Annotated in this window: 99 protein-coding genes and 8 tRNA genes (1 of these 107 running past the window's edge); 52 read left to right on the forward strand and 55 right to left on the reverse strand. The window is 62.1% G+C overall.

Features of this window, described 5'->3' with window-relative positions:
- Positions 1-611, reverse strand: the start of a protein-coding gene (gene dnaG / locus KUV41_RS03075; RefSeq protein WP_222484171.1) for a DNA primase. It extends 1207 nt beyond the left edge of the window; 611 of the gene's 1818 nt are visible here — the first part of the coding sequence; its start codon is at positions 609-611; its stop codon lies off the left edge, out of view.
- Between the two features lie 164 nt (positions 612-775).
- Positions 776-991 carry a 30S ribosomal protein S21 gene (rpsU, locus tag KUV41_RS03080; RefSeq protein ID WP_013333229.1) on the reverse strand — a complete coding sequence of 72 codons (216 nt, stop codon included), beginning with the start codon at positions 989-991 and terminating at the stop codon, positions 776-778.
- A gap of 459 nt (positions 992-1450) precedes the next feature.
- On the opposite strand from rpsU, the gene tsaD reads away from it, so the two are divergent.
- Positions 1451-2482 (forward strand): tRNA (adenosine(37)-N6)-threonylcarbamoyltransferase complex transferase subunit TsaD, encoded by a 1032-nt coding sequence (gene tsaD, locus KUV41_RS03085; protein WP_222484173.1) that lies wholly within the window; start codon positions 1451-1453, stop codon positions 2480-2482.
- A 48-nt stretch (positions 2483-2530) separates the two neighbouring features.
- Here tsaD and plsY read toward each other — a convergent pair whose 3' ends face one another.
- Positions 2531-3118, reverse strand: a complete 588-nt coding sequence (gene plsY, locus KUV41_RS03090) for a glycerol-3-phosphate 1-O-acyltransferase PlsY (RefSeq protein WP_224908452.1) — start codon at positions 3116-3118, stop codon at positions 2531-2533.
- 316 nt (positions 3119-3434) lie between these two features.
- Here plsY and folB point away from each other — a divergent pair, with 316 nt between their 5' ends.
- Both folB and folK read left to right on the forward strand, forming a co-directional pair.
- Positions 3435-3800 carry a dihydroneopterin aldolase gene (gene folB, locus KUV41_RS03095; protein WP_206941327.1) on the forward strand — a complete coding sequence of 122 codons (366 nt, stop codon included), beginning with the start codon at positions 3435-3437 and terminating at the stop codon, positions 3798-3800.
- The gene (gene folK / locus KUV41_RS03100; protein WP_222162727.1) at positions 3800-4321 is read left to right on the forward strand and encodes a 2-amino-4-hydroxy-6-hydroxymethyldihydropteridine diphosphokinase; all 522 of its coding nucleotides are present in this window, start codon (positions 3800-3802) and stop codon (positions 4319-4321) included. Before folB ends, folK begins: the two co-directional genes overlap by 1 nt.
- A gap of 4 nt (positions 4322-4325) precedes the next feature.
- On the opposite strand, the gene KUV41_RS03105 is transcribed toward folK, so the two are convergent.
- The 8 genes from KUV41_RS03105 to KUV41_RS03140 all read right to left on the reverse strand — a co-directional run bounded on the left by KUV41_RS03105 (position 4326) and on the right by KUV41_RS03140 (position 12425).
- Positions 4326-5495: a polynucleotide adenylyltransferase gene (locus KUV41_RS03105; protein WP_261317350.1), complete on the reverse strand. Its 1170-nt coding sequence runs from the start codon at positions 5493-5495 to the stop codon at positions 4326-4328.
- A gap of 2 nt (positions 5496-5497) precedes the next feature.
- Complete coding sequence (gene glpE, locus KUV41_RS03110) at positions 5498-5830, reverse strand: thiosulfate sulfurtransferase GlpE (RefSeq protein WP_222162726.1); 333 nt, start codon at positions 5828-5830, stop codon at positions 5498-5500.
- 87 nt (positions 5831-5917) lie between these two features.
- Positions 5918-6736: a symmetrical bis(5'-nucleosyl)-tetraphosphatase gene (locus KUV41_RS03115; RefSeq protein ID WP_222162725.1), complete on the reverse strand. Its 819-nt coding sequence runs from the start codon at positions 6734-6736 to the stop codon at positions 5918-5920.
- Positions 6737-6760: 24 nt separating this feature from the next.
- Positions 6761-7141: a Co2+/Mg2+ efflux protein ApaG gene (apaG, locus tag KUV41_RS03120; RefSeq protein ID WP_206941334.1), complete on the reverse strand. Its 381-nt coding sequence runs from the start codon at positions 7139-7141 to the stop codon at positions 6761-6763.
- Positions 7138-8004 (reverse strand): 16S rRNA (adenine(1518)-N(6)/adenine(1519)-N(6))-dimethyltransferase RsmA, encoded by an 867-nt coding sequence (gene rsmA, locus KUV41_RS03125; protein ID WP_222484176.1) that lies wholly within the window; start codon positions 8002-8004, stop codon positions 7138-7140. Before rsmA ends, apaG begins: the two co-directional genes overlap by 4 nt.
- 116 nt (positions 8005-8120) lie before the next feature.
- Positions 8121-9158, reverse strand: coding sequence for a 4-hydroxythreonine-4-phosphate dehydrogenase PdxA (gene pdxA / locus KUV41_RS03130; protein WP_222162724.1), 1038 nt, complete (start codon positions 9156-9158; stop codon positions 8121-8123).
- 78 nt (positions 9159-9236) lie between these two features.
- Positions 9237-9878 (reverse strand): SurA N-terminal domain-containing protein, encoded by a 642-nt coding sequence (locus KUV41_RS03135; protein ID WP_206941340.1) that lies wholly within the window; start codon positions 9876-9878, stop codon positions 9237-9239.
- 84 nt (positions 9879-9962) lie between these two features.
- The gene (locus KUV41_RS03140) at positions 9963-12425 is read right to left on the reverse strand and encodes an LPS-assembly protein LptD (protein WP_206941341.1); all 2463 of its coding nucleotides are present in this window, start codon (positions 12423-12425) and stop codon (positions 9963-9965) included.
- 188 nt (positions 12426-12613) lie between these two features.
- Between KUV41_RS03140 and KUV41_RS03145 the strand changes: the two genes are divergently transcribed.
- The 3 genes from KUV41_RS03145 to KUV41_RS03155 all read left to right on the forward strand — a co-directional run bounded on the left by KUV41_RS03145 (position 12614) and on the right by KUV41_RS03155 (position 14876).
- A complete protein-coding gene (locus KUV41_RS03145) occupies positions 12614-13651 on the forward strand; it encodes an aminoglycoside phosphotransferase family protein (protein ID WP_222484178.1) in 1038 nt (345 codons plus the stop codon).
- Positions 13648-14331 carry an N-acetylmuramate alpha-1-phosphate uridylyltransferase MurU gene (murU, locus tag KUV41_RS03150; RefSeq protein WP_222484185.1) on the forward strand — a complete coding sequence of 228 codons (684 nt, stop codon included), beginning with the start codon at positions 13648-13650 and terminating at the stop codon, positions 14329-14331. The genes KUV41_RS03145 and murU overlap by 4 nt, the downstream gene beginning before the upstream one ends.
- Positions 14332-14456: 125 nt before the next feature.
- A complete protein-coding gene (locus KUV41_RS03155; protein ID WP_206941347.1) occupies positions 14457-14876 on the forward strand; it encodes an OsmC family protein in 420 nt (139 codons plus the stop codon).
- 238 nt (positions 14877-15114) lie between these two features.
- Here KUV41_RS03155 and coq7 read toward each other — a convergent pair whose 3' ends face one another.
- Together coq7 and KUV41_RS03165 are read right to left on the reverse strand one after the other, a co-directional pair.
- Positions 15115-15759 (reverse strand): 2-polyprenyl-3-methyl-6-methoxy-1,4-benzoquinone monooxygenase, encoded by a 645-nt coding sequence (coq7, locus tag KUV41_RS03160; RefSeq protein ID WP_206941349.1) that lies wholly within the window; start codon positions 15757-15759, stop codon positions 15115-15117.
- A gap of 285 nt (positions 15760-16044) precedes the next feature.
- Positions 16045-16386, reverse strand: a complete 342-nt coding sequence (locus tag KUV41_RS03165; RefSeq protein WP_206941351.1) for a histidine triad nucleotide-binding protein — start codon at positions 16384-16386, stop codon at positions 16045-16047.
- Positions 16387-16623: 237 nt separating this feature from the next.
- Between KUV41_RS03165 and KUV41_RS03170 the strand changes: the two genes are divergently transcribed.
- On the forward strand, positions 16624-17859 hold the full coding sequence (locus tag KUV41_RS03170; protein ID WP_222484187.1) for a cation:proton antiporter: 1236 nt from the start codon (positions 16624-16626) through the stop codon (positions 17857-17859).
- A gap of 130 nt (positions 17860-17989) precedes the next feature.
- Here KUV41_RS03170 and KUV41_RS03175 read toward each other — a convergent pair whose 3' ends face one another.
- Positions 17990-19414: a PLP-dependent aminotransferase family protein gene (locus KUV41_RS03175; protein ID WP_206941355.1), complete on the reverse strand. Its 1425-nt coding sequence runs from the start codon at positions 19412-19414 to the stop codon at positions 17990-17992.
- A 204-nt stretch (positions 19415-19618) separates the two neighbouring features.
- Between KUV41_RS03175 and KUV41_RS03180 the strand changes: the two genes are divergently transcribed.
- Positions 19619-20497 (forward strand): DMT family transporter, encoded by an 879-nt coding sequence (locus tag KUV41_RS03180; RefSeq protein ID WP_222484189.1) that lies wholly within the window; start codon positions 19619-19621, stop codon positions 20495-20497.
- A gap of 18 nt (positions 20498-20515) precedes the next feature.
- Here the strand turns inward: KUV41_RS03180 and KUV41_RS03185 are convergent, their stop codons facing one another.
- The 4 genes from KUV41_RS03185 to phaR all read right to left on the reverse strand — a co-directional run bounded on the left by KUV41_RS03185 (position 20516) and on the right by phaR (position 23729).
- Entirely contained in the window at positions 20516-21388 is an 873-nt protein-coding gene (locus KUV41_RS03185; RefSeq protein ID WP_206941357.1) for a phosphoribulokinase, read from the reverse strand.
- Complete coding sequence (locus tag KUV41_RS03190) at positions 21388-21822, reverse strand: acyl-CoA thioesterase (protein ID WP_222484192.1); 435 nt, start codon at positions 21820-21822, stop codon at positions 21388-21390. The genes KUV41_RS03185 and KUV41_RS03190 overlap by 1 nt, the downstream gene beginning before the upstream one ends.
- Positions 21823-21882: 60 nt before the next feature.
- Entirely contained in the window at positions 21883-23166 is a 1284-nt protein-coding gene (purD, locus tag KUV41_RS03195; RefSeq protein ID WP_222484194.1) for a phosphoribosylamine--glycine ligase, read from the reverse strand.
- Positions 23167-23267: 101 nt separating this feature from the next.
- Positions 23268-23729 (reverse strand): polyhydroxyalkanoate synthesis repressor PhaR, encoded by a 462-nt coding sequence (gene phaR, locus KUV41_RS03200; RefSeq protein ID WP_206941360.1) that lies wholly within the window; start codon positions 23727-23729, stop codon positions 23268-23270.
- Positions 23730-23850: 121 nt separating this feature from the next.
- Here phaR and KUV41_RS03205 point away from each other — a divergent pair, with 121 nt between their 5' ends.
- Positions 23851-24564: a 16S rRNA (uracil(1498)-N(3))-methyltransferase gene (locus tag KUV41_RS03205; protein ID WP_222484195.1), complete on the forward strand. Its 714-nt coding sequence runs from the start codon at positions 23851-23853 to the stop codon at positions 24562-24564.
- A 128-nt stretch (positions 24565-24692) separates the two neighbouring features.
- Here the strand turns inward: KUV41_RS03205 and KUV41_RS03210 are convergent, their stop codons facing one another.
- The 3 genes from KUV41_RS03210 to KUV41_RS03220 form a co-directional block, all read right to left on the reverse strand.
- On the reverse strand, positions 24693-25262 hold the full coding sequence (locus tag KUV41_RS03210; protein WP_222237794.1) for an ATP-dependent zinc protease: 570 nt from the start codon (positions 25260-25262) through the stop codon (positions 24693-24695).
- A 162-nt stretch (positions 25263-25424) separates the two neighbouring features.
- Positions 25425-26720, reverse strand: coding sequence for a lytic murein transglycosylase (locus tag KUV41_RS03215; RefSeq protein ID WP_222484197.1), 1296 nt, complete (start codon positions 26718-26720; stop codon positions 25425-25427).
- Positions 26721-26935: 215 nt separating this feature from the next.
- Positions 26936-28237, reverse strand: coding sequence for a DASH family cryptochrome (locus KUV41_RS03220; protein WP_222484199.1), 1302 nt, complete (start codon positions 28235-28237; stop codon positions 26936-26938).
- 318 nt (positions 28238-28555) lie between these two features.
- Here KUV41_RS03220 and KUV41_RS03225 point away from each other — a divergent pair, with 318 nt between their 5' ends.
- From KUV41_RS03225 to KUV41_RS03250, 6 genes are read left to right on the forward strand one after another with little or no spacing between them, the layout of a single operon-like run.
- Positions 28556-31411 (forward strand): monovalent cation/H+ antiporter subunit A, encoded by a 2856-nt coding sequence (locus KUV41_RS03225; protein WP_222484201.1) that lies wholly within the window; start codon positions 28556-28558, stop codon positions 31409-31411.
- A gap of 1 nt (position 31412) precedes the next feature.
- Positions 31413-31757 carry a Na+/H+ antiporter subunit C gene (locus KUV41_RS03230; RefSeq protein ID WP_206941365.1) on the forward strand — a complete coding sequence of 115 codons (345 nt, stop codon included), beginning with the start codon at positions 31413-31415 and terminating at the stop codon, positions 31755-31757.
- Entirely contained in the window at positions 31754-33262 is a 1509-nt protein-coding gene (locus KUV41_RS03235) for a monovalent cation/H+ antiporter subunit D (RefSeq protein ID WP_222484203.1), read from the forward strand. Before KUV41_RS03230 ends, KUV41_RS03235 begins: the two co-directional genes overlap by 4 nt.
- Positions 33259-33756 carry a Na+/H+ antiporter subunit E gene (locus tag KUV41_RS03240; protein WP_206941367.1) on the forward strand — a complete coding sequence of 166 codons (498 nt, stop codon included), beginning with the start codon at positions 33259-33261 and terminating at the stop codon, positions 33754-33756. The genes KUV41_RS03235 and KUV41_RS03240 overlap by 4 nt, the downstream gene beginning before the upstream one ends.
- Complete coding sequence (locus KUV41_RS03245; RefSeq protein WP_206941368.1) at positions 33753-34022, forward strand: K+/H+ antiporter subunit F; 270 nt, start codon at positions 33753-33755, stop codon at positions 34020-34022. Before KUV41_RS03240 ends, KUV41_RS03245 begins: the two co-directional genes overlap by 4 nt.
- A gap of 15 nt (positions 34023-34037) precedes the next feature.
- Complete coding sequence (locus KUV41_RS03250; protein WP_206941369.1) at positions 34038-34421, forward strand: Na+/H+ antiporter subunit G; 384 nt, start codon at positions 34038-34040, stop codon at positions 34419-34421.
- A 69-nt stretch (positions 34422-34490) separates the two neighbouring features.
- Here the strand turns inward: KUV41_RS03250 and hemH are convergent, their stop codons facing one another.
- Positions 34491-35561, reverse strand: a complete 1071-nt coding sequence (gene hemH, locus KUV41_RS03255; protein ID WP_206941370.1) for a ferrochelatase — start codon at positions 35559-35561, stop codon at positions 34491-34493.
- 112 nt (positions 35562-35673) lie between these two features.
- Between hemH and KUV41_RS03260 the strand changes: the two genes are divergently transcribed.
- Entirely contained in the window at positions 35674-37254 is a 1581-nt protein-coding gene (locus KUV41_RS03260) for a cryptochrome/photolyase family protein (protein WP_222484205.1), read from the forward strand.
- Positions 37251-37628 carry a thiol-disulfide oxidoreductase DCC family protein gene (locus KUV41_RS03265; protein WP_222484207.1) on the forward strand — a complete coding sequence of 126 codons (378 nt, stop codon included), beginning with the start codon at positions 37251-37253 and terminating at the stop codon, positions 37626-37628. Before KUV41_RS03260 ends, KUV41_RS03265 begins: the two co-directional genes overlap by 4 nt.
- 268 nt (positions 37629-37896) lie before the next feature.
- On the opposite strand, the gene KUV41_RS03270 is transcribed toward KUV41_RS03265, so the two are convergent.
- The 9 genes from KUV41_RS03270 to rnr form a co-directional block, all read right to left on the reverse strand.
- Complete coding sequence (locus tag KUV41_RS03270) at positions 37897-38199, reverse strand: DUF6482 family protein (RefSeq protein WP_222484209.1); 303 nt, start codon at positions 38197-38199, stop codon at positions 37897-37899.
- A gap of 553 nt (positions 38200-38752) precedes the next feature.
- Complete coding sequence (locus KUV41_RS03275; protein ID WP_206941374.1) at positions 38753-39046, reverse strand: hypothetical protein; 294 nt, start codon at positions 39044-39046, stop codon at positions 38753-38755.
- A gap of 92 nt (positions 39047-39138) precedes the next feature.
- Positions 39139-40527, reverse strand: coding sequence for a replicative DNA helicase (dnaB, locus tag KUV41_RS03280; protein WP_206941375.1), 1389 nt, complete (start codon positions 40525-40527; stop codon positions 39139-39141).
- Positions 40528-40686: 159 nt separating this feature from the next.
- Positions 40687-41133 (reverse strand): 50S ribosomal protein L9, encoded by a 447-nt coding sequence (rplI, locus tag KUV41_RS03285; protein WP_206941376.1) that lies wholly within the window; start codon positions 41131-41133, stop codon positions 40687-40689.
- 16 nt (positions 41134-41149) lie between these two features.
- Complete coding sequence (locus tag KUV41_RS03290; RefSeq protein ID WP_222162707.1) at positions 41150-42001, reverse strand: hypothetical protein; 852 nt, start codon at positions 41999-42001, stop codon at positions 41150-41152.
- A gap of 11 nt (positions 42002-42012) precedes the next feature.
- Positions 42013-42240 carry a 30S ribosomal protein S18 gene (gene rpsR / locus KUV41_RS03295; RefSeq protein WP_016853668.1) on the reverse strand — a complete coding sequence of 76 codons (228 nt, stop codon included), beginning with the start codon at positions 42238-42240 and terminating at the stop codon, positions 42013-42015.
- A 45-nt stretch (positions 42241-42285) separates the two neighbouring features.
- Positions 42286-42657, reverse strand: coding sequence for a 30S ribosomal protein S6 (gene rpsF / locus KUV41_RS03300; protein ID WP_206941380.1), 372 nt, complete (start codon positions 42655-42657; stop codon positions 42286-42288).
- Positions 42658-42941: 284 nt separating this feature from the next.
- Positions 42942-43646 (reverse strand): 23S rRNA (guanosine(2251)-2'-O)-methyltransferase RlmB, encoded by a 705-nt coding sequence (gene rlmB, locus KUV41_RS03305; RefSeq protein ID WP_261395906.1) that lies wholly within the window; start codon positions 43644-43646, stop codon positions 42942-42944.
- Between the two features lie 143 nt (positions 43647-43789).
- Positions 43790-46222, reverse strand: coding sequence for a ribonuclease R (gene rnr / locus KUV41_RS03310; RefSeq protein WP_206941382.1), 2433 nt, complete (start codon positions 46220-46222; stop codon positions 43790-43792).
- A gap of 240 nt (positions 46223-46462) precedes the next feature.
- On the opposite strand from rnr, the gene KUV41_RS03315 reads away from it, so the two are divergent.
- The 3 genes from KUV41_RS03315 to KUV41_RS03325 all read left to right on the forward strand — a co-directional run bounded on the left by KUV41_RS03315 (position 46463) and on the right by KUV41_RS03325 (position 46873).
- Positions 46463-46549, forward strand: a tRNA-Leu gene (locus KUV41_RS03315).
- Between the two features lie 74 nt (positions 46550-46623).
- Positions 46624-46710: transfer RNA gene (locus tag KUV41_RS03320), tRNA-Leu, on the forward strand.
- Positions 46711-46786: 76 nt separating this feature from the next.
- Positions 46787-46873, forward strand: a tRNA-Leu gene (locus KUV41_RS03325).
- Positions 46874-46996: 123 nt separating this feature from the next.
- Here the strand turns inward: KUV41_RS03325 and KUV41_RS03330 are convergent.
- Together KUV41_RS03330 and KUV41_RS03335 are read right to left on the reverse strand one after the other, a co-directional pair.
- Complete coding sequence (locus KUV41_RS03330; protein ID WP_315899942.1) at positions 46997-47869, reverse strand: DNA/RNA non-specific endonuclease; 873 nt, start codon at positions 47867-47869, stop codon at positions 46997-46999.
- A 69-nt stretch (positions 47870-47938) separates the two neighbouring features.
- A complete protein-coding gene (locus KUV41_RS03335; protein ID WP_206941383.1) occupies positions 47939-48214 on the reverse strand; it encodes an Lrp/AsnC family transcriptional regulator in 276 nt (91 codons plus the stop codon).
- 315 nt (positions 48215-48529) lie between these two features.
- On the opposite strand from KUV41_RS03335, the gene KUV41_RS03340 reads away from it, so the two are divergent.
- Positions 48530-48844: a high-potential iron-sulfur protein gene (locus tag KUV41_RS03340; RefSeq protein WP_206941385.1), complete on the forward strand. Its 315-nt coding sequence runs from the start codon at positions 48530-48532 to the stop codon at positions 48842-48844.
- Between the two features lie 120 nt (positions 48845-48964).
- On the opposite strand, the gene KUV41_RS03345 is transcribed toward KUV41_RS03340, so the two are convergent.
- The 10 genes from KUV41_RS03345 to KUV41_RS03390 form a co-directional block, all read right to left on the reverse strand.
- Positions 48965-50530, reverse strand: coding sequence for a SpoVR family protein (locus KUV41_RS03345; protein ID WP_222484211.1), 1566 nt, complete (start codon positions 50528-50530; stop codon positions 48965-48967).
- Positions 50531-50711: 181 nt separating this feature from the next.
- Positions 50712-52010, reverse strand: a complete 1299-nt coding sequence (locus KUV41_RS03350) for a YeaH/YhbH family protein (protein WP_222484213.1) — start codon at positions 52008-52010, stop codon at positions 50712-50714.
- A 63-nt stretch (positions 52011-52073) separates the two neighbouring features.
- Positions 52074-53996 (reverse strand): PrkA family serine protein kinase, encoded by a 1923-nt coding sequence (locus tag KUV41_RS03355; RefSeq protein ID WP_206941388.1) that lies wholly within the window; start codon positions 53994-53996, stop codon positions 52074-52076.
- A 412-nt stretch (positions 53997-54408) separates the two neighbouring features.
- Complete coding sequence (locus KUV41_RS03360; protein ID WP_222484215.1) at positions 54409-56421, reverse strand: NADPH-dependent 2,4-dienoyl-CoA reductase; 2013 nt, start codon at positions 56419-56421, stop codon at positions 54409-54411.
- A gap of 322 nt (positions 56422-56743) precedes the next feature.
- Positions 56744-56820, reverse strand: a tRNA-Asp gene (locus tag KUV41_RS03365).
- Between the two features lie 3 nt (positions 56821-56823).
- A tRNA-Val gene (locus KUV41_RS03370) sits at positions 56824-56900 on the reverse strand.
- Between the two features lie 64 nt (positions 56901-56964).
- Positions 56965-57041 (reverse strand) — tRNA-Asp (locus tag KUV41_RS03375).
- A 28-nt stretch (positions 57042-57069) separates the two neighbouring features.
- Positions 57070-57146: transfer RNA gene (locus KUV41_RS03380), tRNA-Asp, on the reverse strand.
- Between the two features lie 40 nt (positions 57147-57186).
- Positions 57187-57262, reverse strand: a tRNA-Val gene (locus KUV41_RS03385).
- Between the two features lie 217 nt (positions 57263-57479).
- Positions 57480-58190, reverse strand: coding sequence for an alpha/beta family hydrolase (locus KUV41_RS03390; RefSeq protein ID WP_222484217.1), 711 nt, complete (start codon positions 58188-58190; stop codon positions 57480-57482).
- 165 nt (positions 58191-58355) lie between these two features.
- Between KUV41_RS03390 and ccoN the strand changes: the two genes are divergently transcribed.
- The 10 genes from ccoN (at position 58356) to fnr (ending at position 67928) form a co-directional block, all read left to right on the forward strand.
- Positions 58356-59780: a cytochrome-c oxidase, cbb3-type subunit I gene (gene ccoN, locus KUV41_RS03395; protein WP_206941391.1), complete on the forward strand. Its 1425-nt coding sequence runs from the start codon at positions 58356-58358 to the stop codon at positions 59778-59780.
- Positions 59781-59803: 23 nt separating this feature from the next.
- Complete coding sequence (gene ccoO / locus KUV41_RS03400; RefSeq protein ID WP_206941392.1) at positions 59804-60421, forward strand: cytochrome-c oxidase, cbb3-type subunit II; 618 nt, start codon at positions 59804-59806, stop codon at positions 60419-60421.
- Positions 60422-60423: 2 nt separating this feature from the next.
- Complete coding sequence (locus KUV41_RS03405; RefSeq protein WP_206941393.1) at positions 60424-60636, forward strand: cbb3-type cytochrome oxidase subunit 3; 213 nt, start codon at positions 60424-60426, stop codon at positions 60634-60636.
- Positions 60633-61565 carry a cytochrome-c oxidase, cbb3-type subunit III gene (gene ccoP / locus KUV41_RS03410; RefSeq protein ID WP_222162700.1) on the forward strand — a complete coding sequence of 311 codons (933 nt, stop codon included), beginning with the start codon at positions 60633-60635 and terminating at the stop codon, positions 61563-61565. The genes KUV41_RS03405 and ccoP overlap by 4 nt, the downstream gene beginning before the upstream one ends.
- Positions 61566-61692: 127 nt before the next feature.
- Positions 61693-63120 carry a cytochrome c oxidase accessory protein CcoG gene (gene ccoG / locus KUV41_RS03415; RefSeq protein WP_224908466.1) on the forward strand — a complete coding sequence of 476 codons (1428 nt, stop codon included), beginning with the start codon at positions 61693-61695 and terminating at the stop codon, positions 63118-63120.
- Entirely contained in the window at positions 63120-63644 is a 525-nt protein-coding gene (locus tag KUV41_RS03420; RefSeq protein ID WP_222484219.1) for a FixH family protein, read from the forward strand. Before ccoG ends, KUV41_RS03420 begins: the two co-directional genes overlap by 1 nt.
- On the forward strand, positions 63644-66097 hold the full coding sequence (locus tag KUV41_RS03425) for a heavy metal translocating P-type ATPase (protein WP_222484227.1): 2454 nt from the start codon (positions 63644-63646) through the stop codon (positions 66095-66097). The genes KUV41_RS03420 and KUV41_RS03425 overlap by 1 nt, the downstream gene beginning before the upstream one ends.
- Complete coding sequence (ccoS, locus tag KUV41_RS03430; protein WP_222484234.1) at positions 66094-66333, forward strand: cbb3-type cytochrome oxidase assembly protein CcoS; 240 nt, start codon at positions 66094-66096, stop codon at positions 66331-66333. Before KUV41_RS03425 ends, ccoS begins: the two co-directional genes overlap by 4 nt.
- Positions 66334-66342: 9 nt before the next feature.
- Positions 66343-67029 (forward strand): sulfite exporter TauE/SafE family protein, encoded by a 687-nt coding sequence (locus tag KUV41_RS03435; protein WP_222484236.1) that lies wholly within the window; start codon positions 66343-66345, stop codon positions 67027-67029.
- A 158-nt stretch (positions 67030-67187) separates the two neighbouring features.
- Entirely contained in the window at positions 67188-67928 is a 741-nt protein-coding gene (gene fnr / locus KUV41_RS03440) for a fumarate/nitrate reduction transcriptional regulator Fnr (RefSeq protein ID WP_206941404.1), read from the forward strand.
- A gap of 281 nt (positions 67929-68209) precedes the next feature.
- On the opposite strand, the gene ttcA is transcribed toward fnr, so the two are convergent.
- From ttcA to KUV41_RS03470, 6 genes are all read right to left on the reverse strand, one after another.
- A complete protein-coding gene (gene ttcA / locus KUV41_RS03445; RefSeq protein WP_224851979.1) occupies positions 68210-69133 on the reverse strand; it encodes a tRNA 2-thiocytidine(32) synthetase TtcA in 924 nt (307 codons plus the stop codon).
- A 214-nt stretch (positions 69134-69347) separates the two neighbouring features.
- Positions 69348-69587 (reverse strand): hypothetical protein, encoded by a 240-nt coding sequence (locus KUV41_RS03450; protein WP_224851978.1) that lies wholly within the window; start codon positions 69585-69587, stop codon positions 69348-69350.
- Between the two features lie 88 nt (positions 69588-69675).
- Positions 69676-70299 carry a 3'-5' exonuclease gene (locus tag KUV41_RS03455; RefSeq protein WP_222484238.1) on the reverse strand — a complete coding sequence of 208 codons (624 nt, stop codon included), beginning with the start codon at positions 70297-70299 and terminating at the stop codon, positions 69676-69678.
- Positions 70300-70364: 65 nt separating this feature from the next.
- Complete coding sequence (locus KUV41_RS03460; protein WP_222484240.1) at positions 70365-72179, reverse strand: DUF294 nucleotidyltransferase-like domain-containing protein; 1815 nt, start codon at positions 72177-72179, stop codon at positions 70365-70367.
- 86 nt (positions 72180-72265) lie between these two features.
- The gene (locus KUV41_RS03465; protein ID WP_206941409.1) at positions 72266-74059 is read right to left on the reverse strand and encodes a sodium:solute symporter family protein; all 1794 of its coding nucleotides are present in this window, start codon (positions 74057-74059) and stop codon (positions 72266-72268) included.
- 38 nt (positions 74060-74097) lie between these two features.
- The gene (locus KUV41_RS03470; RefSeq protein ID WP_206941410.1) at positions 74098-74355 is read right to left on the reverse strand and encodes a DUF4212 domain-containing protein; all 258 of its coding nucleotides are present in this window, start codon (positions 74353-74355) and stop codon (positions 74098-74100) included.
- Between the two features lie 382 nt (positions 74356-74737).
- Between KUV41_RS03470 and KUV41_RS03475 the strand changes: the two genes are divergently transcribed.
- The gene (locus KUV41_RS03475; RefSeq protein WP_222162694.1) at positions 74738-78682 is read left to right on the forward strand and encodes a NahK/ErcS family hybrid sensor histidine kinase/response regulator; all 3945 of its coding nucleotides are present in this window, start codon (positions 74738-74740) and stop codon (positions 78680-78682) included.
- 156 nt (positions 78683-78838) lie between these two features.
- Here the strand turns inward: KUV41_RS03475 and KUV41_RS03480 are convergent, their stop codons facing one another.
- On the reverse strand, positions 78839-80362 hold the full coding sequence (locus KUV41_RS03480) for a protein adenylyltransferase SelO (protein ID WP_222484242.1): 1524 nt from the start codon (positions 80360-80362) through the stop codon (positions 78839-78841).
- Positions 80363-80509: 147 nt separating this feature from the next.
- On the reverse strand, positions 80510-81184 hold the full coding sequence (locus KUV41_RS03485; protein ID WP_222484244.1) for a GntR family transcriptional regulator: 675 nt from the start codon (positions 81182-81184) through the stop codon (positions 80510-80512).
- 208 nt (positions 81185-81392) lie between these two features.
- Here KUV41_RS03485 and dctP point away from each other — a divergent pair, with 208 nt between their 5' ends.
- The 12 genes from dctP to KUV41_RS03545 all read left to right on the forward strand — a co-directional run bounded on the left by dctP (position 81393) and on the right by KUV41_RS03545 (position 98890).
- Positions 81393-82490, forward strand: a complete 1098-nt coding sequence (gene dctP / locus KUV41_RS03490; RefSeq protein WP_222484245.1) for a TRAP transporter substrate-binding protein DctP — start codon at positions 81393-81395, stop codon at positions 82488-82490.
- A 67-nt stretch (positions 82491-82557) separates the two neighbouring features.
- Positions 82558-83109 carry a TRAP transporter small permease gene (locus KUV41_RS03495; protein WP_206941415.1) on the forward strand — a complete coding sequence of 184 codons (552 nt, stop codon included), beginning with the start codon at positions 82558-82560 and terminating at the stop codon, positions 83107-83109.
- On the forward strand, positions 83109-84458 hold the full coding sequence (locus tag KUV41_RS03500) for a TRAP transporter large permease (protein ID WP_222484247.1): 1350 nt from the start codon (positions 83109-83111) through the stop codon (positions 84456-84458). The genes KUV41_RS03495 and KUV41_RS03500 overlap by 1 nt, the downstream gene beginning before the upstream one ends.
- A 28-nt stretch (positions 84459-84486) precedes the next feature.
- Positions 84487-85842: a malonyl-CoA decarboxylase gene (locus KUV41_RS03505; RefSeq protein ID WP_222484248.1), complete on the forward strand. Its 1356-nt coding sequence runs from the start codon at positions 84487-84489 to the stop codon at positions 85840-85842.
- Entirely contained in the window at positions 85839-87371 is a 1533-nt protein-coding gene (locus KUV41_RS03510) for a malonate--CoA ligase (RefSeq protein ID WP_222484250.1), read from the forward strand. The genes KUV41_RS03505 and KUV41_RS03510 overlap by 4 nt, the downstream gene beginning before the upstream one ends.
- 130 nt (positions 87372-87501) lie before the next feature.
- The gene (locus tag KUV41_RS03515; protein WP_206941420.1) at positions 87502-88527 is read left to right on the forward strand and encodes an AraC family transcriptional regulator; all 1026 of its coding nucleotides are present in this window, start codon (positions 87502-87504) and stop codon (positions 88525-88527) included.
- A gap of 83 nt (positions 88528-88610) precedes the next feature.
- Positions 88611-90434, forward strand: coding sequence for a GMC oxidoreductase (locus tag KUV41_RS03520; RefSeq protein ID WP_261395892.1), 1824 nt, complete (start codon positions 88611-88613; stop codon positions 90432-90434).
- A complete protein-coding gene (locus KUV41_RS03525) occupies positions 90431-91870 on the forward strand; it encodes a coniferyl aldehyde dehydrogenase (RefSeq protein ID WP_222484252.1) in 1440 nt (479 codons plus the stop codon). The genes KUV41_RS03520 and KUV41_RS03525 overlap by 4 nt, the downstream gene beginning before the upstream one ends.
- Positions 91871-91942: 72 nt before the next feature.
- On the forward strand, positions 91943-93898 hold the full coding sequence (locus KUV41_RS03530; RefSeq protein ID WP_222484254.1) for an acyl-CoA synthetase: 1956 nt from the start codon (positions 91943-91945) through the stop codon (positions 93896-93898).
- 59 nt (positions 93899-93957) lie between these two features.
- The gene (locus KUV41_RS03535) at positions 93958-95847 is read left to right on the forward strand and encodes a DUF1302 domain-containing protein (protein ID WP_222484256.1); all 1890 of its coding nucleotides are present in this window, start codon (positions 93958-93960) and stop codon (positions 95845-95847) included.
- Positions 95848-95914: 67 nt separating this feature from the next.
- On the forward strand, positions 95915-97939 hold the full coding sequence (locus tag KUV41_RS03540) for an alkyl/aryl-sulfatase (RefSeq protein WP_261395893.1): 2025 nt from the start codon (positions 95915-95917) through the stop codon (positions 97937-97939).
- An 87-nt stretch (positions 97940-98026) separates the two neighbouring features.
- Complete coding sequence (locus KUV41_RS03545; protein WP_222484269.1) at positions 98027-98890, forward strand: SDR family NAD(P)-dependent oxidoreductase; 864 nt, start codon at positions 98027-98029, stop codon at positions 98888-98890.
- A 26-nt stretch (positions 98891-98916) separates the two neighbouring features.
- On the opposite strand, the gene KUV41_RS03550 is transcribed toward KUV41_RS03545, so the two are convergent.
- Positions 98917-100224, reverse strand: coding sequence for a DUF2252 domain-containing protein (locus tag KUV41_RS03550; RefSeq protein WP_222484278.1), 1308 nt, complete (start codon positions 100222-100224; stop codon positions 98917-98919).
- Between the two features lie 448 nt (positions 100225-100672).
- On the opposite strand from KUV41_RS03550, the gene KUV41_RS03555 reads away from it, so the two are divergent.
- Positions 100673-101221 (forward strand): methylated-DNA--[protein]-cysteine S-methyltransferase, encoded by a 549-nt coding sequence (locus tag KUV41_RS03555; RefSeq protein WP_222484280.1) that lies wholly within the window; start codon positions 100673-100675, stop codon positions 101219-101221.
- A 72-nt stretch (positions 101222-101293) separates the two neighbouring features.
- On the opposite strand, the gene KUV41_RS03560 is transcribed toward KUV41_RS03555, so the two are convergent.
- Positions 101294-101647: a DUF427 domain-containing protein gene (locus KUV41_RS03560; RefSeq protein WP_206941431.1), complete on the reverse strand. Its 354-nt coding sequence runs from the start codon at positions 101645-101647 to the stop codon at positions 101294-101296.
- 764 nt (positions 101648-102411) lie between these two features.
- Between KUV41_RS03560 and KUV41_RS03565 the strand changes: the two genes are divergently transcribed.
- On the forward strand, positions 102412-103134 hold the full coding sequence (locus KUV41_RS03565; RefSeq protein ID WP_222484282.1) for a hypothetical protein: 723 nt from the start codon (positions 102412-102414) through the stop codon (positions 103132-103134).
- Between the two features lie 253 nt (positions 103135-103387).
- Positions 103388-104671, forward strand: coding sequence for a chromate efflux transporter (gene chrA / locus KUV41_RS03570; RefSeq protein ID WP_222484284.1), 1284 nt, complete (start codon positions 103388-103390; stop codon positions 104669-104671).
- Positions 104672-104785: 114 nt separating this feature from the next.
- Here chrA and KUV41_RS03575 read toward each other — a convergent pair whose 3' ends face one another.
- Positions 104786-105502 carry a DUF3581 family protein gene (locus KUV41_RS03575; protein WP_222484286.1) on the reverse strand — a complete coding sequence of 239 codons (717 nt, stop codon included), beginning with the start codon at positions 105500-105502 and terminating at the stop codon, positions 104786-104788.
- Positions 105503-105847: 345 nt separating this feature from the next.
- Between KUV41_RS03575 and nhaD the strand changes: the two genes are divergently transcribed.
- The 5 genes from nhaD (at position 105848) to KUV41_RS03600 (ending at position 113144) form a co-directional block, all read left to right on the forward strand.
- Positions 105848-107323: a sodium:proton antiporter NhaD gene (gene nhaD / locus KUV41_RS03580; protein WP_206941438.1), complete on the forward strand. Its 1476-nt coding sequence runs from the start codon at positions 105848-105850 to the stop codon at positions 107321-107323.
- A 309-nt stretch (positions 107324-107632) separates the two neighbouring features.
- Positions 107633-108085, forward strand: coding sequence for a hypothetical protein (locus tag KUV41_RS03585; protein ID WP_224851969.1), 453 nt, complete (start codon positions 107633-107635; stop codon positions 108083-108085).
- Positions 108054-109364 (forward strand): hypothetical protein, encoded by a 1311-nt coding sequence (locus KUV41_RS03590; RefSeq protein WP_261395894.1) that lies wholly within the window; start codon positions 108054-108056, stop codon positions 109362-109364. Before KUV41_RS03585 ends, KUV41_RS03590 begins: the two co-directional genes overlap by 32 nt.
- Entirely contained in the window at positions 109364-112231 is a 2868-nt protein-coding gene (locus tag KUV41_RS03595; protein WP_222484287.1) for an EAL domain-containing protein, read from the forward strand. Before KUV41_RS03590 ends, KUV41_RS03595 begins: the two co-directional genes overlap by 1 nt.
- Before the next feature lie 103 nt (positions 112232-112334).
- Positions 112335-113144: a PEP-CTERM/exosortase system-associated acyltransferase gene (locus KUV41_RS03600; protein ID WP_222484289.1), complete on the forward strand. Its 810-nt coding sequence runs from the start codon at positions 112335-112337 to the stop codon at positions 113142-113144.
- Here KUV41_RS03600 and KUV41_RS03605 read toward each other — a convergent pair.
- Positions 113112-114353: a DUF3541 domain-containing protein gene (locus KUV41_RS03605; RefSeq protein WP_222484291.1), complete on the reverse strand. Its 1242-nt coding sequence runs from the start codon at positions 114351-114353 to the stop codon at positions 113112-113114. The genes KUV41_RS03600 and KUV41_RS03605 overlap by 33 nt on opposite strands.
- Between the last annotated feature and the right edge of the window lie 257 nt (positions 114354-114610).

Here is a 114610-nt window from a genome sequence, read left to right on the forward strand (position 1 = left end):
TCGCGAAAACGGTCGTAGCTGCGACCACTGTCTTCATGGTGAACCAGCAGGCCATACTCGATCTGCACAGACTCATCGACGCCCTGCCCCCCGAGGTGCCGCTTCAGCGCCTCCCATTGGGCCGGCGCATAGCCAATGCCGAATAGCTCGCGGATCTCGTCTGACACCCCGCGCTGCTCCAGATACTCTCGGGCAACCTGGCCCTCCGGCATCTTGAGCCGCTCGCGAAAGTAGCTGGCAGACATTTCCAGCAGGTTGACGCCTTCCTTGCGCTTTTTTTCTCGCGCCTGGGCTCTGGGATCGTCGGCACCCTCTCTGGGCACCTCCATCCCCAACCTGGAAGCAAGCTGCTCGACCGCTTCCGGGAAGCGTAGCTTGTCGTACTCCATCAAGAAGCGCAGCGCGTTGCCGTGGGCACCACAGCCAAAGCAGTGATAGAACTGCTTGTCCGCGCTGACCGTGAACGATGGGCTCTTTTCCTGATGAAACGGACACAGACCAGAGTGGTTGCGCCCGGCCTTTTTCAGCTTGACGCGCTCACCCACCACCTCGACCACGTCCACGCGCGCGAGGAGGTCATCAATGAAGCGCTGGGGAATCTGGCCGGCCATAGTCTCCTCGACAGGAGCGGTATCCTGAGAAGAACAAGAATCGTCCAGAGGTCTGGACGGAACACCCTCATCGGATGTCAGAAAAACAAGCGGCCACCTCAATGGCGGCCGCTTGGCGTCCTCCTGAATCGAGAGCGGCGAACCACGCTCGACTCAAGTACGGATCAATAGAGCCGTTCGAAACGCTTGCGCTCACGCTGGAGCTTCTTGGCGTGACGCTTTACAGCGGCAGCGGCCTTGCGCTTGCGCTCGGCAGTCGGCTTCTCGTACTGCTCACGACGACGGACTTCAGACAGAACGCCGGCTTTTTCACAGGAACGCTTGAAGCGACGCAGAGCGACGTCAAACGGCTCGTTATCACGTACTTTGACAGAAGGCATTAAGCACTCACCTACCTTAGGTAACTTGAGTTCGGTTTGTACGCACACCTTCAAGGCCAATACCCCACGACACTTCGTTCGACTGCCTTAACTCATACAGGAAGGCAACGCTATCGCGAATGCCATAATCAGCAAGGAAACGAAACAGTGACGGGGGACAGCGAGCCCTGGATGCACGACCCAGTCTTGCAGCGGACAGTATTTTAGTGAGCGAAGCCGAGCCTTGCAAATTCTTTTTGGAAAGATAGCGCCTACCGGCCACCCAGCACGCACTACGATGCGGACGCCACTCTTTCCGTAGGATCAGGCGAAAACAGCGAGTTGCAGGACACAGGTGCGCCCGTGAGATGGCACCACGCTGGCCGCCGCCACACTTTCCCTCGCGCGCCCACTGTCGCAGCCACTCTCAAAACGGCGTAGAATCACGCCCCTTCCCGCTTTTGCTTCCCGAGTCGACCCATGCGAGTACTAGGCATCGAAACCTCCTGCGACGAGACCGGCATCGCGCTCTACGACACCGAGTGCGGTCTGGTGGCCGACGCCCTGCACAGCCAGGTAGCCATGCACGCCGACTATGGCGGCGTGGTGCCGGAGCTGGCTTCCCGCGACCATACTCGACGCCTGCTGCCATTGATCGACCAGGTTCTGGAGCAAGCCGCTATCGGGCGCGAACAGCTGGATGCTATCGCCTACACGGCAGGCCCGGGGCTGGTCGGCGCCCTGATGGTGGGTGCCAGCACCGCTCACGGCATGGCCCGAGCACTCGACATCCCGGTTCTTGGTGTCCATCACATGGAAGGCCACCTGCTGGCCCCCATGCTCGAGGATGAGCCTCCGGCCTTCCCCTTTGTGGCGCTGCTGGTCTCCGGGGGCCACACGCAGTTGGTGGAGGTCGCCGGTATCGGCCAGTACCGCTTGCTGGGCGAGTCCGTGGATGATGCAGCGGGTGAAGCCTTCGACAAGGCAGCCAAGATGCTCGACCTCGACTATCCGGGCGGCCCCCGGGTCGCCGCATTGGCGGAAACCGGTGATCCGGGGCGCTTCCAGTTCCCGCGTCCCATGACCGACAGGCCGGGACTCGACTTCAGCTTTTCGGGATTGAAGACCCACACCCTCACCACCATCCGCCAGCTGGAAAGCGCGGGACAGCTGGATGCACAGGCCCGTGCGGATGTGGCGCGTGCGTTCGAGGAAGCCGTGGCGGACACCCTGGCCATCAAATGTCGCCGTGCGCTCAAGCAGACTGGACTGAAGCGTCTGGTGGTCGCTGGAGGCGTCAGCGCCAATGTCCGCCTGCGCGCTCGGCTTGAAGACGCCACCGCCAAGCAGGGAGCCAAGGTGTACTACCCCCGCGGCCGTTTCTGTACCGATAACGGCGCCATGATCGCCTATGCCGGTGCGCAGCGCTTGCTGGCGGGCGAGCGGGACGTGGTAGGTCAGATGCAGGCCGTGCCGCGCTGGCCGATGGACCAGCTGAGCGCCCCGTGCTGAACGGATCAGCCCCACCAGAGCAGCGATCTACCGTGGCGTCTCGCCATGTCACAGCCGTGGCTCCTTGCCACGGCGCAGTCGATCTATATTGAGCGCATGCCGGGCCAGCACCAGCGCGGCAAACACCAGCACCACCCAGGCAAAGTCGGGGGACAGCCACAGGCTTAGCAACGGTGCCAGGGTGGCACTGGTCAGTGAGGCGACCGCCGCGGTATGCACCCGCCAGGCCAGCAGCCCCCAAATCACGGCACATGACAGCGCGACACCGGGGGTCAGCAGCAGCATCACGCCAAAGGCACTGGCAACAGCCTTGCCGCCGCGAAAGCGATACCAGGCGGGATAGCAGTGCCCCAGCAGCACCCCCAGGCCCACCAGTCCGAGCCCCCAAGGCGTCAGCCCCTGGTGCATGCCCAACAGCAGCACGGGCCAGCCCTTAAGCGCATCGATGGTCAGGGTGGCCAGCGCCAGCACGGGCCCATGCAGCCGCAGCACATTGGAAAACCCCGGATTACATGACCCGCTCAAGCGCGGGTCAGCAAGCCCCGCCACCCGGCATACGGTGATCGCCCCCAACCAGGTTCCACTGAGATAGCCCAGCGCCGTCAGCGGCAGTAATACTTCTATGGTCGGACCCACAACGACTCCTGCGCCATGAGGACGCCTCGGTGCGCACATGGTAGCCCCATGCGCGCGATCATGCTGGCAGCGCCGCTGCACCAGCTACGCCGGGAACCGCGACAGTCTTCTGGTGGTGCCAGACGATTGGCGTCCGGCCAAATCTCCAGGGAAGTACCACGCAGGCCGCCCCCTTTGAAGGACCAGTTTGCCAGCCCGGGCTCGCTGTCGCCATCTGCGGCCTGTTTCGCGACCGCCTGGTCAAGTACAATTGGCCGCCTTGTTCATTCTGCGTTCCCGGCCACGACCGGGACACCACGACCGGGAAACATCATCGATGGATCAGGTGCTGATCGAAGGCCTTGAGCTGGACACCGTCATTGGCGTCTACGACTGGGAGCGCTCTATTACCCAGCGTCTGATAGTGGATCTCACGCTGGCGACGGATATCCGGGCAGCGGCCGCGGATGACGACCTGAGCAAGACGCTCGACTACGACGCCATCAGTCGTCGCATTGGTGTCTTCGCCTCGGAGCATGACTTCCAGCTGGTAGAAACCTTTGCCGAGCGCCTGGCGTCGCTGCTGATGCAGGAATACGGGATCAGCTGGCTGAGAATGACCTTGCGCAAGCCCGGCGCTGTGGCCAATGCCGCCTCGGTAGGCGTGCGCATCGAGCGTGGTACACCAGCGGGAGGACATTGATGCGACTGGTCACCCTGAGCCTGGGCAGCAATATCGAACGGGAGCACCACATCACGGTGTGCCTGGATGCCTTGGCCGACACCTTTGGCCAGTTGGCCGTTTCCCGCGTATTCGAGAGCACACCGGTGGGCTTCGAGGACGGCCGCAATTTCTTCAACCTGGTGGTCGCCCTTCACTGCGACTGGAGCGTCGGCGAGCTGCAAGCCTGGTGCAAACGACTGGAGAGCGCCAACGGCCGCAGCAAGGACAGTCCAAAGTTCAGCCCCCGCACCCTTGATGTCGATATTCTTACCGTCGACTCGCTGACCGGGGAGGTCGACGGCGTGAGCCTGCCACGCGGCGAGATCCTGCACCACGCCTTCGTCCTGTGGCCGATGGCAGAGCTTCTTCCCGACCATCGCCATCCCGTCGTGGGGCGCCGGTATCAGGAGCTCTGGCAAGCGTTCGGCGACGGCAGCCAACAGCTGTGGCCCGTCGAGTTTCACTGGCGCGGAGAAGCGCTACCGCTGCCCTCCCGTTGAAGGGTCAGCGCCCGCCCTGGTGAAAGCACGCCAGGCGACGTCGCCTCAGCTCCTGCCCCAGTTCCGCCCCTTTGAAGCCCTGATCAAGCAGCTCTCGCGGGGCAAGCGAGCGCGCCTGATCGACCCCACGCGCCAACCAGGCCGCCTGCTCGGGCACCTCCATGGCCAGCAACGACAGCAGGGGCGCGACTCGCTCGCTGCGCCGCCAGGCATCGATGCCGTCACACCAGGTCATGGCTATCCTGCTGGCCTCTTCTGAGCCTGCACCGTCGGCCAGCTGCGCCTTGAGCTCACGGGTCAGCGCCAGCTGGTGTCCCAGATCACGATACGGGTTGGGCACCTTCAAGGCCTGTTCAAGCTGGCGACGCTGCTCGGCCGGCAGGGCCTCCACCAGGCGACCCCAGCGCCATACGGGCTGGCCCGCAAGAGCCGAGGGCAATGCGCTCATTCTCTCGCAGGCGCGCTTGAACTCGGCCGCTCCTGGCTGCACCAAGCCAGGCATCAGCCGTGACAGTGCACCGCATGAGTCCAGCGCTTCGAAGTAGCGCCGGGGCTCTGGCTCGCCCAGCGCCTTCTCGGTTTCCACCCAGACGCGCTCAGCCACCAGGTGATCCAGCTCGCCGCTGTCAGCCAGCTGTTTCATCAGCGCTTGCGTACTCTCGGCAATGGTAAACCCGAGGCCGGCGTAGCGAGCGAGAAAGCGCGCTGTGCGCAACACCCTCAGCGGATCTTCGACGAAGGCCTGACTGACATGACGCAAGCGCCGCTGCTGCAGGTCGCGACGCCCGTTGAAAGGGTCCACCAGGTGCCCATCGAGCGACTCGGCCATGGCATTGATCGTCAGGTCGCGCCGCCCAAGGTCCTCCTCCAGGGTGACATCAGGACTTGCATGCACCTCAAAGCCGGTATATCCGTGCCCGGACTTTCGCTCGGTACGGGCAAGGGCATACTCCTCATGGGTACGGGGATGCAGGAACACCGGAAAATCCCGGCCTACCGGCGTGAAACCACGCTCCCGCATCGACGCTGGGGTCTCGCCAACGACCACCCAGTCCGTGTCCTTGACTGGCCATCCCAGCAGCGCGTCACGCACCGCACCCCCCACCCGGTAACGTTCAAGACCGGCACAAGGGTCTGTGCTGCCGTGGTGCTTTCCCGGCATCTCAGGGGCCATGTTCAGCCCTTGCTGACGCGTTCAGGCAGAACGTGCTGCCACTGGGTGAAACCGCCGTCGAGGCTATAGACCTGGGTAAACCCCTGAGCGGCCAGCCAACTCGCCGCCTGCTGGCTGGAATGGCCGTGATAGCACACCACCACCAGCGGAGTATCCTTGGCGGTTTCCGCGACAAGCGGGCCCACGCTGTCATTGTCCAGGTGGCGGCTACCGGGGATATGCCCTTGGGCAAAGCTGCCCGGATCGCGAATATCGACAAGGCAAAGCTCACTGCCCTGATCCAGCCATTGTTGAAGGCGTTCGATGTCGAGGTGCTCGAAGGTCGCCGGTGTCATGCAAAACTCCAGAAGGCAAAAGCAAGAGGCCCATGGGCAACGCCGCACATGAGCGTGGCGGATGCCGCACAACGGGCTTGGTATCGGTTATCGCGTGATCTGCTGGCGGCTCGGAACGCTGATTCGCTCTCCGCTTGCCATATCCAGCGCGGTCAGGCTGCCGCCCCAGACGCAGCCGGTATCCAGGGCCTCTGCCCTCACCCTGCGATCTGGCGCAGTGCCATTGAGCGCCGCCCAATGGCCGAACAGCAGCCACGGATCGTCGTCACGGGGATACTGAAACCAGGGGGAAAATCCCTCAGGGGCACTATCCAGGCCTTCCTTGGCGTCAAAATCGAGACGCCCCTCGGCGTCGATGAAACGCATCCTGGTGAGGGTGTTCACGATGGCCCGGTAGCGATCTACGCCCTCCTGATGGGGCTTGAAGCGTCGCGGCCGGTTGCCATACATCCGCGACAGGAAGTCGCCGGACTGCTCTCCCGTCAGCACCCAGGACACCTCTCCGGCGAGCCCCTCGGCCTGCTCCACCGACCACTGGGGCGGTAGCCCGGCATGGGTCATCACGGCCTCTCCGTCACGCAGCAGCAGCGGCCTGGCCTGGAGCCAGTCGAGCAGCGTATCGCGATCGGGCACTGCCAGAATGTCGTCAAGGGTGTCCTTGCGCTTGAGCGAAGCCCCACCTCGTGCCACCGCCAGCAGATGCAGGTCATGGTTGCCCAGCACCACCTTGGCAGCAGAACCGAGGGCCATGACGTCCCGCAGGCAATCCAGGGATCCGGGCCCGCGATTGACCAGGTCCCCCGCAAGCCACAGCTCATCACGACGCGGATCGAAGCTGAGCGCCTCCAGCAGCTCGACGAACTCCTGATGGCAGCCCTGCAGGTCTCCAATGGCGTATCGGCTCATGCGTCTCCCGCTGTCGTCAGACATTCAATGAATCTGGTTGGGCGTGGCCAGGCGGAACACCGAGATCGGCACCTCGAACGGTCGCTGGCTGGCCGTATCGACGCAGGTGTAGGCGCCTTCCATAAAGCCTACCGGCCCATCGAGTATCGCCCTGCTGGTGTACTGAAATGTCTGGCCAGGACCAATCATCGGCTGCTTGCCGACCACGCCCTTGCCACGCACTTCTTGCACCTGCCCGCTGGTCTGGGTGATCTTCCAGAACCGGGCCATGAGCTGGATATTACCGCTTGAGTGATTGTGAACCGTGACCGTATAGCTGAACACAAAGCGATCTTCCAGCGGCGCAGACTCGTCCTCACGAAAGGCCGGTGTCACGTCAACGCGCACGTCGGGGTGCTCGTTCATGCGGGTGTCTCCTCCCCAGTGTCCTGATCCCCCTGTGTGTCATGATCCGCTGAAGCATTACCTTGCTGCTGGTACACCGCATTGGCGATCGCGACAAACTCTGCCACCTCCAGGGTCTGCGGACGGCGACCAGGATCAATCCCAAGTTCGGCCAGGGCATCGCCATCAATGCGCCCCTTGAGGTTGTTGCGCAGGGTCTTGCGGCGCTGGCCAAAGGCCTCTCGCACGATATCGAACAGCAGCGTCTCATCCTGGGCCGGCGTGACCTTCTGCTGACGCGGGGTCATGCGCACAATGGCAGAGTCTACCTTGGGCCGCGGAACAAACGCCTCAGGGGGAACCACAAACAGTGACTCGACCTCGCAGAAATACTGCGCCAGCACCGACAGTCGGCCACGATCTCCGCCACCAGCGGGAGCGGCCAGACGATCCACCACTTCCTTCTGCAGCATGAAGTGCATGTCCTGAACCGCAGAGCCAGCGCGCAGCAGGTGTGAAATCAGCGGAGTCGATATGTTGTAGGGCAGGTTACCGACAACACGCAGCGGCTGTCCGTCGCCACGCAGCGCCTGGAAATCCATCTTGAGGGCATCGCCCTCATGGATCACGAACGCCGGGTGATTGAAGAACTGCACACGCAGGCCCGGGATCAGGTCGCGGTCCAGCTCGATAACCTCCAGGTGCCCTTCGGTCGCCTCCAGCAATGGCTCGGTCAGCGCTCCCTGACCGGGGCCGATCTCGACCACGCGCTCACCAGGGCGCGCGCCGATGGAGCGAACGATGCGGGAAATGACGCCATGGTCACGCAAGAAGTTTTGACCGAAGCGCTTGCGAGCCCGGTGCGCCGTAGGGCGGGATGACATGCTTGAATCCTTTATGAAACCAAGGGGAGCGCCAAATCAATATAGCGAGCGATGATAGGGCGCTGATGGCCAGAGCGCAAAGGCTGGCCAAGGTCGGGCAGGGGAAAACGGCCAGTTCAGCCCGCCTGGGCCAGGGCCCCCATCTGCTCGGCCAGGCTAATCGCCACTGCCAGGCTCTGCGGGCTGGCCTGCCCGGTCCCTGCCAGGTCAAGAGCCGTGCCGTGATCGACCGAGGTGCGCGCCAGCGGCAACCCTAGCGTGATGTTGGCGGCCTGACCGAACCCTGAATACTTCAGGACAGGTAGACCCTGGTCGTGGTACATCGCGAGCACGGCGTCGACGCCGGCAAGGTGTCGAGGCGTAAACAGCGTATCCGCGGGCAGCGGACCATCGAGGCAGAACCCTTCGGCCCGCAGCCGCTCCAGCGTCGGGGTGATCACCTCTATTTCCTCACGCCCAAGGTGGCCACCCTCTCCCGCGTGGGGGTTCAAGCCACATACGGCGATGCGCGGAGCCTTCACCGCGAAGTAACGGGTCAAGTCCTGCGCCAGGATCCGCAAGACCCGCTCGAGGCTTGCCTGGGACAGGGCGTCGGCCACTTCTCGCAGCGGCAAGTGAGTCGTGGCCAAGGCTACCCTGAGGGGCGTCGGGAGCGTGTCACTGGCTGCCTCCACTCGTCCATGCAAGGCGTGGTCGGTCGCCAGCATCATGACCACCTCCTCTACCCCGCATGCATCGCGCAGGTATTCGGTGTGGCCGGTAAAACCGTCATGACCGCCGTCGCAGATCACGCCCTTGTGCAGGGGCGCGGTGACCATTGCGGCAGCGTTGCCCGCCAGACACTGCGTCACCGCAAGGTCCAGGGTCGCCAGCACATAGTCAGCGTTGGCGGGATCGAGCACCCCGGGAATGCAGCGGGCTTTCATGTCCACCGGCCACACCGCCAGGCGCCCGACCCTTGGGCCCGGATGCGGCTGACCCGGCGCCGTGACGGCCACCTCGATGTCCAGCGCCAGCGCCTCGGCCCGCTCCCTCAACAGCACTGGGTCGCCAATGGCGACCCAGTCAGTGGCATCTGCCGCCGCCAGCATCAACGCGAGCTCCGGGCCAATGCCCGCAGGCTCTCCGGTGGTGACTACGATAGGCGCTTTCACTTGCCGCTCACCTGTTGCGCTTTCACATCCACCTCATTGGCCTCTTCACGACAATGACACCCGCCTGCTGACGCGCCTTCACCCCTGGTTCAGGCGCTTCTCGACGAAGGCTTCGCCGCGAATTTCCTGCATCCACTTCTCCAGCTCATCACCCACCTTACGCTGGAAAATCGCCTGACGTGCCTGGTCGCGGGTAGCACCCACGCCTTCCTGCTGCAGGAAACGCTCGACTTCAGCCTCGGAAATATTGACGCGACTGGATACCTGAGCCTGCTGGACCTTCATGATCAGCATCTCGCGACGGATCTGATCACGCACCTGGGCAAGGCTGGTGCCCTGTGACTCGAGACGATCCGCAAACTGCTCCAGTGTGGCGCCATTCTGGTTGGCCACGGAGCGTACCTGGCGATTGAGCTCGGTCTCGTCGACACTCAGGTTCATGCGCTCGGCCAGCTGCACCTCGATTTCCTCGACAATCATGCGATCGAGAATCTGCTCACGCAGCGCTTGCTCCGGGGGCAGCGCCATGTCGCTGGTGCGCAGGCGTGCCATGGCCTGGTCGACACGTTCGTCCAGGTCCGATGCCATGATGGCGTCTTCATTGACCACAGCAACAATGCGATCCAGCGACTGACGGTAACCGTCCTGGGCATTGGCAGCCACGGTGGTCAGCGCCAGACAGGCGGCCAGCGCCACGGCGGCAAGGGGTCGGCTACGCATAATCTTGCTTCCTCGTTCACTCAGAAATTCGATGCGGCAGGCGTGTTAGAACCCGCCTGCCGCAGGATAGTTCGCAGGAGATACTCAGTTCAGGCCAGGACGATAGCCGGGCACCGCTGACTGGAAGTAGGTGTCGGCCTCGCCACCGAAGCCACCCAGGCCCTTGAGCACGAAGCGCAGGAACAGGCCGCGATCCGTGGTGTCATCCTCGATATTGTTGGCCGTGTCCTCGTCCTCGATCCACTCGCGCCAGACGACCTGCACACCATAGCAGCAGTCGTTCCACTGCACACCCGCCATCTGGTCGAGGGCGCGATCATTGGTGTTGTCGTAGAGGACTCGCCCAATGATGTCGAAACGATCCGTGGCCTTGTAGGCAAACGACAGGTCGTATTCTTCCCTGTTGTAGTTACGGATGTCGTCGGCATCGTCCGCGTTGTCGAAGCCTTCCAGCTGCCAGCGGTAGCCAAGGTTGAGCACGTGGCCTGCATCGGCGCGATAGTGCACCCCGAGACCGGTGCTCTCGGTACGGCTCTTTTCATCGTCGTACAGCCACTGCCAGCGGGTGCTCCAGTTGTCGTTGATCGACCAGTTGATCCGTGTCACCCAGGGGGAACGGTCCCGCGTGGCATCGTAATAGTCGAACGACTCTTCGTCTCTGGGCAAGGTATCCGGGTCGCCAGCCATATCGATGTTGCGGTCCTCGAAGTAGGCTGCCTGGCCCACACCGATGGAGAGGCGCTCACGGCCGCTCTGATCTTCCAGGAAGCGACTTTCCACGCCGTAGGACAGTCGGTTCAGGTCACCGAGCCGGTCACCCCCAGAGAAGCGGTAAGGCGACCACAGCTGCCCCCATGAAAACGACAGCTCTTCAGTGTCGAAGTCGGGGAAGTCGCTCTGGTCCCTTTCCGGCACGTAAGCGTAGTTCAGGCGTGGCTCCAGGGTCTGGCGCCAGTCATCACCACCGAAGGCGAAATCACGTTCGAAGATCAGGCCAGCGTCGATGGTGGTGACCGGCGCCGTCAGCGACGGACTCTCGGTGTTATCGGTGATGCGGTCATCGTAGTCGAGGTCATAGCTGGTGTGCTGCAAGGCCACGCGCGGCTCGAAGAAGCCCCAGCTCGGGTCAAAGCGATAGCCCACCGCAGGCGTCAGGTCGAGGCGTGCCCCCTTGACGTCCTCGCGCAGGGGAATGCGCCGAACCGTGTCCTCGTAGTCGTAGAAGCCGTTCTCATCGCCTTCGATATCACGCCAGAAGTAGGTCGCGTTGGAATTCCACTCCTGGTAGAAGCCAAGGTCCTGGGACCAGCGACCGTTGGCCGTGAGGCTAGGCAGACGGTAGAACGGCTTGTCACCTTCGTCGACCGGATCATCAAGCAACTGATAGCCCTGGGCCTTGGCCTGGAGCGACCAGGTGTCACCCAGATAGTCGATCTGGGCCAGGCGAGGCATGTTGCTGGTATCGGCTTCGCCGAAGGTGCGCCCAAAGTCATCGAAATAGCGGCCATCACTGGCGGCCCCATAGCGCAAGCGATACGGAATCCGCGAACTGAACCGACCGTAATGGCTGTAGTCGAAGTACCAGCGCTCGTCCCCGTTCTCGAGCTCGGTGGTCGAATCGTCATCCCCGGCGGACTTGTCGTCGCCGATGTAGGCGCCCTCGACGGTACCCTGGTCCGAGGGAAACAGGTAACGGAACTCACCGCCCAGCAGCAAGCCGCTGTCCTGAATCCAGCGAGGGGTGATGGTGGCGTCATAGTTGGGCGCCAAGTTCAGATAGTAGGGCTGGGCGTAGTCCACGCCGCCGTCGGACACCCCGATGGTGGGCCAGAGAAAACCGCTCTGTCGGCGTTCATCGATCGGGAAGCGTACCCATGGCCAGTAGAACACCGGCACATCGCCGACTTCCAGGCGGGCATGCTTGGCCGTACCAAAGCCCTGATTGCGGTCCAGCAGAATGTCGTTACCGACCAGCCGCCAGGTGCTGTCACCGGGTTCACAGGTGGTAAAGCTGGCTTCTCGCAAGCGGAACACGTTGTCGCTGACGCGCTCCAGCTGAATGGCATCGCCGCGCAGGCGCGCCTCGTGGGCCACGTAATGGGCTGAGTCGATGGTCGCCTGATCGCTGTCCAGCGACACCTGGGCGCTGTCTCCACGTACCAGCAGGCCCTTGTCACGCAGGGTCAGGGGACCACTGGCATTGGCCAGGTCGCGCTCCGGTGGCACCTGGACGCGGGTGGCCTCCAGCTGGGTGTCGCCCTTGCGCAGGATAACCTCGCCATCCAGCACGGTATCGCCATCCGTGCCGTAATTGGCGGTGTTGGATTCGCTGTTGACCTGACCATCAATGGCCGGCGCAGGCAGTCGGTAGTCTGGCTCGACATAGTAGCCTCGACACACGGTCCCCGCGGGACGATCATCGCCCCAGGGCTGCCAATCCAGTTGGCCTGCCGGCAGGGAATCAGGGGGAGCCGCCCACAGGGGCGACGACACCAGACTAGTGGTGGCGAGGCCCGCCAGGGCCGTCCATGCGTATCGCTTGGCCATGTTGCACGCTGTCCTCGACGGGGTGAATCGGTATTATACAGGCCGCGGCCGGCCTGTAACGCCGATCTGCTCCAGCAGGAGTTGCGCCACAGCCGCCCATGATCCATGCACAGCATGCGGTGAGGCCAACGGAGCGTCAACCGACTTTGCCAACCGTCGCCCTTCCGCTATCAGGAGTTCTCTCAGCAATGTCCCAGGCCGAATGCCCCAGCCGACTCGAGCAACTGCGCCATTGGGCACACTCCCAGCACCCGCACGACCCTGGCGCAGGCCAACTGGTCCTGGCAGCCGGTGACGCCAGCTTTCGCCGCTACTATCGTCTGACCTTGAACGATGGCCAGACGCGCATACTGATGGACGCGCCCCCGCCTCAGGAAGACGTCGCCCCCTTTGTCGATATCGCCCGTCGCTGGCGCTCCGCGGGACTGCCTGCCCCAGCCATCCATGCTGTCGACCCCCAGCAAGGATTCGTCGAGCTGGAAGATCTCGGCGACGAGCCGCTGCAGCTCGCTCTCGAACACGCCGATTCAGCCGCCACGCGCAGCCACTTCGACGCTGCCATCACCCTGCTCGAGCGACTGCAACAGCTGGCGCCTGACGGGCTACCGCCTTATGACGAGGCGACCCTGGCACGAGAACTGGACCTGTTTCCCGAATGGTGTACCGGTCGATGGCTTGAGCAGGACACCGACATCCCTGGCTGGCAGGCGCTGCGCCATGCCCTGATCCGCGAAGCGCTGGTGCAACCCGTGGTCACGGTGCACCGAGACTTCGATGCCATGAATCTGATGCGCCACGCGGATGCGCTGTGGCTGATCGACTTTCAGGATGCGCTCGCGGGCCCCATCACCTATGACCTGATCTCACTGCTGCATGGCCGCTATCGACGCTTCGATGCAGCACAACGCCGACAGTGGTGCGACGGCTTTTGCGACAGGGCCATCGCCGATGGCCGCCTCACTGACAAGGTCGACCACGACACCTTCTGGCGCTGGACCAATGCCATGGCCGCCCAACGCTCGCTCAAGGTGCTGGGCATTTTCTGTCGGCTTACCCTGAGGGACGGGCGTGACGGCTATCTACAGCGTCTGCCGCACTTCCTTGATCACCTTCAGGACAGCTTGGTGGAACTCGAAGGCCTGGAAGGCCAGGCCGACTTCCTGGCATGGACCCAGCAAAGGCTGCGCTCGCAGCTGTCAGACCGGCTGCAAGGAAGCGCATCATGAAAGCCATGATCCTGGCCGCGGGCTTGGGCAAGCGCATGCGTCCGCTGACCGACCACTGCCCCAAACCGCTGCTTCCCGTGGCGGGCGAACCATTGATCGGCCATCACCTCAAGCGGCTTGCCGCCGTGGGCATTCGCGATGTGGTGATCAATGTCAGCTACCGGGCTGACCAGATCGTGGAGGCGCTCGGCGATGGTACCGATTACGGCGTATCGATTGCCTTCAGCCATGAGTCACAGCCATTGGAAACCGCCGGAGGCATTGCCAAGGCGCGACCCCTGCTGGGTGAGGCGCCCTTTCTGCTGATCAGTGCGGATGCCTTCTGCGATATCGACCCCGCCACCCTGTCCTTGGCAGAGGGTGATCTCGCCCATCTGGTGATGGTCAATAATCCGCCGCATCACCCACAGGGGGATTTTCAGCTGACAGCCGCCGGCAGAGTGCAGGCAACGGGAGCGCCACGCCTGACCTATTCGGGCATCGCGCTCATCGATCCGCGACTGGTGAACGAGCTACCCGAGCCCTGTTATCCTGTGGCACCACTGCTTCGTCAGGCCATGGCAAGTGACCGGGTAGCCGGCACCCATCACCATGGCGAATGGGTCGATGTGGGCACACCGGAACGCCTCGAGGCGCTCAATCAGCGCTTGAGCTCCGGCCATCGCTCAAGCCGACCCTAGGGTTGTCAATCAGAGGGTTGTCACTCATAGGGTTGTCAACCACAGGGTCGGCCGCAACCGACGACACATGATGTTCCCTGCGCACCTTGGCGGTGCGCACCGACAGCAAAACAGAAGGAAGTCCCATGAAAGCCAGCGTCAAATGGACCAGCGGTCGCCAGTTCGTGGCCGAATCCGGTAGCGGCCACAGCGTGGTCATCGACGGACCGCCCGATCACGGTGGTCGCAACACCGGCCCGCGCCCGATGGAGATGCTGTTGATGGGCATGGGAGCCTGCACCTCATTCGACGTGCTGGAAATCCTCGAGAAATCTCGCGCACCGGTGGAAGACTGCGTGGCCGAGATCGACGCAGAACGTGCCGACAGCGTGCCCTCGGTGTTCACCAAGATTCACGTCCATTTCACCGTGACAGGCAAGGGACTGAAAGAAAAGCAGGTGCAGCGCGCCGTCGAACTGTCCGCCGACAAGTACTGCAGCGCCTCCATCATGCTGGCCAAGGGAGGCGTCGAAGTCACCCACTCGTACAGCATTGTGGAGTCGTGATCCGGCCTACTTTCTCTATCGCGAAAGCGCCCAACGGGCCTTGGTGAGAAGCGATAGAGAAGGGTGCTAGAGCACCAAAGCGCCAACGCATCAGAGCGCAGCAAGAAAACGGCCGCCGAACACGGCAATGCCCCGCCTCAAGCGGGGCATTCCGACCACGGCCATACAGCCTGATACAGCCTGACAGCGCCCCACGACACGCTGCGGACAACAACACCCCAGCGAGTGCTGGTGGGAGTTAGAAGCGATAGACACTCTTGGTCATGACCTTGGACATCAAGGTCATACCGGCTTTTACCGGCCCAGGAAAGCGCGCACCGCCTGCCTCAAGCGCCTGCTGGGCATGATGCGCTTCATCGATTGCCATCTGCCGCAGGACAGCGCGGGAGCGACGATCCCCCTCCGGCAACGTTTCCAGATGCTCGTCCAGATGCTTGCCCACCTGCTCCTCGGTCGCGGCCACGAAACCGAGACTGACACGATCACCAATGGCACCCGCCAATGCTCCCATGCCGAAAGATGCCGCGTAGAACAGCGGGTTGAGCCGACTGGTATCGGCATTCAGCTCGCGCAGGCGATCCTCGCACCAGGCAAGATGGTCGATTTCTTCCTGGGCCGCCTCTTCCATCTGGCCACGCACTTCCGGCAGCTTGGCCGTGAGACCCTGGCCCTGATAGAGAGCCTGAGCACACACTTCACCGGTGTGATTGATCCGCATCAGACCGGCCGCATGGTGGCGATCTTCGTGGCTCATCTCGCCGTCATCAACGCTGCTGTCTGCAGGCGTCGGACGTGAGGCTCGGGCCGCACCCGGCACCAGCGTGCGCAGCACATTATCGAACTGATGAATGGCGCGATCAGCGGGGGAAAGAGAGCGTGGCATACCTGCATCCTTGGGCGGCGGTAGGAAAGTCGAGTCGCTGAGGCACTATTCTACGCCAGCCCGAGCTCTACGCCAGCCCGAGCTCTACGCCAGCCTGAGCTCGAATTAAACCACTGCGCTATCCGCCCAGACATTGGCGGCGCCCCGCGCACGAAGGCGAGCGGCGCACGAAGGCGAGCGGCGCAACGAGCGGCGCCGTCCGGGTCATACCCACCGGACGGCGCCATGGAATGCACGGATGCGTCGATCGCTTGAGATGCCGGAAGAGTCTCCGTCAAGCGCCAGCTAGCCAGCCGGCCAAGTGAAGCGTCGACCGCCCATCACGTGCATATGAATATGATAGACCGTCTGTCCGCCGTCTTCATTGCAATTCATGACCACTCTGAAGCCGTCTTCGGCGAAGCCCTGCTCCTTGGCCAGGCGCGAGGCGATAAACGGCAATCTTCCCACTAGCGCAAGGTCATCCTCGCTGATGTCGTTCAAGGTGGCGATATGCTTTTTGGGAATGACCAGCATATGGGTCGGCGCCTTCGGATCGATATCGTTAAAGGCCAGAACCTGGTCATCCTCGTAGACGATATCAGCGGGAATCTCGCGATTGATGATCTTGCAGAACAGGCAATCCATGGCGGGCTCCGTGGGTGCTCATGACAACAGAGATAGAGTGCCGAGGTTACCGGGCATTATCCTCGCTGTCAGTCTTCCTGTGATCGACGGCTGACCCACGCCGTATGGGGATCGTTCCCAGCCCGCTTGCTGTGCAACGTTGAGCTTTGCGCCCAGGGCTCGCACGCGCCTCGCCCATCGTGGTTGCTGCTGTGATACAACCTACACATTCGATACTTCTTTGGAGTACCGCCGCACATGCATCATGCCGCCTTGCTGCTGATACTGCTGGTCCTCGTGACATTCGCGCTGCTGTCACGGCGCATTTCCGCGTCGCTGATCAGCCTGCCCATGGTGTTCATGACCACCGGCATGGTGCTCGGAATGATGACGCCCGACTTGGTCCCGGTGCACATCCAGCAGGAGCTGACCCAGGTGATCGCCGAGATCACGCTGATCATTGTGCTGTTTGCCGACGCATCGGTGGTCAAGCTGAAGTCGCTGCGCAAGGATCTGTCGATTCCCCTGCGCATGCTGTTGATCGGCATGCCTCTGACCGTGCTGCTGGGTACCCTGATGGCAAAGTGGGTATCCCCCGAGGCCGCCTGGGCCACCGCCATGCTGGTCGCTGCCATCCTTACTCCTACTGACGCCGCGCTGGGCCAGGCGGTCGTGTCGAGCCCCAGCGTGCCTGAGCGCATTCGGCAATCGATCAATGTCGAAAGCGGACTCAACGATGGCCTGGCGGTGCCGGTCATTCTGGCATCTGCCCTGATGGCAGCAGCGGCCACCGGGACAGACGTCGCCCATGCGCCAGACAACCTGCTGACCTTTGCCCTGCTGCAGCTGACGCTGGGCCCCCTGGTCGGCGTCCTCTTCGGCTGGGGGTTCGCGCGCATGCTCGACGCGGCCATTGATCGGGGAACCGTCACCGTGGTCTACCAGGGCATTCTGTTTCTGGCGGTGGCGTTCCTGACCTACCTGACCGCTGAGTCCGTGGGAGGCAACGGGTTTATCGCCGTGTTCCTGGGTGGACTGACCTTCGGCAACCTGCTGCGCCACGAGACCACCTTCATCGAAGAGTTCATGGAAAGTGAGGGGCAACTGCTGACCATCGCCACCTTCCTGATCTTTGGTGCGGTGATGGTACCGCTGGCGTTCTCTCACGCCTCGTGGAAGACCGTGACACTGGCCCTGATGTACCTGACGGTCATCCGCATGCTGCCCATCTGGGTGTCGTTGACGGGTCTGGGGCTGTCGACTTATGAAAAGACCTTCCTCGGCTGGTTCGGCCCCAGGGGACTCGCCAGCATTCTGTTCGCCTTGCACGTCTACACCGAGTACCCGATTCCCGGCAGCAACGAAATCCTGGCCTGCGTGGTGTTGACGGTGATGATCTCGGTGGTGCTGCATGGCGTCAGCGCACAACCCATGGCGAAACGCTTTGCCAGGGGACGTGCTGCGAGCTCTCCATCGTCGGAGAAACCACATTGAGAGTGGCGGTGAGAGCGGCGGTGAGAGTGGCGGTGAGAGCGGCGGCCATCAACGCATCCCCACTCCCCCCCAGAGGGTGCCCTGACACATCTCGCCTGCTGGCGACGGAGGTCATGACAGCCGGTCTGACTCACTGCTGTCCGGCGACGCGCTCAAGGGTGCTATCGAGCAGGTCGAACACCTCGGGGCTGGTACACTGGGCGACGTTGAAGCGAAGATAGCGACTGGCCTTGCCATCAGCACTGAAGACCTCTCCAGGCGCCAGCACCAGGCCCACGTTCAGGGCTTCCCGCGCGACCTCCTTGGCCAGCAGCCCGCTGGGCAGGCTCGCCCAGACAAACATCCCACCCGCTGGCTCGATCCACGGCTCAAGGCCTGACGACCTGAGCCGCAGGTTCACTCGCCCCATGGCGTCGCCCAGGCGCGCCCTGAGCAGGTTGAGGTGGCGTCGGTACGCCCCTTCTCTGACCAACTGCAGCACCAACTCCGCAGACAGAGCGCTGGCACCAAAGGAGGTGGCAAGCTTGAGGTCCACGAGTTCTTCGATCCACTCGCCGCGTGCCGCGATGTAACCGCAGCGCACCGAGGCCGACAGGGTCTTGGAAAAACTGCCCACCTGAAGCACCCGGTCCAGTCCATCCAGCGCCGCCAGCCGAGGCGCCTGCTGAATGTCGAAGTCGGCAAAGATATCGTCTTCGATGATCAACAGATCATGCTGTTCGGCCAGGCGCAGGACGCGATGGGCCACCGCCAGCGTAAGGCCGGCGCCGGTGGGGTTATGCAGCCCGGAGTTGGTGATATAAAGACGTGGTCGGTGCTGCTCGAGGGCGTGGCCAAGGTGGACCAGATCTGGCCCCGACGGGGTGAAGGGAACTCCGATCACGGTGACGCGATGGGCCCGCAGCATGGCATGAAAGTTGAAGTAGCAGGGATCATCCACCACCACACAGTCACCCGGCTCCAGCAAGAAACGACAGAGCAGGTCAATCGCTTGAGTGCCCGACTCCGCCAGCATGATCTGCTGTGGTGACGCCTCCACCCCGCGTTCCGCCAGGCGGCGCGACAGCACCTGCCGCAATGCCCCCAGGCCTTGGGGCGGAGCATAGTCGGTCAGCGTCGGCAGGGCGCAGGAGCGGCGAGCCAACTGCCTCAAGCCTCGCCGTATATCATCATGCGGCATCCATTCTGCCGGCAGCCAGCCACAGCCTGGCCGCCAGCGGGCCTGATCGCTTTCGAGCGCTTGCCGGGTCAGCCATAGCGGATCGACTTCACGGGCACGGGGAGGACCGAGCTCGGCCAGGGAGAGTGGTGGAAGACGATCCCCCACGAAGAATCCCGCCCCGGGACGAGAGTGAATGGCGCCCTCGCTGACCAGACGGTCGTAGGCGTCGACCACGGTAGAACGCGAAATCGACAGCGACTCAGCCAACGCCCTGATCGATGGCAGTCGAGCCCCTGGAGCCAGCTGACGCTGCGCCATCCGCCGATGCACCAGGGCCACCACTTGCTCTACCAGAGGAACGGCCGACCGGCGGTCAATATCGGACAGGTGCATCCTTCCCCCTCGACATAGCAAGATGCGTAGTGCAGACCAACGCCATCGGATCGATCCTCTGGGCGATCATTTCAGTCGACACGGCGGCGCACTGTATTGGTCACCGCACCATAACAGTTTTCCCAAACTGTACTGAACTGTATCTCGATACCGCCGACGCTCCAGCCCAACCTAAGCAGATCATTTCGGCACGGAGCCTCACGCATGTCTTCCCCCCACCTTGGATGGGCCTACGGCTTTCTTGGAATGGCCATCTTCAGCGGCTCGCTGCCGGCAACGCGCATCGCCGTAGGTGCCTTCGATCCCCTGTTCCTCACCTTCGCCAGGGCTAGCATCGCCGGTGCGGTAGCGCTGATGCTGCTGCTCTGCATCGGCGGACGTCGCCCAGCATTTGGCGAACTGGCCTCGCTCGCGCTGATCTCGGGCTGCGTGGTGGTCGGGTTTCCGCTGTTGACCGCGCTGGCTCTCGAACAGGTCAACGCCGCTCACTCTCTGGTCTTCATCGGCCTGCTGCCGATGGCCACTGCCCTGTTCGGTGTGCTGCGCGCAGGCGATAGGCCACGCCCGGTGTTCTGGCTGTTTTCCCTCTGCGGCGGCGGCGTCATTACCCTGTTTGCCCTGAGCCAGCATGGCTATGGCAACAGGTCGGGAGATCTGCTCATGGTAGGCGCTGTGCTGGTCTGCGGGCTGGGCTATGCAGAAGGCGCACGTCTATCGAGACGCCTGTCTGGCTGGCGCGTCATTTGCTGGGCGCTGGTTCTCGCACTTCCCGTCATGCTGGCGCTGACAGGACTGTCTCGCCCGTCATCCTTTGCGAATATCGACATCGCTGCCTGGGCGGCCATGGGCTATGTGTCGCTGTTCAGCATGCTGATTGGCTTTGTCTTCTGGTACCAGGGGCTGGCTCAGGGTGGCGTCGCCGCCGTCGGACAGTTGCAGCTGCTGCAACCCTTTCTGGGACTGGGGCTAGCCGCCTGGTGGCTGCACGAAAGCATCAGCCTGATGATGCTGGTCACCTGTGCCATCGTGGTGCTGTGTGTCGCGGGGGCCAAGCGCTACGCGGCCCCCCTGGCGGCACGATGAACGCCGTGGTGAGGTGATTCAGCGAAAGCGACGCTGCGCCAGCAAATGGCGTACCAGTGGCCCCAGGATCAACTCCATCGCCAGAGACAAGCGCGAACCAGGCACGACCAGGGTATGAGGGCGACTCATGAAGGCATCCTGAATCATCGCCAACAGATAGGGAAAGTCCACCGTGGCGGGATCACGAAAGCGGATCACCACGAAGGACTCGGCATCGGTAGGAATGTCCTGCACCTCGAAGGGGTTCGAGGTATCCACCGTGGGCACCCGCTGAAAGTTGATATGGGTGCGCGAGAACTGGGGCAGAATATAGCGAACGTAGTCGTCCATGCGCCCAAGAATGGTGTCGATGACCGCTTCCTGGGTGTATCCCCGAGCATGCATGTCCCGATCAATCTTCTGAATCCACTCAAGGTTCATGGTCGGGGCAACGCCTACCAGCAGGTCGACATGCCGAGCGATATCCACCTCACTGGTCACCAGGCCACCATGCAGGCCTTCATAGAACAGCAGGTCGGTGCCCGTCGGTAGCGGCTGCCACTCGGTAAAGGTGCCGACCTGATAGCCAGCCTCGATCATCTTCTTGTCTTCGGCATGGATGTAATGGCGGAATGTACCCGAGCCACTATCCCCGTACTCCTGAAACAGCGTTTCCAGACGATCGAGCAAGTTGGCTTCGACGGCAAAGTGGGACAGCTCATCCTTGCGCTCGGGCTCCTCGCGGAAGATTCGCGCCAGCTCCTGCCGGGTATAGCGATGAAAGGCATCACCGTCGACGAAGGCCGCATGCACGTCTTCGCGCGCAAACATGCGTTCAAAGGTCCTCTTGACGGTCGTGGTACCCGCCCCGGATGAACCGGTGACCGCGATGACCGGATACTCCCTCGACATCAGCGCACCCTCTCCAGCGCAGCATGCACAGCATCGGGCACCGCCACCGGACGAGCCGCCTGGGGATCCACCACCATCAAGTTGATGCGGGCGGTCGCCACAATGCGCTCGTCACGCTCTCGGCGAATCCGGTGGTAGACCGTGATGGCCTTGCGTCCCGGCGCCGGAATCGCCGTGTCGATAACCAGGGCATCCGGCCAATGGGCTTCCGCCTGATACTGGATGGCCAAGTCCGCCGCCACGCTGGGGTAGCCCCCCAGGTCGCCCTCGTGCAGGCCAAGTTCGGCCAGGGCGGCTGCCCTGGCCTCGTGCATCAGCGAAATCACCGCATCATGGCCAAGATGTTGGCCGTAGTTCATGTCGGTGATGCGCACCGTCAGCGGGTAGCGATGCACGATCGACTGCTCGGGGAAGTCGAGTTTCACACGTTCCATGCTCGCTCCTTGGAAATTGTTATTGGCCTGGCCACGGGGCGAGTCGGGCATGTTGCCCCATCAGCCCTGGCGAGCCATGGCGCGGTGGGCAATATCGGTTCGCCAGAACGCCCCATCGAATCCGACGCGATCCACGCCGCGGTAGGCAAGCTCGCGCGCAGCCGCAAGGTCATCACCCAGCGCCGTCACGCACAGCACCCGCCCGCCAGACGTTACCACCTGACCGTCGCTGTCTGCGGTACCCGCGTGGAAAACCTTGAGCCCCAGCGCCTCGGCCTCATCACAGCCAGTAATCGCATCGCCCTTGCGGTAGCCTGCCGGATAGCCCTCGGCGGCCATGACCACACCAATGGCAGGACGCGGGTCCCACTGACACTCATGACCGTCAAGGCGTCCCGTGGCACCCGCCAGGCACAGCTCGGCCAGGTCACTGTTGAGGCGCATCATGATCGGCTGTGTCTCAGGATCACCGAAACGGCAGTTGTATTCGATGACCTTGGGTTCACCGGCTTCGCTGATCATCAGACCTGCATACAAGAACCCGGTGTAAGGGTGCCCTTCTGCGGCCATGCCTTGCACCGTAGGACGAATGACCTCATCCATGATGCGCGCATAGACCTCATCGGTGACCACCGGTGCGGGGGAGTAAGCCCCCATGCCGCCAGTGTTGGGGCCAGTATCCCCATTGCCAACCCGCTTGTGGTCCTGACTGGTGGCCATGGGCACGATGGCGTCGCCATCCACCATCACGATAAAGCTGGCTTCCTCGCCTTCGAGAAACTCCTCGATCACCACCCGTGCACCAGCGTCGCCAAAGGCGTTGGCTTCCAGCATATCGCGGATGGCGGCCTCGGCTTCTGCCTCGCTCATGGCCACGATGACGCCCTTGCCGGCCGCCAGCCCGTCGGCCTTGATCACGATAGGAGCGCCCTGCTCTCGCAGATAGGTCAGGGCCGGCTCGACCTCGGTAAAGGTACTGTAGGCGGCGGTGGGAATGGCGTGGCGTGCCAGAAAGTCCTTGGTGAAGGACTTCGACCCCTCGAGCTGGGCAGCGCCCTGGGTCGGGCCAAAAATCGCTAGCCCTGCCGCGCGGAAGCGATCGACGACGCCCTCCACCAGCGGTGCTTCGGGGCCTACGATGGTGAGATCAATGCCTTCGCCTTGGGCAAAGGCAACCAGGCCATCAAGATCAGCCACGCCGATATCGACGTTGGTCAGGCCTGCCTCGCGGGCGGTACCCGCATTACCTGGCGCGACGAATACCGCAGAAACGCTGGCCGACTGAGCCACTTTCCAGGCCAGCGCGTGTTCGCGGCCACCGCCGCCGATGATCAGGACCTTCATCCGCTCAACCACCTATCATGTACCAAATGAGGCGGCATTATGGCAGAAAAAGGCCCGGCCCGCGCGATAACGTGCGGCACTGCCGCCCCCCGCTGGACGACTCAGGACGATCGTTCGTCGTCATCCGAACGGGTGGTACCTCCTTGACTGATGGTGTTCTGCCAGAAGCGCATATTCTCTTCCGCCAACTCCCGCATCAGCTCCATCGGGGAATGGCGCATGGCCTGCTGCCACTGATCCTGCATCTTCTTCTGCTGTTCCATCATCAGCCGCGTGCCCTGTTCCAGATAGCGCGCCAGCGGCAGCGGCTGGGACATGGCGTACACCCGAATCAGCTGCTGCAGCAGGTCATTGGAGAAGACCTCGGCGTCGCTGTCAGCCTGTTCCTGTTCGATGATGATCGACAACAGAATGGTACGTGTCAGGTCTTCGCCACTCTTGGCGTCCTCGACACGGAAGGGCACTTCTTCGAGAATCAGACTGCGCAGATCCTCGAGGGTCACATAGCGGCTCTGTTCGGTATCATAGAGCCGGCGATTGGCATACTTGCGAATCACACGCACGGCGCTGCTCCTTACATTCTGTGGGAAGCCACCTGACCGCCATCACGGTCATTCGGCTTCGTTCGCATCCATTTTGCACCGCGACACCGCCCTTGCAAGACAAACCGGCATTCGAGGCTCCATGAACCTGATTCTTCTCACCCAGGACGACGTCAATGACTCACGGCTGGCCAGGGTCCGCGACCCCAGACGCCTGGCACACCTGCGTCAGGTTCACCGCGCCCAGCAAGGTGACGTCATGACCCTCGGGATAGAGAATGGCCCGCTTGGTCGTGGAACGCTGCTTTCGTTGGACGAAGATGAAGCTTGCTTCGACGTAACAGGCCTGGACCAGGCACCTCCCGAGGCGCTGCCGGTGCATCTGGTGCTGGCCCTGCCTCGCCCACGCATGCTGGCAAGAAGCATAGAGCATGCCACTGCGCTGGGGGTGAAGCACATCACGCTGCTGCATAGCCGGCGCGTGGAAAAAAGCTACTGGCAGTCGCCGGAACTCGATCCGGCTAAGATTCACCAGCACCTGGTGCTGGGATTGGAGCAAGCGCGTGATACTCGCATGCCCACGGTGGATACGGCGCGCGGCTTCCGTCCATTTGTCGAGGACCGGCTACCGACTCTGCTAGAGGGGCGGCGCGGCCTGCTGGCTCATCCAGGCATGCCGCAGGCATGCCCTCGAGGCATCGATGATCCGGTGGTGCTGTTGATTGGCCCCGAAGGTGGTTTCATCGACTGGGAGGTGGAGCAAATGCTGGCCGCCGGATGTGAGGGCATTCACCTGGGACAACGCATCCTCAGGGTGGAAACCGCCGTGACTGCCCTGCTGGCGCGACTGTTCTAGTGGGCCGGCCCAGGTGTGAGCACACCCTGAGCCACCACCGCTGACGCCGGAATGACGGACCCTGGCAAAGCACACAGGCATGGCAGCGGCAGCCGCCATGCCGTGACGTACTGACCAGCAGACGGCGATCATTCAGCGTCAGCGTCCTGGTCCTCTGCGTCCTGGTCGTCGGTCTCTTCGGCCCTGCGATTGGTGCCGAACTCCCCTTCCCCATCGTGCTCGATCACCGGTGAATTCTCGTCACAGGTCGGCGCGATCAGGAAGGTTTCTCGCACATCGAGAAGGCCGAGCTCACCGATGGTGCGACGTCCCAGCAGCATCGGATAGTTCATTTCCTCGCGATTGCGCAGGCTGAACTGCTCTTCGTGAATGGTATCGCCCATGCACACCTTCATCAGCACGACCAGACGTTCGTCCCGGCCGCCGGCCCCACGTACCGTCATGTCACGATACAAAGGCCGCTCGAGCTCCTTCTTGAAGGTCTCGCCTGTCTCTTCATCTTCCAGCTCGAGCGCAAACCGTACCCAAGGCTCACCGTCCTTGTCGAAACGCTCGATATCTCGCGCATCCAGCGAGGATGTCAGCGCACCGCTGTCCAGCTTGGCCTTGACCTCCACGTCCCAGGGCTCCAGCGTCGCCTTCTCCACCCAACCAAAGACATCGGGTCCGTCATCAGCCAGGGCGGCGTTCATCGGCATCAAGGTCAACGGTAGCGCTGCCAGCGCCACGGCACGTATCCGGCTGACACACCAGCGTTCAAGCGGTTCCTTCATCCTGCAATTCTCCCTGTGATGCGGCGCTGTCAGCCAGCGCCAATGTGCCGGGTGCCCAAACCGTCGCTTGGGCACGTCTGAAGAGGATCAGCGATTCAGCTGTTCGAGCAGGCGCAGGGTGGCAAAGCCATCCGGAACCAGCCCCTGATCACGCTGCCAGGCTCGCAGACCCGCGCGAGTATTGGGACCCATGATGCCGTCAGGGGTTCCCACCCCGTACCCCAGAGCCTGCAGCCGTGCCTGCAGCTGGCGCACTTGGGTGCGACTCAGGGGCTGCTCGTCCCTCGGCCATCCTCCCTGAATGCCAGGCCGGCCTGCGATGCGCTCGCTGAGTGAGGCAACCGCAAGGGCATAGCTGGTGGCATTGTTGTAGCGAAGGATGGCACGGAAATTGGGACCCACCAGGAAGGCCGGGCCGCGGGCACCCGCGGGGGTAATCACCGAGGCCTCGGCAAAGGCAGGCAACTCGCCACCACCGAACCGGCGCACCCCTTGCTGGCCCCACTCAGCGGCACTCTTGCGGGTGTCGAGCTCAGTCTGGGCGTAGTCGAAGCCAGCAGGCAGCTCGACCTCCACGCCCCAGGGCTGGCCGGGCTGCCATCCGGCACGATTCAGATAGTTGGCGGTAGACGCCATGACGTCTGGAATGCTGGCCCAGATATCCCGGCGACCGTCCCCATCGCCGTCCTTGGCATAGGACACAAAGCTCGACGGGATAAACTGCGTATGTCCCATGGCTCCCGCCCAGGACCCTTTCATGCGCTGGGGCGTGATATCCCCGGCCTGGATGATCTTCAGCGCGGCCAGCAGCTCCCCGCGGGCAAAGTCTCGACGGCGACCGTCGTAAGCCAGTGTGGCCAACGCTTCCAGAGTGGAGAAATCACCAAAATTCTGGCCGTAGTTGCTTTCTATGCCCCAGATAGCCGTCAGCACTTCCACCGGCACGCCATAGCTTGACTGGGCACGATCCGCTGCACTGCGGTTGGCTGCCAACTTGTCACGCCCTTGGGTCACCCGCGCGTTTGACACGGCGGTATCAAGATATTGCCAGACCGGACGCACGAACTCGGGCTGCGAGCCGTCGAGCTCAATCACCCTGGGACGGTAACGCACGCCATCCAGGGCCCGCGCCAGTGTGTCTTCGCTGATACCTTCACTACGAGCCTGGCGACGGAAGTCGGCGAGCCACTGGTCGAAGGTACGACCGTCATGATCGTCAGCACTGGCGTCCTTGGCGGCGGGCGTTGCCGCGTCGCTGTCAGAGCTGGCACTCTCTGTCTCCGAGGCAGCAGGGCTGGCAGGTCCACTCTCTGGGGCGGCAGACGTCGTCTGGCAGCCGACCAAGGCGATAAGAAGAAAGGCGGGAAGCAGTCGCGTCGACATGTTGAAGGCAATCCTTGGCAATCAATGTGCAGGCATGATGACCCACTCCCCGCTGCGGCGCTAGATGCAAACGGAGGGAATCGGCGTCGACCACAGGAGGGGGCTGGGGCTGTCCTTCGATACCACCATGTCACCGCACTTCCCGCCCTTTCGTCCTGCCAGCGCATGGCTCTGATCGCTGCGAACTGAGACGCCGATGGACCTTCTTCTTGTCCTCATGACACCCCCTGTCGCCGTTCAGGCTCGTCCTTCTCGAGCCAGTGTTGGACGTATCGCAACTCGGGGTCGTAACGCCGGACCTGATCATCCATGTCGAAGACCTTGGGCCGAGTGTCACGCCCCACGCCCGCGATGTACTTCCAGTTACCCCAATTACTGGCCACGTCATAATCCATCAGACAGTGCTCGAACCAGGCGGCTCCATGACGCCAATCTCCGCACAGATCGTGCACCAGATAGCTGGCCGCCCACTGACGCGCACGGTTGGATATCCAGCCACAATCGCGCAGTTCCTTCATGGCCGCATCCACCGCCGGCTGCCCCGTCTCTCCCTGCTGCCAGCGTGTGAACGCCTGTCCTGGCGATGGCGCCCGCTTGCCAAACAGTGCGCTCCCCTCCTGCCACGCCGCCCAGTGGAAGTATTCTCGCCATAGCAGCTCGCGATAGAAGTGCTTCGTCGAGGCATTGGCCCCGTGCTCCTGCTCCCAACGCGTCAGCGCGCCCAGCACCTGGGTGGCAGAGATACACCCCGTGGCCAACCAAGCCGACAGGCGTGACGAGAAGTCCGGCCCCACCAACCCGTTACGGGTGTCTTGATAGACACCGATCGCTTGCTGCTTCCAGAAATACTCATCAAGGCGGTCAAGTCCACTCGCTGCGCCGCCCGCATAGCCAAGGCCCAACGGGTCAGGGTGATCATCGAGCGCCGCTGCCGCCGGCGAAAGACGCTGCAGCGACGGCAGCCCGCGAGGCGCCCGATCGGGCCAGGCGGGCTGAGTGGCTGCCGCTGGCAGTGCCTTAGCAGATGGCTTGGCCTCGCCCAGCTTGCGCTTGAACGCGGACCAGCTGCCCGGAACCTCCTCCACTGCAATAGGCAAGGTTGCATGCGCCCAGAGCGTGGCGGTACTGAACGTGTCGAGCCGACAACCAGGATGCAATAGCTGTGACAGGCGCTGCACCTGTTGCTGCTCTTCGCTACCGGGATGCTCACCCACACGCACTGCCGAGGCGCCGATACGCTCGGCCAGGTTTGCCACCAGCGTCACCGGCTCGCCCACGGTGACCAGCAGATCGCTGCCACACTTGAGCAACTCGCCTCTCAGCTCCCGTAGGCTCTGCCACAGAAATCGCAGCCTGCGCGCCCCCATTCTGGGGATGTCCAGCGGCGCCTGAGGCTCAAGGAGGGCAGCGTCGATCACGTACACCACGAGCCGCTCGCTGATCCCTCCCGGCGATGCCAGCAGCGGGTTATCCGCCAACCTGAGCTCCCCGCGCAGCCAGACCAGATCTGTCTCCATGCCAACTCCACTCACCATCCATTACGTCGGCCGATAGCGGCCCCTTCCGCCTTCTGGCGCCAGGTATTCGATGGTCCAGCGCCATGAGGACCTCTAAAATATAGGACTTGTACACTTATCGTACAAGCCTGTAAGAGAAGACCGAGGTCGTTGAATCCGAACAGGGCAGCGGGGCGTCCATCTTTCGGGTAAAGTGGGGCGGCGCTTCAGGGTAAGGTGACCGCCACTCCAGGGGTACTCATAACACCTTGTAGTCGAACGGCTTTTACAGGCGCGTCAGGGCTTACCACGTTCAAGGACAGGCAGGATGACCAACAGATGACTTTGCTATGGATTCCCTTGCTACCGCTTCTCGGTGTGCTGGTACCCGCATTGACCGGATCTCGAGGCCGCTTACTCTGCACCCTGGCCACCGCTTGCCTTCCGGCAGTGGCGCTGGCCCTTACCCTCAGTTATCTGCCCGCCATCGAGGCAGGCAACATTCCCCGTGCAGGCCTCGAGTGGGTGCCGCAGATCGGCCTTGACCTGGCCTTCCGCCTGGACGGTCTGTCGCTGCTGTTCAATCTGTTGATACTGGGTATCGGCCTGCTGATCATCCTGTATGCCCACTACTACCTGGACGCCAGCGAGAACTACGCCAAGTTCTACGCCTACCTGATCCTGTTCATGGCCTCCATGGTCGGCATTGCCATGGCCGACAATCTGCTGGTCCTGTGGATGTTCTGGGAGCTCACCAGCCTGTCGTCGTTTCTGTTGATCGGTTTCTGGTCACACCGCTCCGAGGCCCGCAAGGGTGCGCGCATGGCCATGACGGTCACCGGTGCGGGCGGTCTGGCCCTGCTCGCTGGCCTGCTGCTGCTCGGCGACATCGTCGGCAGCCTGGATATGCAGGTCGTGCTGGACAGCGGCGCCACCATTCTGGCGGACCCGCGCTACCCCATCATGCTGGTGCTCGTGCTGCTGGGCGCCTTCGCCAAGTCGGCGCAGTTCCCCTTCCACTTCTGGCTGCCCCACGCCATGGCAGCGCCAACGCCGGTCTCCGCCTACCTGCACTCAGCCACTATGGTCAAAGCCGGCATTTTCCTGATGGCTCGCCTGCACCCGGCCATTGCCGGCAGTGAGCTGTGGTCGGCCATCGTGACCGTGGTCGGGATCGTCACCATGGTCTACGCGGCATGGTTCGCGCTGATCAAGGCAGACCTCAAGGGCATCCTGGCATTCTCGACTGTCAGCCATCTTGGCCTGATCACGGTACTGTTGGGGATCGGCAGCCCCATGGCGGTGCTCGCTGCGCTATTTCATATTCTCAACCATGCGACCTTCAAGGCCGCGCTTTTCATGTGCTCGGGCATCATCGACCACGAAGCGGGAACGCGGGACCTGGCCAGGCTGGGCAGGCTTGCCAAGGCCATGCCGATCACCTGCATCGTGATGAGTATCACAGGCGCTGCCATGGCAGGCTTCCCGCTGCTCAATGGCTTTATCTCCAAGGAGATGTTCTTCACGGAAACCCTGGACTCCCAGGCCTTTGGCGGTCTGAGCCTGGTCCTGCCGGTACTCGCCACCATCGGCGGTGTGCTGTCGGTGGCCTACTCGATCCGTCTGGTCCATGCGGTGTTCTTCGCCGAGCCTCGTCACGCTCCACCCAAGGCTCCTCACGAGCCTCCTCACCTGATGCGCGCTCCGTCGGAGTTGCTGGCAACACTGTGCATCCTGGTCGGCCTGTTTCCCGCGGTGATGGCCACCTGGCTGCTGGCACCGGCGGTGGCCGCCGTTTTGCTTGAGCCCCTGGATTTTCACCTGGCCATCTGGCACGGCTTCAACCTACCGCTGGCGATGAGCATCATCGCCACGCTGGCCGGCCTGACAACCTATCTGCTGCACCGCAAGATCCGCCAGTTTGTGCGTGACTTTCCGCCCCGCGATGCCAGCCGCATCTTCGAGGGCGTGGTCCAGACGATCGGCGATCGCGCAGAACGCATCACCGAGTGGTTCGACAATGCGTCGCTGCAGCGCTTCATGACGCTGCTGTTAGGCGCCTCTCTGATCGCCGGCGCCGTGGGTCTGGCGCGCATGGATGCGCTCACGGGAGCCAAGGGCAATCAACCGGTCGACGGTGTCCTGCTGGTCGGTGCCCTGCTGCTGATCTTTACCGGCATCGGCACCGCCATCACCCACAGACACCGCCTGATCTCACTGCTGATGCTGTCGGTGGTCGGTCTGCTGGTGTCACTGACCTTTGCCCGCTTCTCTGCGCCTGACCTGGCCCTGACCCAGCTGTCGGTAGAGGTGGTGACCATGATTCTGCTGATGCTGGCGCTGTTCTTTTTGCCACAAAAGACGCCAAGAGAGTCGACTCCGGCACGAGCCTTGCGCGACCTGCTGCTGTGCATGGGGCTTGGGGGCGTGATTGCGGGTCTCAACTACACCGTTCTGACCCGCGATACGGAGAGTATTTCTCAATTCTTCCTCGACAACAGCGTGCCAGGAGGAGGCGGCCACAACGTGGTCAATGTGATTCTGGTCGACTTCCGTGGCTTCGATACCCTGGGCGAGATCACCGTCCTGGCCATCGCGGGACTGGCCATCTTCAAGCTGCTCAATCGCCTGCGCCTGTTTATGCCGCACAGTGACAGCGAAGGCCGGATCTGGGCACCCGATCGCTATCCGATGATCCTGACAACCATCTCGCAGACGGTGTTGCCGCTGGCGCTGCTGGTGTCGGTCTTCATCTTCCTGCGCGGTCACAATCAGCCCGGCGGCGGTTTCATCGCTGGCCTGATCACTGCCGTCGGGCTGCTGCTGGTGTATATGGCCAGGGGGGTTGCCTGGACCCAGCAGCGACTCGACTTCCCCTATCAGCCCGTCGCCATCCTTGGCGTCGGCGTGGCGGCATTGACGGGCTTCGGCAGCTGGCTGTTCGGCGCGCCCTTCCTGACATCGTCCTTTGGCCACTTCCACATCCCCTTGATCGGTGACATCGAGCTGGCCACCGCCATGCTGTTCGACCTTGGCGTCTATCTCGCGGTAGTGGGCGCCACTCTGATGATCCTGGCCAACCTGGGCAAGGTCACCACGCCTCACCGCCCGGCCAAGGAAGACCATGACCAAGGTTCGGTAGAGCAGGGATTGCACCGAACCGCTGCCCCCTCCGACGGCAAGGAGACCGTGTGATATGGAAATGCTCTATGCCATTACCACCGGCGTGCTCGCCGCCAGTGGCCTGTACCTGATGCTTCGCGGGAGAACCTTCCCGGTGGTGGTCGGCCTTACGTTGCTGTCCTATGCGACCAACCTGTTTCTGTTCTCCATGGGCGGGCTCACGGCGGGAGGCTCCGCCATCATCGACGGCAAGAGCCACTACAGTGATCCGCTGCCCCAGGCGCTGGTACTCACCGCCATCGTCATCGGCTTTGCCATGACGGCCTTCGCGGTCATCCTCGCCATGCGCGCCCGGGGCGACATGGGCAATGACCATGTCGATGGGCGCAAGGCCGAGGACAAGGAGGAGCGACGTTGATGTCCCACCTGATCGTGATGCCCATCGTCCTGCCCCTGGCAGCCGCGGTGGCACTGTTGATGACGCGCTTCGGCAACCCGTCCTATAAGCGTGTTCTGGGCCTGGTGACCACCTTTGCCTTGCTGTTGGTCAGCCTGCTGCTGTTGCGTCAGGCCGCCGCTGGCGACATTCACTACTATGCGCTCGGTGACTGGCAGCCACCCTTTGGCATTGTCATGGTGCTTGATCGCCTATCTGCGCTGATGATTTTCGTGACGTCCCTCCTGGCCGTTGGCGCCGTGCTGTTTGCCTGCGGCGGCGACGACGAGAAGGGCAGTAACTTTCATGGCCTCTTCCAGCTGCAGCTAATGGGGATCAACGGCGCCTTCCTGACCGGCGACCTGTTCAACCTGTTCGTCTTTTTCGAGGTGCTGCTGCTCGCCTCCTACGCCCTGCTGGTGCATGGCGGAGGCAAGGGTCGCATCCAGTCCGCCGTGCATTATGCGGTCCTCAACCTTGCCGGATCGGCACTGTTTCTATTCGCGGTTGGGCTGCTCTACGGTGCCACGGGCACCCTCAACATGGCCGACATGGCCCAGGCGGTGAGCCAGCTACCCAGCGAACGCCAGGGCATGGTGGTGGCCGGCGCGCTGCTGCTGCTGGTGGTCTTTGGCCTCAAGGCGGCCATTCTGCCGCTGTACTTCTGGCTGCCACGGGCCTATGCCAGCGCTCCGCCTCCGGTCGCCGCCCTATTTGCGGTAATGACCAAGATCGGGGTCTACGCGATATTGCGGGTCTACTGGCTGATCTTCGGCGACCAGGCCGGCCCCCTCGAGGCATTGGAGCAGAGCTGGGTATGGTGGCTTGCCCTTGGCACTCTGGCGATTTCCGGCATCGGCGTGCTGGCGGCGCGTGACCTGCGCCTGTTGGTGGCCTACCTGGTACTGGTGTCGGTGGGTACCCTGCTGGCCGGCGTCGGCATGCGCTCCCCTGCTGCGGTATCGGGACTGTTGTTCTATCTGGTCCATACCACCCTGGTCACCGGCGGTCTGTTCCTGCTGGCCGACATGATCGGCACCCAGCGTGGCAAGGCAGGCACGCGCCTGGTGCGGGGCCGTGTTCCCCACAATGCCACGGCCCTCGGGCTGATGTTCGTCATCGGTGGTATGGCCGTGGCAGGCTTGCCGCCGCTGTCAGGCGCCTTTGGCAAGGTCATGCTGATGAGTGCTGGCGATAGCGACCAACGCCTGTGGTTCTGGCCTTTACTGCTGGGCACCGGGCTGTGTGCAATCGTGGCGCTGTCCCGGGCCGGCTCCACCCTGTTCTGGCGCAGTCAGGCCAGCGATGACGGCGAGCCGTTGTCGGCCTGGCAGTGGGCCGGCACTGGCTGGTTGCTGGCCGCCTCCCCCCTGCTGGTAGTGCTGGCCGGGCCCCTGGCAGGCTATACCGAAGCCACCGCCGAACAGCTGACCAATCCTGAACCCATGCTCCGCGCCGTGCTGATGCAACAGGGAGACGCTCCATGACCACCCGCTCTCGTTCGTTGTTGCCCACCCCGCTACTGAGCCTGCTGTTGCTGGTTGTCTGGCTGCTGCTGGTCAATGATGTCTCTGTGGGCCATCTGCTGCTGGGCAGCGTCCTGGCGGTGCTGATCCCCTGGCTGACCTACCCCTTCTGGGACTTGCAGCCCGGCGTCAAGAAACCCTGGAAACTGCTGCGCTTCTTCTTGAGGGTCATCGGTGACATTGTGGTGGCCAACCTGCAGGTTGCCTGGATCATCATCAATCCCTGGCGCCGCACTCGGCCGCATTTCGTCGAGTATCCGCTGATGCTCGAGGAACGCTTTACCATCACGCTTTTGGCCAGCACGATCACGCTGACACCGGGTACGGTCTCGGCGAACCTGCGCATGGATGGGAAGACGCTGCTGATACACGCGCTGGACGTGCGCGATGAGCAAACCCTCATCGACACCATTCGGGAACGCTATGAGCGGCCGCTGAAGGAGATCTTCGAATGATCGATATCGCGTTGACCATCAGCCTGACGCTGGTCTCCCTGGCGCTGTTGCTGAACCTGTACCGGTTGACGGTGGGACCTGACATGCCCGACCGGATTCTCGCGCTGGACACGATGTATGTGAACTCCATCGCGCTGATTATCCTGATGGGCATCTGGCTCAACACCAAGACCTATTTCGAGGCGGCGCTGTTGATTGCACTGCTGGGCTTCATCAGCACCATCGCAGTCTGCAAGTACTTGCTGCGCGGCGACATCATCGAGTAATTCAGGAGAGTCTTCATGCTATACGTGTTTCTCGAGGGCCTGATCTCGGTACTGCTGATCGCTGGCGGGCTGTTTGCCTTCATCGGCTCGCTGGGCATGGCCCACCTCAGGGACTTCTACATGCGCCTGCATGGTCCGACCAAGGCCACCACCCTGGGCATGGGCTGCATACTCGCAGGCTCGATGGTGTACTTCAGCGTCACCCAGGGCGGCCTGCACCTGCAGGAAATGCTGATTACCCTGTTCCTGTTCATCACAGCACCTGTCAGTGCCCACATGCTGGCCAAGACCGGCCTGCATCAGCGTCTTAACTACCTGGACAAGACCCGGGGCAAGCCCCTCGAGTTTCGGGAAGAGGAAGTCGGTGCAAAGCCGGTCCCCCACCCCGATCCGGAGTAGGCCAGAGCGGTCTGCTAAACGACAATGGGCAGCCAGATGGCTGCCCATTTTGCGATGGCGTCTAGGCTCTCATAACCATCCGGCCAACTCTCGCCTGACGATGCCCGCCAGCGCGTCGATGTGATCGTCGCGATCATTCAGGCAGGGAATATAGACAAACGTCTCTCCGCCGGCCTCGATGAAGGCATCCCGAATTTCCTGCTGGATTTCTTCCAGGGTTTCTACGCAATCGGCACTGAAGGCAGGCGACAGCACTGCAATGCGCTTATGGCCCTGGCGTGCCAGTTCGGCCACCTTGTCGACCGTTGCGGGCCCGACCCACTCCTCTGGACCAAATTTCGACTGGAAGGCGGTAACGACGTCCTCTTCCGGCATGCCGAGCCGCTCTCGCAACAGCCGAGTCGTCTTCACGCATTGGCAGTAGTACGGGTCGCCTTCTGTCAAAAAGCGCTTGGGTACCCCGTGATAGGAGGCCACGATCCTGGTGGGCGGCTGGGTCTCCTGCGCCAGGCGCTCCCTCACCGAGGCCGCCAGAGCGTCGATATAGGCCGGCTCATCGAAGTAGGCCGACGCGGTCCTGATGGCCGGCTGCCACTTTCGCTTCATCAACTGGCGAAAGAACTGGTCGCACGCCGTCGCGGTGGTCGGTGAGCCATACTGCGGGTAAAGAGGGAAGAACAGGATACGCCGACAGCCCTTGTCCTCCAGCTCCTTGAGCGCCTTCTCTGTCGAGGGATTGCCGTAACGCATGCCGAAACTGACCTCGATATTCTCCCCCACAGCGTCACGCAAGCGCAGCGCCAGCTTGTCCGCCTGGTTGCGGGTGATCGTCAGCAACGGACTTTCGTCCTTCTCGGTGTTCCAGATGCTGCGATATGCCTCTCCTGAGGCAAACGGCCGACGGCTGAGGATCACCAGCTGCAACAGCGGCTGCCACAGCCAGCGAGGGTAATCAACGACCCGCTGATCCGATAGAAACTCGCTTAAATAGCGGCGCATGGACCAGTAGTCCGTATCATCCGGAGTCCCCAGATTGGCGACCAGCACCCCGATCTTGTCACGAGGAATGACAGGGTGGTCCGCTGGGGCATGTGGCGGACGGCGTACCTGCTCGGATGACGGGGAATCAGACTGATCCATGAAAATGGCTTCCTCTTGGCGGTCTCGTTAAGCAAAAAGACTAACACCAGCAGGTGTCAGGCTCGAATCAAGTGTTACTATAAAGAAGATTTGTACAACTGTTGGAAAACTTATGTCCAGATCCTTGATTCTGCTTGCCGGTGATCAGCTTAGCCACGAGCTGGCAGCACTGGAACACGCCTCGGATGACGACGTGATCGCCCTCTGCGAGGTCGCCGAGGAAGGTCGCTATGTTCCCCATCATCCGCAAAAGATTGCGATGATGCTGTCGGCCATGCGCCACTTTGCTGCCAGCCTGCGTGACAAGGGATATCGGGTCCATTACAGCGCGCTCGATGACCCGGACAACGCCCACTCGCTGCTGCAAGAGGCCGAGCGGCTCGCAAAGCTCTATGACTGTCAGCGCATCGTGACCACTCGCCCGGGGGAATGGCGCCTGCTGCAGGCGATCGAGGAGCGTCGCAGCGACGTGCCCTGGGAATGGACTGAAGACACTCGGTTCTACTGCACCCCCGAGGCATTCGCGCAGTGGCTGTCAGGGCGTAAGCAACCCCGCATGGAGGCCTTCTATCGCGAGATGCGGCGCCATACTGGGCTACTGATGGAAGGCGACGAGCCGATGGGCGGTCAGTGGAACTTTGACAAGGACAACCGCAAGCCACTCGACCAGCGCCTCGATGTGCCATCACCGCCTGAGCATGGTATCGATGACACCACCCAGGCAGTGCTCGACCTGGTGGCAGAGCACTTTGGCGATCACTTTGGCGATCTTGACGGCTTCCACTGGCCGGTGACGCGGCGGCAGGCGCTGGTCGACCTGCGCCATTTCATCGATGCGCTGCTACCCGACTTTGGTGACTACCAGGACGCCATCAGCGATGACGACCCCTACCTCTTCCACTCGCGCCTCTCGGCGCCGATGAACCTGGGGCTGATAAGCCCGAGAGAGGTCTGTGAGGCAGCCCAGAATGCGTATCTTGAAGGCAAGGCCCCGATCAACGCGGTCGAGGGCTTCGTGCGACAGATACTCGGCTGGCGCGAGTACGTGCGCGGCGTCTACTGGTCTCAGATGCCAGACTACAAGCGCGGCAACGCCCTCAAGGCGACTCGTGGCCTGCCTCGCTTCTACTGGACCGGAGAGACGGACATGCGCTGCCTGCAGCGCGCTATCGGCATGACTCGCGAGAATGCCTACGCCCACCATATTCAGCGTCTGATGGTCACCGGCAACTTTGCCCTGCTATGCGGCGTCAGTCCGGAGGCACTATGCGACTGGTATCTCGCCGTCTATGCCGATGCCTGCGAGTGGGTCGAGCTGCCCAATACGCTGGGCATGGTGCTGCATGCTGACGGAGGCATCATGGGGTCCAAGCCCTACTGTGCATCTGGCAAGTACATCGACCGCATGTCGGATCACTGTCGCGACTGCCACTACGATGTAAAGAAGACCACAGGCGAGACGGCCTGTCCTTTCAACAGCCTCTACTGGCACTTCCTTGAGCGCCACGCCGACACCCTGAGCAACAACCACCGAATGAAGTTGATCTACGGCTCCTTGAACCGCATGAGCGATGACAAGCGCACCGCCATGCGTGAGCAGGCGGAGTCCTTTCTCGCCACGCTGGAGCTCGAGCCGAGCTACGGCCAAGGCGAACATGTGGCAGGCTATCGCGCCCGGGGGTCATCATCATGAAGCGCTTCGACGACATCATCCCGCCGGTCACCCTGTTCCACGACGGCGGCTGCCCGCTGTGTCGCCGGGAAGTCGCCTGGCTGCGCGGCCATCCCAGACGGGACCGTATTCGCTTCGTGGATATTCGCCATCCCGACTTTGATGCCGCGCAGTGGGGCAAGCGCATCGAGGACATGATGGGCAAGCTGCACCTTCTCGACGCAAGGGGCCACTGGATCGTCGGGATGGATGCCAGCAGAGCTCTGTACGCGACCTTGGGCTACCGGCGCTGGCTCTGGTTCAGCATGCTACCGGGAATGCGGCAGGCGCTGGACCTGGGCTATCGCCTGTTTGCCAAGCTACGTCCCTGGCTGGGGCGACACGGGTCTGGCTAAGACCAGACTGGCAACGTACAGACTGGCCAAGCGCGGTCTGGATAGGGTCGATCTGGATAGGGTCGGTCTAGATAGGGTCGATCTAGATAGGGTCGATCTAGATAGGTTAGGTCTGAACAGTTTCGATCTGGAAGGGTTCGACCTAGAGAGGTTCGAACAAGACCGTCACGGGCCCTGGCTATCAGCGCCAGGGACTTGTATCGGTCAGAGGAAGGCAGGAACACCCAGGGGTGTCAGAACGTCAATGGTGGGGGTCGAGAGGGCAGCGTCAGAAGACCAGTGGCATGCGCGATGCCAGTGGCTGCGCATAGTGGGCCTCGCGGCCAATCACCTCGTCGTGAGCGACGTGCTGCACCAGGTAGGCTCGATGAATGCCTGCTCGCTTCAGCTCAAGGTAGACATCGTCCAGTGAACGGAACAGCACAGGCTTGCCGCGTCGGCAGAGCATATGACGCGCCCCTTCGACGTCTTCCAGCTCGACTTGATAGAAACGGCTACCCGCGTGGCTGATGACGCGGATCTCGAAGTTGTCGTGTCGGCCCACAAAGGCCTTCAGCTCCTGAAATTCCATAATATCTTTCGCCTCTTTTCATCCTGTAGTGGCGGCCAGCGTCTTGCCACCGCCTTGCTGATTAGCGCTATCTGTCACACCAGTCCACTCTCGCCACCGTCTGGCGCGGGTCATCGTCTCACAGCCTGCTCGACACTAGCGCGATGGACGGTGCGACGGTTTGATCATGGCACAGCCTGACGATGGAGAGTGACATTCTGGTTACGCTAACAATAATTTCTCTGACCTGGATACACACCTGCCGTTCCCTGCGCGATGCAATCAAGCACGCTCCAGCAGAAGACAGCCCCATGCCGTCAAGACACTCAGTAAAAGGAGAAGGCTAGAACGAAAGGTGACGCAGCAAGGGAAGCGCGCACAGCGACGAGCGGACAGAGGGAAGAAGGAACAGAAGAAAGAGAATGCAGAAGACACCAAACCCAGACATGCGAGAGGAGAAGGAACGAGAACACACCAGGCAAAGGCCACCCCTTCGGTGGCCTCGCGGGCAACCAGACGCCCAACAGGCCAGCCTGTCATGCGCTACAGCGTCACCCTACTGCTGTCCCGACGCCTACTGATACTCGGAAGGATCGATCGCCTTGCCCAGGGAATTTCTGTCGACCCAGTTCCCTGCCTTGGTTTCCTTGTAACGAAAGACCACCTTATCCCCTACAGCCACCGGAAGTTCGGCATCTTCTGTCTGATAACTGTAGTCGACGCCGTCCACCACCAGGTGGTAACGGTACAGATCGGGCATGCCCAGCCATTCCTTGAAAGGACCTTCACGTTCCACCGAAGTCAGCTCACCTCGGGCTTCCAGCTTGGGCGCGCGGCGCCGATTGCCGCGTCGAAATCCACCTGCCATGTCAGGGTCCTCCAGAGTCGGGTTACAGAGTGCAAGGGGCGGCATTATACGAGTCCACCGGTTCAGCTCAAGCCGCACCTCTTGCGCAGGGCCTATTCACCGAAGGTGTCGCCGTAGCTATCTGGTGCAAGATCCTCGAAACGGGTGTATTTGCCGATAAAGGCCATGTGAACCGCGCCGATCGGACCGTTACGCTGCTTGCCGATGATAAATTCGGCCAGCCCCTTGTTATCGGGGTTATCAGGATTGTAGACCTCATCACGATAGACGAAACCGATGAGGTCGGCGTCCTGCTCGATGGCCCCGGACTCACGCAGATCCGACATCACCGGGCGCTTGTTGGGTCGCTGCTCCAAGGAACGGTTGAGCTGCGACAGGGCAATGACCGGGCACCCGAATTCCTTGGCCAGCCCCTTGAGAGACCGTGATATCTCGGAGATCTCACCGGTACGGTTGTCACCGAACCCTGGCACCTGCATCAGCTGCAGATAGTCGATCATGATCATCGCCAGGTTGCCGTGTTCGCGCACGACTCGACGAACTCGCGAGCGCATTTCGTTGGGGGACAAGGCTGCGGTGTCATCGATAAACAGCTGCTTGTCCTTCAGCAGGTTGACCGCGGAGGTGAGCCGCGGCCAGTCCTCGTCTTCCAGCTGACCGGAACGCACGCGAGTCTGATCGATACGACCCAGTGACGACAGCATACGCAGCATGATCGAGTCTGCCGGCATCTCCATGGAAAACACCATGACCGGCTTGTCGCTGGAGACTACCGCATGCTCTACCAGATTCATGGCAAAGGTGGTCTTACCCATGGAGGGTCGACCGGCCACAATGACCAGGTCAGAAGGTTGAAGGCCCGACGTCATGTCATCCAGGTCACGAAAACCCGTCGACAGACCGGTCATCTCGCCCTTCATATTGAACAGTTCGTCGATTCGATCGACGGCCTTAGTCAGCAGTTCGCTCATACCGATGGGACCACCGGCCTTGGGGCGATCTTCGCTGATCTGGAACACCAGACGCTCGGCCTCGTTGACCAGCTCGTCAGCGGGACGACCGTTGGGGCTGAACGCGCCATCGGCGATCTGGTTGGCTGCCTGAATCAGTTTGCGCAGGGTGGCCCTTTCGCGAACGATATCACCGTAGGCGCGGATATTACTGGCGGAAGGCGTATTGCGGGCGAGCTCTGCCAGGTACGCCAGTCCACCCACGGTATCGAGTTGATCGCGAGCCTCCAGCGCCTCGGACAGGGTCACCACGTCCAGCGGGCGACTGGACTCCGCCAGCGCCACCATGGCGTTGAACACCAGACGGTGTTCATAGCGATAGAAGTCATCGGCGACCAGGCGGTCGGCGATGCTGTCCCAGGCCTGATTGTCCAACATCAGACCACCCAGCACCGATTGCTCGGCCTCGACCGAGTGGGGCGGAACCTTGAGCGCTGCGGCTTCCTGATCGATGGTCTGGACGTCACTCATCTGCTTGTCTCTCGCAACACATGTACTGCCGGTCGGTAAAGGGCTTCCAGTCTAGCCGATCTCCACCCTCTCGCAAGACCGTAGCTCCGCGGATCGCGGGCATAAAAAAAGGCGCGGGATATCACTCCCGCGCCCTTGCTGTTGCCGTGGGAGATGACCTTATTCGGCCACCACCACCACGCGCACAGCGGCGTCGACGTCAGCGTGCAGGTGCAGCACGATGTCGTACTCACCGGTCTGACGGATCGGGCCTTCCGGCATACGCACTTCGCTCTTGGCGACATCGATTCCAGCGCTGGAGATCGCTTCCGCCAGGTCACGCGGACCGATGGAACCGAACAGCTTGCCTTCGTCACCGGCCTTGGCGACCAGAGACAGCTCGATATCGTTGAGCTGCTCGGCGCGGGCTTCCGCCTCGGCCTTGCGCTCAGCGGCCTGGGCTTCAAGCTCGGCGCGCTGTGCTTCGAAAGCAGCGATGTTGTCCTTGGTGGCCGGCACGGCAAGGCCGTAAGGCACCAGGTAGTTACGGCCGTAGCCAGGCTTGACGGTGACCTTGTCACCAAGACCGCCCAGCTTGCCAATGTTGTCGAGCAGAATGACTTCCATCTCGTAAACCTCTATGTCAGTTGCTGTGACCTAGACGACCGCGGAAATCCGCGAAGGTGTCGATCAAGGCCACAACCAGCACGATGAGAATCATGGGCCAGGTGGTGATCAGCAGCAGATAGAACGCGACCAGCCACAACCCGTTCATTCCCTTACGTCCAACTACACCATGTGTCAGGCCGATGCCCGCCATCAGTAGCGGTATCCAGGCCAGCATGCCGATGCCAGGCAGTCCAAGCAGCGAGCCAGCAATCACCAGCACCACCAGCAGAATCAGCTCCCGAGGGCTGAGCCGCATGGCGTGGAACTCTTCCCGAAAACCACCGGGGTTGTAGAGTCCCGCCTGCCAGCTACGGGCCAGTGCCAGGCAAGCCACGGAGGCCAGCATGACAACCAGGCCGGTGACCCCGCTGATGACCAGCTCGGCCAGCTGTGTGGGGTCGACGCCCTGGGCCGCCAGCTCGTCGAGCATGGCCGCTACCTCGGACGAGCTCTGACGCAGCTGATCCAGCATCAGGGCGGTGTCCGCCCGGGGCAGAAACACCCCGATCTGGATCATCGCCGCGCCCGCCAGAGACCCCAGGATCAGTGCTTCGCTCCAGCGCATGCGAGAGCGCAGCACGACCGCCATCAACAGCGCCAGCAAGGTCGTCGCCAGAGGAATCGGATCCCCTTGCGTCCACCACCAGCCCGCAGGAACCGCTGCGGCAGCAATCACCGGCAACGCCGGCGCCATGCCCTTGCGCAGCGTCACCAGAGCGGCGATAGCGGCCCCGAACCAGAACAGCCAGGGCACCGCAGACGCCACCAGGGCGACCAGCGCCGCCTGGGGCGTCCCTTTCATCGACCATCGGGCGACAGGCAGCATCGGTTGATGACTTACTGGTGGCTGTCGGTGTAGGGCAGCAGAGCCAGGTAGCGTGCGCGCTTGATCGCGGTAGACAGCTGGCGCTGGTAACGGGCCTTGGTACCGGTGATACGGCTGGGAACGATCTTGCCAGTCTCGGTGATGTAGGCCTTCAGGGTGTCCAGATCTTTGTAGTCGATCTGCTTCACGCCTTCAGCGGTGAAACGGCAAAACTTGCGGCGACGGAAAAAACGTGCCATAGAAAGACTCCTTATACGTGCGTTGCAGAACTAGCGATGCGCGGCTTAGGCGGATTCAGCGGTGCGCGGCTTTTCTTCGCGACGGGCACGCTTCTCTTCCACCGGCTTCATCATCGGAGACGCTTCGGTGATGGCTTCCTTGCAGCGCACCACCAGGCTGCGGATGATGGCGTCGTTGAAACGGAAGATGTTCTCGATTTCCTCGAGAGTCTCGCCGCTGCACTCAACGTTCATCAGCACGTAGTGGGCCTTGTGGATCTTGTTGATCGGGTAGGCCAGGTGACGGCGACCCCAATCTTCGAGACGGTGAACGGTACCGGAGTTCTCGGTGACGATGCTGGTGTAGCGCTCGACCATGGCCGGAACCTGCTCACTCTGGTCCGGGTGGACCATGAAGACGATCTCGTAGTGACGCATGGATTCTCCTTTCGGTTTGGCAGCTTCCGCAGGGGCCTGAGCGGGTGTCAAGAACATCGCTCGACGCCGGGGGAAGCAAGGAGTGAATAACAAATAACCTGTCCCGCGCAGAACGCACGGGCGCATGGATTCTACGGAGTCAAGAGGCGTGATGCAACCTGAACATCACTTTCCTCTCTTTTAGCCAGGTGGCGAGGACAGGCGGTCTTGCTAGCGCTTCTCTCTGTCACCTCTTTCTATCACCTCTTTCTACCACCTCTCTCCACCATCCCTCTCTACCACTATCAGGACGATGAACGCTGTCGCACTGCCTCAAACAGGCAGATACCGGTAGCAACGGAGACGTTGAGGCTGGAGACCGCCCCGGCCATCGGCAGCTTGACCAGCGTGTCACAGGCTTCGCGGGTCAAGCGGCGCATGCCCTTGCCTTCAGCCCCCATGACCAGCGCCGTCGGGCCGCGCAGATCCGCCTCGAAGACGCTGCCTTCGGCCTCGCCTGCCGTTCCGGTGATCCACACGCCCTCTTCCTTCAGCCGCGCCATGGCCCGCGCCAGGTTGGTCACCTGATACACCGGCACACTTTCAGCAGCACCACAGGCCACCTTGCGCACCGTGGCATTCAGCGGCGCCGACTTATCCTTGGGCACCAGCACCCCATGCACGCCAGCGGCGTCGGCGCTGCGCAGGCACGCTCCCAGGTTGTGCACGTCAGTGACCCCGTCAAGAATCAGCAGCAGCGGCGGTGTTTCCAGCGGCCATGCCTTCAGCTTATGCCAGAGCGACTCCTCGCTCTCCGGTGCCAACGGAGGACAGAAAGCGACGACTCCCTGATGGGAAGCCCCCTGGGAGAGGCGGTCCAGCTCGTCTCGGGGCACCGCTTTGACACGTGCCCCACGCTGACGCGCCAGCTCGACCAGGTCGTGCAAGCGTCGGCCCGCTTCACCTTCCTGCAGCCACAGCTCGCGAGGGGATTCGCCGCGATCCAACATGGCCCGGACGGCATGCACGCCAAAGACGCCATCGAGACCTGCGGGCGCCGCGGCGCCAGAACCACCCCGTGGCTGACGCTGACGTTGACGCTTGGATTCATGCTTGGCCACGCAGACCCTCCTGTAAACAGATCACGCTGGCGTTACCCCTTATGGCCATTGCCACGCGCATTGCGCCGAGGGCCACGACGACGACGCCCACCCTTCTTCTTCGGCGCCTCGGCCTCGGACGAGGCGCCATCCTTGCCACGCTTGCCGGCCTTGGCTTGACCGGTCTCGCTGGCCTTGCTCGCAGGCTCGCCACGACGCTTGCGCGGCGCGCGCCGAGGACGTGGCTTGTCATCGGCCATCTCGAAATCGATCTTGCGCTCATCCAGGTCGACCCGCGCCACCTGAACGGTCACCCCGTCGCCGAGACGGTAGCTGGTTCCCGTGCGCTCGCCCTTGAGGCGATGCTTTTCCGGCTCGTAGTGGTAATAGTCGGAAGGTAATGAGGTGACGTGCACCAACCCCTCGACGTAGACATCATCCAGCCGCACAAAGATACCGAACTGAGTGACGGAGGCGATGGTTCCGTCGTAGACCTCACCGAGCTTGTCGGACATGAACTCACACTTGAGCCAGTCCTCCACGTCGCGAGTGGCGTCATCGGCCCGACGCTCTGTCATCGAGCAATGTTCCCCCAGCTCCAGCATCTGCTCGAAGGTGTAGGGGCACCACTTGGTCGGCGGCTCCACCGGCGCACCCTCGGCCCGCAACACGGTATTGGTCTGGCGCGGACCGCGGATGACCGAGCGAATGGCGCGATGCACCAGCAGGTCGGGGTAGCGGCGAATCGGCGAAGTAAAGTGGGCATAGGCCGGATATGCCAGGCCAAAGTGCCCTTCGTTGTGCGGTGAGTAGACCGCCTGGCTCATGGAGCGCAACATCACTGTCTGAATGATGTCCGCATCGTCACGGCCCTTGATGGCCTCGGCCAGGTCGCGATAGTCCTGAGGCGTGGGCTCATCACCGCCACCTAGCGACATGCCGATCTCGTTCAGGAACAGCCTCAGCTTGTCCAGGCGTTCCGGCGATGGCCGCTCGTGAATCCGGTAAAGCGCTGGCAGGTCGTGCTTGTCCAGGAAGCGCGCGGTGGCCACGTTGGCGGCCAGCATGCATTCCTCGATGATCTTGTGAGCATCGTTGCGCGAGCGCGGCACAATCTTCTCGATCTTGCGTTCGTCGTTGAAGACGATCGCGGTCTCGGTGGTCTCGAAGTCGATGGCGCCCCGCTCGGTGCGCGCTTCTCGCAACAGCTGATACAGGCTGTACAGGTTCTTCAGCGACGGTACCAGCGCCTTGTACTGCTGTCGCAGCGCATCGCCCTCTTCTCCGTCATCCTGGAGAATGGCTGCCACCTTGTTGTAGGTCAGCCTGGCGTGCGAGCGGAAAACGGCCTCATAGAAGCGATAGCGACTGATCGCGCCGGTCTTGGAAATGTTCAGCTCGCAGACCAGCGCCAGTCGATCCACGTCAGGGTTCAGCGAGCAGAGCCCATTGGACAGCAGCTCTGGCAGCATCGGCACCACCTGCCCCGGGAAGTACACCGAGTTGCCCCGAGCAATGGCCTCCTGGTCCAGCGGGCTGCCGGGACGCACGTAGTGCGAAACATCGGCAATCGCCACCAGCAGCTTCCAGCTTCCGGAACGCGTCTTGTAGGCACAGACAGCGTCGTCGAAGTCCTTGGCGCTTTCATCGTCGATGGTCACCAGCGGCTTGTCGCGCAGGTCGATGCGATGAAGCTTGTCGTCCTCCGCTACCTCAGCGGACATGCTGGCGATCTGATCGATGACATCCGGCGGAAACTCAGAGGGGATCTCGTAGCTTCGCAGCGCAATATCAATTTCCATCCCGGGGTCCATGCGCTCACCCAGCACCTCGATCACTTCCCCGACAGGCTGGACCCGGGTCTCCGGCTGCTTGACGATACGCGCCGAGATGACCTGCCCGTCCTGCGCTCCAGCGCAAGCACTGTGGGGAATGATGACTTCCTGGGTAATGCGGTTGTTCTCGGGAATCAGCACGCCGAACTCAGGCGTGTTCTCCCGATAGACGCCAACGATCGTCTGGGTGTTGCGCGCGATGACTTCCACCACCGTCGCCTCGTCGCGACCACGACGGTCACGCCCGCTGACCCGCACCAGCACATGGTCACCGTGAAACACTCGGCGCATCTGCCGAGGAGGCATGACCAGGTCAGGCTTCTTGCCATCATCGCGGACCAGAAATCCAAAGCCGTCGCGATGACCCAGCACCTTACCCTTGATCAGGTCCAGCTTATCGATCAGCGCATAGGCGCCCCGACGATTGCGCAATACCTGGCCGTCTCGCTCCATGGCGGAGAGGCGCCGGCGTACCGCTTCTCGAAGGTCTTCATCATCCAGGCCAAGCTGATCGCTCATCGCCTCGTGGGTCGTCGGCGTACCGATTTCCTCGAGTCGATTCAACAGATATTCACGGGAGGGAGCAGGCTTGTCGTACTTATGGGCTTCGCGGCTGGCGTGTTCGTCGGCGTCGAGCGTCCAATGGTTCATGCGGAAGGCATCCTTGACAGGGGCGAGGACGGCAGGAGTGCGCCGCCACCCGGGCGCGAGCGTGCGGTCTTTTCGAAATTGTCTCTTAACATGCGCGCAGTATAGCGCCAGCAGCGCCGTCACCCAACCATAAGCGCCTCCGGATACAGAGCTTGCGCCATCAGTACGACGTTTTTTTCTCCCAGCAGCGACGCAAAAGGCTTGCAATATGCCAAAGTTTCGGTAACATACGCGCCACTTGCCCAGATGGCGGAATTGGTAGACGCGCTAGCTTCAGGTGCTAGTGTCCTTACGGACGTGGAGGTTCAAGTCCTCTTCTGGGCACCAAGATCCTTCGGGATCACGACGATGGAGATCGTCACGCTCTTTGATACATCGTTATCGGCAAAGCGCACGTGTTCGCCCAGGTGGCGGAATTGGTAGACGCGCTAGCTTCAGGTGCTAGTGTCCTTACGGACGTGGAGGTTCAAGTCCTCTCCTGGGCACCAACGATACATGCTGTGGCATGCATCGATGAACACAGGCCGAGCAGATAACGTAGATCACGAGCACACAACATGACATGCCCAGGTGGCGGAATTGGTAGACGCGCTAGCTTCAGGTGCTAGTGTCCTTACGGACGTGGAGGTTCAAGTCCTCTCCTGGGCACCAATGTCATGCAGCAACAGGATCAGACAGATCCAACAAGAATCCGCGCCCCGTCGCGGTTTTTTTGTGCCTGCCGTTCCAGCATCCAGCGTGTTAGCACCCGGTCTTTAGTCCCTAGCCCGTCGCTCAATCGAAACGCGACGGCAACTCAGCCACCTGAGACAGCGCCCAGTCGCCCACCCCCGCACGAGCCTCCCAGGCCGCCTCTTCCTGCGGGCCCAGCCGCGGAAAGAAATTCAGGCCCGTGATCGCTTCCACCTCGTCGATGCTGACAAGATAGCGAGACAGCGATTCATCTCCACGCACGTTCTGGGGCATCACAAAAGCGACTGCCAGAGGAGTCTCTCCGGGCACCACCACCACCTTGTAGAAGCCGATTGGCACCTCCACAAAGCTGACGCGATCCAGCAGTCGATCCAGGGAGAGATCGCTGACTCTGGTTTCTGCATAGACAGGCCCGGTGATGACCTGCAGGCGACCGAAGCGCGGCAGAAAATGGTCCATCACGACTTCTTCCAGGCGCTGCCATAGCTGACGGTTGAGGGCAGGCTTCTGCGGCATCATGTTGCTCATCAGGAAGCTGTCATGCTGAGCCTGCTCCCCCCAGACCTTGGCCATGGCATAGTTGGGAGCCAGGTGCCCACGGTCATATCCACTGCCAGCGTAGCTGGTCGTGCTGACGGGCCACAGCGTTCGCCAATCCTGTTTGAAGCCGGGGCGAGGCCCCACCCGGTGATCCGCCGACTGCCGCAGTTCATAGCTCGCCCACAGCGCACCAACGCGCAGATCAGACCATCCCAGCAGGTACCCTTCATTACGCAGCACACGGGTGAACGCCAGCGTGGACGGTTCCGCCCACTCGGTCACCCCCATCCAGCTCATGCGGTCGCGATAGCCCTGCTCGGTGGAGTACCACAGGACAACCCCCAGCACGGCGATGGCCAGCGAGGCCAGGAAATGCCGCGGCCGAGGTATCAGACGATCAAGCGAGAGATCCACACACTTCCTTGTTGGCAATGGTCAGGACGAACAATGGTCAGGACGAACAATGATCAGCAGGGCCTGCCCTTACCAACCCAGCGAAAACATGGTTTCCAGATCGTGGCGCGAGTGCACCTGAAGCGCATTGAGCGTTTCCGTGTCGGCAATGCCTTCTACTGCATTCAGGCGTCCAGTGACCAGCTCCGCCAGACTCTCGAAATCCCGTGTACGGGCAATGGCCACCAGATCATAGCGACCGCAGGTCGAATAGACCTCGCTGATCCCTTCCACCTCGGCCAGACGCTCGGCCACCGCCTTGACCTGCCCTTTCTCGGCATTGATCAGAATCACAGCATTCTGCATGATCACGCTCCTTTCCCATCGCTCCACGCCAACGACTCAGGACGCGGATGTTAAACATGGTGGTTTGGCAACGCAGTATATCAGCGCCTCCTCACCACCTGCACCGCCGACTGCGCGGACCGCTTTTTTCGCGGCGGATTGCCGCACTCACAACGAGACGATTCGCCAAGGCTCAACGGCTTAGCTAATCTTGCAAGGCAGCGCCATCAAGAGCGCAGGAGCAGGCTGCCAAGGCATCCTGACTCACCAAGACCGGCCCATCGCGGGCCTGACCATGACCGTATGACGCTCATCTTCCGACAATGAGGAGTCCCCATGACCAAGCACAGCCGTCGTGCCTTCCTGCGCACCAGTCTGCTGGGCATCGCCGCTCTGCCGCTGGGTGCTGGTGTCCTGTCTCGCACTGCGCTGGCGCAGAGCCTGCCTCGCCTGAGTACCGACAATGCCCAGGCCAAGGCTCTGGGATACGTCGAAAAGGCCAGTGATGCCAGCGGCAATGCCGCCTACGAAGACGGAGAGCTCTGCTCGAACTGCATGTTCTTCAATGCCGAAACCGAGGGCTGCCAGCTATTCCCGCAGAATAGCGTCGCCCCAGGCGGATGGTGCCAATCCTGGACGGCCAAGCCATAAGGCTGCGTGCCGAGGTCCGGTACTAAGCAAGAAGAAAGAAGGCAGGAGGAAAGCAGGCAAGAAAACACGCCGCCGCAAAGCATCACTTTGCGGCGGCGTGTCGGTTATCTGCTGTCGGCGTCAGGCGGATTCTTCGCTGTCCGGCAGCGGCCACTGGTAACGTCGCACCACTTCATCACCATCGAAGGACTCCAGCTTGACCGGAAAGCCCCATAGCTGGTGAAGGTGTCGGATCACAGGGTAGACGCTACGCGCCAACGGACGCCGCTGATCCTGCACGTGCCTGAGTGTCAGCGAACGATCTCCTCGAATATCGGCCTCGAACACCTGAATATTCGGCTCCCTGAGCGACAGGGCGTACTGCGCGGACAGCGCCTCACGGACCCGCCGGTAGCCCCGCTCGTCATGAATCGCTGCCACCTCGAGCATGTCCTCCTGATCATCATCGACCACCTGGAACAGCTTGAGCTGACGAATCACCTTGGGTGATAGAAACTGCTGAATGAAGGACTCGTCCTTGAAGTTGCGCATGGCGAAATTCAGCGTTTCGCGCCAGTCGCTTCCCGCAATGTCCGGAAACCACTCCCGGTCCTCGTCATCCGGAGACTCGCAGAGGCGCTTGAGGTCGGTGAAGATGGCGAAGCCCAGCGCATAGGGGTTGATCCCGTTGTAGTAAGGGCTGTCAAAGGCGGGCTGACTGACGACGGCGGTATGGGACTGCAGAAACTCCAGAATCAGGCCTTCGTCCACGGCCCCTTCATCGAACAGCCGATTCATCAGCGTGTAGTGCCAAAACGTCGCCCACCCTTCATTCATGACCTGGGTCTGCCGCTGAGGATAGAAGTACTGGGCTAGCTTACGCACGATTCGCACGACCTCCCGCTGCCAGGGCGCCAGCAAGGGTGCATTCTTCTCGATGAAGTACAGCAGATTTTCCTGTGGCTCGGGGGGATAACGCCCGCCGCCGTGCAGCCCCAGCGGGTCATCGTCGGAAGACACAGGCGGCACCTCGATGCCGGCGTCACCCATGGGGATTGTCCGCCACAGGGTATTGACCTGAGCCTGGAGATAGTCTTCACGCTCTTTCTGCCGACGAGCCTCCTCTTCCGGCGATACCGGAGACGGCCGCTTGTAGCGATCCACCCCATAGTTCTGCAGCGCGTGACAGGCGTCGAGCAACTGCTCGACGGCCTGCACACCGTGACGCTCCTCGCACTGACTGATGTACTTGCGGGCAAACACCAGGTAGTCGACGATCGAAGAGGCATCGGTCCAGGTCCGAAACAGATAATTGCCCTTGAAGAAGGAATTATGGCCGTAGCAGGCATGCGCCATGACCAGTACCTGCATCATCAGGGTGTTCTCTTCCATCAGATAGGCGATGCAGGGGTCGGAGTTGATCACCAGCTCATAGGCCAGCCCCATCTGTCCACGACGATAGGCCTGCTCGACGGCCAGGAACTGCTTGCCGAACGACCAGTGATGGTAGCCCACAGGCATGCCCACGCTGGCGTAGGCGTCCATCATCTGCTCCGTGGTGATGATCTCGATCTGATTGGGGTAGGTGTCCAGTCGATACTCGTCCGCAAGCCGAGCGATCTCGGCCTCGAACTCGGTCAGGTCTTCGAAGCTCCAGTCCGAGCCGGTCGCAATGGGCTTGGCGTGACGTTTGGTCAAGGCGGTCATGGCAATTCCTCTTCGTCCAAGGCGCTGCTCGTCCAACATGCTTCGCTTGCAAGGGAGTCCGCTTGCAAGACACGGCTGTGGCTAGGGGCTTACCTGGCGAGGTGCTTCAACACACGGCACGCCCTTCACCGTGCTCCCCTTTGCCAGCCCCGCTGCCGCCGTAGGGCAGACCTGCGCCTGCCTACCCCCTTGCCGTACTGTCCGCACGGCGCTTGAACAAGGCCCGGAACACCGGATAGATGTCCCCGGGTTCAACAATCTGACGCATGGCAAAGCGGTCGGGATAGGCGGCCTCGACCCGCTCGTATTCTTCCCATAGTGCCTGGTGAGCGTGAGGCGTGATTTCCACATAGGTGAAGTACTGCAGGCGCCCCATCAGCGATTTGGTCAGCAGTTCCCGACAGTTGACCGAGTCATCGTCCCAGTTATCGCCATCCGATGCCTGGGCCACGTACAGGTTCCACTGGCCGGGGGGATAGCGCTTGTCGATGATCTCGTCGACCAGAGTGAGCGCACTGGAAACGATGGTGCCGCCCGTCTCCCGTGAGTAGAAGAATTCCTCCTCATCGACTTCCTTGGCGGCAGTGTGGTGACGCACAAAGACCAGCTCGACCCGCTCGTAGCTGCGCTCGAGAAACAGGTAGAGCAACAGGAAAAAGCGCTTGGCGATATCCTTGTGGGCCTGGGTCATCGAGCCCGATACATCCATGACGCAGAACATCACGGCCTTGCTGGACGGCTGAGGCTGGTTGATCAGATGGTTGTAGCGAAGATCATAGGTATCGATGAAGGGAACCGCCTCCAGACGCCTCTCTAGGCGTTCGATCTCGGCCTTCAACTCCTGGATGCGAGCGGGATTCTTGAGCACGGGATCCTTGCGCTCCTCGACTTCCAGCGCTTCCTGAGCTTCCCGCAGCGCGCGACGAATCGGTGCACGCATGGCAATTCGACGGGCCTGAGCTTCTCGCATCGAACGCACAATGTTGATCCGAGCCGGCACGCCATCTCTCGAGACCCCGGCGCGCACGGGGCGCACTTCTTCCACATCCACCAGCGGCTTGCGCTCCAGATGGGGCAACTCGAGGCCATCGAAGACAAACTCGAGGAACTCCTCCCGGGTCAGGGTGAAGGCGAACTCATCCATGCCCTCCCCCTGATTGGAGGCGCCACCCTCTCCACTGCCATCGCCACCACCACCCCCGCCGTCTGGGCGACGCAGGCGATCACCTTCCTGAAACTCGCGATTACCGGGTGCGACAATCGAACGTCGCCCACCGCTGCCGTGCTGGAACACTGGCTCGGAGATATCGCGACTGGGGATGGAAACCTTTTCGCCTCGCTCCATATCGGTGATGGAGCGACGGTTGACGGCCTCCTCGACGGAGCGCTTGATATGGGTGCGATAGCGGTCAAGAAAGCGCTGGCGATTGACCGCGCTCTTGTTCTTGGCGTTCGCTCGTCGATCGATGAAGTAGGTCATGGGACCTCCTGGGCGCAGTCGACAAGGGTGTCCGGCGCCGGGCCTGGCCCGGCGCCTTCACGGCTACTGCGACTTGCGCACTCTCAGGTACCACTCCGACAGCAGGCGCACCTGCTTCTCGGTGTAGCCTCGATCCTTCATCCGTGCCACGAAATCCTCGTGCTTCTTGATATCCGCAGAGGACGCCTTGGCATTGAAGGAAATGACGGGCAGCAACTCCTCGGTGTTGGCGAACATCTTGTGCTCGATGACACCACGCAGCTTCTCGTAGGACTGCCACCCCGGGTTCATGCCGTTGTTCTGGGCACGCGCCCGCAGCACGAAGTTGACCACCTCGTGACGGAAGTCCTTGGGATTGGAGATGCCTGCCGGCTTCTCGATCTTTTCCAGCTCATCGTTAAGCGACTGGCGGTCGAACAGCTCGCCGGTCTCGGGATCCCTGTACTCCTGGTCCTGAATCCAGAAATCCGCATAAGTGACATAGCGATCAAAGATGTTCTGACCGTACTCGGAGTAGGACTCCAGGTAGGCGGTCTGAATTTCCTTGCCAATGAAGTCCACATAGCGTGGCGCCAGGTACTCCTTGATATAGCGCAGGTAGCGCTCGAAGGTCTCCTTGGGCAGCTGCTCCTGCTCAAGGCGCTGCTCGAGCACGTACAACAGGTGCACCGGGTTGGCCGCCACCTCGTGATTGTCGAAGTTGAAGACCTTGGACAGGATCTTGAAGGCAAAGCGCGTGGACAGACCATCCATGCCTTCATCGACGCCGGCGCTGTCGCGATATTCCTGAATCGACTTGGCCTTGGGATCGGTGTCCTTGAGATTTTCACCGTCATAGACCCGCATCTTCGAGTAGACGCTGGAGTTTTCCGGCTCCTTGAGACGCGACAGCACCGAGAATTGGGCGAGCATGCGCAAGGTATCCGGTGCACAGGGCGCCTCATTGAGCGACGAATGCTCCAGCAGCTTCTTGTAGATGTTGATTTCCTCGGACACCCGCAGGCAATAGGGCACCTTGACGATATAGACGCGGTCGAGGAACGCCTCATTGTTGCGGTTGTTGCGGAACGCCTGCCACTCACTCTCGTTGGAGTGCGCCAGCACGATGCCATCGAAGGGAATCGCGCCCATGCCCTCGGTGGGGTTGTAGTTCCCTTCCTGGGTCGCCGTCAGCAGGGGGTGCAGCACCTTGATGGGCGCCTTGAACATCTCGACGAATTCCATCAAGCCCTGATTGGCCCGGCACAATCCTCCGGAAAAGCTGTAGGCGTCAGGATCGTCCTGGGAATACATCTCCAGCTGGCGGATATCGACCTTGCCCACCAGGGACGAGATATCCTGGTTGTTCTCGTCACCCGGCTCGGTCTTGGCGATGGCGATCTGGTTGAGGCGCGAGGGGTACAGCCTGACCACCCGGAACTGCGAGATATCACCGCCGGACTCCTTCAGCCGCTTGGCGGCCCAGGGCGACATCACGCTGCGCAGGTAGCGAGCGGGGATACCATACTCTTTCTCGAGCAGCTCTCCGTCTTCCTCGGGCGAGAACAGCCCGAGCGGAGACTCGTGCACCGGCGACCCCTTGATGGCGTAGAACGGCACACGCTCCATCAGCAGCTTGAGGCGCTCGGCCAGGGATGACTTGCCGCCCCCCACGGGGCCAAGCAGGTAGAGAATCTGCTTTTTCTCCTCCAGCCCTTGGGCGGCGTGACGGAAGTAGGCCACGATCTGCTCGATGGCCTCCTCCATGCCGTGAAACTCACTGAACGCCGGATACCGACGTATCACCTTGTTGGAGAAGATTCGCGCCAGTCTCGGGTCCTTGGCGGTGTCAATCACCTCAGGCTCACCGATGGCCTCCAGCATTCTCTCAGCCGCACTGGCGTAGGCGGAAGGGTCTTGACGGCAGAGTTCCAGATATTCCTGCAGGGACATTTCTTCCTGCTGGACGCGAGCGAAGCGGTTCTGCACGTGGTCGAAGATGCTCATCGATGCCTCCTGTGATGCCCGGGACTCGCTCTTGGCTCTCAGGCCTTTCCCGTCAGCCAGCGCCAGTCACGAGTGGGTACTCTCAGCGTAGAACAGCATTAGCCAAAAACGATGTGCAGGTCTTCAACGCTGAGCGTCCTTACCTATAAGAACTCTTGCCAGCAGAAGCGTTTCGTTGTCCAGACGAAATTCGGCGTAAGAGGGACCATGAACATGATAAGCGAGGTATTCACTAGCCGTGAAAGCGACGCCCGCCGCTTGATCACGGGGCTCGTCACTGTCTACCGCGCCATCTTGCCGCAGCCACCAAAATTGCACACAACGGCACACTTCTTAAGTAATTTTCATCACGCTTGCCTGGGGCGCGAGCCAGATCCTGATGGGCTGGCCCGACGCCACCAGAATGACGGCTCTAGAAGGACGCCGCCAACCTGACCCCCTGGTCAATGGCACGCTTGGCGTCGAGTTCGGCCGCCTCATCGGCACCGCCGATGATGGAGACAGCGACACCCGCCGCCTCGAGGGGCGCCACGAGTTCGCGCACCGATTCTTGACCGGCACACACCACGACCGTATCCACCTCCAACACACGCGGCTCGCCCTCAACGCTTAGGTGCAGCCCTTGATCATCGATATGCCGATACTCGCAGCCAGCCATTGCGGTCACACCTCGATGACGAAGGGATGCCCGGTGCACCCAACCTGAGGTGGTGCCCAAACCCTTGCCCGGCTTGGACGTCTTGCGCTGGAGCAAGTAGACCTGTCGTGGCGACTGTGGCCGGCGGGCCGGCTTCAGCCCCCCAGGCGTGCTGACGTCAAGATCCACCCCCCACTCGTCGCACCAATCCTGCAACGGGTCATCACCGGGCGGCGTATGGGTCAGCAACTCCGCCACATCGAAACCGATACCGCCAGCGCCGATGATGGCCACCCGGCGCCCGACACGCTGAGGAGCATCGATGGCCTCGGCGTAACTCATCACACTGGGGTGATCGCTACCGGGCAACGCCAACGGTCTGGGTCTGACGCCGCTGGCCAGTACCACACGATCGAAGGCCAGGAGATCGTTGACGCCCGCCTCGCAGGACAGTCTGACGTCGACCTCCAGCTTGTCCAGCATCACCTGGAAGTAACGCAGCGTTTCGTCAAACTCTTCCTTGCCGGGAATGCGGCGCGCAAAATTGAACTGCCCACCCAGGATCGGCTGACGTTCGAACAGGGTAACCCTGTGCCCACGCTGCGCGGCACTGACTGCCGTGGCGAGCCCTGCAGGACCACCACCCACCACCGCCACGGACACTGGCTGGTCAGCGGGCTCAAGCGTCAGCTCCGTTTCATGACAGGCGCGGGGATTGACCAGACAGGACGTCAGCTTGCCCTGGAACGTATGGTCGAGACAGGCCTGGTTACAGGCGATACAGGTATTGATCTCGGCAGCACGCCCTTCCCTCGCCTTGCTCACCCATGCCGAATCCGCCAGCAGCGGACGCGCCATGGACACCATGTCAGCATGTCCGTCGCGCAGCACCCGCTCGGCCACATCCGGCATGTTGATGCGATTGGTGGTGATCAACGGGATCGAGACGGCGTCTTTCATGCGTCGCGACACCTCGGTGAAAGCGGCTCGCGGGACGCTGGTCACGATGGTCGGGACTCGCGCTTCATGCCAACCGATGCCGGTGTTGATCACGTTGGCACCGGCCGCCTCAACCGCCTGGCCCAGCGCAATGACCTCGTCGTAGGTACTTCCGTCCTCCACAAGATCGATCATCGACAGCCGGTAGATCAACAGGAAACGCTCTCCCACCGCCGCACGGACGCGGCGCAGAATCTCCAGCGGGAAGCGACAGCGATTGTCGAAGCTGCCCCCCCAGCGATCCTCGCGCACATTGGTTCGGCGGCAAATGAACTGATTGATCAGGTAGCCCTCGGAGCCCATGATCTCGACGCCGTCATAGCCCGCCTGCTGCGCCAGACGCGCGCAGCGCACGTAGTCCTCGATCTGCTGCTCGACCTCATCGTCACTGAGCGCTCGCGGCTGGAAGGGGTTGATGGGGGCCTGCAGCGCTGAAGGGGCTACCAACTCCGGTGAATACGCGTAGCGCCCCGCATGCAGAATCTGCATGCAGATGCGGCCCCCCTGTGCATGTACCGCCTCGACAACACCGCGGTGATCATCGAGCTGCTCAGCCGAGGTCAACTGCGACGCCCCCTGAAAAACGGCGCCCTCCGCATTCGGTGCAATGCCACCGGTCACGATCAGCGCCACGCCTTCGCGAGCACGTTCGGCGTAAAAGGCGGCCAGACGGGAAAACCCCTGCGGCGCCTCTTCCAGATTGGTATGCATGGAGCCCATCAACACGCGATTGGGCAATTCCAGGTGCCCCAGTCTCAGTGGGGCCAACAGGTGGGGATAGGCGGTCACGGCGCGGTCCTTGGCAGCCTTGGCTGCAATCTTGTTGTCGTGAGGTCCGGAGCTGGCACTGCATCAGGGCAGCCAGTCTACGGCTATTTTCAAACAACTGTATGATAGCGAGTCAATCCTCGCCACCCCAGAAAGGCAAAAAGCAGCGACACGATGCGAACCCCGCCAGCGCCATGGGCTAGCCCATAGCGTCAGTGTGGTGTAAACGCCTTGAGGGGACCCAAAACGAGAAAAGCCCCGCTGCAGAAGCAGCGGGGCTTTTCGGAATAACTGCCGGCAACGTGACCGGACTTTTTTCCAGCGTGTGCTGGGTCGAGCGAAATGGCGGACCGGACGGGACTCGAACCCGCGACCTCCGGCGTGACAGGCCGGCATTCTAACCAACTGAACTACCGGTCCGCGTGGTGGGTGATACCGGATTCGAACCAGTGACCCCCAGCATGTGAGGCTGGTGCTCTAACCAACTGAGCTAATCACCCACATCATTTCACACGGTGCGATGCCTCAAGTTTCCTGGAGCTCATCGACTTTGGCGTGTCATCGTGGCGGACCGGACGGGACTCGAACCCGCGACCTCCGGCGTGACAGGCCGGCATTCTAACCAACTGAACTACCGGTCCACATTGATGACGATTCGAGAAGTGACGTTGGCGGACCGGACGGGACTCGAACCCGCGACCTCCGGCGTGACAGGCCGGCATTCTAACCAACTGAACTACCGGTCCAACGTCTACAACTCTACGTGTCCAGCCATCACCAAGGTGATGGTGGGTGGTACAGGGTTCGAACCTGTGACCCCCAGCTTGTAAGGCTGGTGCTCTCCCAACTGAGCTAACCACCCCTGGTCACGTGGCGCTGCATTCTACAGAACATCGGGGGGATGTCAACGCGGCCAAACCATCTTTCTCGTTTTTTTTGTCGCCTATTTTGCCCGTGCATTCATCGACTTGGGCGGAAACGCAGGCGGCACAAGGGCTCACGAGATTCAGCGGCCCTCCGCAACGAGCCAAAACAGCCGTAAAAAAATGGCGAGACCCATCCCCCTGACCGTAGCGGCATCAATTCACCTGCATCAACGTTGCTGCGCATTTTGCCGCGCGCTGCATCAGTTCGTCTCGCGTCACGCCGCTGGCACGCCGGGTCAGCCAGTCGTGATCACCGTCCTCCAGCCACTCGACGGTGGCCACCTCGGGCAAATCATAGCCTTGCACTTGCTCGAGGGTGCCAAACGGATCTCGGGTGCCCTGCAGCACCAGCGTTGGACACTTGAGGCGAGGCCAGTGCGCCAGGCGAAGTCGTTCGGGCTTGCCCTGGGGGTGAAAGGGATAACCCGCTACCACCACTCCAGGTGCCGTCTCCTCGGCCGCCAGCAGGGTCGCCACACGCCCACCCATGGACTTGCCCCCCAGCCATACGCGGCCAGGCACGCTATGCGACAAAACGTCACGCCAGGTGCGCAGCTCATCGACCAGAACATCGACCTTGGGCGGCGGACGCCGGCGCCCAAGCGCCTTCATCTGGCGCATGTAGGCGAATTCCACTGACAAGGTGGCCACACCGGCGTCGGCCAGCGCCTTGCGCCAGGCGACCAGAAAGGGTGAATCGTGCCCAGCGCCTGCGCCATGCGTCAAAAGAAGTAGGTCGTCACTGGCAGGGCCCGCCAGGATGCAGGGTCCAATGCCCTCCCATTGCCCGTGCTGTTCTCCGTGAAACGGGCTTTGCCGGCGCAATTCCTGACCAAAAATGTCGGATAAAAGATTTTCAGACATGGACAAATTTCCAAAGTTCACTGCCACCAGTGGCTAAGTGCCAGCCCTAGCCGTGCTGGTCTAGAATTCTGAATGGTTGTTGATCTGCATCATTCTGAGACTGCCGCTGGGTAGGCACTATGGCCGGGGGATCGTCCCCTTTACGCGATCGATGGGAACCTGATCATGAGCACAGCATTTGAACATCCGACCTACAACTACAAGGTGGTCCGGCAGTTCTCGATCATGACGGTGGTATGGGGCATCGTGGGCATGGCCCTCGGTGTCATACTTGCTGCCCAACTGGTCTGGCCGGAACTCAACCTTGGCTTGCCCTGGACAAGCTTTGGTCGGCTTCGCCCCCTGCACACCAACGCAGTCATCTTTGCCTTCGGCGGATCCGCGCTGTTCGCGACCTCCTATTATGTGGTCCAACGCACGTGTCAGGTAAGGCTGATCAGCGACAAGCTGGCTGCCTTTACGTTCTGGGGCTACCAGGCCGTCATCCTCTGCGCCGTCGCCACCCTGCCCCTGGGCCTCACCGAGGTCAAGGAATACGCCGAGCTGGAATGGCCCATCGACATTCTGCTCGCCGTCGTCTGGGTATCCTATGCCATCGTGTTCCTCGGCACGGTCAAGATTCGCAAGACCTCGCACATCTACGTGGCCAACTGGTTCTTCGCCGCCTTCATCCTGACGGTGGCGGTGCTGCACATCGTCAACAGCGCGGCCATTCCCGTCACCGCCACCTACTCCATCTCCCTCTACTCCGGGGCCATCGATGCCATGGTGCAGTGGTGGTATGGACACAACGCGGTGGGCTTCTTCCTGACCGCCGGCTTCCTGGGAATGATGTATTACTTCGTGCCCAAGCAAGCCGAGCGCCCGGTCTATTCCTACCGCCTGTCCATCGTCCATTTCTGGGCATTGATCATGGTGTACATGTGGGCCGGCCCGCACCACCTGCACTACACCGCGCTGCCTAACTGGGCCCAATCCCTGGGCATGGTCATGTCCATCATCCTGCTGGCCCCCTCCTGGGGCGGCATGATCAACGGCATGATGACCCTGTCGGGCGCCTGGCATAAGTTGCGTACCGATCCGACGCTGCGCTTTCTGGTGGTCGCCCTGTCCTTCTACGGCATGTCGACCTTCGAAGGGCCGATGATGGCGGTGAAGACCGTCAATGCCCTGTCTCACTACACCGACTGGACCATTGGCCACGTCCACGCGGGAGCGCTGGGCTGGGTGGCAATGATCACCATCGGCTCGATGTATCACCTGATCCCCCGCCTGTTTGGTCAGAGCGAGATGTACTCGGTCAAGCTGGTGGCAGTGCACTTCTGGCTGGCCACCATCGGCACCGTGCTGTACATCGCCGCCATGTGGGTCAACGGCATCCTGCAGGGCCTGATGTGGCGCGCCATCAATGCCGACGGCACGCTGATGTACACCTTCGTCGAGACCGTGGAGGCCAGCGGCCCCGGCTACATCGTGCGCCTGATCGGCGGTCTGTTCTGGGTGACCGGCATGCTGATCATGGCCGTCAATGTCGCGATGACCGTCAAGGGTTCCGCCAAGAGCGGTGCTCCCCTGCCACAGACCGCCTGAGTCAATGAAGGACCGAGACTGACATGAGACACGAGATCATAGAAAAGAACGTCGGCCTGATGGCGGTGCTGGTGCTGGTGGTGATCAGCTTTGGCGGCCTGGCCGAGATCGTGCCGCTGTTCTTCCAGAAGCAGACGACCGAGCCGGTGGATGGCCTCAAGCCACTGACCGCGCTGCAACTCGAGGGCCGTGACATCTATCGCCGGGAAGGCTGCGTCGGCTGCCACTCGCAGATGATTCGTCCCTTCCGGGCGGAAACCGAACGCTACGGCCACTACAGCGTGGCAGGCGAATCCGTCTACGAGCACAACTTCATGTGGGGCTCCAAGCGAACCGGTCCGGACCTTGCCCGCGTCGGCGGTCGCTACAGCGACGACTGGCACCGCGCGCACCTGTACAACCCGCGTGACGTGGTGCCTGAGTCGATCATGCCGGCGTATCCCTGGCTGTTCGAGAACACTCTGGACGGTGAGGACACCCCAGCCAAGATGCGCACCCTCCAGACCCTGGGCGTGCCCTATACCGACGAACAGATCGCCAGCGCGACCAGCGATGTTCGCGGCGAACGGGAGATCACCGCGCTGGTGGCCTACCTGCAGCAGCTTGGCACCGTACTGCCCAACTCGGCAAAGAGCCCGTAACCATGGATATCGGAACCTTTCGCGGCATTCTCACCGGCATTCTGCTGGTCGCCTTTCTGGGCCTGGTGGCCTGGGCGTATTCCAGCCGTCGCAAGCGCGAGTTCGAACAGGCAGCCAACCTGCCGTTCGCGGATGACGACGAGCAACCGAACCGTGACCGCATGGCCGAGCAACAGGCCGATTCCCGAAAGGACAGGGGAGAAAAGAACACATGAATACACTCTGGGGTGATGCCCTCTCAGGCTTCTGGAGCGCCTGGATCATCGTCATCACGCTCGGCACGATTGGCTTCGCCTTCTGGCTGCTGTGGGCCAATCGCAAGACCGACAAGCGCCCTGATGCAGACGGTACTGTCGAGACCACTGGCCATACCGCCGACGGCATTGCGGAATACGATAACCCGCTGCCACGTTGGTGGTTCCAGCTCTACGTTGCCACCGTGATCTTTTCACTTGGCTACCTGGTGCTGTATCCGGGCCTGGGCAATTTCGCCGGCGTGCTGGGCTGGAGTCAGGAAGGCCAGTGGGAGGAAGAAGTGGCCCAGGCCGAACAGCGCTTCACACCGATCTTCGAGAAGTATCAGGAAATCCCGGTGCCGGAGTTGATCAAGGATGCCGAGGCCATGCAGATTGCCGAGCGTATCTTCCTCAACAACTGCGCGATCTGCCACGGCTCGAATGCCAAGGGCGGCTACGGATTCCCCAACCTGACTGACACGGACTGGCTGTACGGGGGCGAGCCCGAGCACATTGTCGCCACCATCGAGAACGGTCGGAACGGACTGATGCCCTCGTGGCAGCAACTCGGCGCCGACAACATCGAGAACCTGACTCAGCATGTGCTGTCGCTGTCCGGTCAGGCCGAAGATGCCGAGCGCGCAGACAAGGGGGGGGCGGTGTTCGGATCGGTGTGTGCGGCGTGTCACTCGCCTGACGGTACCGGCAACCAGGCGCTGGGAGCTCCCAACCTGACCGACGAGACCTGGTTGTACCAGGCACCGGGACAGAGCCTGGCCGACTCGATTCGCCAGACGCTGCGTAACGGCCGCAATGGCCACATGCCTGCCCAGGCCGCCTACATCGGCGAGGAGCGCGTGCATCTGGTGGCGGCCTACGTCTACAGCCTGAGCCAGCCTGCTCAGTAATCCACAAGAGGGGGTCACCCCCGTATCCAGTGCGGCCAAGCGCCGCACTGGCCTCTCACCTACCTGACGATCGCTAGACTGACCGTCGTCACAACGACGAATGATCGGTCAGCGATGCGAGCCTGCCATGAGCGACAAGATACCCACCCACGATGTGACCGACAGCGCGGTATCCCACCACACACCCGAAGACCCCTCGTCACACAGCATGTACGAGAGCCGCCGTCATATTTACGTACGCGAGATGAAGGGCGTCTTTCAACGGGCCCGGCGTGCTGCCAACTGGGCGCTGATGCTGGGATTTCTGCTGTTGCCTTGGGTGCCATGGGGAGACCGTCCTGCGGTCTGGTTTGACCTGCCGGGTCGCGAATTCCACATCTTTGCGGCGACCTTCTACCCCCAGGAGTTCGTGCTGCTGTCCTGGCTCTTGATCATCTGCGCCTTTGGCCTGTTCTTCATCACGGTGTTTGCCGGCCGGGTATGGTGTGGCTACACCTGCCCCCAGAGCGTCTGGACGTTTCTGTTCATCTGGGTCGAGCATCGTATCGAGGGGCCACGCAACCGCCGCATCAAGCTGGACAAGCGCGCCCTTGATGCCGATAAGCTCCTGCGCAAGAGCGCCAAGCACGCGATCTGGCTGATCATCGCCGCCGCCACCGGCATCACCTTTGTCGGCTACTTTACGCCCATCAAGGGCCTGGTCGTCGACCTGGCCACCCTGTCAGCCAACGGCTGGTCCTACTTCTGGGTCGGCTTCTTCGTTGTCTTCACCTACCTCAACGCTGGCTGGCTACGGGAGCAAGTGTGTCTGTACATGTGTCCTTATGCCCGCTTCCAGTCGGTGATGTTCGATCGCGATACGCTGATCGTCTCCTACGATTATCATCGAGGCGAGCCCCGTGGCCCCCGCAAGCGCAGTGCCGACCCCACCGAGCAGGGACTCGGCCACTGCATTGACTGCGAACTCTGCGTCCAGGTCTGCCCTACCGGCATCGACATTCGCGATGGCTTGCAGTATCAGTGCATCACCTGCGCCGCCTGCATTGATGCCTGCGATAGCGTCATGGACAAGATGGGCTACCCTCGGGGTCTGGTTCGCTACACCACCGAGCATGCCCTTGACGGCAACAAGACCCATTTGCTCAGGCCACGCCTGATCGGCTACCTGGTGGCGTTGCTGGTGATGATCGGGCTGTTTATCTGGACCCTGGCCGACCGCACCCCGCTGGACGTCGACGTCGAGCGCGATCGGGCGCGGCTGTTTCAGACGCTGAGCGATGGGCGTATTGCCAACTCGTACGCCATCACCGTGCGCAATCTCGACAATCAGGCACACCGCTATCTGATCGAAGTCACCGGCATCGAGGGCCTGCAGAGCGATACCGAGTCACTCGAGGTACCCGCCAACGCGTCCCGGCAGCTGGTGATGACGCTGAGCGTAAATCCTGCTTTGATGGAACAGCGTAGCGCCGACATCAGCGTCCGCCTGCACGCTGAAGACGATCCCTCGGTCGCGGTGGAACGCGAAAGTCGATTCATAGGAGTCACCCCCTAATGTCTTCGTCCGATCCCCAGGTGCCGCCCTGGTACAAGCAGTTCTGGCCCTGGTTTCTGATTGCTTTGCTGCTGTCGTCGGTCACCTTCAGCATGGTCTACCTGGCGCTGTCGATCCGCTATTTCGATGGCTCGGTACCGGACGACTATTACAAGGAGGGGCTGGCGATCAATGTTCAGCTGGAAAAGCAGCAGCGCGCCGAAGCCCTTGGGCTGGCAGCCGATCTGCGGATCGATGCCACCACCGGCGACGTGGTCGTCCAGCTGCTCGGCGAAGAGCGCCCCGAGCGCCTGCAGCTGGAGCTGAAGTTTCCCACCGATGGGGATCGCGACCGCCTGCTGACCCTGAGCCATACCCGTAGTGGACAATATATTGGCACCCTGGAGCGCAACCTTCGCTACCGCTGGTATCTGCAGCTCCAGCCATGGATCGAGGACGGCAGCGGCGATGATGCTGCATGGCGCTTGACCGGCGAGGCCGAATTCCCGCAAGACGGCACCATTCACCTGACGCCAGGTCTGTGATGCCGGCTACCGATACTCCGCGGTCCTGCTACCACTGCGGCGCCACGGTGGAAGCAGGAGCCCCCTGGTCGATCACCATCGATCAGCAAGTGCACCCCCTGTGCTGTCCCGGATGCGAAGCCGTGGCTCACGCCATTGTCGACGGTGGCCTCGATAGCTACTACCGCTTTCGCACCGCCATGCCTGAGCGTCCCTCGGCCACGCCCGCGGACGCCGAACGCTACCAGGTTTTCGATGACCCCGGCCTGCAAGCCCGATTCGTGCGCCAGCGCGACGGGCATCAGGTCGCCACCCTGGCGGTGGACGGCATCACCTGCGCCGCCTGCGCCTGGCTCATCGAGCATCGCCTGAACGCTCTCGATGGTCTGGCCAGCAGCGCCGTCAACCTGTCGCAACATCGCCTGCAGGTGAGCTGGGACCCGAGCCAGCTGACGCTGTCACGCATTCTTGCCGAGATGGCGGCCATCGGTTACCCCTCGCAACCCTACGAACCCGACCAGGCTCAACTGCGCCTCAAGCACCAGTCGCGCCAGATGGTTCGCCGCTTGATAGTGGCAGCGGTAGGCATGATGCAGGTGCTGATGTTCTCGATCCCCCACTACGTCGACAGCGGGGACCTCAGCGCCGATTTCGACCAGCTGTTTGCCTGGCTATCTTTGGCGCTGACGACGCCTGTCGTACTGTATGCCGCTCAACCGTTCTTCCTGGGCGCCTTGCGGGACGTACGCTCGCGCATACTCGGCATGGATGTTCCCGTCTCCCTGGCCATCGGTGGCGCCTACCTGGCGAGCTGCTGGTCGGTGGTCAGCCAATCGGGAGATCGCTACTTCGATTCGGTCAGCATGTTCACCTTCTTCCTGCTGTTCGGTCGCTATCTGGAATCCCGCGCCCGCGCCCACTACGGGCGCCAGGGCAACGTTCTGGCCAGCGCCTTGCCCAGCGCTGCAGTGCGCGTCGAGGCCAATGGCGACGAACGGGTCATTCCCGCCAGCAAGCTCGAACCGGGTGATCGCGTGCGCGTCAGTCCTGGCTCACTGATTCCGGCTGACGGCGTCCTGACATCAGGCGTGGCACAGATCGACGAATCGCTGCTGACCGGTGAGTCGCTGCCCTCACTACGACGACAGGGCGATATCGTTCACGCTGGCACGCTGTGCATCGACAGCCCGGTGGAGCTCGACGTCCTGCGTGTCGGTGATGCGACCCGCGCAGCGGGCATCCTCGACCTTACCGACCGAGCCTTTGCCCATCGCCCGCGTATCGCCAAGGTGGCAGAGCAGGTGTCCCACCGCTTTGTCCTGAATCTGCTGATCATCACCACGCTGGTCGCCATGGCCTGGTGGTGGATCGACCCCAGTCGTAGCCTGTGGGTCACCCTGTCGGTGCTTGTCGTCACCTGTCCCTGCGCCTTGGCACTGGCCACGCCTACCGCCTTGACCGTCGCCCACGGGCGTCTGCGTCGCGCCGGCGTGCTGGTCGCTCGCGCCGATGCGCTGGAAACCCTGGCCCGCCTCGACCGCATCATCTTTGACAAGACCGGCACCCTGACTCGAGGCCAGCTGCGCCTGGCCGAGCACCGACGCCTCACCGCAGACTGCCTTGCAGGCATCGACCCTCGTCAGCTGGCCGCAGCGCTGGAAGTCGGCTCGGAGCACCCGGTCGCCCATGCCTTCCGGCCCTGGCGCGACGCCCGAGTCACGGCCAGCGACATTCGCAACGTCCCCGGTCAGGGTGTCGAAGGTTACCTGGCTGGGCAGTGTTGGCGCCTTGGACGCCCGGACTTTGCCCTGACCAGCCAGCCCCCCCTCGACGTACCAGGCGACGGCCTGTGGCTGCTGCTGGCATGCGAGGGGCAGGCTGTCGCCTGGTTCCAGCTACACGACCAGCCCCGCACAGACGCCGCCATGACCCTTGCGGCTATCCGCGAAGCGGGTATCGAGATCGAGATCCTGTCCGGCGATCGACCTGGCAACGTTCAGCCACTGGCCGATCAGCTGGGGGTAGCGCAGTGGCACGGCAACGCCAGTCCCGAGGACAAGCTCACATTGGTCCGCAAGCGTCAGCAAGCGGGAGAGGTCGTTGCCATGGTGGGAGATGGCATCAACGATGTGCCCGTTCTGGCCGGGGCGGACCTCGCCATTGCCGTTGCTGGCGCCAGTGACCTGACCCGCACTCGCGCCGACCTGATCTTGCTCGGCGAGCCGCTGGAGCGTATCGTCCAGGCTATCCATAGCGCACGCCAGACGCGCCGCATCATTCGCCAGAACCTCGCCTGGTCAGTGCTCTACAACGTCGTCGCGCTGCCCGCCGCCGCGCTGGGCTTCGTGCCTCCGTGGCTCGCCGCCATCGGCATGTCGATCAGCTCGCTGCTGGTCATAGGCAATGCCCTTCGCCTGCGACGCGCGGCGCCACCATCATCCTCACGTCTTGCCGTAGCGGCACATGCTCAATGAACATTCTCTATCTGTTGATACCGCTGTCGCTGATCCTGTTGAGTCTGGCGGTATGGGCGTTTTTCTGGGCGGTTCGCAACGATCAATTCGACGATCTGGAGGGGCCTGCCTATCGCATCCTGTTCGAGGACGAAGACCCGCCGACACCGAACCCATCCAGAAAGCCGGCAAGAGAGACGCCGGTCGATGACGCAACAGCCGACGAGCATGATTCCACGCCACCCCCTGGATCCTGAGCAGAACGCATGAACCCAGTAGGTCTAGACCTGCCGCCCGCGATGGCGGCTTTTGTCTTCGGGCTGCTTGGCGGAGCACATTGCATCGGCATGTGCGGCGGTATAATGAGCGCCCTGACCTTTGCCATTCCCCCGAGCATGCGCCACCCTGTTCGTGTAGGAATTTTACTACTTGGCTACAACTCGGGACGTCTGTTCAGCTACTGCCTGGCAGGCGCTATGGTCGCAAGCCTAGGCTCTGTGGTGGCGCTGGCACCGGGCATGCGGGACCTGCTGCAGGTGGTTGCCAGCCTGATGCTGATCACGATGGCGCTTTACATTGCCAACCTGTGGAAAGGGCTACGCTGGCTGGAGGCATTGGGCCAGCGCCTGTGGAGGTATCTGGAGCCAGCAGGACGTCGCCTGTTGCCGGTGGTCAAGCTACCTCAGGCGGTTGCACTCGGGGCCATCTGGGGCTGGCTGCCCTGTGGCCTGGTGTACTCCATGCTGGCATGGAGCATGGCCATCGCAGACCCTGCCCGTGGAGCACTACTCATGCTCTGCTTTGGCCTGGGGACGCTGCCGGCACTGGTGACAACAGGGATTGCTGCGCGTCAGCTGCAGAGTTTGCTGGCACACCCTGCCACACGATTTATGGCAGCGGGCATGATTGTCGGTTTAGCTGTATGGAATATCCTACAAGTTGTAGGAAATTGACGACCATCATATCGCCGCCAGATTATTGAGGCAAAAGAGGTATATGCACCTTTGGCCTAATATCTGTGTGTAGAATAGCGACAATAGCATGCAGCAAGGGTAAGCCAGTTTCCTACATGCCCTGCTCATCATGAACCCCAGACCCACAGGAGCTGCGAATGAGTCCATCGGCCCAAGATCGACGGCGCCCCATGCTACATGAGACTCGTTGCGAGTCCTGCAGCTTGAGCTCCCTGTGCCTTCCGTTGTCGCTGGAGACCGCTGACCTCGAGCGCTTCGATTCCATTATCCGCCGTCATCCTCCGATCAAGAAGGGCACTCGCCTGGTCGAGCAGGGAGATCGCTTCACGAGCGTCTTCGCGGTTCGCTCCGGTAGCCTCAAGCAGATCACCACGGAGGGTAGTGGCGAAGCGCAGCTGACCAACTTCTTCTTGCCCAGTGAACTGGTCGGCCTGGATGGCATAGACGACGGCAGATATCCCGGCAGCGTGGTGGCACTCGAGACCACGACCGTATGTGAGATTCCCTTCGATCGCCTTGACGCCCTGACCCAGACGCTGCCGGAACTACGCGCGCAACTGTTCCGCACCCTCAGCAAGGAGCTGCGCGAGGATCGCCGCATGATGCAGCTGCTGTCGCGCAAGACCGCTGACCAACGACTGGCCTGCTTCTTCCTCGGTCTGTCGGACCGTTTCCGACGCCGCGGCTACTCGCCGTTCAGCTTCCGCCTGTCCATGTCCCGGGCAGATATCGGCAACCACCTGGGACTTGCCGTCGAAACGGTCAGCCGCATTCTGGGACGCTTTCAACAGCAGGACCTGGTGGCCGTCTCTGGACGGGAGGTCAATATCCTGGACCTCGCCTCACTGTCGAACCTGGCGGACACCGATGCCAGCTGATCCGCGGCGCTGACAGGGCCTGCGGCCGACAGCGACCGATAGACGTCGTGCCACGCCACGAGCCCAGCCCCCCCCTTAGGTAGGGCGACGATATACCGGCTCCATCAACAAAAGAGGCCGCATCCCAGGATGCGGCCTCTTGCTATCTTATCGGGACGAGCGTTCAGACATTGAAGAGGGCCACTGCGTGATGTGGCCCTAGCTCGCTTCGCGCTTCAGCAGTGCCTTTTCAGCAAGGCATGTTCAGCAGAGGCTCTTCAGCAGGGCGTGTTCAGGCGAGCTTAGTCGGCGTCAACGATATCAATACGCCGAGCCTGGCGATGCGCCTGCACGGCCTCCAGACCTTCAAAGTCGAACAGCTCGCGGTCTGCCAGCTGCGAGGGTGCCACGTTGGTCACTGCCTTGAACATGCTCTCCAGGCGCCCTGGGTGCTTGGCTTCCCACTCTGCCAGCATTTCCTTCACCACCTGGCGCTGCAGGTTGGGCTGCGAGCCGCAGAGATTGCAGGGAATGATCGGAAAAGCCATGGCATCGCTGTAGGCCTGGATGTCCGCCTCGCGGCAGTACGCCAGCGGCCGGATGACAATGTTCTTGCCATCATCGGACAGCAGCTTGGGCGGCATGGCCTTGAGACTTCCTCCGAAGAACATGTTGAGGAACAGCGTCTCGAGAATATCCTCGCGGTGGTGTCCCAGGGCAATCTTGGTCGCACCGATCTCTTCCGCAAAACCGTACAGCGACCCTCGGCGCAGTCGCGAGCACAGCGCGCAGGTGGTCTTGCCCTCGGGGGTCTTTTCCTTCACCACCGAGTAGGTGTCACGCTCGAGGATGTGGTAGTCCACGCCAATGCTGTCCAGGTAGTCCGGTAGCACGTGCTCGGGAAAGCCGGGCTGCTTCTGGTCGAGGTTGACCGCCACCAGGGAGAAGTTCACCGGCGCATTGCGCTGCAGGCTGCGGAGAATCTCGAGCATGGTGTAGCTGTCCTTGCCGCCGGACAGGCATACCATGACCTTGTCGCCTTCCTGAATCATGCCGTAATCGATGATGGCGTTGCCGGTCTGACGCCGCAGACGCTTCTGCAGCTTGTTGAACTCGCGCTTGGCCTTGGCCTGGGCGCGCTCGTCGTCAGCTGCCGGGGACGCGGCATCACGACGGTCGAGGACACGGGGATCAAACAGGGAGGCGGAAGCGGGCTGAGCAGACATGGGCAGGGCACATCACGGCTGAAAATGAAGACCCGCTAGTCTATCACTCACGTCCGCCACAGGCGAAGAAGTCAGCAACCACTCACCCCTGCGATTAAGCTGGTTCACAACCGCGTGTCCTGGGCCAAGGTGCTTTTGACTAGCCGCCCTGTGACTAGCCGCCCTGTGAAGAGACGACCTGTGAAGAGACGACCTGTGACAAGACGACCTGTGGCTAGACGACTTGTAGTGCCAGCAGATAGCGCGCCACCACACCAAGCAACAGCAGCAAGATGCCGAAGCGTTGCCAGGCGTGCTCACTCACCGTCAGCGTCAGACGCTTCTCCCAGAACTTGACCATCCCCCACAGGTCACGGGTGCGGCGATAGTACTGGCAGTAAGCCACCATCACAGCCAACAGGCCAAGCGATAGCAAGGTCGGCTCAAGCAACATCATCAGACCATGAAGGCTCATGCAAAGATCTCCCCATTACGGTGACTGTTACGGCACCTGACACGCTGCTCGTCCCAGGTCACGCATCGTGACAGCGGCGTGGATGGCATCATCGGGACGACTCGGCCAGCGCGTCGGCGTCCAGCCGCAAATGCATCAGTGCCGTAGTCACGGCATCACCCAATGCGGTATGCCGTCCCATGATCGGCACTCCCAGGCGCTCTGCCAATTGTTCGAAAGTCGGCTGCAGCTCAAGTTCGGGATGGCTGCGCCGCATCCGCTTGCGGTACTGCTGCGCCACATCGATGGTGGCGTTAGGCAACGAGAAGCCAAACTCCGCCTTGAGATAGCGATCGAGCATGGCCAGGTCAAAGTCGATGCACCACCCCACCAGCGGACGGTTGCCGATGAATTCCAGCAGCGTCTCGAGGGCATCACGCACCGGCATCCCACCCTCAAGATCGACCCCACGCAGGCGGTGAATCTTGATGGAATCACCATCCAGGCTGGCCGGGGTCTCCAGCCGCAGATCAAGCGACTCGCTGGTCAACACGCGCCCATCGTGGATCCGCACTGCCGCAATCGACACCAGTTCGGCGCGACGCGTATCCAGGCCGGTGGTCTCGCAGTCGATGGACACCAACTCATCACCGGTGTAGGGATTGAAAAGCCAGGCAAAATCGCCATCGGCTTGACGACGGCGGTCGGCCGCACGTCTGATCGCTCGCAGCATGGGGTACTCTCCTAAACGAAACCACTGACGCCAGGTCAGTTTTCCCTGAGGCGATGCCTCGACGCTCATGCATACTCCAGGTGATAACGATGGGACAGACTGCCCTTGAACTCCTTCACTAGATGAAGTGCCTCCCGCAACAGGTCACGCTCCAGGGAGTTGAGGGACTGCACCACCACGTTGTCGCTGGCCAGGAGATCATCGCGCTGGCACCTGAGCTGGGCCTTGAGCCTCAGCTCACTGAATAGTGACAGCGCCTCACCGAGGTCTTCTGCCACCTCTGCATCGAGGCGACCGAGCCTAGCCAGAGCGGACAGGCGATCGTGGGTCGAGGTCTCGCGCAGACCAGCATCCAGCGCCATGGTGCGAACCCCATGAACGATCGGGAAGATGCCCCCTTTCTTGATGTCGATGCCGTGTGCGGGCTTCTTGAGCGAGCCGAACAGCGTCAATGGCGTAGAGAACCGCAGTACCGCGCGGGCCAGATGGGTCAGCAACAGCGCGTTGCCCCTGGTCTCCTCGATCAACACATCACGCAGGCGGTCCACCAACGCCATGTCACCTGCCACGCCAGCGACATCCACCAGAATCGCCAGGCTCATCAAGCTATTGCCATCCGGTTCCGCGACCCATCGCCGAATACGCCCGCGCCACTGCTCCAGCGTTCCTGTCCATTGGGGATTGGACACCATGATATTGCCTGGGCAGCGCGGATAGCCCAGGTCCATCAGCACCTCGGTAAAACGACGACTGTCCGCGGCCAGGTCCGGCCACTCGAGGTCGTCCGGGAGAATCAGCGCGTTGTCCTGATCCGTCTTGAGGATCTGTTCGCCCCTGCCCTCACTTCCCAGCACGACAAGACAGACCCGGTCGCGCTGAGGGGCGGGCATCGAAAACTGCCATGCCTTGCCAATAATGCGACCGTTAAGCGCTGACAGCATGCCCATGGCAAAGCGCATGCGAATTCCCTGCGCCATCAGTGCATCGATCAGCTCAGGCGTGCGCTTGCTGGCGTCGTTCAGTTCCGCCAGGCTGTCAGCCTGCTCCACCTGAAGACTGACCACATAGCTGCGACTGGAGAAATAGCTCAGCACATCGGTCAACTCGACCACGCCTTCCAGCGCGCCTTCGTGATAGACCACCACCCTGGCCACCTTGTGGCGGGTCATCTCGATCAGCGCTTCGAACAGGTACTGGTCCCTGGTGACGCTCACCAGTGCCAGGCCAGCGATACCTTCCAGGGCATCGCCCCCTCCCCGCTCCTGCATCACCAGCGCATCGAGCAGGTCGGTCTTGGTCAGCATTCCGGGGCCTTCCGGGGTATCCACCAACAGGCTGTCGGCGCCCTTCTCCTTCAGCGTGAGCACCGCCTGACGAATACTGATGGACGGGTCCACCAGCAGGGGTGGCCGCATGCATTCATGCACCTTGGCCAGCATGAAACCGGCCAGCGTCACGCCGCCATCGGAACGCCGCTCCGCCAGCAGCCGCGTCTTGCTGACCAGACGCTGGTGAAAGTAATCGGAGAAGTCCTCGGACTGTTCGCACAGCGAGAGGAACAACGTCCTGGGCATCAGGTAGCAAAGGGTTTCCTGTTCGGCGACAAAACGATAGCGGCTCTGGCCGTTGATGACGCTGATCGCGCCAAACAGATCGCCACTGGTGTAGTGGCCGATGCGTCCGCCGGTGGAGGACTCGTTCATGTCCAGTTCGGCGACTTCGCCCTTGTGAATCACAAAGACGAACTCGCCGGCCTGTCCAGCCTCGAGAATCACTTCATCCCGCGCGTAGTACGCCAGATCAAGCCCTGCGCGAATACGCTCGCGTCCGGCATCATCCAGCAGCGCAAAGGGAGGTTCTGTGACGTTGATGTCGATCATCGTTCGCTCCGTGCTCAACCCCGGCTGTCCCGGGGCTGAGCAGGTTGGCGAAGAGGAGCCCACGGCGCTGGGCCCCTCGTCCCGTTCTAGTGTGCGTGGGCCACACCAGCGCCTCTTGGCACCCGCACGTTCTCGACCAGTTCCTGGATGTGTTCCGGCGGAGCGGCAGTTGCCCGCGATACCACGAACGCCACCACAAAGTGCAGGATCATGCCGAGCGTACCGATACCTTCCGGCGAAATACCAAACCACCAGATCGACGGATCCGTGTTGATGAACTTGGTATAGACGATATAGGTAAAGGTGAAGCTGAGACCCAGCACCATGCCGACGATGGCCCCCTCGCGGTTCATGCGCTTGTCGAAGATGCCAAGCAGAATGGCCGGGAAGAAGGACGACGCCGCCAAGCCGAAGGCAAAGGCCACCACCTGGGCCACAAAGCCCGGAGGATTGATGCCAAAGTAGCCGGCCACCACGACTGCCACCGCGGCAGCGCCACGAGCAGCCAGCAGCTCTCCCTTCTCGCTGAGGTTCGGGTTGATCTGCTTCTTGATCAGGTCATGGGACACAGCCGCCGAGATGACCAGCAACAGCCCGGCCGCGGTCGACAGTGCTGCCGCTACACCACCGGCCGCCATCAGCGCGATCACCCAGGCTGGCAAGCCACCGATCTCGGGGTTGGCCAGCACGATGATATCGCGATCGATATACACCTCGTTGGCGCTGTCGGTGGGTGCATTGGTGACCACCCGCTGACCGTAGCTACCCGTGGAGGCTTCTTCCAGGGGACCGCTCTCGAAGGTGGGCTTGCCCTCGAACGGCGCGCCTGGCCCCATCTGCACCCTGCCATCGTCGTTCTTGTCGAGCCAGCCGATCAGGCCAACCGTCTCCCAGCTCTTGAACCAGCCAGGAACCTCCTCGTAGCTTGTTTCATTCACGGTCTCGATGATGTTGGTGCGAGCGAACACCCCCACCGCCGGTGCAGTGGTATACAGCAAGGCGATGAACACCAGGGCCCAACCGGCGCTGACCCGCGCATCACGAACCCGCGGCACGGTGAAGAACCGCACGATGACGTGAGGCAGACCCGCCGTACCACACATCAGCGCAGCGGTGATGAAGAACACGTTGATCATCGGCTGACTACCGTCGGTATAGGGCGTGATACCGAGATCTGTCAGCAGGCCATCGAGACGATCAAGGATGTATTGACCGCTATCGTTACCTGCTGCATCAACGAAGGTCGCACCGAGGCCGGTCTGGGGCAGCACGTGACCGGTCATCATGATCGACAGAAACACTGCCGGTACGATGAAGGCGGTGATCAGCACGCAATACTGAGCCACCTGGGTATAGGTAATGCCCTTCATTCCCCCTAGTACCGCATAGAAGAAGACGATGACCATGCCGATGACAACGCCGAGGTTCACATCCACTTCGAGGAAGCGCGCGAAAACGATGCCGACACCTCGCATCTGTCCGGCCACGTAGGTGAACGAGACGAAGATGACGCAGATGACCGCTACGGTCCTCGCGATATTCGAGTAGTAACGGTCGCCGATGAAATCTGGCACCGTGAACTTTCCGAACTTGCGCAGGTAGGGCGCCAGCAGCATTGCCAGCATGACGTAGCCACCGGTCCAGCCCATCAGATAGACGGAGGCGTCGTAGCCCAGGTAGGCGATCAACCCTGCCATCGAAATGAACGACGCCGCGGACATCCAGTCAGCTGCGGTCGCCATGCCATTGGCTGCGGGGTGAACACCTCCCCCCGCGACATAGAAGTCCTTGGTGGAGCCGGCCCGCGACCAGATCGCGATACCGATGTAGAGAGCGAATGACGCCCCTACAAAGAGATAGGTAAGCAGTTGTACATCCATGGAATCAATTCCCGTTCATTGACGTTATTTTGCGGGTTTCACTGTTCGTGGACGTCGTACTCTTCATCGAGTCGATTCATCTTCCAGGCGTAGAAAATAATCAGCACGATGAAGGTGTAGATGGATCCCTGCTGTGCAAACCAGAAGCCTAACTTGAAGCCAAAGAAGCGGATGTTATTGAGCACATCCACCAGGAGAATGCCGAAGCCATAGGAGACGACAAACCAGACGGCAAGACAGCCAAGAATGGTTCTAATATTTCGTTTCCAGTAGGCCTGTGCGCTCTTGTCTAGCATAAGGCTACCCTCAAGAAGTGGTTTGTTCGCCAAATGCCCTGTCAGGCAGAGCTAAAAGGCTCGAACAAAAGACTAGTCAAAAGGGCTTTTAGAGGAACGATAACTTTAGTCGAAAATCATAAATGCAGTGCACCATGTTATGAGAAACTTCTTTTAATTCAATAAAATAAAAACATTCAACAAATATTAGCCGTTGGTCTATCACTACAAAGGTGCATTCCACCTTAGTCGCGATTCTCTGCCTTATTTTCCGGTAATCGACGTTGGTCGATACCACAGAAATCCATCGAGTCTGTGATATTCGCCTCAAGAGACACCCTGCGCCCCCTGCCTGGCGGCCTTCCGATACCCTAGAATGGCAGCTGACATCGAGGAGGTGCCCATGTTTGCCGGTTGGCTGTTGATCGTCGTTTCACTTCTCTACATTGCCGTGCTGTTCGCCATTGCCTGGCGCGGCGACCGGCGTGCCCGGCATCAGGGCGCAAGCCAGCGGCGCCCGCTGGTCTACAGCCTGGCTCTGGCGATCTACTGCACGTCGTGGACGTTCCACGGCGCCGTCGGACAGGCCGCCACCTCAGGCTGGTCGTTTGCCAGCATCTTTGTCGGTCCGGTGCTGACCTTGCTGCTGTTCTGGCCTGTCCTGGCCAAGATGGTGCGCGTGGCCAAGCATCAGAACATCACCTCGATTGCCGACTTTATCGCCTCACGCTATGGCAAGACCCAGTCCCTGGCTGCTTTCGCGAGTCTGGTCGCATTGATCGGCACGCTGCCCTATATCGCTCTTCAGCTGAAAGCGGTGTCGACCTCCTTCGCGGTGCTGACCGACGCATCCGATATCACACGGGCCCCGCTATTCGGAGACACGGCGTTTTATGTGGCGGTGGTCATGGCGATCTTTGCCATCCTCTTCGGCACTCGCCATACCGATGCCACCGAGCATCATGAGGGCCTGATTCATGCGGTGGCCTTCGAGTCACTGGTCAAGCTGGTAGCCTTTCTGGTACTCGGCGCCTATGTGACCTGGGGGATGTTCGACGGCCTGCAGGACCTGCTGACCCGCGCCGATATACACTTGCAACTCCAACGCCAGCTGGCCCAGCAGGACTTCGGCCAGAGTTTCTGGGCCCAGACCTTGCTGGCGATGCTGGCCATTCTGTGCCTGCCTCGACAATTCCATGTCACCGTGGTGGAGAACACCCACCGCGACGACGCCGCCCGCGCTCGCTGGCTGTTCCCGCTGTACCTGGTACTGTTCGCGTTCTTTGTACTGCCGCTGGCGGCGGCTGGCCTGACCACCTTTGCCGGCACTGACGTCGCGCCCGATACCTACGTCCTGTCGCTGCCGATGGCAGCGGACCAGGGCTGGCTCACACTGCTGACCTTCATCGGTGGATTCTCGGCCGCCACCGGCATGGTGATCGTCGCGGCGGTCGCCGTCTCCATCATGATATCCAACGAAATCGTGATTCCCGCCTTGTTCCGCATGCGCTGGTTTGACACCAAGCCGCGGGACTACGGACGTCTGGTGCTCAGGGCTCGCCGGATCACCATCGCGGTGATCCTGGCGATGGCCTACGGCTTCTATCAGCTGATCGGTGAGTTCACCTCGCTGGCCTCGATCGGCATGCTCTCCTTTGCTGCTGCGGCGCAGTTCGCGCCGGCACTGATCGGGGGACTCTACTGGAAGCGTGGCAACCGTCTTGGCGTCATCGTCGGCATGAATGCCGGCTTCGCCATCTGGGCTTACACGCTGCTGCTGCCCGCCATGATCAACGCCGGCGTGCTCCCGGCTGACTGGCTCAGTGGCGGGCCGCTGGGGATTGCCTGGCTGTCGCCCACCTCGTTGTTCGGGCTGCATGTGGGCGATAACTTCACCCATGGCGTCATGCTGTCGCTGGGAATCAACCTGGTGGCCTACATCTTCGTGTCCCAGGTCACGCCCCAACGCGTGGTGGAGCGCATTCAGGCCTCGCTGTTCGTGGACAGCGTCGAAACCCGTCAGACCTCGGTCAATCGTCCCTGGACCGGTGCCACCACGGTGGGCGACCTCAAGGTGCTGTGCCAGCGATTCCTCAGCGCCGGCCAGGTTGACCGTGCCTTCAGCGACTACGCCCGTCGCAACGGCAAGGCACTGGAAGACAGCGCACGAGCGTCCATTGACGTGATCCAGTTCACCGAACGTTTTCTGGCATCCGTACTGGGTGCGTCCTCCGCCCGTATCGTGGTCAATTCCGCCCTGCAGGGACGCGGCATCGGTATTTCCGACGTGATATCCATCGTCGATGAAGCGTCCCAGGTGCTGGAATTCAACCGCGCCCTGCTTCAGGCCACCATCGAGAACATCAACCAGGGCATCAGCGTGGTCGATCAGAACCTGCGCCTGGTGGTCTGGAATCAGCGTTACCTGGAACTGTTTCGCTTCCCGGACCATCTGATTCGTGTCGGCGCGCCCATCGACCGCATCTTTCGCTACAACGCCCATAATGGCGAATACGGCCCAGGTGACCCCGAAGAGCATGTCGAGCTATTGCTCGACAACATTCGCGAGGGACAACCACATCGCTACGTGCGCTACCGCCAGGACGGCAGCGTGCTGGAGGTCCAGGGCAATCCCATGCCCGGCGGAGGCTTCGTCTACACCTATCAGGACATCACCCAGCAGAAACGCACGGAAGAGGCGCTGATCCGTTCCGAGAACAACATCCGTATCTACACGGACAACGTGCCGGCATTGATCGCCTACTTCGACCGTGAGTGCCGCTACCTGTTTACCAACCGGGCCTACGAGCAAGCCTTCAGCATCAACCGCAACGAGGTGATCGGCAAGAAGGTCACCGACGTGATCCCGACCGACATGGCAGAGGAGCGCACGCCCTGGTTCAAGCGCACGCTGGCCGGAGAACGGGTCAGTTTCGAGGTCTCGCTGGACATCAGCGGTGAAGGGCTTCGCTACATGCTGGTGACCTACACCCCCCACTTCGGCGACAGTGGCGCCATCCTCGGTTTCTTCGCCCTGTACCAGGACATCACTGAACGCCGCCGAGCCGAGATTGCCCTGAAGGAAACCAACGAGACACTGGAAGAGCGCGTGCGCTCCCGTACCCTGGCGCTGTCCGAGGCCAACTCGGCACTGCGCCAGGAAAACCGGGTCAGGGCCGAGGCGGAGCAGGCGCTGCGCCAGGCCAAGCAGGTGGCCGAGGATGCCAATGCCTCCAAGACCCGCTTCCTGGCGGCGGCCAGCCACGACCTGCTGCAGCCGCTCAATGCGGCGCGACTGTTCACGTCGGCCCTGTCCCAGGACATGGGGGCCGAGGACATGAAGCGCACCATCGGCCACATCGACAGCTCGCTGCAGTCTGCCGAGGAGCTCCTCGGCACCCTGCTGGACATCTCGAAGCTGGATGCCGGGGCGCTGACGCCGCGTCGCAGCCACTTCGCCCTGACCGATATCCTGCGGCCCCTGCAGGCCCAGTTTGCGGTAATGGCCGAGGACCGCGGTCTTGACCTGAAGGTGGTGGGCTCACGCCTGTGGGTCGACAGTGACAGCCAGATGCTCAGGCGCATCATCCAGAATTTTCTGTCGAACGCGATTCGCTACACCCAGGAGGGCCGCGTGCTGCTGGGTATCCGGCGACGGGGCGAACGCCTGTTGATCGAGGTGTGGGACAGCGGCCCTGGCATTCCAGAGGCCAAGCAAGCGGAGATCTTTCAGGAGTTCCGCCGGCTGGACCAGGCTTCCCGACACAAGGAAAGCGAAAAGGGACTGGGACTGGGGCTGTCGATTGCCGACCGCATGAGCCGGGTGCTCGATCATCCCATCCGCGTGCGCTCCTGGGTCGGTATCGGCACCGTGTTCTCGGTCAGCGTGCCGCGGGTCGAGGCCAAGGCCGAGGTCGCCGAGTCGGACAGCAAGCCCTCACGCAAGGTCGCCAGCAAGCTCGATGGCAAGCGCATTCTGTGTATCGACAACGAGTCGCTGATTCTCGAGGGCATGAAGGCGATGCTGTCGGGCTGGGGCTGCGAGGTCTTCACCGCCACCTCCATCGGCGGCGCCAAGTCGGTACTGCGACACCTGGATGGCGATCCTGACGCCATCCTGGCCGACTACCATCTGGACAATGAAGTCACTGGACTGATGGCACTGGATGCCCTGAGCGAGCGCCTCGAAGGAGAAGTGCCCGGCATCGTGATTACTGCAGACCGTACCGAAGAGGTGGCAGAGGAGGTCCGTCGCGGTGGCTTCCAGCTGCTGCTCAAGCCGGTGCGGCCCGCGGCCCTGCGTGCGCTGTTGACGCGGACCCTGCAGGCCAGCCAGGCCCCTTCATGAGGTGCAGCAACGTGCAGGCAGCCTTGCCGCCGACATCCTTTGCGGCGTTTGCCTGGACGCACAGCCCCCGCCCATGCGGCGCGGGGGCTGGTTTCACCTACAGATATTACCTACAGCGCCCAGGCACAGATCGCAGGGGCGAGTAGCAGCAAAATGTCAGGTACCACAGAATGTTCTGAGCACGCGCTCGTCTCGCGTCGGGGGTGCCATCAGCCAGGCCTCGCTCGGCGCCTCATGGGGGCGCGTCACGGCGGCCAGCAATGACTCAAAGACGCTCAAGTCATCGTCGTCCACCGCGGCCCGGATGGCCTTCTCGACCAGGTGGTTGCGCGGGATCACCAGGGGATTGGCAGCGCTCAATCGCTGCCTCAGGGTTGGCGCGTCCACACCCTGTTGCTGCAGCCGCTGGCGCCAACGCGGCAGCCAGTCGTCAAGGCGATGACGTCGCTCGAATCCTTCGGCCAGGGTCTCGTCACCATCTTCCAGTGCGGCCGACAGACGGGCGAAGCCAAGGGTAAAGTCGGCATTGCCCTCCTCCATCGCCTTGAGCAGATCCTCGCCCAGGGCAAGATCATGGTCATCTGACTGGTCGTCTTGGCTATCGAGCCCCAGCTTGGCGCGTAGCACGGCGGTCCAGGCAGCATCATGCTGTTCGGCAAAGTTCTCGATCGACGCCGTGGCCAGCTCAACCGCGCGCTCCTGGTCGTCATCGATCAACGGTAGTAGCGTCTCGGCCAGGCGCGCCAGGTTCCACTGGGCGATGGCGGGCTGATTGTCCCAGGCATAACGGCCTCGCTCGTCGATGGAACTGAACACCCGGTGGGGATGAAAGGCGTCCATGAAGGCGCAGGGCCCGTAGTCGATGGTCTCACCGGAGATCGCGCAGTTGTCGGTGTTCATCACTCCATGGATGAAGCCAAGCCCCTTCCATTGGGCGATCAGACTGGCTTGACGCTCCACTACCGCGTCCAGCAGCGCCAGCGCCCTGCCTCCTTCCGTACTCTCGGCCGGTTGGGGCGCACTCTCGGCCAGATGTGGCGCACTTTTGGCCAGGTGTGGATAGTGACGCTCAATGCAGAAGTCCACCAACAGAGACAGGGCCTCGGTATCCCGCCGCGCGGCAAAATACTGGAAAGTGCCCACGCGGATGTGGCTGGTTGCCACCCGCGTCAGCACCGCTCCCGGCTCCACCATCTGACGCACCACGGAATCGCCGCTGGCCACCGCTGCCAGTGCGCGTGTGGTAGGAACCCCCAGGGCGGCCATGGCCTCGGATACCAGGTATTCCCGTAGAACCGGCCCCAGCGGGGCGCGGCCATCGCCTCCACGGGAGAACGGCGTGCGCCCTGCTCCCTTGAGTTGCACCTCCCGCAGCGTGCCATCCCGGTGCGTGAGCTCGCCCAACAACAGGGCGCGGCCGTCTCCGAGTTGAGGCACGAAGTTACCGAACTGATGTCCAGCATAGGCAGTCGCCACAGGGCGGGCCCCCTCCGGCACCAGGTTGCCTCCCAGCACCTCGGCAAGCTGGTGATCATCCAAGGCATCCAGGTTCAGCCTCAACGCCTCGGCCAGGGGGCGATTGAACGCCAGCAAGCGTGGTGACGACACCGGCGTCGGTGACATCTCGGCTCGCATGCGATCCGGCAAGGACGCATAGTGCGCGGAAAAAGCGGGAAACATGACATACCCTCAGGCTAGCAATGACGCTGGGACCACCCTCGACCCCAGACGCGCTGTCGTCAAGCCCAGGACAGACGCTTCGTGTTGGAGAGGATCAGCAAGACAGGCCGCATTGTGCTTGATCACTGGCCAGACTCACCAGCAGGATCAGCGATCCGCGGTGGCTTCCAGCTTGCGCACACTGGATACGAAGTCGCTGAAACGCTCGCCCTGAATCAGCACGTGATCGCGCAAGATGCGCTCAGCGGCCTCCGCATCGCCAGCCGTAAGGGCGTCCAGCACAGCGCGATGTTCCTCCAGAGAACTCTGCATTCTGGAGCGCACCTGCAGCTGCAGCCGACGATAGGGTTTCAGCCTCTGCTTGAGCGACTGAGCCTCCTCGGCCAGGAAGGCGTTGTGACTGGCGGCATAGATAATGCTGTGAAAGGACTCGTTCTCATAATAGTAGGCGTCGCTGTCGCCGGTCTCGCTGGCTCTTTGGCAGCCCTCCAAGGCGGCCTGCAGCGCCTCAAGTTCCTCCGGGGTCATGCGCCGGGCGGCAAGACGGCCACACATGCCTTCCAGCTCTGCCATCACCTCGAACATCTCGATCAATCGCTCAAGCCCGAGCCGTGCCACAAAGGTGCCCTTCTTGGGATAGACGGTCACCAGACCACTGGCTACCAGCTGCTGGATGGCTTCTCGCACCGGCGTGCGCGATACCTTGTAGGCCTCGCACAGGGCCTCGGGGTCCAGGCGCTCACCCGGCGCGCGTCGACCGTTGATGATGTCGTCCTCTAGAGAGTCTCTCAAGCGCTGAGCGTTGGAGGTCTTGTTGCTCATGTCAGCATCCTCGCCGGCAAGCCTAACTCTGCCAGTTCATCGATTCATCGGCCCAACCGCCACCTTGGTCTAAGCCTGCCGCATTGACAGGAATATACCTGAGGGCTATTGATGTATACATCATAGCAAATGAAACATTTTTTACACCCTTTATCACCCGCCGTCCGCGGCACCCATCGCCACAATAACAACTCCTCAAGGAGACACCATGACACGCCACGCCTCCCCCGCTCATCCCGCTCGCTCGGCTGATTGCGATTGCACGACTCAGGACGCTCCCTCACTCCAGCAGGCTCGACCACGCTCAGGTACCAAAGCGTTGACGGTCGCCGCTTGCGTTGCGCTGTCGTCACTGGCCGTCAGCGCCTCGGCCAGCGCGGAAACCACGCTGCGGGTCTCTCACCAGTTTCCTGGCGGCCAGGGAGATGTCCGCGATGAAATGGTGCAACTGATGGCCAAGGAAGTGGAAGCTGCCGACGTGGACCTGGCCCTGCAGGTCTACCCCGGCCAGTCCCTGTTCAAGGCCAAGGAACAGTGGGGCGCCCTGGTGCGCGGTCGCCTCGACATGACCTCACTGCCGCTGGACTATGCCAGCGGGCGCCATCCTGAATTCTCCGCCACGCTGATGCCTGGCCTGGTGCGCAATCATGAACGCGCCCAGCGACTCAATGACTCGGCGTTCATGGACATGATCAAGCAGGTCATCCAGGACGCCGGTGCACGGGTGCTGGCCGATGCCTGGCTGGCCGGTGGATTCGCCTCCAACAAGCAGTGCATCACCTCACCTGACACGGTGGCGGGGCAGACCATGCGCGCAGCAGGCCCGGCCTTCGATGAAATGCTGGCAACCGCGGGTGCTTCCATCGCCTCGATGCCATCGTCAGAGATTTACACTGCCATGCAGACCGGTGTCCTGGACGGTGCCAACACCTCGTCAGGCTCCTTCGTGTCCTACCGCATCTACGAGCAGGTCAGTTGCCTGACAGCACCGGGGGAAAACGCCCTGTGGTTCATGTACGAGCCGATCCTGATCTCGGAGCAAAGCTGGAGTCGACTCGATGAGGCCCAGCAGCAGGCGTTGCTCGAGGCCGGTGAAAAGGCCGAGGCCTACTTTGCGGAACAGGCCGCCCAGCTGGATCAGACCATGGTGGACGTGTTCGAGGAAAATGGCGTGGACGTCGTGCAGATGTCCCAGGCGGACTACGACGCCTGGCTCGAGGTGGCCAAGGAGAGCGCCTACAAGAGCTTTGCCGAGAACGTGGACAACGGTCAGGCGCTGATCGACGCCGCCCTGGCCGTGGAATGAACCGAGGAAGGCGCGGCGTGATGCCGCGCCTTGCTGCTCGTTGTCGTCATGTCACCTCGGAGGCTCCATGTCCCATACTCACTCTCCCCCCCACGTCGAGGCCGCGACTGCTGCCTTGTCACGCCGCCACAGCGCCGGCCCCATCGGCGCGTTCTGTCGTGGCATGGACAGGCTCTCCATCGCCTTCGCCGTTGTCGCGGCGGCTGCACTGCTGCTGGGCGTGCTGGCCGTCTGTCATATGATCTTCGTGCGCTATCTGCTTGGCGAAAGCACCACCTGGCAGACCGAATTCGCCATCTTTTCGATCACCGGTGCCATGCTGCTGGGTTCCCCCTATGTACTGCTCACCGGTGGCCAGGTGGCAGTCACCGTGCTGCCCGACGCCCTCAAGGGAGGCCTGAAGAGTGCCATGAACCTGGTCGCTGCGCTGTGCGGCCTGGGGTTCTGTATCGCCCTGGCTTACGGCTCGTGGCTGTATCTGCTTGAGGCGTTCCACGGCGGCTGGACCACCGGCACGGTATGGAACCCTCCGCTGTGGCCCGCGCTCGTTCCGCTGGCCCTAGGCTCGACCCTGCTGGCGATCCAGTATCTGGCAGACATTCTGGGAGGAGCGCGCTGATGGACCCCGTCACCAGCGGTATCCTTATTGTCACCGCACTATTCGTGCTGATGGCCATCGGCACCCCCATCGCCTTCGCCCTGGGCGGGGTCTCATTGGCCGCCCTGGTGCTTGATCAAGGCATGGGCGAGCTGACCTACTTCGGCGAGACCTTCTTCGGCAGCCTGGCCTCATTCGGCTTCGTCGCGATCCCCATGTTCATCCTGATGGGGGCGGCCGTGGCATCGTCCCCCACCGGACGAGACCTCTACCGTTCACTGGATCTGTGGCTCGGCAAGGTGCCCGGTGGACTGGCCATCTCCAATATCGGCGCCTGCTCGATCTTCGCAGCGCTATCAGGTTCGTCTCCGGCCACCAGCGCTGCCATCGGCAAGCTGGGCATTCCCGAGATGCGCAAGCGCGGCTATCCGGATGGTGTCGCCGCGGGGTGTGTCGCAGCAGGGGGTACCCTGGGCATCCTGATTCCGCCTTCGGTCACCATGATCGTCTACGGGATTTCCACCGAGACATCGATCGGCCGTCTGTTCATCGCCGGCGCCTTACCCGGCGTCATGCTGGCACTGCTGTTCATGGCCTGGACCCTCGTCGCCTGCAAGCTGGCTGGCGGCTACCACGCCCCCAATCCCGTAGCAGAAGCCACCCGCGAGCTCAAGGACAAGGTCGCCAGCAACGTCGAGCACAATCTCAAGGCGCTGGTGCGGGTGCTACCCTTCCTTGTCGTGGTCAGCGGCATCCTGTTCGCCCTCTATGGTGGTGTCGCCACGCCCTCCGAGGCCGCCGGAGCGGGTGCCTTCCTGTGCCTGGCACTGGCCATCCTGGTCTACCGCATGTGGCAGGTGAAGCCGCTCACCACCATCATGCGTGACGCCCTGCGGGAAAGCGTGATGATCATGCTGATCATTGCCTGTGCCGAGATCTTTGCCTACGCACTGTCGTCGCTGTTCATCACCCAGACCGTGGCCGAGGCCATCGCCAATCTCGAGGTCAACCGCTGGGTGCTGATGGCCATCATCAACGTCTTCCTGCTGGTGGCCGGCTTCTTCCTGCCACCGGTGGCGGTCATTGTGATGACGGCGCCGATACTACTGCCCATCATTCTGGCGGCCAACTTCGATCCCTATTGGTTCGCGGTCATTCTGACCATCAACCTGGAGATTGGCCTGATCACCCCGCCGGTAGGCCTCAACCTGTTCATCATCAAGGGTATCGCCCCTGATATCGCACTCAAGGACATTCTGCTCGGTAGCCTGCCCTACGCCCTGTGCATGGTGCTGGGCATCCTTCTTCTATGCGTCTTCCCGGGCATTGCCACCTGGCTGCCGGATCTGATCATGGAAACCGCCGGCTGATCGGCTCGGCCCCAACGAGGTGTTTCTGATGAACTTCAGCTTTCTGCAGGAACTGCTGTCCAACATCACCCAGCGCGACGCCCTGCTGCGCAGGCGTAGCGACGGCCCACCGCTGGACCATTCCCAGGTCATCGACGCCTGTCATCGACTGCTGGCAAGCGACGGCGAAGCATCGAGCATTACCCTCGCCTGCCAGGCCCTGGATGCCTATGGGCGCCTGGGCGACGCCGAGAAGACCCGCTTCTTCCTGACCCTGACAGAGGAGTTCACCGCAGACCCCGACGCCGTGGATCGCGCCTACCAAGACTACCGCGTCGAGCGCGGCAACATGGCACTTCAGCGTTTGTTCGAGGCCTGCGAGCCCAAGCGGCAGGAGCTGTTGCGTCGCCTCAACCTCACCACCGGCGGAACCCATGATCTGGTGCGCATGCGCGAGGACCTGCTGCCCAGGCTCAAGGACAACCCGGATCTCAGGGCGCTCGATGATGACTTTGCCCACCTCTTTGCCTCCTGGTTCAACCGGGGTTTTCTGGTCCTCAAGCGCATCGACTGGAACACCCCGGCGGCAGTGCTGGAGAAAATCATTCGCTACGAAGCGGTACACGAGATCTGCGACTGGAATGATCTGCGCCGCCGCCTGGATGCTCGAGACCGACGCTGCTTTGCCTTCTTTCACCCGGCCATCGGCGACGAGCCGCTGATCTTCGTCGAGGTCGCCTTGACCAAGGGAATGCCAGACCGCATCCAGCCGATTCTCGATGCCAACCACGAGGCCATCGAGGCGGAAGATGCCGATAGTGCCGCCTTCTTTGGCATCAGCAACTGTCAGGTGGGGCTGCGCGGCATCTCCTTCGGCAACTTCTTGATCAAGCAGGTGGTGCAGGAGCTGAAGGCCGAGCTGCCAAGGCTCAAGCATTTCGTCACCCTCTCTCCCGTGCCTGGATTTCGCGCCTGGCTGGACGCGGAGCGCCAGCGGGAAGATGGCCGGCTGGACGATGACACCCAGACGCTGCTCAAGGAGCTCGATAGCGAAGGGTGGGAGGCAGACCCGGAGCGCGCCAAGACCCTGGGCGAGGCCATCCGCCCCCTGGCGGCCCACTACCTCACGAAAGAGCGCAACCCCAAGGGTCTGCCCCTCAACTCGGTCGCTCGCTTTCATCTCGGCAATGGCGCCGAGCTTCACCGCATCAACTGGCTAGGCGACACCTCGCGCCGCGGCCTGGCCCAGTTCGGCGGCCTGATGGTCAATTACCTTTACGTCCTCGATGACATCGAGGGAAATCACGAACGCTACTCCAGCGAAGGCAAGGTCGCCTGCTCCTCCCAGGTCAAGGACCTGCGTCGGCGAGCACGCAAGCATCTCAAGGGAGATCCCGTCACATGAACCACAACCTCTTTGCCACCTTTGAAAAACGCATGCACGAGCGTGGCGATGCCCCCTTCATCACCACCCGGGAAGGTCGGGATTACCGTTACTCGGACGCCCTCGACATGGTGGCACGGCTGGCTGGCGCGCTGGTCGAGCTTGGCGTCGGCCCGGGGGACAGAGTCGCCGTACAGGTCGACAAGAGCCCCGAGGCCATTTTGCTCTACCTGGCTAGCCTCAAGGTCGGCGCCGTCTACCTGCCGCTCAACACCGGCTATACCAGCGAGGAAATACGCTATTTTCTCGGCGACGCCGAGCCCGCGCTGTTCGTGTGCCGTCCGGCCTCACTCGACGCCGCCACTCAGGTTGCGTCATCCTGCGGCGACGTGCGTGTGGTGTCGCTGGGCACTGCCGCCGACGGCGGACTGATGGACGTGGTCGCGGCGGCCTCCCCCGTCACCGACTGCCTTGAGCGCGACGCCAACGATCTGGCCGCCATCCTGTATACCTCCGGCACCACGGGTCGTTCAAAGGGTGCCATGCTCAGCCACGGCAACCTTGGGTCGAATGCCGAGGCGCTGGTGTCTGCCTGGCGCTTTAGCGCAGACGACCGCCTCATCCATGCCCTGCCGATCTTCCACACCCACGGCCTGTTCGTGGCCTGCAACGTGATCCTGATGGCCGGCGCCAGCATGCGCTTCCTGCCCAAGTTCGATGCGGATGTGGTGTTCGAGGAAATGGCACAGGGCACCACCATGATGGGGGTGCCAACCTTCTATACACGCCTGCTGAAGGACCCTCGACTCACCCGTGAAGCCACCGCCAATATGCGTCTTTTCACCTCTGGTTCGGCGCCGCTGACCGCCGACACCCATGAGGCCTTCGAGGCGGCCACGGGCCATGCCATTCTCGAACGCTACGGCATGACCGAAACCAACATGAATACCTCGAACCCTTATGACGGCCAGCGCATCGCCGGCACCGTCGGGATGCCCTTGCCGGGGGTCGAGGTACGCATTACCGATCGCGAAGGCAAGCATCATGACGCGCTGCCCCAAGGCGAGATTGGCATGCTCGAGGTGCGTGGCCCCAACGTGTTTCAGGGATACTGGCGGATGCCGGAGAAGACCGCGGAGGAGCTGTTGGAGGATGGCTTCTTCATCACCGGCGACCTGGCGTTGATCGACGAGCGAGGCTATGTGCAGATCGTCGGACGGGACAAGGACCTGGTGATCTCCGGGGGCTACAACGTCTACCCCAAGGAGGTCGAGGGCCATATCGACGAGCTCGGCGGCGTGCTCGAATCAGCGGTCATCGGGCTACCCCACCCGGATCTGGGCGAGGGCGTCACCGCCGTGGTCGTCCCGGCAGAAGGCGCCACACCGCAGGAAACCGAGATCATTGCCGCGCTGGCCGACAAGCTTGCGCGCTACAAGCAGCCGAAGCGGGTGTTCTTTGTCGACAGCCTGCCACGCAACACCATGGGCAAGGTGCAGAAGAACCAACTCAGAGAGCGCTTCAAGGATACCTACGCGGCCAGCTCATAGGCGCCCTCTGCCCCCTATGCTCGTTCATTCATAACACCCCACAACGGCGCCCCATTGGGCGCCGTTGAGCGTTCGCGGGAGTCTCGGCGCCCATATATACTCACACCCACCAACGTTGTGGAGACCCTCCATGCAGCCTATGGTGCGCGCTGCGGCTCTGACCGGCTATCCGACCCTGCTCAGCGAGTTGGGAGGCAGTGCCCATCAGGCGCTGGCTCGCCTGTCCTTGCCTGGCGACTACCTTGACCGCCCCGACCGCCTTATTCCGGTGGCGACCAAGATCGACCTGCTCGAGCTGGGCGCTCAGCTCAGCGGCTGTCGCCATTTCGGCCTGCTGCTGGGACGCCACCAGAACATTTCCATGCTGGGCATGGTGGGCCTGCTGATTCAGCAGTGCGACACCCTGCGTGAGGCCATGGTCACCATTGCCGATCAGATCGGCCGGCATGTACAGGGCCTTGAGGTCAGACTGGAAGAGCGCGACGACCAGGCCCACTATCACTTCACCTATCGGGTTCCCGGCTACATCAGGCCATCACGCCAGCATAACGACAACACCCTGATGGGGGCCTACAACATTCTCACCTTCCTGTATGGCGAGCCCATCAAGCTGCGCGCCGTCTACCTGTGTGGCGAAGAGCCCAAGGACCTGGAACCCTACACCCAGCAATTCCATGCCGCCCTGCGCTTCAACCATCCAGAGAACACCCTGGTCTTCGACCGGCATTGCCTTGACCACGCGATTGCCGGGGGCAGCCCCGCGCTGCGCAGACTGATCAACTCCTTGCTGCATCGTCACCGCTGGGACGATATCGAAAGCAAGGTGGAGTGGATCATCACCAACCTGCTGCCCCTGGATCAGGTCAGCCTGGAGGCGGTGGCCACGGCGCTGGATGTCCCACCGCGCACGCTGCAGGACCGGCTGCTCAAGCGAGGTCTTAGCTTTCAGCACTTGCTGGACCGGGTACGCATGCGCAGCGCTCAGGTGTATATGCTGGACACCCACCTTAGCCTCACCGAGATCGCCGACCTGCTGGGCTATAGCCAGCTCAGCGCATTGACTCGCAGTTTCAAGCGCGTCATGGGCGAGAGTCCTGCCCAATGGCGACGAAAGCATAAGGCTGAAACGGCCAACATTGCGTCATTTGTCAAGTAACACGCGCCTTCGGTCAATCTGTGGCCTCCCGCCTTCACTATGCTCGGGCATGACAATAACGAGACGAGCAGGGGGACCCGGCCATGTCTGCCAGCGAGCAAGCGCACTTCGACTTCGACCAGATCATCATCGGCACCGGCTTCGGTGGTTCCGTCAGCGCCCTGCGCCTGTCGGAGCAGGGACATCGGGTCTTGATGCTGGAAAAAGGACGGCGCTGGAAGGACCAGGAGTTCTCGGATAACTCCTGGAATCTCAAGAAGTTTCTATGGGCTCCCAAGCTTGGGCTGACAGGCAACCTGCAGATCAGCCTGACCCGCAAGATCACCGCCCTGCACGGCGTCGGGGTGGGCGGCGGCTCACTGGTCTACGCCAATGTCCATCTGATTCCCAAGGATGAAGTCTTTGCCGCCGAATCCTGGACCCGGGTGCATCACGACTGGAAAGATCGCCTGATGCCCTACTACGGGCTGGCCCAGCGCATGCTCGGGGTCACCAAGAGCCACTACGAGAATGCCGCGGATCACGCCCTCAAGGAAACCGCCAGGCGCATGGGCCGTGAGGCCACCTACCAGACCGTCAACACGGGCGTGTTGTTCCCTGAAGACCCCGCCGATGGCAGCGGTGCCGGACGTGGCGATCCCTACTTTTCCGGGGACGGCCCCACACGCAACAGCTGTCGCTATTGCGGCGGCTGCACCATGGGCTGTCGCCACAACGCCAAGAACACGCTGGTCAAGAACTACCTGTGGTTTGCCGAGCGTAACGGCGTCGAGATTCGTGCCGAGAGCGAAGTCACCCGTATCGAGCCGCTGGCCAACGATCGCGGAGAGCGTGATGGCAGTGCCGGCTACGAGATCACCGTGCAATCCTCGACCGCCCGCTTCGCCAAGAAGCCCTATCGACTGAGGTGCCGAGGGCTGGTGCTATCCGCCGGGGTGTTCGGCACCATCCCCCTGCTGCTCAAGGCCAGGGATCAGGACAAGACACTCCCCCGGCTATCGTCGCGGCTGGGACGGGAGGTGCGCACCAATTCCGAGACCCTTATCGTCAACACCGCCCGGTTTGCCGATGGGCAGGGCCAGCCCCAGGAAATCTGCCATGGCCCGACCATCACCTCGATGTTCGACCCTGACGACGAGACCCGCATCGAGATCAACCGCTTTCCTCGCTACGGTGACGCGACCTTTGCCCTGCAGAGCGCCGTGCCGCTGACCGACGCCCAAGGCCAGGTGCCACGCTCTGTCAGCATGTTGATCAACATCCTGCGCCAGCCGCTCACGACCCTGCGCATGCTCAACCCGGTGGGCAAGTCCCGCCACTCGATCATCTTTCTGGTGATGCAGACGCGGGATACCTACGTCCACCTGAAAAGCCATCGTCCCTGGTATAGCGCCTTTGCCCCAGGCTGGTCGGTCTACCAGGACAAGGGCGACCGGGCCCTGACCAACTACTTTCCCATCGCCCACGAGGCCGCTCGACACTATGTCGCCGCCGCTGGCGGCGGCGATGCCGGCAATGTGGCTACCGAGGTCCTGTCCGGTGCTCCCAGCACGGCTCACCTGATGGGCGGCGTCGCCATCGGTACCGATGCCGACAACGGGGTGGTCGATGACCGTGGCCACGTCTTTGGCTATCACAACCTGCGCGTCATCGACGGCTCGCTGATTCCCGGCAACCTGGGGGTCAACCCGTCGCTGACCATCCTCGCCCTGGCCGAATACGCCTGGGCCAACGCACCTGTGTTTGATCAGGCGCGGGCCGCCAGCGTTCGGCGCGTCCATTTTTCAGCTCCCCTGCCGGGTTCCAGCTCATCCCTGGACGGTAGCGGGGACCTGCACGGCATCATCGCCAGCGACAGCGCCAGCCCTTCCCCTACGACGAGCGAACACGCCGGAGCCGACCTATGAACGCGCCACTCGCCTCCCACGACGATGCGACCCAGGATGACCTGAACGCGGCCTTCACCCGGCAGCGCCAGGCCTATCTGGCAGACCCTGTGCCCGACTATCAGGCACGCGTGCAGCACCTGCGCGCCCTGGCCAGGATGATCCAGGACCACCAGGAGGCCATTGTCCAGGCGATCAGCGACGATTTCGGCAATCGCGCCCGGGAAGAAACCCTGTTCTGCGAATTTGTGGTGGTACTCAGCGACATCAAGGATGCCATCAAGCATCTCAAGTCATGGATGCGGCCCCAGCGTCGACGGGTCGATCACAGTCTCTACTTTGGCGCCCGCAACAGGGTCATCCCTCAGCCGCTGGGGGTGGTCGGCGTGCTGGTACCCTGGAACTTCCCGCTCAACCTGAGCCTGGCCCCGCTGATCGGCATCTTTGCCGCCGGCAATCGCGCGCTGGTCAAGATGTCGGATCGCTCGCCTCGCCTGACCCAGCTGCTGATCGATATCTGCCCAAGCTACTTTGCTGCGGACAAGCTCAGATTCTTCGCCGATGATGGCATGCTTGGGCCACATTTTAGCCGACTGCCCTTCGATCACCTGGTCTTCACCGGCTCCACCGCCACCGGACGCAAGGTGATGGCCAACGCCGCCGAGAACCTGACACCTGTCACCCTGGAGCTGGGGGGCAAGGCTCCGGCGATACTCGCCCCGGATTTTCCATTGGAAGAGGCCGCCAGACGGCTGCTGTTCGTCAAACTGCTCAACGCAGGTCAAATCTGCACCACGGTGGACTACCTGTTTGTGCCTGAAGGGACGCTGGATGCCCTGGTGGATGCTGCCAAGGCCATCGTTCACCAGCGTTACCCCGACCTGGCAAGCCCGGACTACACCTCGATCATCGACGAGACCTCCTATCAGCGTCTTCAGGCCACCCTGGACGATGCCGAGGCCAAGGGCGCGCGAGTCATTCGACTGTCACAACAGGGCAGTGATCCGGCCACGCGCAAGTTCGCCCCCCACCTGGTGCTGGACGTGGCCGATGACATGCAGATCATGCAGCGCGAGATCTTCGGCCCGCTGCTGCCCGTGATGACCTACCGCGAGCCACAGGAGGTCATCGACTACATCAATGCTCGGCCTCGCCCTCTCGCGCTCTATCCCTTCTCCCGGGACACGGCTCTGGTGGATCGCTATATCGAGCGAATCCAGTCGGGAGGGGTCTCGGTCAATCATGCCTTGCTGCACGTCGGCCAGCATGACCTTCCCTTTGGCGGCATCGGCGACAGCGGCATGGGCCACTATCACGGGCGCGATGGCTTCATCACCTTTTCGAAACTGCGCCCGGTGTATCGCCAGGGGCCCTTCGACAGCATGAAACCGCTGATACCGCCCTACACCAAGACCACCCACAAGGTCCTCAAGCTGATGCAATGGCTGGCGCGCTAGGGATGACCCCATGCAGCGCAGGCTTGTGATGACGGTATTACCTGCCCCGTCGAAACGATCTGGAGCCCCGACATGACCACCGCTGGCATCCCTGAGCTGCCCTCCTACCTCGCTCACATCCAGGGCTTCCCGTTGATCCGGGACCGAGGCGACATCGAGGTCATCGAGCAGACGCCCTGGGAATCCCTGGGCCTGCCCGAAAGCACGCTGGATGTGATTGCCGACAGCGCTCGCCGAATGCCCGACGCTGTCGCCCTTCGCTTCTTCATGACGCCCGATGACGACAGCAGCCACTGCTATCGCTACCGCGACTTTCTCGCCCGCACCCTGCAGGCGGCCAATGCCTTTCATGCCCTTGGCATCGACCGGGACACGGTCGTCTCGTTCCTGCTGCCAAGCCTGCCGCAGACCCACTTCACCCTGTGGGGGGCGGAAGCCGCAGGAGTGGTCAATCCGATCAACCCGATGCTCGAGCCCGAGCACATTGCCGGCATCATGAAGGCCGCGGGCACCCGCGTTCTGGTTGCCCTGGCCCCCTTTCCCGGCAGCGACATCTGGGCCAAGGTCGAGGCCATCAGGGACCAGGTCCCTACCCTCACCAAGGTCCTGTATGTGGACGCGGCGCAGTTTCTGCCCGAGGCAGAGGCCGTCGCCTTGCGTCAGACGCTGCCACTCCCCGATGAGGACTGGTGTGCCGACTTCGACGCCTGCCTCGAGCGTGCCCCTGATGACCACCTGGTCAGCGGACGCCGGATTCGTGCCAGCGACCGTGCCTCGTTGTTCCATACCGGGGGCACCACCGGGCTGCCCAAGCTGGCGCCTCACAGCCACGCCAACGAGGTGGCCAACGCCGCCATGATGCAGATGCTGTTCCGCCATGCCGATGATGCGGTGATCCTGTGCGGGCTGCCGCTGTTTCATGTCAACGCGGTGCTGATCACCGGGCTAGGCCCGCTGATGATCGGCGCTGAGGTGCTGTTGGCAACGCCGGCAGGCTTCCGCACGCCAGGGCTGGCCGAGGGCTTCTGGTCACTGGTGGAGCGTTACCAGGTCACCTTCTTCAGCGCGGTCCCGGCGATCTACTCACGACTGCTTGAGGTGCCCTTTGGTGACGCCGATGTGTCCAGTCTCACCAGCGCACTCAGCGGTGGTGCGCCCTTGCCCCGAGCGGTTCACGGGCACTTCGAGGAGTTGACGGGGATCGTCCTGATCGAGGGCTTCGGCATGACCGAGGGCACCTGCGGCAGCATGGCCAACCCCCTGGCAGGCGAGCGCCGCACCGGGTCCGTCGGCCTGGCCCTGCCCTACACCGGCGCCAGGGTGGTCACGCTGGACGACCACGGCCGCTACCTGCGTGACTGTGAGGTCGATGAAATCGGCACCCTGGTGATCCGAGGACCCAACGTCTTCGCTGGCTATAGCCAGCCCGAACAGAACCGTGACATCTGGGTCGAGGAGGGCTGGTTCAACACCGGTGACCTGGCCCGCCAGGATCGGGATGGCTACATCTGGATCACCGGCCGCGCCAAGGACTTGATCATCCGAGGCGGCCACAACATCGACCCACAGCTGATCGAAGATGTTCTCTACCGTCACCCCTCGGTACAGATGGCCGCCGCAGTGGGCAAGCCCTGCGACCGGGTCGGTGAACTCCCGGTGGCCTATGTCAGCCTGCAGCCAGGTCGAGAGGTCGGCGAAGAGGCCTTGCTCAGTCACTGTCAGGCGCACCTGGCAGAGAAGGCCGCGATCCCCAAGAACATCTGGTTCATGGACGCGATCCCGCTGACCGCCGTGGGCAAGGTGTTCAAGCCTGCGCTGCGCCAGGATGCGGTCGCACGGGTCTACCAGTCGGTCGCCGATACTCTGCTCGGCGCGGGGGTGGCCCGGATCAGCGCTCGCCAGGACGCCGCCCTTGGGCTGGTCGCCGATGTCCAGCTGCCCGACAACGTTGACGCCAGCGAGCTTGAACAGCGACTGGCAGCCTACCCGATTACCTGCCTGTGGCGTCGCTATCCTGCCCGGGAATAGCCACGACATGACGGTATCGCAGCTCCCATAACGATAACGACAAGACCAAGAGGCGAACCATGCCACTCACTTCTGCAGCGCATGCCAGCGGCATGCGCCGGACGGCCCTGTGCCTGTCCTTGGCCACCCTGCCGGGCCTCCTGTGCGTCCCTGACGCTGACGCCCTGGAGGGCGACATGGGCGAGATTCACGCCAAGCTTTCCGGCTCGCTCAGTGTCGGCGCCATCTGGCGTGCCGAATCTTCCGACCAGGACTTTCTGTTCCAGGGTAACGCCGAGGCGGCCGACTCTGGCGCCAGTGGCTACAACCCCACGGGGGCACGCAACATCGATGATGGTCGTGCCAACTATGCCGATCGCGAGCTGGCCTCCACGCCGGTGATCCTGGCGACCCAGCTGGATCTCGACTATCGCAACGTCGGTGCTCGGATTGCCGGCAAGGCCTGGTATGACATCCATCAGGAGCACCACAGCGTCCCGTTCGGCAGTCTGGCCAATGGCTACGAGCGCAACGAACCCCTCGATGACCACCGCTTTCATCGCCTGTCACGCTTCAAGGGCACGACGTTCACCGAAGCCTACGTCTACGGGGACTTCGCCCCTGCGGGCCACGATCTCCACCTGATCCTCGGCGACCAGTACCTGCCCTGGGGCGAGAGCAAGTTCTTCATCAACGGGGTCAATACCATCAACCCTTACCGCCCGGCGGCGCTGCGCATGCCGGGCGACAACCTGCGCCTGGCGACCACCCTGCTGTCGGCAGAGCTGGCCCTGACACCACGCTGGGAGCTGGGGGCCTTCTACCAGCTCGACTGGGACAAGTCGGTGCTCGATGGCTGCGGCACCGCCTTCAGTTCTTACGACTACATCGCCGATGGCTGTGGTGGTGCGGTCCCCCGGGGGCCCAATGACCGGGCAGGCTACCAGGGAGATTTGTATGTCGACCGAGGACCGGACGATACGCCGGAGGATGAAGGCCAGTTCGGCTTGCGCCTGAGCTATTCGCCCAGCGCGGATACCACCTTCTCCGGCTACGCCATGAATATCCACTCCCGCCGCCCCTACGCCAGCGTCATCTCCGACAGCTACACCGGCCCCGATGACAACGGCCTGTCGCCGGGCTGGCGGCCGCCGACCGACTCAAGCTATGACCGCTCACGCAACATGCAGTACTTCGCTGACTACCCAGAGGATATCCAGGTCTTCGGGTTGGGCTTTCACACCAAGTTCGGTCAAGCCACGCGAGTCTTCGGCGAGTACAGCTTTCGTCATGACCAGCCGTTGCAGCTGGCCACCGCAGACCTGATCGCGGCCTTCATCGCCGATCCTGAATTCCTGTCCGGCGCCATTGGCCAGGACATCACCCTGGCTCAGGCCGCCCGCGACACCGCAGCAGGCGATGTCTTTCGAGGTTTTGACCGCTACGACGTGTCCCAACTGACCCTGGGCGCTATCCAGCCGGTACCGGACGTATTGGGTTCCAAGGCGCTGGTGCTGGTGGGCGAAGCCGGCATGAAGTATGTCCACGACCTGCCCAGCCTGGACGAGCGTCGCTATGCCAAGGGCGATTTGTTCGGCACCGACCTGGCCCAGGGCAGCGAAGCGGGTTGCACCATCGCGACCGCCAATCCTGCCTACAAGGGGCGCGGCTGCTCCGGGGACGGCTACGCCAGCGATTTTTCGTGGGGCTATCGCCTGCGCGGTCAGCTGATTTACCCCAATGTGCTGCCGGGGCTGACACTGACGCCCTACGCCCTGTTTGGCCATGACGTTTCCGGCTGGTCCTATGACCTCAACTTCGTCGAAGACCGGCTGTTCGGCAGCCTTGGCCTGCAAGCGGACTTCCAGGAGCGCTACCACGCCGAGGTGAGCTGGAGCGGCAGCGGCAACACCCCCTATGCAGATACCGACTTTGACTATCTGACGGCGAGCCTCAGGGTCGACTTCTGACCGTTGGCGCCAGCACTCAGGACCACGACAACCATCACCCTACACAAGACCAAAAGAGGATATCGTCATGATGTCTCGCTCCCTGCGCCGCACCCTGCTGGCCTCAGCCGTTGCCTTCGCCAGCTACATGCCCTGCGTTTATGCGGCGGACGCCATTGCCCCCAAGCCCGCCAGTGACGCCACCATCGCCGCCCATCAGGCCGTGCTGGACTCTCTCGATTTCTCTGACCGGGCCGACTTCGACGATGCCGGACGCGGACTGATCAAGGCCACCCCGGATCTCAAGATCCAGGCTGACGACGGTCACGTGGTCTGGGACGTCGCGGTCTACCAGGAATTCCTCAACGGCGAGGCGCCCCACAGCGTCAACCCGAGCCTGTGGCGCCAGGCGCAGCTCAACAATACCCCCGGTCTCTACGAAGTGGTCGATGGCATCTACCAGGTGCGCGGCTTCGATCTCACCACCATGAGCGTGATTCGTGGCGACACCGGCTGGATCGTGATCGATCCGATGACCATGACAGAGCCCGCAGAGGCCGCCATGGCACTGGTCAATCAGGAGCTTGGCCAACGACCTGTCACTGCCGTGATCTACACCCACTCTCATCCCGACCACTTCGGCGGGGTCAAGGGGGTGATCAGCCAGCAGCAGGTGGATGCTGGGGAAGTAAGGGTCATCGCCCCCGAACATTTCACCGAACACGTCGCCAGTGAGATGGTGCTGCTGGGCAACACCATGAGCCGACGTTCCCAGTACATGCACGCCATGGGCCTGCCGAGAGGGCCTCGTCAGCAGGTCGACAACGGCCTTGGCAAGGGCGTCGCCAGGGGCACCTTCACCCTGATCGAGCCCACCGAAGAGATTACCGCCAGCGGCCAGACGCTGACCGTCGATGGTGTCGAGATCGAGTTCCAGCTGACGCCCTCCACCGAAGCCGATGCCGAGATGATGTTCTACTTTCCCCAGCACCGCGCGCTGATGGCGGCAGAGAACCTCAACGCCTCGATGCACAACATGCTGACGCCACGAGGCGCCAAGGTGCGTGATGCCCTGGCCTGGGCCGGTGCCCTGGATGACACCCTCAGCCTGTTCGGGAATCGCTCGGATGTGGTGTTCACCTCTCACTACTGGCCGCGCTGGGGCCAGGACAATGTTCGCAACTACATCGAGAAGCAGCGCGATGCGATCAAGTACCTGCACGACCAGACCCTTCGGCTGGCCAACCTGGGCTACAAACGCGATGAAATTGCCGAGGCCATCCAGCTGCCGGATAGCCTGGCGCAGGAGTGGTTCAATCGCGGCTACTACGGCACCGTCACCCATAACGTGAAGGGCATCTACCAACGCTACCTGGGCTTCTGGAGCGGCAATCCCGCCACCCTGAACCCGCTGCCTCCGGTGCCAGCGGGACAGCGCTATGTCGAGGCATTGGGTGGCGCCGACGCCGTGCTGGCCCTTGGCCAGTCCGCCGTTGAGCAAGGCGACTACCGCTGGGCAGCGATGCTGCTGGATCATCTGGTGCAGGCCCAACCGCAACTTGCCGAGGCCCGTGAGCTACAGGCGGACGTCTTCGAACAGCTCGGCTACCAGACCGACTCGGGCCCCTGGCGCAACATCTACCTGACCGGAGCCCGCGAACTGCGCAACGGCATCGATACCGCCAATGCGGTCACCACCGCCTCCCCAGACATGATCGCTGCGCTGCCGATCGAGCAGGTCTTCGACCTGCTGGCGGTTCGCCTCAATGGTCCCCGCGCAGCCGCCACGCGCCTCGCCATCGACTGGCACTTCAGTGACAGCGATCGCCACTACCGCTTGAGCCTGGCCAACGGCGTCCTGCGTCACCGTCGCGACGCCACCGGTGATGACGCCGATCTGAGCCTCACCCTGTCCCGAGATGTGCTGAACCGTGTGTTGCTGCAGCAGACGTCCCTGGGCGATGAAATCGCCGCAGGGCGTGTGACCCCACAGGGTGACCTGCAAACACTGCAGACCCTCTTTGCCCTGATGGATACCTTCAGCCCCACCTTCCCGATTGCCACTTCCGCCATCCCCGCCAACGCCTCGGAGGCTGCTTCTGCCAGCCACTAGCAGCGTAATGACAACGCAACAACAGTCACGAGGTGTGAACGCCCGGGCAGTCACCCGGGCCTTCATTTGGCAAGCAGGAGAGAAAGCATGTTCAAGCAACGTCATATCGTCATCACCGGAGGCTCCTCCGGGCTTGGGCTGGCACTGGCCGGCAGACTGCTGGATAAAGGCGCCCGCGTCACTCTGGTGGCGCGCCAACGGGTGCGTCTGGAAAGCGCCCAGCGTTCACTCATCGCCGCACAGCCCTCCGCCGTGGTCGAGATTGAGGCTCTGGACGTGACCGATGCGGCCGCTACACGCAGCGGCATGGACGCCATTGCCGCCAGAACAGAGGGCATCGATGGCCTGATCAACTGCGCCGGCATCCTGCGCGAGGGCTACTTTGAGACGTTGACCGACAACGACTTTCGCGAGGTCATGGAGGTCAACTACTTCGGACCGCTCAACGCCACCCGGGCGGCATTGCCCCATCTGGTCGCCGGCAGCGACAACGCCACCAGCACAGGCGCGCCAACGGCCTGGCTGATCAATATCGCCTCGGTGGCTGGCCTCACCGGCGTCTTTGGCTATACCCCCTACTGCGCCAGCAAACACGCCCTGGTAGGTTTGACCGAATCGCTCTACTACGAACTCGCGCCGCGTGGCATTCGCGTCCAACTGGCCTGCCCCGGCGAATTCGACTCCCCGATGGTGGATCAGCTCGAACAGGGCCGCACCCCGGAAAACCGCGCCCAGACGTTGTCCATTCCCAAGGCCAGCGTCGACGCCATCGCCGACGACATCATGGCGGGGCTGGCCCAGGGCGACTTCCTGATCGTGCCGACCCGCAAGGCGCGCCTGGCGACCCTGGGCATGCGACTGCTGCCGAGCCTGTCGCGCAGGCTGATGAGGCGAACCGTCGAACGGGTCTATCAGGGCCCCGACGACGGCCTGCAGCGACAGATCGGTTAGGTCGTGCGCCTCAACGCTGGCGAGGGTCAGGTGGCTGCGGCCTGAGCCTCAACAAAGGTCTGATGGTCCTGAGCCACGCAGCGGGCATAGCTCAGGGATAGGGTGGTCACCATCTCCACGACGCTGTCCAGCTGGCCGTCAACCTGGCGACCGACCGCACGGGCAAAGCGCCCAGGGTCGTCAGGCGCCAGCGCCGCTGCTCCGCGCAGATGCTCCCGCGCCAGAATCGCTCCCCACTGTTTCACCAGCTGCCGATACGCCTTGCCGCTGTCGAGCTTGTGGGTCGGAAAGTCCTCTTTGTAGGGAGACCGCTCACGCACCGAGAACACCTTGTCGCCCAGGTGCAGCCACCCCAGATAGATGTCGGGGTGTTCGGCAATGGCTCGAAAGGCGGCGGCGTGACGGGCGCCCTCGTGGGGAAAGGTGGCTTTCCAGGCTCGCTTGCCGGCGCTGCTCATGAGTACCAGTCCTGCTGGCCCCGGCTGCTCCTTGACGTCGAGAATGACATCGTCGTGCTCGTGATCCTTGCCTCCCTCGATCAAAACGTAGTAGCGCTCGAGGCCCAGCGACCCGGTACCGGCATCGATCCGCCTGGCGGTATCCTTGACGGAAAAGTGCGCGTCCTCCGCGTCACTCAGCTCACCTTTCAGGGTACTGCGGTACTCTTCATTGATGGCCTTGCGTAGCTGACTATCCAGATGGGCAGGCAAGTTGATCAGCTTGCCTTCACGCTGCAGCCTGCGCCCGGTTTCCTCCTGCACGGTCCACTTGTCGAGCATCTTGGCCCGACTTTTCTTGCGTTCCACCTTCTGCATGAAGGGCTTGAGCGGCCCCTTGGCGGTATCGACACTGACATGCCCCGGCGACTCTCCCGCGCGATACCTCGCCAGGGTCTTGTGGTAGCTGAGCACCAGATGCTTGAGACCACGCCTCAATGTCTTGCGCGAGACGCCATTCTCCTCGGCATCCAGCACCAGGCTGACGGATAGGCGCCACAGGTCATACTGATAGTCCCCGATCAGCGCATCGTCGAAGTCGTCCATGCCATATCGCACGCGATCGTCATGGTGGCCATAGGCGCCGAAGTTGTAGGCGTGGGCATCGCCCTGCAACCATGTCTGCGTGTCCACCTGGCCACCGAAGAGGGAGAAGCGCCAGTCGTGCCAGACATCCGCCCAGTAAAGATGATTGGTGCCCCGAAAGAAGGCGTAGGGAGACTCCGCGATCTTGGCGTACTTGGTGCGCTGGTCATCCGCATCAAGGTGCGCGTTGGCCGTGTGGATGGCCTCCATGACCTGGCGCGGTCGATGGTGGCGAGTCAGGGGAAGTGACATGCCAGTCTCCTCGGCAGCTGACAGACGTCATCGGCAGACGATGCCGTCCAGTGAGTTTTCAGAGAGTGCCGCTTTTGGCCAGTCCTGGCCTCAAGGCGCGAATAGACGCGTCATCAAGCATACCTTTCGGGAGCCGGACATGCCGTCTCACCAGCCAACGCCGACCAGGCGCCGGGGCGACACGCTCGACAACCCCATCGTCAATGGTTGGCGGCACCTGCCCGCAGAGGACAGAGGCACAACGCACCGCGCTCGCCCATGGCTGGCGTAACGTGGTAATGATGAGGAGACGGCGGAGGTCGAGGGGCAGGCGGTCTTCGTAGAAAGCGCGATGCCAAGGTATGGCGGGCCAGTAACGATCATACCGGGCGACCTGGGCATTACCTCAATGGGGATGACACCCGCCCCTGACACCGTCATCTTTTACGGCCACTGTGGAGACTCGATCATGCCAAGGCGCGCAACGCCCATCCAGGCTGACCCGCAAACCCGTTACGCCGGCTTTGCTGGCATCGACGTCTATCATCCTCCCGCCAGCAGCGCTCTGGGCGCTGTCGTCATCGCGGCAAGCGCCCGGGGCATCGCCAGAATTGACTTTATGGAGAGCGCCACGGCAGCGACGATCACGCCCCGCGCCACGCCCTTGACGGAGGTCTGCCGTGAACAGCTGACAGAGTTCTTTGCCGGACAGCGTCAGCAGTTTGATCTACCGCTCGACCCGCAGGGCACCGAATTTCAGCGCCAGGTGTGGCAGGCACTGGCCGCCATTCCCTTCGGTGAAACGCGAAGCTACGGACAACTTGCCGAAGGCCTGGGGCGCAAGGGTGCCCAGCGAGCGGTGGGGGCGGCCAACGGGCGCAATCCGATTTCGATCGTGATTCCCTGCCATCGGGTCATTGGCAGCGACGGCAGCCTGACCGGCTATGCCGGTGGGATGGGGCGCAAGCAGTGGCTGCTCGCCTTCGAAGCGCAGGAAGTGCCGCTGACGCTGTGCTGAGGGCAGCTAGCATAGACTCCGCCAGCCCGCCCCTCAGCGGACAGATATCACCTTGCCGGACGGAGAAAGGTCTCAGGACTCGACATTGGCAGACGCGATTCGCGGATCGAAGACCAGGTGCGCACGAATGGCCTGGACGTCATCCAACGGGTGCTCGTAGCTCCACACAGCATCCTCATAGCGTTGCCCATCGACATCGACATGAAAGTAGCTGGCATCCCCCTTGAAGGGACAGTGCGTGCGCGTCTCGCTGGGCGTCAATCGTGTCATGTCCACATCAGCCCGAGGAAGATAAAGCCTCGTTGGATAGCCAGGTTCGTTCAACTCGAGCGCGTGCAGGGTGTCGGCGACCACCTCGCCATCAATATCCACTCGCACGCGAGTGGTCAGGGGATAGATCGCAATACGCTGTCGTGGTGCATCCATCGGCATTCTCCTGTGATTGATTAACCCGCAATCCCGCTGACCAAGTGACGCCTCGCCGTCATCCACTGGTAACTCACTGGTAACTCACCGGGAGCCCCTTCATCGACCGTGCCGACACCCGTATTTGTGTGGTATCTCGGCGGTGTCACGCCTTTCGCTCTGACTATCACTAGAGCCTAGTACTGAAGATCATTAGCGCTTAGTGCTGAAGGTGATTAGAGCCAGTTCTGCCCGTCATGAGACCGTGTCCACTATGACTGCCATGGTCGCGGGCTCTGTAGGGACTATCTCGCTGCTATTGGGTGCTTTCTCAAGGAAAAAACTTACGTTCTCACGTAGCTATCCTACTGCGAGCGGCCCTGTTGACGTCTTTTTCTTGAACTTCCCTCACCCCAGAATGAGAGGGGGCCGCTAGTGTCAGCCGCCCTTTTCATCACACCATCGCAGTCATCACACCATCGCATCACTCTATCGCTTCACACTATCCCGCTCTTTTCGGCAGATTATCATGTTGTGAGAATTCAACTCGGTCCGCGTTATGCTGCCTCGGTCGTGGTTCCCATGACGTTTCCCTATTGACCAAAAATCAACGAAGACTCATTTAGTGGAATCCAATGTCAGGGTTTTCTATCCTAGGCCCTGGTGGCGCCATTTTCGGGCCACGAATCTGGCACTACCTGACGCGCCCAGGCGCTTTCATGACGATAACATCTGGCGCATTTCAGCCGGTCAGACCCACCGGTGCGCCGCCCAAGGAAACTTCCATGCCCCCGTTCGCCCGCACATCGCTTGCCCTGGCCCTGCCTCTGCTGACCGCCGCCTGCGCCAGCATGTCCACCAGCAAACCCGCTGTCGCTCAATCCCTCGACTGGACCGCGACCCCCGTCTACACCACCCTGACGCTGTCTGCCGGATTCCAGCCGGATCCTCAGACGGTCAGCGTCATGGCTGGCGGCGATACACGTGCAAGCGTTGTCAGTGCCGACTGTGCGGGCTTCGTCAATCCCGCTGCTCCAGACGTGGACATCAATTACACCGCCGGCAGCTATCCGCTGAAGATCGCCGCAAGCGCCTCCAGCGATACGACGCTGGTGGTCTATGATCCTGCCGGTATCTGGCACTGCAACGATGACGCCAGCGGCACCAATCCCGCCATTGTGTTGCCCAATCCGGCAAGCGGTAACTACAACGTGTGGATCGGCACCTATGAGTCGGGCGTCCGACTGGTGCCGGCGGAACTGCAAATTTCCGAGTCTGTGAGTTCGAACACCGCTGCAGCCAGTGCCTCTGCCAGTGCCTCCAACGATTACATTGGTGGCGATATCGAGTGGGGGGATGATGGTAGCCAGTGGAGCAATGACGGTGAGTGCGATGATCCGCGCTTCCTGGGCCCGGGCGCTGCCGCCGGCAACATCGACGCCGACCGCTTCCACGACGCCAGCGACTGCCGCAGCCTGTACGAACAGGGCCAGCTCTACTTGCGCTAAGAGAGTTCAGACGCGCGGATGACGCCTGCCGCCCTTCGCGTTCAGGACTCACCGCGTAAGGCCCTTTGCCCGCGGGGTGCATGCGAAGTGCTACATGCCTTCACATGCACCTCATTTCGCGGCGGGTCCTGCGGTGGTGCCATGGTGATCCATCGCGGCCAACGAGACTCTGCGTGTGTTTACCACATGGGCATTCATCGCATGGTCATGGGAAGACGATACGCTGAACCGACCTTTTTCCTTCGGTGAACCCATGCACCACGATCGCCCCTCTTCACGCCGCCGTTCTTCACACGGTCGCGGTCCGGATCACTCCTGTCCGGACACCCCGTGGCAAGATCATCCTGCTCCAGGATATCGGGAGATTTTCCTGACGTTTCTTGGCCTGGGGCTGACATCCTTTGGCGGGCCTGTCGCTCACCTGGGCTACTTTCGGCAGGTCTTTGTCAAACAGCGTGGATGGCTTTCTGATACCGCTTACGCGGAGCTGGTCGCGCTGTGTCAGTTCTTGCCGGGCCCTGCCAGTAGCCAGGTGGGGCTGGCCATCGGGCTGATGCGCGGAGGACTGACCGGGGCGCTGCTGGCCTGGCTCGCCTTCACACTGCCTTCTGCGCTGGCGATGATGGCATTTGCACTGGGTGCTGGCAGCATGGACGGCGCCATCGGCGAGGTGCTGATTCATTCGCTCAAGCTGGTGGCCGTCGTCATTGTCGCTCACGCGATCCACGGCATGGCGCGTCAACTGTGTCCCGACCTGCCCCGTGCAGGCATTGCGCTGGCTGCACTGGCGGTCATGCTCGCCATGGGTGGCATCAGTGCACAGGTGGCCGTCATCCTGTTCGGGGGCCTGTGTGGCATCTGGTGGCTAAGCGCCGACGTTCCCTCAGCCTCTACCACTTCCCTGGCGGCGCCCCTTGCTGGCTGGGTCAGTGCGCTGGCACTTTTGCTTGGCGCCGTGATGCTGGTGGCCTTGCCGATCCTGGCGGCAGGCACCGACGCCCTATGGGCCGACCTTGCCGACAGCTTCTACCGGGCGGGGGCTTTGGTCTTTGGCGGCGGCCACGTCGTGTTGCCGCTACTCGACGCCGAAATGGTGGGCAAGGGGCTGGTGTCAGAAGCGGACTTTGTGGCGGGGTACGGCGCTGCCCAGGCAGTCCCGGGGCCTCTGTTCACCTTTGCGGCCTATCTGGGCACCGTGGCGGGAGGCATGAGCCTATGGGCCGGTGCTCTTGCGCTGGTCGCCATCTTCCTTCCTGGCGCCCTGCTGGTGGTGGGCCTACTGCCACTGTGGCAGCGCTTGGGCCAGCACGCTCGTTTGAGAGCGGCGATGAAGGGAGCCAATGCCGCCGTCGTCGGACTGCTCGGTGCGGCCTTCATCGATCCTATCTGGCGAAGTGCGATCGATTCGCTGGTCGACATCGCCACCGTGGCGGCAGGTTTTATTGTGCTGAAGCGCATCCCTGTGTGGGCGCTGGTGCTTCTGTTTCTGGCCCTTGGTCTGGTTCGGGGATCATGGAGCTTGCTGCTGCAGGGGTAGTCCAACAGCACGCTGGCTCTGGCTCTGACTCTGGCTCTGGCTCCGACCCTGGCGTCACTCAGAACATACCCCCTGTCCCAGCGCATCCTCTCCCAGCGCTGAGGGCAACCGCCCTCAGCAGGTCACGCCCGCGTGCTCCTGCTTGAGTCGATAGAAGTCCTCGACGATCTCCTCCATGGCGCCAGCGTCGTAGGGGCAGAGCCCGCTCACCACCAGCTTCTTGCCACCACGCCCCATCACCTCACCCGCCGCCTCAATGGCAAAATCGAGATGCACATCGCCACGCTTGCCAATCACTTCCAGCCGCGAGTCAAGCAGCCGCAATGCTGGCATCTGGGCATCCAGTCGATCCAGCGAGAAGCCCATGCTGTCGTAGATCACCAGCGGACGCTTGGGATTGAACATGACGCCGCAGTCTTCCATCAGCGGCTTCAGGTAGTGAGGGAAATTCTTGCCCGAAAAGGCGACATAGCAGCGCGTGAAGGCTTCAACCACCTGCTCGTCGAAGGTCACCTCACCACGCCGCTCTACCTCGAGGTAACACTTGCCATCACCGTCCTGCACCCGGATGACGCGATCACCATGCTCGATGAAACTGAGCGGGCGGTCGGCGCCCACCATGGCCAGGAACCGGAAATTCATGTGCTGCGACAGACCAAATCGCTTCAATACCAGGGCGAACAGCAGATCTCCGGGGACACAGAACCGACGGGCGCCCGGCGTGTGGATCGGATTGAAGTCACCGGCGATACACTTGGCAAAACGGCTGGCCTGTTCGGCGGACACCAAGATGCAATCGTCGATACAGGAATGATACTCATCAAGAAACATGGGACGGACGCCTGGCTAAAACTGGAGTGGGAAAGGCCGGCTCAGCCCTTCTGGCCCGCATGATGCCATAGATCCCCATCAAATGAGCAGGTCCGCGAATGCTTCAACCGATCCACGTCAGTTGCGCCAGCGTCGCGTTTCTTGTCCTGCCCGCCACTTCATGACACTTCTTTGCCGACATGTGACCCCTTATGGCTGCACCGGCTACCTCCAGGTCACGGCACCAACGCCCCCTACCAAAGGTGCAGCACAGCGCGCCTTTGGCAGCATATTGCGGTGCAAAACGCTGTGATAGGCTCGATGGCGATTTCTCCATCTTTCATTCATTTTCAGGATGCCATCGTCATGTACACGACTGATATTGGCTTACGACGACCACGTCGCTGGCCGCTGCTGATCGCCATGCTCCTGGCGGGCCTCACACTGGCAGGCAACAGCCTCGCTGTTACCGGAGAGCTTGATCTCACCAGCTCCACCACTGGCTTCATTGCGGTAGCCATCTTCGTACTGGCCTATGCACTGGTCATGGCCGAAGAAAAGCTGCATATGCGCAAGTCCAAGCCAGTATTGGTCGCTGCGGGCTTGATCTGGGCGCTGATTGGCTGGACCTACGTTCAGTCCGGCATGCCTGACGCGGCAGAGCATGCCTTCCACGTCACCCTGCTGGAATTTTCCGAGCTGATGCTGTTCCTGCTGGTGGCGATGACCTACATCAACGCCATGGATGAACGCAGGGTATTCGACGGGCTGCGCTCGTGGATGGTGCAGAAGGGGTTCAGCTATCGCACCCTGTTCTGGCTGACCGGCGGCCTGGCGTTCGTGATTTCCCCCATCGCCGACAACCTGACCACCGCGCTGCTGATGTGTGCAGTGGTGACGAAGGTGGCGGAAGGCGACAAGAAGTTCATCAATCTGTGCTGCATCAATATCGTGGTGGCGGCCAACGCGGGAGGGGCCTTCAGCCCGTTCGGCGACATCACCACGCTGATGGTCTGGCAGGCCGGACTGATCGAGTTTCAGGAGTTCTTCGACCTGCTGCTTCCCTCGCTGGTCAACTTCCTGGTGCCGGCGGTGGTCATGAGCTTTTTCATCCACAACCGTACCCCGGACAGCCTGGAAGAGACGGTCGAACTCAAGCGTGGCGCCAGACGTATCATCGTGCTGTTCCTGCTGACGGTAGCGACCGCCGTGGCCTGCCATACCTTACTGCACCTGCCGCCGGTGCTGGGCATGATGACCGGGCTCGGCTACCTCCAGTTCTTCGGCTTCTATCTGCGCAAGAGTCTGCCGAAGTCGTTGGACCGCAAGCGCACTGCCTATACCCAGAAAGGTGACTGGAAGAAGCTCGAACAGCTCGGCAGTGTGGTGCCCTTTGACGTCTTCAACCGCGTGGCGAGGGCCGAGTGGGATACGCTGCTGTTCTTCTACGGCGTCGTCATGTGCGTCGGTGGCCTAGGCTTCATGGGCTATCTCGGACTGCTCTCCGACGTGATGTACCAGCAGTGGGATGCGACCTGGGCCAATATCGCGCTGGGCATCATCTCGGCGGTGGTCGACAACATTCCCGTGATGTTCGCGGTGCTGACGATGGAGCCGGACATGTCCCACGGCCACTGGCTGCTGATCACGCTGACCGCAGGCGTCGGCGGCAGCTTGCTGTCGATCGGGTCTGCTGCAGGGGTCGCACTGATGGGCCAGGCTCGCGGCTACTACACCTTCATGGGCCATCTGCGCTGGGCGCCGGTGATTGCCCTCGGCTACGCCGCCAGCGTTGCCGTGCACCTGTGGCTCAACCAGGCTAGCTTCGCCGTTTCAGGCTGAACCCGCTATCCGAGGCGAGGACCAACGCAGGTGCTGGGAGCGCTTGCGTTGGTGGCATAAACTCTTTGCTACCTCTCTTTTGCCGCACATTGGCTCTCCTTAGGATAAGCTTGTTAAAGCACAATACAGACGCATGACATGCGTAAAGACATAAGGCTATCCGCTCTTGCATGGCGCTGCCGTCGCCTATACCGCGCAGGCGCCATGACGCAAGGAAGCCAAGCAGGGAACTCAGACCTTTATGACACCGTGGATGCCACTCTCCAGGCGACATCTGCCCGCTAGCGGGGCGATCGAGAGGCTGCATTGATGCGCAAGGCTGCTCTTCGCCTCCTGTTCTGCGTATGTACGGCTCTGCTGACAGGAGGGCTCGTCGGCACGACCGCGTGGGGAAAGCCCCCGACTGACGTCGCCGTCATCGCACACCCTGGCGTCGCCCTGCAGGAGCTGGACCGAGACACGCTCAGGGCGATCTTTGCCATGCGTCTTCGCACCTGGCCCGACGGCCATGCGGCGGAAGTTTACGTACTGGCCAACGACGACCCGGTTCACGGGGCCTTCGTCAAACAATGGCTCTCCGTCTATCCCCACCAACTGCAGTTGGCATGGGACCGCATTGTTTTTTCCGGCACTGGCCAGGCACCCCACCGCGTGCGCAGCCAGCGGGACATGATTGACACGGTGGCGTCCACCCCAGGTGCCATCGGCTACATCGAAAGGGAGTACCTGGATGAGCGCGTCCAAGCCATCAGCAGGGATTAGCGAAGCGCTATCAGCTTGCCGCGAGCCATTTTCGCCTGGCATCCACGGCGGCCACTATCATGCCATGGGGCGAGTGCCTCAACGCCATGGCCTACTCCGCGTATCGCCGGCCCGGCTAGGCCTGTTGGCGACGCTGGTGCTGGCCTGCCAGGCCAAGGCACATGCCAGCCCGTTGGATACGGTTCAGGTTCATGGTTTCCTCAGCCAGGCGCTGGTCATCACCGACGACAACAACATGTTTGGTGACAGCAGCGACAGCGGCGGAAGCTGGGACTATACAGAGCTGGGCATCAACGCATCGATTCGGCCCACGGAGAACCTGCTGCTCGCAGCACAGGCATTGAGTCGTCGCGCCGGAGGGATCGACAATGGCTCCATCGAGCTCGACTACGGGATCGCCGACTGGCAGCTGCTGTCCAACACAGAGCGCACTTTCGGCGTGCAACTTGGGCGCTTCAAGAACCCTTTCGGCTTCTACAACCAGACCCGTGACGTTGCCTTCACTCGCCCCAGTATCCTGCTTCCCCAGTCGATCTACTTCGATCGCACGCGTTCGCTGGGACTTTCCGCCGACGGCCTGAAGCTCTATCACGAAGAGCGCATCAATGATGGCGTGATTCATACCCAGCTCGGGGTCGGCCAGGCTCAGGTCGACGATGACGTCGAAGAGGTCCTCGGCCTGGATGTCCTGCCGGGCTCCTTCGATGCCGATACCTCGCTGGTGGGGCAGGTCCGCTATGAACATGATGGTGGACGCATGGTGTTCGCCTTGAGTGCCGCGTCCGTCAAGGCCGACTATGACTCTCCCGGAGCCTTTCCCGGAGACGGCAAGCTGGACTTCCAACCCTGGATATTTTCCGCGCAATACAATGCCGAGCAATGGAGTCTGACGGCGGAGTATGCCCTGCGCGATGTCGAGCTGGCCGGGTTCAATGCGTTCGAGGACAACAAGAACCAGGGCGAAAGCTGGTACGTGCAGTACCGTCGCCGTTTTCTCGACGACTGGCGCTGGCTGATTCGCTACGACAGCCTGGTCAACGACCGCGATGACCGTAACGGCAACGACTACGAACGCGAGGGCCGTGGGCCGAGCTATTCCCAGTACGCCAACGACTGGACCTTCGGGTTGCAGTGGCAGCCCCATAGCCGCGTCATGCTGGCGGGGGAGTACCACCATGTGGACGGCACTGCCTGGCTGCCGGTGCAGGACAATCCGGACCCGCGTGATACAGAGCGCAGCTGGGACATGTGGCTCTTTCAGCTGTCGTTGAGGTTCTGATGGCGCGTGCTTCCGATAGCCGTTCCCAGCGTTTGCGCCTGGGCTTGACCTGGCGTGTGGTGACGCTGACCAGCCTATTGCTGGTCGCCCTGGCGGTACTCTTCACGTACCTCTCCTACACCAACCTCACGCGGCAGTTCACGGCCTCTCGCCAGGAACAGATCGAGCGCCAGCAACGAGAGCTCGAATTTGCCATCCGCCGCTCGGAGAACGGCTTGCAGCAGCTCGCGGGACTCATTGCCGCATCTCCTGACCTGGGTCCCGCACTACGCCGCCCCACTCTGCCCTCGTCGGCTGCCGAGCTGTCACCGGATCTGGCATCGCTGTGGCCTTCACTGCAGCTGGAAGCCGGCGTAGAGCGCATGCTGGTGTATGACGACCAGGCCGGCCTGGTCATGGCGCTGGGAGGCGAGCCGGACCAACAGGCGCCCTCTCGCTACACGCGCTGGATGACCACCGTCATGCGTGAGGAACGCCCCTTATCCCCTCTTGAGTGTGCCCCCCAGTGCCGCCAGTACGCCGTGGTCCCCGTTCTGGCCGATGGCGGCAGTTCCGGGGCTTTGCTGCTATCGCGTTCCCTGGCCGACGTGACCCGCCAGACCCGCGATATCTCGACCAGCGAGGTGGCACTGATCAGCCTTGTGGCCAGCGACGACCAAGGGCCAGGCAACCAGGCCGAGCGACAGCTGCCTGACTGGCAAGGGCGCGTGCAGGCCGTGACCAATGCGCCCCACAGCCTGGCGCTGCTCAGGCAGGCAAGTCGCAAGCGCTCGCTCGAGGACCTGGCGCGAACGCCACTGCGCATGCAGCAGGACGGCCGCCATCTCGAGCTGTCGGCTGTGCCGCTGACCTCATCCTCTGGAACACGTGCGCCCGCCTACTTTGTGCTGATGTCCGACATCACCACGCAGATTCATGCCATCCAGCTGGACACCCGCACCCAGATGATCGCGAGCCTGTTTGGCTGGCTATCGGCTGAGCTGCTGCTGCTGGCGATTCTGCTGCGGCCCATGGCCCGCCTGCGCCGCGTGGCCTCGGTGCTGCCATTACTGGCTCGAGGCGGCTTCTCCCAGGCGCGTGATGCACTGCCGCTGGCGCCACGCCGGCTACCGGACGAGATCGATGTGCTGGAAGCCAGCACACTGACCCTCGCTGACCATCTCGAGCGCCTGCAACAGCAGGTCAGCCAGCGTGGCGAAGAGCTGGCTCGCCGGATCGAGGAGCTGGCCCGGGAGCGAGACTTCATCAGCAGCCTGATCGATACCGCCCAGGTCTATATCCTGACTCAGGACGAGGAAGGACGTATCGACATGATCAACGCCTACCTCGAACAGCAGCTGAGCTGCCCGTCTCGCGAACTGCTCGGACGCCGTTTCGACGACATCTTCGATGTCGCGCTGGAGGCCACCACGCCAGGTTCGTCCCGACTGCAGGAGGAGCGGACCCTGACCCTGCCCGATGGTGAGCTACGCACCATCATCTGGTACCACAGCCCCCTACTGGGCCGAGACAGCACGTCTCTGGCACGGATTTCGGTCGGCCTTGATATCACTGAACGCAAGGCGGCCGAGTCTCGCCTGACCTGGCTCGCCGAGCGTGATCCGCTCACTGAGCTCTACAATCGACGCTTCTTCCTCGAATCCCTGCGGCGTGCACTGAGCCGCGGCGAACACGGTGCAGTGATGCTGCTGGATCTGGACCAGTTCAAGGAGGTCAATGAACTCAGCGGTCATCACGCGGGCGACCGCATGCTGCACACCGTGGCCCGGTTGCTGCAGCAAGAGTATGCCCACCGTGGGGTGGTCGCACGTCTCGGGGGAGATGAGTTCGCGTTGCTGCTGAATGGCGTGGACGAGGATCATGCCATACGCATTGCCCAGCACCTGAACCAGCTGTTCGAAAGCCTCGGCTTTGTTGCCGAAGGCCGCCGCCACAGGATCACTGCCAGCATCGGCATCGTCCCCTTCCCCACTGAAGGGGCCACACCTGCAGACCTGATGGCCAGCGCCGACGTGGCCATGTACAAGGCCAAGGCCAGCAACCTCCAACGCTGGCACCTGCTGGCCACGCTGGAGAACGCTCGTGACGAGTTGAATGAGCGCGTCTACTGGGTAGACCGTATCCGCCGTGCGCTGGTCGACGGCGACTTTGTGTTGATGGTGCAACCCATCGTCAAGCTTGAAGACCGCTCCATCCGTCACTACGAGGTGCTGCTGCGGTTGCGTGATGACGATGGCAGCCTGATCTCTCCCGCTCGCTTTATCCCGGTGGCAGAGCACTCCGGTCAGATCGTGGCCATCGATCGCTGGGTGCTGCACCACTGCGTGCACGCCCTGGCGCGCCTTGACGGCATCAGCCTGGCGGTGAACCTGTCTGGCCAGTCACTGCATGACGAGGGTCTCAAGCAATTCCTGGCGGACTTGCTTGAGACCAGCCAGGCGGATCCCCACCACCTGGTGCTGGAAGTCACCGAAACCGCTGCCGTGACCGACTTTTCGACGGCACGAGGCGTACTGCAGAGCGTTCGCGACCTGGGCTGCCGTACGGCGCTGGATGACTTCGGGGTGGGCTTCTCGAGCTTCCACTACCTGGGTCAGCTGCCCGTCGACTACATCAAGATCGATGGCTCCTTCATCCGTAGCCTGGCCACCAGCCCCGATAGTCGTGTGATCGTCAAGGCGGTTTCCGACATTGCCACCGGCTTCGGCAAGCAGGCCGTCGCCGAGTTTGTGGATCAGGAGGCCCTGATCCCTCTGCTGTCGTCTTACAACATTGCCTACGGCCAGGGCTATCACCTGGGCCGCCCGGTGCCGTTCGAAGAGGTCTTCGACTTCAATCCAGTGAACAATACGCACCACGGGAAATAGTGCATATTAAAGGGACCTTAATAACAAGGGGAGGAGCGCATCTTGAGCGGGTATGCCACCTCCCCGCGACAGGCAGGAACCGACAACAGGGAGGTCACCGTCCATGCCAGCAGATGAGGCGCACAGTTCGACGCAGCGGCAACGCTTGCTAGAGCAATTTGCCGATCAATTTCGCGTCATTCTTGTACGTACCGCCGAGGACCGTGAGCGGGTCTATTCTCTGCGCCACGATGTGTTTCTACGCGAGCTGAACTACGCGTTGCCTGGCAGCCATGACGCCAATCAGGAGCACGATGACTTCGACGACCAGGCCTTGCACTGCCTGGTCGAGCACCGGGCCAGCGGACTCGCTGCCGGGTGCGTGAGGCTGGTATTTCCGCCGTCGGATCGCCCTGACCACCTGCCCGTCATCGATGCCACTCGACACGTGTTCAGCAGCCGAGAGCTTCACCCCCAGCAACATCAAGGCCGCGACGTCGCAGAAATCTCGCGCCTGGCCATATCACGGCTCTTCCGAGCCCAGGCAGCAGACGAAGACATCCAGCTCGCCCAGTTCCCGCCCGAGGAGCGTCGCGCCTTTCCGCTGATCGTCACCGGCCTGTTTCTCAGTGCCCACGCGCTGGCGGGACTGACCTCTCGTCGCCATCTGTATGCCTTGATGGAACCGCCGCTGGCAAGGCTTTTGACCTTATCCGGGTTTCGCTTCCAATCCGCCAGCGACACCATTCAATACTGCGGCGTCAGGCGCGCCTACTATATCGACAATGATCTCGCCGAGCGCGAACGCAACCCCCTGCTCGACCCTCTCTACTACCGCCTGCGTGACTCACTGAGCCGCCAGCTGCCCGCCGCTGCGGAGCCATCCCACGGCCCCGGAGGCTTATGGTACCGATCCTTCGACTGCCTCTCGTGAGCCTGTCTCGCGTAAGCCTAGCTCACCTGCCCCACAGGCCACTGCGGCATCTCCTTCTTCCGGCGTCAGTGAAGGTCCCGGGTAAAGACTACCGGTCCAGCCCAGGGTCATGATGGCCAGCACATTGCGATGCTCTCCACTGGCCAGATCGAGGCTGCCGTCGGTGCCTGGCAGGATTCCCGTGGAGGGATCACGACGCTCCAGCAGGATGGCATGCAGCGTATCCACCAGTGGGTGATCCGCACGTCCCCCGAGCTGCAGCGAGAGCGCGACCTCGGCCACGATATCCGTCTTGACCTGGGCCAGTGCAGAGGACTGGGACACCAGTGCTTCCACCGCCCAGTCGACCGACCGATGTTGGGCAGTGCGCTGATAGTAGCGACTGGCGGCGATGACAAAATGCGTCAGGCCGTAGAGCCAATTGTGATAGTCGGCGGAAGACAGCTCGGCGATCCGCTCCGCCGGGTACAGCGAGCGAAAGGCCGACGCCACGTCGTCACGTAGATTGACGATACCCAGCTCAGCGAGAAACGTCGCCTGATTGGCGACCTGGGCCGCATAGACAGAGATAACCTCGGGGTCGGTCAGGAAGGCGTGCCAGTCGACCTCGTCAAGCGCCCGCGTGAGTGACGCGTACTGGCCGGGAGGCAGACCCTCCAGTAGACCGTGATACTGAGCCTGGGTCAGCCGAAACAGGATTCCCATTGGCAACATCATCTGTGGATAGTCCGCCAGCATCGCCTTGCGCCGCCGCTGCTTGGCCCGAGTCTCGGGATAGCCCTCGAGCAGCTGGCGATTACGTGCGCGCAGCGCCGCAGGATCCTCCACCGTGGCGGCGTCACGCGCCAGCTGTTGCAGCAGGCGCTGGGCGTACTGACGATTCCAGCAAAGATAGGCGGGATCGCCGGTCAGTCGCCACAGTCGCTGCGCATAGTGACGCTGCTTGTCATTGGGCAGGGATTCCAAGGCCCCGTCGTAGGTGGCACGAATCTCGATCGCCGCCTGGCGCGAGCGGGCCTCCAGTACACCTGCCTCATGGACAGGGGCCAAGGCGTCGGCAGGTGCGTGGCTAGCAGGTGAATCATCAGCTACGCGTGTGGATACATCGCCAGCGTCATATGCCGACGCAGGGGCCGCCCAGGCTAACCCTACCAGCACCACATACAGCAGCCTGCGCTGCAGTCGCCGACACCTCTGCCACTGTCCCATTGCGCGCCCCCTTGCCCCGGTAACGTCGGCACACCCCCTGTGCACGCCATACAGTGCTTTTCAGACAGGCGGTGCGTTTCTGGCAAGATAGTTGATCACGCCGTCAACGACACTTGCCTAGGGTTTGTACGAAAAGTCGACGAGCGAAGGTTAGACAAGGCAAAAATCGGTGAGAAAGCGCAGTTTACAGGGGGTAAATGAGCATTTTGACCGGGCTGGCGTACCAGCTGATTTTTAACGCCGTATTACCGAGCGCA

The organism is Halomonas sp. DP8Y7-1 (assembly GCF_019801685.1).
In the GTDB taxonomy this organism is placed as follows: Bacteria; Pseudomonadota; Gammaproteobacteria; order Pseudomonadales; family Halomonadaceae; genus Halomonas; species Halomonas litopenaei_A.

What these genes read in the sequence shown, in the direction of transcription:
- fnr (WP_206941404.1), top strand. Translation starts at nt 67,188, where the DNA reads ATGAGTCCATCGGCCCAAGATCGACGGCGCCCCATGCTACATGAGACT.
- KUV41_RS03585 (WP_224851969.1), top strand. Translation starts at nt 107,633, where the DNA reads ATGCGCAAGGCTGCTCTTCGCCTCCTGTTCTGCGTATGTACGGCTCTG.
- dnaB (WP_206941375.1), bottom strand. Translation starts at nt 40,527, where the DNA reads ATGAGTGACGTCCAGACCATCGATCAGGAAGCCGCAGCGCTCAAGGTT.
- purD (WP_222484194.1), bottom strand. Translation starts at nt 23,166, where the DNA reads ATGAAGGTCCTGATCATCGGCGGCGGTGGCCGCGAACACGCGCTGGCC.
- KUV41_RS03505 (WP_222484248.1), top strand. Translation starts at nt 84,487, where the DNA reads ATGAACTTCAGCTTTCTGCAGGAACTGCTGTCCAACATCACCCAGCGC.
- KUV41_RS03225 (WP_222484201.1), top strand. Translation starts at nt 28,556, where the DNA reads ATGACTTTGCTATGGATTCCCTTGCTACCGCTTCTCGGTGTGCTGGTA.
- KUV41_RS03550 (WP_222484278.1), bottom strand. Translation starts at nt 100,224, where the DNA reads ATGTCACTTCCCCTGACTCGCCACCATCGACCGCGCCAGGTCATGGAG.
- KUV41_RS03455 (WP_222484238.1), bottom strand. Translation starts at nt 70,299, where the DNA reads ATGCTGCGAGCGATCAGACGTGCGGCCGACCGCCGTCGTCAAGCCGAT.
- KUV41_RS03435 (WP_222484236.1), top strand. Translation starts at nt 66,343, where the DNA reads ATGAACCCAGTAGGTCTAGACCTGCCGCCCGCGATGGCGGCTTTTGTC.
- KUV41_RS03600 (WP_222484289.1), top strand. Translation starts at nt 112,335, where the DNA reads ATGCCAGCAGATGAGGCGCACAGTTCGACGCAGCGGCAACGCTTGCTA.
- tsaD (WP_222484173.1), top strand. Translation starts at nt 1,451, where the DNA reads ATGCGAGTACTAGGCATCGAAACCTCCTGCGACGAGACCGGCATCGCG.
- KUV41_RS03170 (WP_222484187.1), top strand. Translation starts at nt 16,624, where the DNA reads ATGCATCATGCCGCCTTGCTGCTGATACTGCTGGTCCTCGTGACATTC.
- KUV41_RS03350 (WP_222484213.1), bottom strand. Translation starts at nt 52,010, where the DNA reads ATGACCTACTTCATCGATCGACGAGCGAACGCCAAGAACAAGAGCGCG.
- glpE (WP_222162726.1), bottom strand. Translation starts at nt 5,830, where the DNA reads ATGACACCGGCGACCTTCGAGCACCTCGACATCGAACGCCTTCAACAA.
- KUV41_RS03520 (WP_261395892.1), top strand. Translation starts at nt 88,611, where the DNA reads ATGTCTGCCAGCGAGCAAGCGCACTTCGACTTCGACCAGATCATCATC.
- KUV41_RS03190 (WP_222484192.1), bottom strand. Translation starts at nt 21,822, where the DNA reads ATGGAACGTGTGAAACTCGACTTCCCCGAGCAGTCGATCGTGCATCGC.
- KUV41_RS03290 (WP_222162707.1), bottom strand. Translation starts at nt 42,001, where the DNA reads ATGCTGCCTGTCGCCCGATGGTCGATGAAAGGGACGCCCCAGGCGGCG.
- KUV41_RS03485 (WP_222484244.1), bottom strand. Translation starts at nt 81,184, where the DNA reads ATGAGCAACAAGACCTCCAACGCTCAGCGCTTGAGAGACTCTCTAGAG.
- KUV41_RS03355 (WP_206941388.1), bottom strand. Translation starts at nt 53,996, where the DNA reads ATGAGCATCTTCGACCACGTGCAGAACCGCTTCGCTCGCGTCCAGCAG.
- rplI (WP_206941376.1), bottom strand. Translation starts at nt 41,133, where the DNA reads ATGGAAGTCATTCTGCTCGACAACATTGGCAAGCTGGGCGGTCTTGGT.
- KUV41_RS03460 (WP_222484240.1), bottom strand. Translation starts at nt 72,179, where the DNA reads ATGATCGACATCAACGTCACAGAACCTCCCTTTGCGCTGCTGGATGAT.
- KUV41_RS03340 (WP_206941385.1), top strand. Translation starts at nt 48,530, where the DNA reads ATGACCAAGCACAGCCGTCGTGCCTTCCTGCGCACCAGTCTGCTGGGC.
- chrA (WP_222484284.1), top strand. Translation starts at nt 103,388, where the DNA reads ATGCACCACGATCGCCCCTCTTCACGCCGCCGTTCTTCACACGGTCGC.
- KUV41_RS03540 (WP_261395893.1), top strand. Translation starts at nt 95,915, where the DNA reads ATGATGTCTCGCTCCCTGCGCCGCACCCTGCTGGCCTCAGCCGTTGCC.
- ccoP (WP_222162700.1), top strand. Translation starts at nt 60,633, where the DNA reads ATGAATACACTCTGGGGTGATGCCCTCTCAGGCTTCTGGAGCGCCTGG.
- folK (WP_222162727.1), top strand. Translation starts at nt 3,800, where the DNA reads ATGCGACTGGTCACCCTGAGCCTGGGCAGCAATATCGAACGGGAGCAC.
- KUV41_RS03590 (WP_261395894.1), top strand. Translation starts at nt 108,054, where the DNA reads ATGAGCGCGTCCAAGCCATCAGCAGGGATTAGCGAAGCGCTATCAGCT.
- KUV41_RS03450 (WP_224851978.1), bottom strand. Translation starts at nt 69,587, where the DNA reads ATGAGCCTTCATGGTCTGATGATGTTGCTTGAGCCGACCTTGCTATCG.
- ttcA (WP_224851979.1), bottom strand. Translation starts at nt 69,133, where the DNA reads ATGTCTGCTCAGCCCGCTTCCGCCTCCCTGTTTGATCCCCGTGTCCTC.
- rlmB (WP_261395906.1), bottom strand. Translation starts at nt 43,646, where the DNA reads ATGTTGGATCGCGGCGAATCCCCTCGCGAGCTGTGGCTGCAGGAAGGT.
- KUV41_RS03555 (WP_222484280.1), top strand. Translation starts at nt 100,673, where the DNA reads ATGCCAAGGCGCGCAACGCCCATCCAGGCTGACCCGCAAACCCGTTAC.
- KUV41_RS03420 (WP_222484219.1), top strand. Translation starts at nt 63,120, where the DNA reads ATGTCTTCGTCCGATCCCCAGGTGCCGCCCTGGTACAAGCAGTTCTGG.
- KUV41_RS03180 (WP_222484189.1), top strand. Translation starts at nt 19,619, where the DNA reads ATGTCTTCCCCCCACCTTGGATGGGCCTACGGCTTTCTTGGAATGGCC.
- dctP (WP_222484245.1), top strand. Translation starts at nt 81,393, where the DNA reads ATGACACGCCACGCCTCCCCCGCTCATCCCGCTCGCTCGGCTGATTGC.
- rsmA (WP_222484176.1), bottom strand. Translation starts at nt 8,004, where the DNA reads ATGTCATCCCGCCCTACGGCGCACCGGGCTCGCAAGCGCTTCGGTCAA.
- folB (WP_206941327.1), top strand. Translation starts at nt 3,435, where the DNA reads ATGGATCAGGTGCTGATCGAAGGCCTTGAGCTGGACACCGTCATTGGC.
- KUV41_RS03345 (WP_222484211.1), bottom strand. Translation starts at nt 50,530, where the DNA reads ATGACCGCCTTGACCAAACGTCACGCCAAGCCCATTGCGACCGGCTCG.
- KUV41_RS03545 (WP_222484269.1), top strand. Translation starts at nt 98,027, where the DNA reads ATGTTCAAGCAACGTCATATCGTCATCACCGGAGGCTCCTCCGGGCTT.
- KUV41_RS03270 (WP_222484209.1), bottom strand. Translation starts at nt 38,199, where the DNA reads ATGGAATTTCAGGAGCTGAAGGCCTTTGTGGGCCGACACGACAACTTC.
- KUV41_RS03530 (WP_222484254.1), top strand. Translation starts at nt 91,943, where the DNA reads ATGACCACCGCTGGCATCCCTGAGCTGCCCTCCTACCTCGCTCACATC.
- KUV41_RS03140 (WP_206941341.1), bottom strand. Translation starts at nt 12,425, where the DNA reads ATGGCCAAGCGATACGCATGGACGGCCCTGGCGGGCCTCGCCACCACT.
- KUV41_RS03605 (WP_222484291.1), bottom strand. Translation starts at nt 114,353, where the DNA reads ATGGGACAGTGGCAGAGGTGTCGGCGACTGCAGCGCAGGCTGCTGTAT.
- KUV41_RS03275 (WP_206941374.1), bottom strand. Translation starts at nt 39,046, where the DNA reads ATGGCAGGTGGATTTCGACGCGGCAATCGGCGCCGCGCGCCCAAGCTG.
- KUV41_RS03535 (WP_222484256.1), top strand. Translation starts at nt 93,958, where the DNA reads ATGCCACTCACTTCTGCAGCGCATGCCAGCGGCATGCGCCGGACGGCC.
- rnr (WP_206941382.1), bottom strand. Translation starts at nt 46,222, where the DNA reads ATGAACCATTGGACGCTCGACGCCGACGAACACGCCAGCCGCGAAGCC.
- KUV41_RS03500 (WP_222484247.1), top strand. Translation starts at nt 83,109, where the DNA reads ATGGACCCCGTCACCAGCGGTATCCTTATTGTCACCGCACTATTCGTG.
- rpsU (WP_013333229.1), bottom strand. Translation starts at nt 991, where the DNA reads ATGCCTTCTGTCAAAGTACGTGATAACGAGCCGTTTGACGTCGCTCTG.
- KUV41_RS03215 (WP_222484197.1), bottom strand. Translation starts at nt 26,720, where the DNA reads ATGTCGACGCGACTGCTTCCCGCCTTTCTTCTTATCGCCTTGGTCGGC.
- KUV41_RS03575 (WP_222484286.1), bottom strand. Translation starts at nt 105,502, where the DNA reads ATGTTTCTTGATGAGTATCATTCCTGTATCGACGATTGCATCTTGGTG.
- KUV41_RS03220 (WP_222484199.1), bottom strand. Translation starts at nt 28,237, where the DNA reads ATGGAGACAGATCTGGTCTGGCTGCGCGGGGAGCTCAGGTTGGCGGAT.
- KUV41_RS03250 (WP_206941369.1), top strand. Translation starts at nt 34,038, where the DNA reads ATGCTATACGTGTTTCTCGAGGGCCTGATCTCGGTACTGCTGATCGCT.
- KUV41_RS03565 (WP_222484282.1), top strand. Translation starts at nt 102,412, where the DNA reads ATGCCCCCGTTCGCCCGCACATCGCTTGCCCTGGCCCTGCCTCTGCTG.
- ccoG (WP_224908466.1), top strand. Translation starts at nt 61,693, where the DNA reads ATGAGCGACAAGATACCCACCCACGATGTGACCGACAGCGCGGTATCC.
- KUV41_RS03145 (WP_222484178.1), top strand. Translation starts at nt 12,614, where the DNA reads ATGTCCCAGGCCGAATGCCCCAGCCGACTCGAGCAACTGCGCCATTGG.
- KUV41_RS03595 (WP_222484287.1), top strand. Translation starts at nt 109,364, where the DNA reads ATGGCGCGTGCTTCCGATAGCCGTTCCCAGCGTTTGCGCCTGGGCTTG.
- ccoN (WP_206941391.1), top strand. Translation starts at nt 58,356, where the DNA reads ATGAGCACAGCATTTGAACATCCGACCTACAACTACAAGGTGGTCCGG.
- coq7 (WP_206941349.1), bottom strand. Translation starts at nt 15,759, where the DNA reads ATGCCACGCTCTCTTTCCCCCGCTGATCGCGCCATTCATCAGTTCGAT.
- KUV41_RS03515 (WP_206941420.1), top strand. Translation starts at nt 87,502, where the DNA reads ATGCAGCCTATGGTGCGCGCTGCGGCTCTGACCGGCTATCCGACCCTG.
- KUV41_RS03230 (WP_206941365.1), top strand. Translation starts at nt 31,413, where the DNA reads ATGGAAATGCTCTATGCCATTACCACCGGCGTGCTCGCCGCCAGTGGC.
- KUV41_RS03465 (WP_206941409.1), bottom strand. Translation starts at nt 74,059, where the DNA reads ATGGATGTACAACTGCTTACCTATCTCTTTGTAGGGGCGTCATTCGCT.
- KUV41_RS03155 (WP_206941347.1), top strand. Translation starts at nt 14,457, where the DNA reads ATGAAAGCCAGCGTCAAATGGACCAGCGGTCGCCAGTTCGTGGCCGAA.
- KUV41_RS03480 (WP_222484242.1), bottom strand. Translation starts at nt 80,362, where the DNA reads ATGTTTCCCGCTTTTTCCGCGCACTATGCGTCCTTGCCGGATCGCATG.
- KUV41_RS03205 (WP_222484195.1), top strand. Translation starts at nt 23,851, where the DNA reads ATGAACCTGATTCTTCTCACCCAGGACGACGTCAATGACTCACGGCTG.
- KUV41_RS03105 (WP_261317350.1), bottom strand. Translation starts at nt 5,495, where the DNA reads ATGGCCCCTGAGATGCCGGGAAAGCACCACGGCAGCACAGACCCTTGT.
- KUV41_RS03175 (WP_206941355.1), bottom strand. Translation starts at nt 19,414, where the DNA reads ATGCACCTGTCCGATATTGACCGCCGGTCGGCCGTTCCTCTGGTAGAG.
- KUV41_RS03510 (WP_222484250.1), top strand. Translation starts at nt 85,839, where the DNA reads ATGAACCACAACCTCTTTGCCACCTTTGAAAAACGCATGCACGAGCGT.
- KUV41_RS03405 (WP_206941393.1), top strand. Translation starts at nt 60,424, where the DNA reads ATGGATATCGGAACCTTTCGCGGCATTCTCACCGGCATTCTGCTGGTC.
- KUV41_RS03115 (WP_222162725.1), bottom strand. Translation starts at nt 6,736, where the DNA reads ATGAGCCGATACGCCATTGGAGACCTGCAGGGCTGCCATCAGGAGTTC.
- rpsR (WP_016853668.1), bottom strand. Translation starts at nt 42,240, where the DNA reads ATGGCACGTTTTTTCCGTCGCCGCAAGTTTTGCCGTTTCACCGCTGAA.
- KUV41_RS03165 (WP_206941351.1), bottom strand. Translation starts at nt 16,386, where the DNA reads ATGGATTGCCTGTTCTGCAAGATCATCAATCGCGAGATTCCCGCTGAT.
- rpsF (WP_206941380.1), bottom strand. Translation starts at nt 42,657, where the DNA reads ATGCGTCACTACGAGATCGTCTTCATGGTCCACCCGGACCAGAGTGAG.
- murU (WP_222484185.1), top strand. Translation starts at nt 13,648, where the DNA reads ATGAAAGCCATGATCCTGGCCGCGGGCTTGGGCAAGCGCATGCGTCCG.
- KUV41_RS03260 (WP_222484205.1), top strand. Translation starts at nt 35,674, where the DNA reads ATGTCCAGATCCTTGATTCTGCTTGCCGGTGATCAGCTTAGCCACGAG.
- KUV41_RS03390 (WP_222484217.1), bottom strand. Translation starts at nt 58,190, where the DNA reads ATGTCTGAAAATCTTTTATCCGACATTTTTGGTCAGGAATTGCGCCGG.
- nhaD (WP_206941438.1), top strand. Translation starts at nt 105,848, where the DNA reads ATGTACACGACTGATATTGGCTTACGACGACCACGTCGCTGGCCGCTG.
- KUV41_RS03525 (WP_222484252.1), top strand. Translation starts at nt 90,431, where the DNA reads ATGAACGCGCCACTCGCCTCCCACGACGATGCGACCCAGGATGACCTG.
- hemH (WP_206941370.1), bottom strand. Translation starts at nt 35,561, where the DNA reads ATGGATCAGTCTGATTCCCCGTCATCCGAGCAGGTACGCCGTCCGCCA.
- KUV41_RS03470 (WP_206941410.1), bottom strand. Translation starts at nt 74,355, where the DNA reads ATGCTAGACAAGAGCGCACAGGCCTACTGGAAACGAAATATTAGAACC.
- KUV41_RS03135 (WP_206941340.1), bottom strand. Translation starts at nt 9,878, where the DNA reads ATGCGTAGCCGACCCCTTGCCGCCGTGGCGCTGGCCGCCTGTCTGGCG.
- KUV41_RS03240 (WP_206941367.1), top strand. Translation starts at nt 33,259, where the DNA reads ATGACCACCCGCTCTCGTTCGTTGTTGCCCACCCCGCTACTGAGCCTG.
- KUV41_RS03560 (WP_206941431.1), bottom strand. Translation starts at nt 101,647, where the DNA reads ATGGATGCACCACGACAGCGTATTGCGATCTATCCCCTGACCACTCGC.
- KUV41_RS03475 (WP_222162694.1), top strand. Translation starts at nt 74,738, where the DNA reads ATGTTTGCCGGTTGGCTGTTGATCGTCGTTTCACTTCTCTACATTGCC.
- KUV41_RS03335 (WP_206941383.1), bottom strand. Translation starts at nt 48,214, where the DNA reads ATGCAGAATGCTGTGATTCTGATCAATGCCGAGAAAGGGCAGGTCAAG.
- KUV41_RS03245 (WP_206941368.1), top strand. Translation starts at nt 33,753, where the DNA reads ATGATCGATATCGCGTTGACCATCAGCCTGACGCTGGTCTCCCTGGCG.
- apaG (WP_206941334.1), bottom strand. Translation starts at nt 7,141, where the DNA reads ATGAACGAGCACCCCGACGTGCGCGTTGACGTGACACCGGCCTTTCGT.
- ccoS (WP_222484234.1), top strand. Translation starts at nt 66,094, where the DNA reads ATGAACATTCTCTATCTGTTGATACCGCTGTCGCTGATCCTGTTGAGT.
- KUV41_RS03425 (WP_222484227.1), top strand. Translation starts at nt 63,644, where the DNA reads ATGCCGGCTACCGATACTCCGCGGTCCTGCTACCACTGCGGCGCCACG.
- KUV41_RS03210 (WP_222237794.1), bottom strand. Translation starts at nt 25,262, where the DNA reads ATGCCGATGAACGCCGCCCTGGCTGATGACGGACCCGATGTCTTTGGT.
- KUV41_RS03495 (WP_206941415.1), top strand. Translation starts at nt 82,558, where the DNA reads ATGTCCCATACTCACTCTCCCCCCCACGTCGAGGCCGCGACTGCTGCC.
- ccoO (WP_206941392.1), top strand. Translation starts at nt 59,804, where the DNA reads ATGAGACACGAGATCATAGAAAAGAACGTCGGCCTGATGGCGGTGCTG.
- KUV41_RS03265 (WP_222484207.1), top strand. Translation starts at nt 37,251, where the DNA reads ATGAAGCGCTTCGACGACATCATCCCGCCGGTCACCCTGTTCCACGAC.
- KUV41_RS03185 (WP_206941357.1), bottom strand. Translation starts at nt 21,388, where the DNA reads ATGTCGAGGGAGTATCCGGTCATCGCGGTCACCGGTTCATCCGGGGCG.